This window comes from Paraburkholderia sp. BCC1884 (assembly GCF_900996225.1).
Lineage (GTDB): Bacteria > Pseudomonadota > Gammaproteobacteria > Burkholderiales > Burkholderiaceae > Paraburkholderia.
Window position 1 is genome coordinate 342251 of the sequence record NZ_CAAJGL010000101.1, and the last position, 115343, is coordinate 457593.

At 63.3% G+C, this 115343-nt stretch carries 98 protein-coding genes, 1 tRNA gene, 1 other RNA gene and 1 pseudogene (1 of these 101 cut by a window edge); 54 read left to right on the top strand and 47 right to left on the bottom strand.

The annotated features are described in order from the left end of the window. The first annotated feature begins 190 nt into the window (after positions 1-190). The 6 genes from FQ705_RS23940 (at position 191) to FQ705_RS23965 (ending at position 7118) form a co-directional block, all read left to right on the top strand. A complete protein-coding gene (locus FQ705_RS23940) occupies positions 191-1270 on the top strand; it encodes a LacI family DNA-binding transcriptional regulator (RefSeq protein ID WP_144144937.1) in 1080 nt (359 codons plus the stop codon). Between the two features lie 3 nt (positions 1271-1273). Continuing rightward, the gene (locus FQ705_RS23945) at positions 1274-2761 is read left to right on the top strand and encodes a sugar ABC transporter ATP-binding protein (RefSeq protein WP_144144939.1); all 1488 of its coding nucleotides are present in this window, start codon (positions 1274-1276) and stop codon (positions 2759-2761) included. After that, positions 2742-3755: an ABC transporter permease gene (locus FQ705_RS23950; RefSeq protein ID WP_144144941.1), complete on the top strand. Its 1014-nt coding sequence runs from the start codon at positions 2742-2744 to the stop codon at positions 3753-3755. Before FQ705_RS23945 ends, FQ705_RS23950 begins: the two co-directional genes overlap by 20 nt. Before the next feature lie 88 nt (positions 3756-3843). Continuing rightward, positions 3844-4806: a substrate-binding domain-containing protein gene (locus tag FQ705_RS23955; protein WP_144144943.1), complete on the top strand. Its 963-nt coding sequence runs from the start codon at positions 3844-3846 to the stop codon at positions 4804-4806. A gap of 90 nt (positions 4807-4896) precedes the next feature. Next, complete coding sequence (locus tag FQ705_RS23960) at positions 4897-5946, top strand: sugar phosphate isomerase/epimerase family protein (RefSeq protein WP_144144945.1); 1050 nt, start codon at positions 4897-4899, stop codon at positions 5944-5946. Positions 5947-5975: 29 nt separating this feature from the next. Continuing rightward, entirely contained in the window at positions 5976-7118 is a 1143-nt protein-coding gene (locus tag FQ705_RS23965) for a Gfo/Idh/MocA family protein (protein ID WP_144144947.1), read from the top strand. A gap of 16 nt (positions 7119-7134) precedes the next feature. Here FQ705_RS23965 and FQ705_RS23970 read toward each other — a convergent pair whose 3' ends face one another. The 5 genes from FQ705_RS23970 to FQ705_RS23990 form a co-directional block, all read right to left on the bottom strand. Beyond that, positions 7135-7395, bottom strand: coding sequence for a hypothetical protein (locus FQ705_RS23970; RefSeq protein ID WP_091796466.1), 261 nt, complete (start codon positions 7393-7395; stop codon positions 7135-7137). A 52-nt stretch (positions 7396-7447) separates the two neighbouring features. Next, the gene (locus FQ705_RS23975) at positions 7448-10666 is read right to left on the bottom strand and encodes an efflux RND transporter permease subunit (protein WP_144144949.1); all 3219 of its coding nucleotides are present in this window, start codon (positions 10664-10666) and stop codon (positions 7448-7450) included. A 15-nt stretch (positions 10667-10681) separates the two neighbouring features. Continuing rightward, positions 10682-11854: an efflux RND transporter periplasmic adaptor subunit gene (locus tag FQ705_RS23980; RefSeq protein ID WP_144144951.1), complete on the bottom strand. Its 1173-nt coding sequence runs from the start codon at positions 11852-11854 to the stop codon at positions 10682-10684. Between the two features lie 182 nt (positions 11855-12036). Then, the gene (locus FQ705_RS23985; protein ID WP_144144953.1) at positions 12037-13206 is read right to left on the bottom strand and encodes an ABC transporter substrate-binding protein; all 1170 of its coding nucleotides are present in this window, start codon (positions 13204-13206) and stop codon (positions 12037-12039) included. A gap of 37 nt (positions 13207-13243) precedes the next feature. Further along, on the bottom strand, positions 13244-14185 hold the full coding sequence (locus FQ705_RS23990) for a CysB family HTH-type transcriptional regulator (protein WP_144144955.1): 942 nt from the start codon (positions 14183-14185) through the stop codon (positions 13244-13246). Positions 14186-14404: 219 nt separating this feature from the next. Here FQ705_RS23990 and FQ705_RS23995 point away from each other — a divergent pair, with 219 nt between their 5' ends. The 6 genes from FQ705_RS23995 to cobA all read left to right on the top strand — a co-directional run bounded on the left by FQ705_RS23995 (position 14405) and on the right by cobA (position 20726). Beyond that, on the top strand, positions 14405-16084 hold the full coding sequence (locus FQ705_RS23995; RefSeq protein WP_144144957.1) for a nitrite/sulfite reductase: 1680 nt from the start codon (positions 14405-14407) through the stop codon (positions 16082-16084). A gap of 22 nt (positions 16085-16106) precedes the next feature. Continuing rightward, entirely contained in the window at positions 16107-16646 is a 540-nt protein-coding gene (locus FQ705_RS24000; protein WP_144144959.1) for a DUF934 domain-containing protein, read from the top strand. Continuing rightward, a complete protein-coding gene (locus tag FQ705_RS24005; protein WP_144144961.1) occupies positions 16643-17398 on the top strand; it encodes a phosphoadenylyl-sulfate reductase in 756 nt (251 codons plus the stop codon). Before FQ705_RS24000 ends, FQ705_RS24005 begins: the two co-directional genes overlap by 4 nt. A 112-nt stretch (positions 17399-17510) precedes the next feature. After that, the gene (gene cysD / locus FQ705_RS24010) at positions 17511-18473 is read left to right on the top strand and encodes a sulfate adenylyltransferase subunit CysD (protein WP_144144963.1); all 963 of its coding nucleotides are present in this window, start codon (positions 17511-17513) and stop codon (positions 18471-18473) included. Between the two features lie 113 nt (positions 18474-18586). Next, a complete protein-coding gene (locus FQ705_RS24015; RefSeq protein ID WP_144144966.1) occupies positions 18587-19903 on the top strand; it encodes a sulfate adenylyltransferase subunit 1 in 1317 nt (438 codons plus the stop codon). A 67-nt stretch (positions 19904-19970) separates the two neighbouring features. Beyond that, the gene (gene cobA / locus FQ705_RS24020) at positions 19971-20726 is read left to right on the top strand and encodes a uroporphyrinogen-III C-methyltransferase (protein WP_144144968.1); all 756 of its coding nucleotides are present in this window, start codon (positions 19971-19973) and stop codon (positions 20724-20726) included. 498 nt (positions 20727-21224) lie between these two features. On the opposite strand, the gene FQ705_RS24030 is transcribed toward cobA, so the two are convergent. From FQ705_RS24030 to lptF, 4 genes are all read right to left on the bottom strand, one after another. Further along, positions 21225-21677, bottom strand: coding sequence for a hypothetical protein (locus tag FQ705_RS24030; RefSeq protein ID WP_144144970.1), 453 nt, complete (start codon positions 21675-21677; stop codon positions 21225-21227). Positions 21678-22367: 690 nt separating this feature from the next. After that, the gene (locus FQ705_RS24040; RefSeq protein ID WP_144144971.1) at positions 22368-22796 is read right to left on the bottom strand and encodes a sirohydrochlorin chelatase; all 429 of its coding nucleotides are present in this window, start codon (positions 22794-22796) and stop codon (positions 22368-22370) included. A gap of 11 nt (positions 22797-22807) precedes the next feature. Beyond that, positions 22808-23956 (bottom strand): LPS export ABC transporter permease LptG, encoded by a 1149-nt coding sequence (gene lptG, locus FQ705_RS24045; RefSeq protein ID WP_144144973.1) that lies wholly within the window; start codon positions 23954-23956, stop codon positions 22808-22810. 3 nt (positions 23957-23959) lie between these two features. Beyond that, positions 23960-25057: an LPS export ABC transporter permease LptF gene (gene lptF / locus FQ705_RS24050; RefSeq protein WP_144144975.1), complete on the bottom strand. Its 1098-nt coding sequence runs from the start codon at positions 25055-25057 to the stop codon at positions 23960-23962. A gap of 137 nt (positions 25058-25194) precedes the next feature. Here lptF and FQ705_RS24055 point away from each other — a divergent pair, with 137 nt between their 5' ends. The 3 genes from FQ705_RS24055 to FQ705_RS24065 all read left to right on the top strand — a co-directional run bounded on the left by FQ705_RS24055 (position 25195) and on the right by FQ705_RS24065 (position 28041). Beyond that, complete coding sequence (locus tag FQ705_RS24055; protein ID WP_144144977.1) at positions 25195-26706, top strand: leucyl aminopeptidase; 1512 nt, start codon at positions 25195-25197, stop codon at positions 26704-26706. A 64-nt stretch (positions 26707-26770) separates the two neighbouring features. After that, positions 26771-27187 (top strand): DNA polymerase III subunit chi, encoded by a 417-nt coding sequence (locus FQ705_RS24060; protein ID WP_144144979.1) that lies wholly within the window; start codon positions 26771-26773, stop codon positions 27185-27187. A gap of 89 nt (positions 27188-27276) precedes the next feature. After that, positions 27277-28041 (top strand): DUF2486 family protein, encoded by a 765-nt coding sequence (locus FQ705_RS24065; protein WP_144144981.1) that lies wholly within the window; start codon positions 27277-27279, stop codon positions 28039-28041. 86 nt (positions 28042-28127) lie between these two features. Here the strand turns inward: FQ705_RS24065 and FQ705_RS24070 are convergent, their stop codons facing one another. After that, complete coding sequence (locus FQ705_RS24070) at positions 28128-28469, bottom strand: c-type cytochrome (protein ID WP_144144983.1); 342 nt, start codon at positions 28467-28469, stop codon at positions 28128-28130. A gap of 234 nt (positions 28470-28703) precedes the next feature. Here FQ705_RS24070 and FQ705_RS24075 point away from each other — a divergent pair, with 234 nt between their 5' ends. Further along, positions 28704-31400, top strand: a complete 2697-nt coding sequence (locus FQ705_RS24075; RefSeq protein WP_144144986.1) for an enterotoxin A family protein — start codon at positions 28704-28706, stop codon at positions 31398-31400. 92 nt (positions 31401-31492) lie between these two features. Here FQ705_RS24075 and ilvD read toward each other — a convergent pair whose 3' ends face one another. Further along, positions 31493-33166, bottom strand: a complete 1674-nt coding sequence (ilvD, locus tag FQ705_RS24080; RefSeq protein WP_144144988.1) for a dihydroxy-acid dehydratase — start codon at positions 33164-33166, stop codon at positions 31493-31495. 167 nt (positions 33167-33333) lie between these two features. Between ilvD and FQ705_RS24085 the strand changes: the two genes are divergently transcribed. Both FQ705_RS24085 and lgt read left to right on the top strand, forming a co-directional pair. Beyond that, the gene (locus FQ705_RS24085) at positions 33334-34335 is read left to right on the top strand and encodes a LysR family transcriptional regulator (RefSeq protein ID WP_144144990.1); all 1002 of its coding nucleotides are present in this window, start codon (positions 33334-33336) and stop codon (positions 34333-34335) included. A gap of 130 nt (positions 34336-34465) precedes the next feature. After that, positions 34466-35371, top strand: a complete 906-nt coding sequence (lgt, locus tag FQ705_RS24090; RefSeq protein ID WP_144144992.1) for a prolipoprotein diacylglyceryl transferase — start codon at positions 34466-34468, stop codon at positions 35369-35371. 101 nt (positions 35372-35472) lie between these two features. On the opposite strand, the gene FQ705_RS24095 is transcribed toward lgt, so the two are convergent. From FQ705_RS24095 to FQ705_RS24115, 5 genes are all read right to left on the bottom strand, one after another. Then, positions 35473-36201: an SIMPL domain-containing protein gene (locus FQ705_RS24095; protein WP_144144994.1), complete on the bottom strand. Its 729-nt coding sequence runs from the start codon at positions 36199-36201 to the stop codon at positions 35473-35475. Positions 36202-36347: 146 nt separating this feature from the next. Further along, the gene (locus tag FQ705_RS24100; protein ID WP_144144996.1) at positions 36348-36806 is read right to left on the bottom strand and encodes an EVE domain-containing protein; all 459 of its coding nucleotides are present in this window, start codon (positions 36804-36806) and stop codon (positions 36348-36350) included. A gap of 94 nt (positions 36807-36900) precedes the next feature. Next, positions 36901-37082, bottom strand: a non-coding RNA gene (gene ssrS / locus FQ705_RS24105) — 6S RNA. 115 nt (positions 37083-37197) lie between these two features. Next, positions 37198-37512, bottom strand: a complete 315-nt coding sequence (locus FQ705_RS24110) for a cell division protein ZapA (RefSeq protein WP_091796442.1) — start codon at positions 37510-37512, stop codon at positions 37198-37200. Then, a complete protein-coding gene (locus FQ705_RS24115) occupies positions 37509-37865 on the bottom strand; it encodes an ATPase (RefSeq protein WP_144144998.1) in 357 nt (118 codons plus the stop codon). Before FQ705_RS24115 ends, FQ705_RS24110 begins: the two co-directional genes overlap by 4 nt. Positions 37866-38429: 564 nt before the next feature. Between FQ705_RS24115 and FQ705_RS24120 the strand changes: the two genes are divergently transcribed. Genes FQ705_RS24120 through cobC form a run of 5 tightly spaced genes read left to right on the top strand, consistent with a single transcriptional unit; the run spans position 38430 to position 42817 of the window. After that, positions 38430-39500 carry a FecCD family ABC transporter permease gene (locus FQ705_RS24120; RefSeq protein WP_144145000.1) on the top strand — a complete coding sequence of 357 codons (1071 nt, stop codon included), beginning with the start codon at positions 38430-38432 and terminating at the stop codon, positions 39498-39500. Beyond that, on the top strand, positions 39497-40336 hold the full coding sequence (locus FQ705_RS24125) for an ABC transporter ATP-binding protein (RefSeq protein ID WP_144145002.1): 840 nt from the start codon (positions 39497-39499) through the stop codon (positions 40334-40336). The genes FQ705_RS24120 and FQ705_RS24125 overlap by 4 nt, the downstream gene beginning before the upstream one ends. Positions 40337-40372: 36 nt before the next feature. After that, positions 40373-41434 carry a nicotinate-nucleotide--dimethylbenzimidazole phosphoribosyltransferase gene (cobT, locus tag FQ705_RS24130; RefSeq protein ID WP_144145004.1) on the top strand — a complete coding sequence of 354 codons (1062 nt, stop codon included), beginning with the start codon at positions 40373-40375 and terminating at the stop codon, positions 41432-41434. Between the two features lie 31 nt (positions 41435-41465). Then, on the top strand, positions 41466-42242 hold the full coding sequence (locus FQ705_RS24135; protein ID WP_144145006.1) for an adenosylcobinamide-GDP ribazoletransferase: 777 nt from the start codon (positions 41466-41468) through the stop codon (positions 42240-42242). Then, positions 42227-42817 carry an alpha-ribazole phosphatase gene (cobC, locus tag FQ705_RS24140; RefSeq protein WP_144145008.1) on the top strand — a complete coding sequence of 197 codons (591 nt, stop codon included), beginning with the start codon at positions 42227-42229 and terminating at the stop codon, positions 42815-42817. The genes FQ705_RS24135 and cobC overlap by 16 nt, the downstream gene beginning before the upstream one ends. Positions 42818-42828: 11 nt before the next feature. Here cobC and FQ705_RS24145 read toward each other — a convergent pair whose 3' ends face one another. Genes FQ705_RS24145 through cobU form a run of 4 tightly spaced genes read right to left on the bottom strand, consistent with a single transcriptional unit; the run spans position 42829 to position 46294 of the window. Continuing rightward, on the bottom strand, positions 42829-43746 hold the full coding sequence (locus tag FQ705_RS24145; protein WP_144145788.1) for a cobalamin-binding protein: 918 nt from the start codon (positions 43744-43746) through the stop codon (positions 42829-42831). A gap of 16 nt (positions 43747-43762) precedes the next feature. Then, complete coding sequence (cobD, locus tag FQ705_RS24150) at positions 43763-44812, bottom strand: threonine-phosphate decarboxylase CobD (protein ID WP_144145012.1); 1050 nt, start codon at positions 44810-44812, stop codon at positions 43763-43765. Then, entirely contained in the window at positions 44805-45740 is a 936-nt protein-coding gene (gene cbiB, locus FQ705_RS24155; protein WP_144145014.1) for an adenosylcobinamide-phosphate synthase CbiB, read from the bottom strand. Before cbiB ends, cobD begins: the two co-directional genes overlap by 8 nt. Beyond that, the gene (gene cobU / locus FQ705_RS24160; protein WP_144145016.1) at positions 45740-46294 is read right to left on the bottom strand and encodes a bifunctional adenosylcobinamide kinase/adenosylcobinamide-phosphate guanylyltransferase; all 555 of its coding nucleotides are present in this window, start codon (positions 46292-46294) and stop codon (positions 45740-45742) included. The genes cbiB and cobU overlap by 1 nt, the downstream gene beginning before the upstream one ends. 175 nt (positions 46295-46469) lie before the next feature. Between cobU and FQ705_RS24165 the strand changes: the two genes are divergently transcribed. Next, on the top strand, positions 46470-47930 hold the full coding sequence (locus FQ705_RS24165) for a cobyric acid synthase (RefSeq protein ID WP_260854612.1): 1461 nt from the start codon (positions 46470-46472) through the stop codon (positions 47928-47930). Between the two features lie 173 nt (positions 47931-48103). On the opposite strand, the gene FQ705_RS24170 is transcribed toward FQ705_RS24165, so the two are convergent. Beyond that, on the bottom strand, positions 48104-48523 hold the full coding sequence (locus FQ705_RS24170) for a PaaI family thioesterase (RefSeq protein ID WP_144145020.1): 420 nt from the start codon (positions 48521-48523) through the stop codon (positions 48104-48106). Between the two features lie 211 nt (positions 48524-48734). On the opposite strand from FQ705_RS24170, the gene FQ705_RS24175 reads away from it, so the two are divergent. Then, positions 48735-49373, top strand: a complete 639-nt coding sequence (locus tag FQ705_RS24175; protein WP_144145022.1) for a ParA family protein — start codon at positions 48735-48737, stop codon at positions 49371-49373. Between the two features lie 92 nt (positions 49374-49465). Here FQ705_RS24175 and panD read toward each other — a convergent pair whose 3' ends face one another. The 4 genes from panD to FQ705_RS24195 all read right to left on the bottom strand — a co-directional run bounded on the left by panD (position 49466) and on the right by FQ705_RS24195 (position 52001). After that, the gene (gene panD / locus FQ705_RS24180; protein ID WP_144145024.1) at positions 49466-49852 is read right to left on the bottom strand and encodes an aspartate 1-decarboxylase; all 387 of its coding nucleotides are present in this window, start codon (positions 49850-49852) and stop codon (positions 49466-49468) included. 50 nt (positions 49853-49902) lie between these two features. Next, complete coding sequence (gene panC, locus FQ705_RS24185; protein ID WP_144145026.1) at positions 49903-50736, bottom strand: pantoate--beta-alanine ligase; 834 nt, start codon at positions 50734-50736, stop codon at positions 49903-49905. Positions 50737-50935: 199 nt separating this feature from the next. After that, complete coding sequence (locus FQ705_RS24190) at positions 50936-51811, bottom strand: segregation and condensation protein A (protein ID WP_144145028.1); 876 nt, start codon at positions 51809-51811, stop codon at positions 50936-50938. 4 nt (positions 51812-51815) lie between these two features. Continuing rightward, positions 51816-52001, bottom strand: coding sequence for a DUF3460 family protein (locus FQ705_RS24195; RefSeq protein WP_144145030.1), 186 nt, complete (start codon positions 51999-52001; stop codon positions 51816-51818). Positions 52002-52360: 359 nt separating this feature from the next. Between FQ705_RS24195 and FQ705_RS24200 the strand changes: the two genes are divergently transcribed. Both FQ705_RS24200 and FQ705_RS24205 read left to right on the top strand, forming a co-directional pair. Further along, positions 52361-54205, top strand: a complete 1845-nt coding sequence (locus FQ705_RS24200) for an autotransporter assembly complex protein TamA (protein ID WP_144145032.1) — start codon at positions 52361-52363, stop codon at positions 54203-54205. 28 nt (positions 54206-54233) lie between these two features. Further along, positions 54234-58541, top strand: a complete 4308-nt coding sequence (locus FQ705_RS24205) for a translocation/assembly module TamB domain-containing protein (protein ID WP_144145034.1) — start codon at positions 54234-54236, stop codon at positions 58539-58541. Positions 58542-58660: 119 nt separating this feature from the next. On the opposite strand, the gene metG is transcribed toward FQ705_RS24205, so the two are convergent. Together metG and FQ705_RS24215 are read right to left on the bottom strand one after the other, a co-directional pair. Further along, positions 58661-60796, bottom strand: a complete 2136-nt coding sequence (gene metG / locus FQ705_RS24210; protein ID WP_144145053.1) for a methionine--tRNA ligase — start codon at positions 60794-60796, stop codon at positions 58661-58663. Positions 60797-61170: 374 nt separating this feature from the next. Continuing rightward, positions 61171-61824, bottom strand: a complete 654-nt coding sequence (locus FQ705_RS24215; protein WP_144145055.1) for an OmpA family protein — start codon at positions 61822-61824, stop codon at positions 61171-61173. A 352-nt stretch (positions 61825-62176) separates the two neighbouring features. Between FQ705_RS24215 and apbC the strand changes: the two genes are divergently transcribed. The 5 genes from apbC to FQ705_RS24240 all read left to right on the top strand — a co-directional run bounded on the left by apbC (position 62177) and on the right by FQ705_RS24240 (position 67749). Continuing rightward, positions 62177-63265, top strand: coding sequence for an iron-sulfur cluster carrier protein ApbC (gene apbC / locus FQ705_RS24220; protein WP_144145057.1), 1089 nt, complete (start codon positions 62177-62179; stop codon positions 63263-63265). Between the two features lie 118 nt (positions 63266-63383). Further along, positions 63384-63917, top strand: a complete 534-nt coding sequence (locus FQ705_RS24225) for a superoxide dismutase family protein (RefSeq protein WP_144145059.1) — start codon at positions 63384-63386, stop codon at positions 63915-63917. 152 nt (positions 63918-64069) lie between these two features. Further along, positions 64070-64639: a dCTP deaminase gene (gene dcd, locus FQ705_RS24230; protein WP_144108454.1), complete on the top strand. Its 570-nt coding sequence runs from the start codon at positions 64070-64072 to the stop codon at positions 64637-64639. 87 nt (positions 64640-64726) lie between these two features. Then, a complete protein-coding gene (locus FQ705_RS24235) occupies positions 64727-67012 on the top strand; it encodes an arginine/lysine/ornithine decarboxylase (protein WP_144145060.1) in 2286 nt (761 codons plus the stop codon). 8 nt (positions 67013-67020) lie between these two features. Then, positions 67021-67749, top strand: coding sequence for a lysozyme inhibitor LprI family protein (locus FQ705_RS24240; RefSeq protein WP_144145062.1), 729 nt, complete (start codon positions 67021-67023; stop codon positions 67747-67749). A gap of 58 nt (positions 67750-67807) precedes the next feature. On the opposite strand, the gene FQ705_RS24245 is transcribed toward FQ705_RS24240, so the two are convergent. From FQ705_RS24245 to zwf, 4 genes are all read right to left on the bottom strand, one after another. Next, the gene (locus tag FQ705_RS24245; RefSeq protein WP_144145064.1) at positions 67808-68734 is read right to left on the bottom strand and encodes a bestrophin family protein; all 927 of its coding nucleotides are present in this window, start codon (positions 68732-68734) and stop codon (positions 67808-67810) included. A 637-nt stretch (positions 68735-69371) separates the two neighbouring features. Continuing rightward, positions 69372-71288, bottom strand: a complete 1917-nt coding sequence (locus FQ705_RS24250) for a bifunctional transcriptional regulator/glucokinase (protein WP_144145066.1) — start codon at positions 71286-71288, stop codon at positions 69372-69374. Further along, entirely contained in the window at positions 71266-71970 is a 705-nt protein-coding gene (gene pgl / locus FQ705_RS24255) for a 6-phosphogluconolactonase (RefSeq protein WP_144145068.1), read from the bottom strand. Before pgl ends, FQ705_RS24250 begins: the two co-directional genes overlap by 23 nt. 181 nt (positions 71971-72151) lie before the next feature. Next, entirely contained in the window at positions 72152-73615 is a 1464-nt protein-coding gene (gene zwf, locus FQ705_RS24260) for a glucose-6-phosphate dehydrogenase (protein ID WP_144145070.1), read from the bottom strand. Between the two features lie 541 nt (positions 73616-74156). Here zwf and FQ705_RS24265 point away from each other — a divergent pair. The 4 genes from FQ705_RS24265 to FQ705_RS24280 all read left to right on the top strand — a co-directional run bounded on the left by FQ705_RS24265 (position 74157) and on the right by FQ705_RS24280 (position 78613). Further along, positions 74157-75404 (top strand): ABC transporter substrate-binding protein, encoded by a 1248-nt coding sequence (locus FQ705_RS24265; protein WP_144145072.1) that lies wholly within the window; start codon positions 74157-74159, stop codon positions 75402-75404. 188 nt (positions 75405-75592) lie between these two features. After that, positions 75593-76531 carry a carbohydrate ABC transporter permease gene (locus FQ705_RS24270; protein WP_144145074.1) on the top strand — a complete coding sequence of 313 codons (939 nt, stop codon included), beginning with the start codon at positions 75593-75595 and terminating at the stop codon, positions 76529-76531. Then, positions 76521-77378: a carbohydrate ABC transporter permease gene (locus FQ705_RS24275; protein ID WP_144145076.1), complete on the top strand. Its 858-nt coding sequence runs from the start codon at positions 76521-76523 to the stop codon at positions 77376-77378. The genes FQ705_RS24270 and FQ705_RS24275 overlap by 11 nt, the downstream gene beginning before the upstream one ends. 119 nt (positions 77379-77497) lie before the next feature. After that, positions 77498-78613, top strand: coding sequence for an ABC transporter ATP-binding protein (locus FQ705_RS24280; RefSeq protein WP_144145078.1), 1116 nt, complete (start codon positions 77498-77500; stop codon positions 78611-78613). 108 nt (positions 78614-78721) lie between these two features. Here the strand turns inward: FQ705_RS24280 and FQ705_RS24285 are convergent, their stop codons facing one another. Continuing rightward, on the bottom strand, positions 78722-79639 hold the full coding sequence (locus FQ705_RS24285; RefSeq protein ID WP_144145080.1) for a LysR family transcriptional regulator: 918 nt from the start codon (positions 79637-79639) through the stop codon (positions 78722-78724). A 124-nt stretch (positions 79640-79763) separates the two neighbouring features. After that, positions 79764-80216, bottom strand: a pseudogene (locus tag FQ705_RS24290) (glutathione S-transferase family protein). A gap of 333 nt (positions 80217-80549) precedes the next feature. Between FQ705_RS24290 and fliD the strand changes: the two are divergent. Further along, positions 80550-82055 carry a flagellar filament capping protein FliD gene (fliD, locus tag FQ705_RS24295; protein WP_144145082.1) on the top strand — a complete coding sequence of 502 codons (1506 nt, stop codon included), beginning with the start codon at positions 80550-80552 and terminating at the stop codon, positions 82053-82055. Positions 82056-82091: 36 nt separating this feature from the next. Here fliD and FQ705_RS24300 read toward each other — a convergent pair whose 3' ends face one another. The 3 genes from FQ705_RS24300 to trxB all read right to left on the bottom strand — a co-directional run bounded on the left by FQ705_RS24300 (position 82092) and on the right by trxB (position 84689). Further along, positions 82092-82712, bottom strand: a complete 621-nt coding sequence (locus tag FQ705_RS24300; protein WP_186307991.1) for a trimeric intracellular cation channel family protein — start codon at positions 82710-82712, stop codon at positions 82092-82094. A gap of 12 nt (positions 82713-82724) precedes the next feature. Then, a complete protein-coding gene (locus tag FQ705_RS24305) occupies positions 82725-83495 on the bottom strand; it encodes a Smr/MutS family protein (protein ID WP_144145086.1) in 771 nt (256 codons plus the stop codon). A 192-nt stretch (positions 83496-83687) separates the two neighbouring features. Beyond that, on the bottom strand, positions 83688-84689 hold the full coding sequence (gene trxB / locus FQ705_RS24310; protein WP_144145088.1) for a thioredoxin-disulfide reductase: 1002 nt from the start codon (positions 84687-84689) through the stop codon (positions 83688-83690). A gap of 334 nt (positions 84690-85023) precedes the next feature. Between trxB and FQ705_RS24315 the strand changes: the two genes are divergently transcribed. Then, positions 85024-87339 carry a DNA translocase FtsK gene (locus FQ705_RS24315; protein WP_144145090.1) on the top strand — a complete coding sequence of 772 codons (2316 nt, stop codon included), beginning with the start codon at positions 85024-85026 and terminating at the stop codon, positions 87337-87339. Between the two features lie 199 nt (positions 87340-87538). After that, positions 87539-88273 carry an outer membrane lipoprotein chaperone LolA gene (gene lolA / locus FQ705_RS24320; RefSeq protein WP_144145092.1) on the top strand — a complete coding sequence of 245 codons (735 nt, stop codon included), beginning with the start codon at positions 87539-87541 and terminating at the stop codon, positions 88271-88273. A 61-nt stretch (positions 88274-88334) separates the two neighbouring features. Here the strand turns inward: lolA and FQ705_RS24325 are convergent, their stop codons facing one another. Continuing rightward, the gene (locus FQ705_RS24325) at positions 88335-89255 is read right to left on the bottom strand and encodes a LysR family transcriptional regulator (protein WP_144145094.1); all 921 of its coding nucleotides are present in this window, start codon (positions 89253-89255) and stop codon (positions 88335-88337) included. A 169-nt stretch (positions 89256-89424) separates the two neighbouring features. Here FQ705_RS24325 and speB point away from each other — a divergent pair, with 169 nt between their 5' ends. Beyond that, positions 89425-90414, top strand: coding sequence for an agmatinase (speB, locus tag FQ705_RS24330; protein WP_144145096.1), 990 nt, complete (start codon positions 89425-89427; stop codon positions 90412-90414). 91 nt (positions 90415-90505) lie between these two features. Here speB and cytX read toward each other — a convergent pair whose 3' ends face one another. Next, positions 90506-91822: a putative hydroxymethylpyrimidine transporter CytX gene (gene cytX / locus FQ705_RS24335; RefSeq protein WP_144145098.1), complete on the bottom strand. Its 1317-nt coding sequence runs from the start codon at positions 91820-91822 to the stop codon at positions 90506-90508. 304 nt (positions 91823-92126) lie between these two features. Between cytX and FQ705_RS24340 the strand changes: the two genes are divergently transcribed. The 3 genes from FQ705_RS24340 to FQ705_RS24350 all read left to right on the top strand — a co-directional run bounded on the left by FQ705_RS24340 (position 92127) and on the right by FQ705_RS24350 (position 95049). Beyond that, positions 92127-93440 (top strand): replication-associated recombination protein A, encoded by a 1314-nt coding sequence (locus FQ705_RS24340; protein WP_144145100.1) that lies wholly within the window; start codon positions 92127-92129, stop codon positions 93438-93440. 77 nt (positions 93441-93517) lie between these two features. After that, positions 93518-94813 carry a serine--tRNA ligase gene (gene serS / locus FQ705_RS24345; RefSeq protein ID WP_144145102.1) on the top strand — a complete coding sequence of 432 codons (1296 nt, stop codon included), beginning with the start codon at positions 93518-93520 and terminating at the stop codon, positions 94811-94813. 146 nt (positions 94814-94959) lie between these two features. Further along, positions 94960-95049: transfer RNA gene (locus tag FQ705_RS24350), tRNA-Ser, on the top strand. A 70-nt stretch (positions 95050-95119) separates the two neighbouring features. On the opposite strand, the gene FQ705_RS24355 is transcribed toward FQ705_RS24350, so the two are convergent. Beyond that, positions 95120-96649 (bottom strand): hypothetical protein, encoded by a 1530-nt coding sequence (locus FQ705_RS24355; RefSeq protein WP_144145104.1) that lies wholly within the window; start codon positions 96647-96649, stop codon positions 95120-95122. 285 nt (positions 96650-96934) lie between these two features. Here FQ705_RS24355 and FQ705_RS24360 point away from each other — a divergent pair, with 285 nt between their 5' ends. From FQ705_RS24360 to FQ705_RS24375, 4 genes are read left to right on the top strand one after another with little or no spacing between them, the layout of a single operon-like run. After that, entirely contained in the window at positions 96935-98236 is a 1302-nt protein-coding gene (locus tag FQ705_RS24360; RefSeq protein ID WP_144145106.1) for an NAD(P)/FAD-dependent oxidoreductase, read from the top strand. Continuing rightward, positions 98233-99078, top strand: a complete 846-nt coding sequence (locus FQ705_RS24365; protein WP_144145108.1) for a DUF1365 domain-containing protein — start codon at positions 98233-98235, stop codon at positions 99076-99078. Before FQ705_RS24360 ends, FQ705_RS24365 begins: the two co-directional genes overlap by 4 nt. Before the next feature lie 12 nt (positions 99079-99090). Continuing rightward, positions 99091-100302: an SAM-dependent methyltransferase gene (locus tag FQ705_RS24370; RefSeq protein WP_144145110.1), complete on the top strand. Its 1212-nt coding sequence runs from the start codon at positions 99091-99093 to the stop codon at positions 100300-100302. Between the two features lies 1 nt (position 100303). Beyond that, positions 100304-100822, top strand: coding sequence for a chalcone isomerase family protein (locus FQ705_RS24375; RefSeq protein ID WP_144145112.1), 519 nt, complete (start codon positions 100304-100306; stop codon positions 100820-100822). Between the two features lie 22 nt (positions 100823-100844). Here FQ705_RS24375 and FQ705_RS24380 read toward each other — a convergent pair whose 3' ends face one another. From FQ705_RS24380 to FQ705_RS24390, 3 genes are all read right to left on the bottom strand, one after another. Next, the gene (locus tag FQ705_RS24380; RefSeq protein ID WP_144145114.1) at positions 100845-101912 is read right to left on the bottom strand and encodes an alpha/beta hydrolase; all 1068 of its coding nucleotides are present in this window, start codon (positions 101910-101912) and stop codon (positions 100845-100847) included. A 102-nt stretch (positions 101913-102014) separates the two neighbouring features. Then, positions 102015-103319, bottom strand: a complete 1305-nt coding sequence (locus FQ705_RS24385; protein ID WP_144145116.1) for an Nramp family divalent metal transporter — start codon at positions 103317-103319, stop codon at positions 102015-102017. A gap of 120 nt (positions 103320-103439) precedes the next feature. Then, positions 103440-104417: a ferritin-like domain-containing protein gene (locus FQ705_RS24390; RefSeq protein WP_144145118.1), complete on the bottom strand. Its 978-nt coding sequence runs from the start codon at positions 104415-104417 to the stop codon at positions 103440-103442. A 367-nt stretch (positions 104418-104784) separates the two neighbouring features. Between FQ705_RS24390 and map the strand changes: the two genes are divergently transcribed. The 6 genes from map to FQ705_RS24420 all read left to right on the top strand — a co-directional run bounded on the left by map (position 104785) and on the right by FQ705_RS24420 (position 109070). Then, positions 104785-105570 (top strand): type I methionyl aminopeptidase, encoded by a 786-nt coding sequence (gene map, locus FQ705_RS24395; RefSeq protein ID WP_144145790.1) that lies wholly within the window; start codon positions 104785-104787, stop codon positions 105568-105570. 149 nt (positions 105571-105719) lie between these two features. Next, on the top strand, positions 105720-106253 hold the full coding sequence (locus FQ705_RS24400) for a GNAT family N-acetyltransferase (RefSeq protein WP_144145119.1): 534 nt from the start codon (positions 105720-105722) through the stop codon (positions 106251-106253). A 199-nt stretch (positions 106254-106452) separates the two neighbouring features. Next, positions 106453-107316: a septum site-determining protein MinC gene (gene minC / locus FQ705_RS24405; protein WP_144145121.1), complete on the top strand. Its 864-nt coding sequence runs from the start codon at positions 106453-106455 to the stop codon at positions 107314-107316. A gap of 104 nt (positions 107317-107420) precedes the next feature. Then, a complete protein-coding gene (gene minD, locus FQ705_RS24410; RefSeq protein WP_054035077.1) occupies positions 107421-108236 on the top strand; it encodes a septum site-determining protein MinD in 816 nt (271 codons plus the stop codon). 14 nt (positions 108237-108250) lie between these two features. Beyond that, the gene (gene minE / locus FQ705_RS24415; protein WP_133662032.1) at positions 108251-108505 is read left to right on the top strand and encodes a cell division topological specificity factor MinE; all 255 of its coding nucleotides are present in this window, start codon (positions 108251-108253) and stop codon (positions 108503-108505) included. 253 nt (positions 108506-108758) lie between these two features. Then, on the top strand, positions 108759-109070 hold the full coding sequence (locus tag FQ705_RS24420; RefSeq protein ID WP_144145123.1) for a YXWGXW repeat-containing protein: 312 nt from the start codon (positions 108759-108761) through the stop codon (positions 109068-109070). Between the two features lie 262 nt (positions 109071-109332). Here the strand turns inward: FQ705_RS24420 and FQ705_RS24425 are convergent, their stop codons facing one another. Continuing rightward, on the bottom strand, positions 109333-110826 hold the full coding sequence (locus FQ705_RS24425; RefSeq protein ID WP_144145125.1) for a chloride channel protein: 1494 nt from the start codon (positions 110824-110826) through the stop codon (positions 109333-109335). A gap of 599 nt (positions 110827-111425) precedes the next feature. Here FQ705_RS24425 and FQ705_RS34630 point away from each other — a divergent pair. Continuing rightward, positions 111426-111560, top strand: coding sequence for a hypothetical protein (locus FQ705_RS34630; RefSeq protein ID WP_260854604.1), 135 nt, complete (start codon positions 111426-111428; stop codon positions 111558-111560). 5 nt (positions 111561-111565) lie between these two features. Here the strand turns inward: FQ705_RS34630 and FQ705_RS24430 are convergent, their stop codons facing one another. The 4 genes from FQ705_RS24430 to argH form a co-directional block, all read right to left on the bottom strand. Continuing rightward, positions 111566-111745 carry a hypothetical protein gene (locus tag FQ705_RS24430; RefSeq protein WP_144145127.1) on the bottom strand — a complete coding sequence of 60 codons (180 nt, stop codon included), beginning with the start codon at positions 111743-111745 and terminating at the stop codon, positions 111566-111568. Positions 111746-111942: 197 nt separating this feature from the next. Beyond that, positions 111943-113250 carry an MFS transporter gene (locus FQ705_RS24435; protein WP_144145129.1) on the bottom strand — a complete coding sequence of 436 codons (1308 nt, stop codon included), beginning with the start codon at positions 113248-113250 and terminating at the stop codon, positions 111943-111945. 448 nt (positions 113251-113698) lie between these two features. Next, a complete protein-coding gene (locus FQ705_RS24440) occupies positions 113699-114235 on the bottom strand; it encodes an energy transducer TonB (RefSeq protein ID WP_144145131.1) in 537 nt (178 codons plus the stop codon). Between the two features lie 178 nt (positions 114236-114413). Beyond that, on the bottom strand, positions 114414-115343 hold the 3' portion of the coding sequence (gene argH, locus FQ705_RS24445) for an argininosuccinate lyase (RefSeq protein WP_144145133.1). Its footprint extends 477 nt past the window's final position; 930 of the gene's 1407 nt are visible here — the last part of the coding sequence; the start codon falls outside the window, past its right edge; the stop codon is at positions 114414-114416.

Below are 115343 nucleotides of genomic sequence, written 5' to 3' on the forward strand. Positions count from 1 at the left end.
AACTGCGGGATTGTACCAAATGACGGTGTCGAGCCTCGCTCGGTCGGGCAGCGCGCGGCGCCCGCTATGCGTTGCCGGGCTCTCGTGGTCGGTCGCGCGCCCCCCGTGTTAATCCCTAGTGATCCGTCCTTGCGCTTGCGGCTCTCATCGCTCAAAAATGTAATCGATTACATTTTTGAGGCGAGTTCACTTGTCCAGATCGTCGTCCAAGGTCGCGCCGGCGGCGCCGTCGGGGGTACGTTCACAGTCCGGGGGACGGCTGCCGCGTGCGGCGGCCGAAGGCCTATCCATTGCCGGCGTGGCGGAGCAGGCGGGGGTCTCGGTGGCGACGGTGTCGCGCGTACTGAACGGGCACGAGAACGTGCGCCCAGCTACGCGCGACAAGGTGCTCGCTGCCGTCGACGCCAGCGGGTACCGCGTCAACGAACTCGCGCGCAATCTGCGCACCGCCGAAAGCCGCCTGCTGCTGACCATGGTGCCCGACGTCGGCAATCCGTTTTACGCCGAGATCGTGCGCGGTATCGACAGCGTGGCGCGTCAGCACGGCTACTTCATGCTGCTGTGCGATACGGGCGCCGATGCCGGCCGCGAGCGCAGCTACTTCGACCTGCTGCGCCGTCGCCGCGCGGACGGCGCGATCTGTCTCGATCCGGCCACCATCCAGCAGGCGCTCGGCGAAGCTTCCGGCGCGCTGCCATGGGTCGCCTGCTGCGAGTTCGACCCGGACATGGGCGTGCCCTACGTCGGCATCGACAACTACCGGGCCGCCGGCGACGCGGTGCGCCATCTGCTGGCGCGCGGCCATCAGCGCATCGGCCTGATCAATTCGGATGTCGGCTATCTCTACGCGCGGCAGCGTCAACAAGGCTATCTGGACGCATTGACCGAAGCCGGTATCACACCGGACGATCGCTGGAGGAAGAACCTGAACAGCCTCGACTACGAAGCGGGCGCCTCGGCGGCGGCCACGCTGGTGCAACAGCCGAACGCCCCGAGCGCGATTTTTGCGGTCTCCGACACGCTGGCGATCGGCGTGATCCACGGGCTGCGCAGCGTCGGCAAGCGCGTGCCGGACGATGTGGCCGTGGTCGGTTTCGACGACATCTCGCTGGCCGCGCAGATCGATCCGCCGCTCACCACCATCGCGCAACCCATGCGCGAACTGGGCGAGACCGCCGCGCGTCTGTTGCTGCAGCGGCTCGCCAATCCGTTGGCTAACGTGCCGGGCGTATTGCTGCCGCACCGGCTCGTGATTCGCGGGAGCGCCTGAACCATGAGCCTCGCAATACGCTTCGACGACATCCGCAAAGACTTCGGGCCCGTGCGCGTGCTGCACGGCGTGAGTTTCGATCTGGCGCCGGGGCGCATCTACGGTCTGCTCGGCGAGAACGGCGCGGGTAAATCGACGTTGATGAAAATCCTCGCCGGCTATGAAGCCGCGAGCTCGGGCAGTCTCATCGTGGACGGTCACGCGCAGCAGTTCACCGGTTCGCGCGACGCCGAAGCGCAGGGCATCGTGCTAATTCACCAGGAGTTCAACCTCGCCGAGCATCTGACGATCGCGCAGAACATGTATCTCGGCCACGAGAAGCGGCGCGGCTGGTTCGTCGACGATGCCTCGATGCGCGCCGACGCCGCGCGCTATCTTGCGCAAGTCGGCCTCGCGAAAGCGCCGGATACGAAGGTGCGCGAGTTGATCGTCGCGGAAAAGCAGATGGTGGAGATCGCCAAGGCGCTGTCGCGCCGCGCGCGTCTCCTGATCATGGACGAGCCGACGGCCACGCTCACGCCTTCCGAAACCGAGCGTCTTTTCACGCTGATGGCGAAGCTCAAGGCCGACGGCGTGACCATCGTCTACATCTCGCACAAGCTCGACGAAGTGGAGCGCATCACCGATGAAGTGATCGTGATGCGCGACGGCCGCTTCGTCGCGCGCAGCGAGACGGCCGGGCTCGCACGTCAGCAGATGGCGAACCTGATGGTCGGGCGCGACGTGTCCGACATGTTCCCCGCCAAGATCTCGGTCTCCGCCGACGCACCGCTCGCGTTGAAAGTGGAGGGGCTCGCCGTGCCCGACTGGGTCGAGGAGCTGAGCTTCGAAGTACGCGCCGGCGAAGTACTCGGTTTTGCCGGCCTGGTGGGCGCGGGTCGTACCGAAGCGTTCGAGGCGATCATCGGCTTGCGCAAACGCACGGCGGGCCGCATCGAAATCGCCGGTCGTCCCGCCGATCTGAAAAGCCCGCGCGATGCAATGCGCCACGGCCTCACGTATCTCAGCGAGGATCGCAAAGGCAAGGGCCTGCACGTGAACCTGAGCCTGCAGGACAACGTCACGCTGATGACGCTCGAACGCTACGCGCATCCGCTACTCGATATGAAAGCGGGCCGCGCGGCGCTGACGAAAGCAGTGAGTGAATTCGGCATCCGCACCGGCGATCTGTCGAGCCGCGCGCGCATGCTGTCCGGCGGCAACCAGCAGAAGCTCGCACTCGCCAAGTTCCTCCAGCCCGAGCCGAATGTGATCGTGCTCGACGAGCCGACGCGTGGCGTCGATGTCGGCGCCAAACGCGACATCTATTTCCTGATTCATCGTCTCGCCGCGCAAGGCCGCGCGGTGATCGTCATTTCATCCGAACTGATCGAACTGATCGGCTTGTGCCACCGCGTCGCCGTGATGCGCGCGGGCAGTTTGCAAGCCACCTTGACGCTCGATCACCTCACCGAAGAGGAGTTGATCGCTCATGCGACCGGCACCCACTGAAGCTGTGCAATCCGGCCGTGCGCTGCGCTTCGCGCATCGACTGTATGCGCTCGGGCCGCTCGTCGGGCTGATCGTACTGTGCATCGTCGGCACGCTGCTCAACCGCGATTTCGCCACGCTCGACAACATGATGAACGTGCTTACACGCACGTCGTTCATCGGCATCATCGCGGTCGGCATGACCTTCGTGATCATTTCGGGCGGCATCGATCTGTCGGTCGGCTCGATGGCCGCGCTGATCGCGGGCAGCATGATCTGGCTGATGAACGCGCTCGCGGCGGGTGTCGGCGGACACACGCTCGCGCCGCTGATGATTCTCACGCTCGGTATCGTGTTCGCGCTGGTGCTCGGCGGCTTGTTCGGCTGTGCGCACGGACTGCTGATTACTAAAGGACGGATCGAGCCGTTCATCGTCACACTCGGGACGTTGGGTATTTTCCGCGCGGTGCTCACGTGGCTCGCGGACGGCGGTGCGCTGACACTCGATAACTCGCTGACCGATCTCTACGGGCCGGTTTACTACGCAAGCCTGTTCGGCGTGCCGGTGCCGATCTGGGTGTTCCTCGTAGTGGCCGCAGGCGGCGCGCTGATCCTCAATCGGACGGCGTTTGGCCGTCACGTGCAGGCGATCGGATCGAACGAACAGGTCGCGCGCTATGCGGCGATTCGCGTCGATACCGTGAAGATCGTGACGTATGTTCTGCTCGGCATCTGCGTCGGCGTGGCGACGGTGTTGTACGTGCCGCGTCTCGGCTCGGCCACGCCGACCACTGGCTTGCTGTGGGAACTCGAAGCGATCGCCTCCGTGGTGGTCGGCGGCACGGCGCTCAAGGGCGGCGAAGGCCGCGTGATCGGCACGGTGATCGGCGCGATCCTGCTTTCGGTGATCGCCAATATTCTGAATCTGACCAGCATCATCAGCGTGTATCTGAACGCGGCGGTGCAAGGCGTCGTGATTATCTTCGTCGCGTTCGTGCAGCGCGGACGACGGTAGGCGGTGAGCATCAAGTCGATAACGAAGTGAAACGGCGGCAGGTTCGAGAATCGGGGCGCATGTACGCCCCACAATTGGAGACGAAACCATGAAGCAGGTCATTCGAGCGGTCGGCGCCGGCATGCTGGCGTTGGGAATACTGGGCACGGCGGGCGTCGCGCGCGCTGACGAAAAAGTCGTGCTGGGCGTGGCGATTCCGACAGCCGATCACGGCTTCACGGGCGGCATCGTCTGGTGGGCGAACAAGGCAAAGACCGATCTGGAGAAAGCGCATCCGGATCTGAAGGTGATCGTGAAAACGGCAGCCGGCGCGCCCGAACAGGCCAACCAGTTGCAGGATCTCGTGACGGTGAACAAGATCAACGCGCTGGTGATTTTCCCATTCGAATCGGCCTCGCTCACGCAGCCGGTCGCCCAGGTGAAGAAGAAGGGCGTGTACGTGACCGTGGTGGATCGCGGCCTGACCGACACCAGCGCGCAGGACGCTTACGTTGCGGGTGACAACACGGCGTTCGGCAAGATTCCTGCCGAGTATCTGGCCAAGGCGCTCGACGGCAAGGGCAACATCGTCGCGCTACGCGGCATTCCGACCACGCTCGACAACGAGCGCTATACCGCGTTCACGAACGTGATCAAGAACTATCCGGAGATGAAGATCCTCGACGCGAAGTACGCGAACTGGAATCGCGACGACGCCTTCAAGGTGATGCAGGATTACCTCACGCGCTTCAAGCACATCGACGCCGTCTGGGCCGCGGACGACGACATGGCGGTCGGCGTGCTGAAGGCGATCGAGCAGGCCAGGCGCACCGATATCAAGATCGTGTTCGGCGGCGCGGGGTCGAAGGGTATGGTGAAGAACGTGATGGACGGCGCGCCGATGATCAAGGCCGACGTGTCGTATTCGCCGAAATTCATTTACGACGCGATCAAGCTGACCGCCGAGGCGCGTCTGAAAGGCGAGAAGTTGCCGCCCACCACGATCATCCCTTCGGTGCTGATCACGAAGGAAAACGCGCAGCAGTTCTATTTCCCCGACTCGCCGTTCTGAGTTTGACTCCGACCTGAGCATCCGGAGCGCGCTGGCTGCACTGCTGTCGCAGCGGGATGGCCGGCGCGCCCTCGTTCTAGGAACCGTACGATGAAGACCATCAGAGGACCGGCGATTTTTCTAGCCCAGTTCATGGGCGACGAGGTGCCGTTCGACAATCTCGCGCATCTGGCGCAATGGGCGGCGGGTCTCGGCTTCAAGGGGATTCAGGTGCCGTGCGATACGCGCCTGATCGATATCGAGCAGGCCGCGGCGAGTCAGACCTATTGCGACGAATTGCGCGAGGTGGTCGACGACGCCGGTGTGGAGATCACCGAATTGTCGACGCATCTGCAAGGGCAGCTGGTGGCTGTGCATCCCACCTATGACGCGTTATTCGATGGGTTCGCCGCTGCACAGGTGCGAGGCAATCCGGCTGCGCGTACCGAGTGGGCCATCGAGCAATTGAAGCTGGCGGCGCAGGCGTCGCAGCGTTTGGGATTGAACGCGCACGTGACGTTTTCCGGTGCGCTGGCGTGGCCGTTTCTGTACCCGTGGCCGCAACGGCCAGCCGGTCTGGTGGAAGCCGCGTTCGACGAACTCGCGCGCCGCTGGACGCCGATTCTCGATGCGTTCGACGCCGCCGGTGTCGATGTCTGCTACGAATTGCATCCGGGCGAGGACCTGCACGACGGCGTGACCTTCGAGCGTTTTCTCGACGCCGTGAAGCAGCATGCGCGCGCAAACATCCTGTACGACCCGAGTCATTTCATGTTGCAGCAACTCGACTATCTCGCGTTCATCGATATCTATCACGAGCGCATCAAGGCGTTCCATGTGAAAGACGCGGAGTTTCGTCCGACCGGCAAGCAAGGGGTGTACGGAGGATATAGCGGCTGGGTCGAGCGCGCGGGACGTTTCCGATCGCTGGGTGACGGGCAGATCGATTTCGGTGCGATCTTCTCGAAGATGGCGCAATACGATTTTCCCGGTTGGGCCGTGCTGGAATGGGAGTGCGCGCTGAAGCATCCGCACGACGGTGCGCGCGAAGGCGCGGAGTTCATCCGGCGACACATCATTCGTGTCGCAGAGCATGCGTTCGACGATTTCGCCGGCAGTGGCGTGGATGCCGAACAGTTGAAGCGCGTGTTGGGCATTTGACGGCGCGCGATCGCCAGGGAGTGAAAGCGATGTCACACAGAAGGCTAAGGCTCGGCATGGTGGGCGGCGGGCAAGGCGCGTTTATCGGCGCAGTGCATCGGATCGCGGCGCGTCTCGACGATCGTTTCGACGTGGTTGCCGGTGCGTTATCGTCCGATCCGCAACGTGCGCAAGCGAGCGCCGCCGAGGCGGGCATCGAGCGAAGCTACGCGGACTGGCGCGAGATGGCGCGCGCCGAAGCTGCGCGCGACGACGGTATCGACGCGGTGGCCATCGTCACCCCGAATCATCTGCATGCGCCGGTGGCAACGGCGTTTCTCGAAGCGGGCATCCATATCGTGTGTGACAAGCCGCTCGCGATCTCGCTGGCAGAAGGCGTGGCGCTTGCCGAACTCGCGCGTGAGAAGAACAAACTCTTTGCACTGACGCACACGTATTCCGGTTATCCGATGGTGCGTCATGCACGCGAGTTGGTCGAAAGAGGCGAACTCGGCGAGCTTCGCGTGGTGCAGGTCGAATATGCGCAGGACTGGCTCGCCGAGCCGATCGAAACGAGCGGCACGAACAAACAGGCGGGCTGGCGCACGGACCCTGCATTAGCCGGCCCCGCAGGTTGTCTCGGCGACATCGGCACGCATGCCTATCACCTTGCGGCCTTCATCACGAAGATGACACCGGCGGCGCTTTCAGCGGAGGTGCATACCTTCGTGCCAGGGCGCCGTATCGACGACCACGTGCAGGCGATGCTGCGCTACGCCAACGGCGCACGCGGCATGCTGTGGGCAAGTCAGGTGGCGAGCGGCGCAGAGAATGCGTTGCGTCTGCGGGTGTATGGCACGAAAGCGAGCCTCGCCTTCGATCAGGAACAGCCGAATGAACTGTGGCTCACGCCGCTTGGAGGATGTGCCGAGCGGTTGACCCGAGGGCGCATAAAAAGCGCGATAGCCGCCCACGCGACGCGCGTACCACCGGGACATCCCGAAGGCTATCTGGAAGCGTTTGCGCAGTTATACAAAGACGCCGCGTTGCAGATCGAAGCCTTGGACGCGGGGTGTGCGCCGCCCGAAGAAAGCCTGCTGCTCACGACGGTGGATGACGGCGTGGCCGGCCTGCGCTTCATCGACGCCATGTTGGCGAGCAGCGCAGCGGACGGCCAGTGGCGGGAGATTTGAACGGGTTCGAATCCGCTCAGCCGCCCTTACTCTTCTTGATCTGCTCTTCGAACGCGATATCGAGCTTGCTCGCTTTGCGCGGTTTCGGCGGACCGAACGCGTCCACAAACTTGACGAAATCGTCGAGCGTCAGCGGATCGGAGACTTTCTTGTCCGTGCCGCTCGATTTGTCGACCAGATAGAACAGGCCGCCAGATAGGCTGATCGCGGCGAACTGCGGATTGCCGCTGCGCGTTTTCAGCCGTTCGACAGCGTGGATGGCTCGGGTGGTGCGCATGGTGGGGGCTGCTGGTCGGGGAAAGACTGCTACTTTAACAATTTTCGCCGCCTCAACGCGTGGCGGCCTCGTCGGCTGCATGGGGCTTGCGCCGCAATTTCCGCCGCAACCAGTCCGCCCAATCCTCCAGCACGGTGTACACCACCGGCACCACCACCAGCGTCAGGATCGACGACGTAATCACCCCGCCGATCACCGTCTGTCCCAACGGCCCGCGTTGCTCGCCGCCTTCGCCGAGTGCGGCGGCGAGCGGCAGCATGCCGAAGATCATCGCGAGGGTCGTCATCAGAATCGGTCGCAGACGCACGCGCGCCGCTTCGAGCAAAGCCTCGCGCCGCTCCATCACGCGACCCTTGCCGGAGGCGTCGAGCAACGTGCCGCGACGCGCCTGATTGGCGAAGTCCACCAGCAGAATCGCGTTCTTGGTCACGAGCCCCATCAGCATCACGAAGCCGATGATCGAAAACATGTTCAGCGTGCTGCCGAACAGCAGCAGTGCGATCAGCACACCGATCAGCGTGAGCGGCAACGAGGCCATGATCGCGAGCGGTTGCGCGAAACTCGCGAACTGCGAGGCGAGAATCATGTAGATGAAAATCACCGCCAGCGCCAACGCTTCCACCGCGTACACAAACGACTCGTTCATGCTCTTGGTCGAGCCTTCGAACCGATAGTGATAGCCCGCCGGCAAATGCATGGCGTCGAGCGTTTTCGCGATGTCGGACGCGACCTCGCCGGGCGAGCGGCCGTTCACGTTCGCCGACAGCATCACCTCGCGTTGCAGATCGCGCCGGTTCAGCACGTCCGGGCCGGTCGTCTTGACGATGTCCGCGATCTGCCGCAGCGGCACCAACACCGGCGCGCCGTTCGCGTCGGTGCGGTTGGTGGCGATCATCAGCTTCGCGAGGTCGTCGACGTCCTGACGCTGCGAGCGCGGCAGGCGCACGCTGACGTCGTAATCCTGATCGTCGGGGGCGCGCCAGGTGCTGATGGCGTCGCCGGACAGCAGTGGCCGCAGCGCCGTGCCGATGTCGGCGACCCCTACGCCGAGGTCGGAGGCCAGTTCCCGCTTCACGTTGATCGCGACGATCGGCTTATCGGCCTTGAGGCTCGAATCGAGATCGACGAGGCCCGGGATTTTCGCCATGCGCGCCTGCGCGGTGTCGGCGAGCCGGCGCAGTTCGTCGATGTTGTCGCCCTGCAGGCTCAACTGGATCGCCTTGGTGCTGCCGGCGCCGTCCGGCACGCCGATCTCGGTGACCGTCACGCCCGCCACCGAGGCCAGCCGCGCGCGGAACACCTGATTGAGTTCGAGCATGCCACGCGTGCGCTCGCGTCGATCTTTCAGCCGCACGGTGATGAGCGCCGTGTTCTTGCCCTGCGTGTTGCCCGAGTTGACCGTCGCATAACTGAAGCGCACTTCGGGGTAGGTGGCGAGAATCGCCTCCACCTGCCTGACCTTCCCGGAGGTGGCTTCGAGCGAGGTGCCGACCGGTGTATTCAAACCGATCTGCGTCTCGGAGAAGTCCGCGTTCGGCACGAACTCGGTGCCGACGAACGGCACCAGGAACAGACTGCCGAAGAAGGTCGCCGCCGCCACCGCCAGCGTGATCGCGCGATGCCGCAGCGACCAGCCGAGCAGGCGCTGATAGAAGACGGTGAGGGCATCGATCTGCTTGTCGAACAGACGCAGCGACCGCCCAATCAGGCGCCCGTATCGGTAGCCCTTGCGACCCGACTCGGCGTCGTGCAGATCGGGGTCCGGCCAGATGGAAGACAGCATCGGGTCGAGCGTAAACGACACGAACATCGAGATCAGCACGGCGGCCGCCACCGTAATGCCGAATTGATGGAAGAAGCGCCCGATGATGCCGCCCATGAAGCCGACCGGCAGAAACACGGCGACGATCGAGAAGGTGGTCGCGAGCACGGCGAGCGCGATTTCCCTGGTGCCGTCGAGCGCGGCCGTGCGATGGTCGGCGCCGAGTTGCACGTGTCGCACGATGTTCTCGCGCACCACGATCGCGTCGTCGATCAGCAAGCCGACGCAGAGCGAGAGTGCCATCAGCGTGATCACGTTGATCGTGAAGCCGCAGGCGTACATCACCGCGAAAGTGCCGATCAGCGCGATCGGCAAGGTGAGGCCCGTGATGACCGTGCTGCGCCACGAGCCGAGGAACAGAAACACGATCAACACGGTCAGCAGCGCGCCTTCGAGCAGCGTGCGCTTCACTTCGTTGACGCTGTCTTCGATCTCGATCGACGAATCGTCGGTGATATCGAGTTTCACGCCGGGCGGCAGTTGCGGCTGCAGACGCGCCACTTCGTCGCGCACGCCGTGCGCGACGTCCACGGTGTTTTCGCCTTGCGCCTTGATGATCGACAGGAACAGCGCGCGCTGGCCGTTGAGTAGCGCCGTGCTGTCGGGCTCCTGCTGGCCGTCGACGACGTCGGCGACCTGATCGAGCGTGACGGGCTGCGTCGCGGAGCTTGCCGTGGGAATCGCCGACTGCGCGCCGCGTCGCGCGACGATGATGCGTTTGAAGTCGTCCGGTTTCTCGAAGCGTCCCTTCACCTGCACGGTCTGTTCGACATTGCTCGACGTGAGCGGTCCTGCCGGAATCTCCTGGTTCTCGTTCTGCACCGCACGAATCACCTGATCGACGCCGATGGAAAGCGCCTGCAGCTTCTCCGGATTCACATCGATCTGCACCTGGCGCTTCACGCCGCCCACCAGCGACACCGAGCCGACGCCGCGCACCGTTTCGAGCCGTTTGCGCACGATCTGGTCGGCCACCGTGGTGAGATCGCGCGTCGAGAGCGACGCGCCCGGTGCGTTCGACACCGCTACGGTGACGATCGGCATATCCGCCGGGTCATAACGCAAGACGCGCGGGTCTTTCACGCCATCGCGCAGATCGGGGCGGATCAAGGCGATCTTGTCGCGCACGTCCTGAGCGGCTTGTACTGCATCGACGGAGAGATCGAATTGCACGATCACCACCGACTGCGCGTCGTACGAGCGCGACGTGATTTCGTCGATGCCGCTGATCGTATTGACCGCTTCCTCGATCTTGCGCGTGACATCGGACTCGACCGATTCCGGCGACGCACCCGGATACGCGGTCTGCACGACCACGATCGGAAAAGTGATGTCGGGAAACTGATCGACCTTGAGGCGCTGATACGAAAACAGCCCGATGACGAGGAAGGCCATCATCATCATCGTGGCGAGCACCGGGTTGCCGATGCTGATGCGGGTGAACCACATGGGCGCGCGCTCCGCTCAGTGCTGGCCGGCGGCCGACGCGCCGGCGGCTGGTGCCGACGACGCAGGCTGCACCACATGCACCGTGCTGCCGATGCGTAACGAACCGAGATTGTTCTTCACGATCTGCTGGCCGAGGCTCAACGGGCCGGCGGTGATTTCCGTCCATGGGTTGCCGTCGGCGTCTCCGGTCGTACCCGTCTGCACCGGCTGCTCGGCCAGCTTGCCGTCGACGAGCGCATAGACGCTGTGGCGCGCGCCGTCGGTGCGCACGGCCGTAGCGGGCACGGCCAGCACATTCTGGCGACTGCCGACCGAAATCGTCCCGCTGCCGAACATACCGACCCGCAGCGTGCCTGCCGGATTGGCGACCTGCACGTACACCATGATCGAGCGCGAGCCTGCCTGCGCGGCGGGGTTGATGCGCGTGATCGCGCCTTGCACCGGCGCGTCGATGCCGTCGAAGGCGATGCTCACCGGCTGGCCGATCCGCACGCGGCCGATCTCGCCGACCGGCACCGGCGCTTCCAGCTCGAGCGTGCGCAGATCGACCACGTCGAATAGCCTGGTATCGACGGCGACCTTCTCGCCGGGCTCGACCGAGCGCGTGGCGATCTGTCCGTCGAGCGGCGAACGCACGACCGTATCGGCCAGCGAAAGATTCGACGACGCCAGCGCTGCGCGCGCCGCATCGAGATTGGCGCGGGCGATTTCGTACTGGCTTTGCGCGGTGTCGAATGCGTTCCTGGAGATGAAGCCTTTTTCGACCAGCACGCGGTTGTTGTCGAGCGTCTGTCTGGCGATGTCGAGCTGGCCGGCCACCGCCGCCATCTGGCCACGAGTTTGCTCGGCGCGTGCCACGTAGTCGCGCGCGTCGATCTTCGCGAGAATCTGGCCGCTCTTGACCGGGTCGCCTTCGCGCACTTCGACTTCGAGCGCGGAGCCCGCTACTTTCGATTTGACCGCGGCTTGCGTGACGGCGCGTAGCGAGCCGGTGAGCGGCAGCGTTTCGGAGAGCGTGCGGCGGCTGACGGTGGTGAGATCGTCGGGGGCGAATTCGACGACGGAAGAGACGGTGTCGGTGACAGCGGCGGGCGCGCTGCGCTTTCTGATGGCCTGAGCAATCGCGATAGCAAGTATCACGATGACGACTACGGCAGCGACGATGATGCGTTTTCTGGTTGTTTGCATGCGCGGTCTGACGGACTTCACGGCACTGGCGGGTCACGTCGGCGGCCTGGCAAAAAGCGAGGCGCCGCGTGCTCGCACGGAATCGGCAAGTTAGCCTGAGCTTGCGTTCACTGCAAGCTGGCCGTCAGCATGGTACACGCAGCCTGGTACGGGTGAGTGTGGAGGCTCACCCGCTCATGCGCTTACTGGCTCAGATAAACGAACTTGCCGTTCTTGATGATGCCCATCACACTCGCACGCTGATCCAGACCCACGTGATCCTTCGGGCTCGTATTGACCACGCCGTTCGGCACGACCAGTTCATGCGCGTGCTCCAGTTCGTCACGCAAGGCGGCGCGAAACGCGGGCGTGCCCGGTTGCGCTGTCTTCAACGCGCGCGCCACGGCGTCCTGCAAACGCGGATAAACACCCGCTGCGTCGCCGGCGAATTGCGTCACGCTACCCGGGCCGTACTTCGCTTCATACTCGTTGGTGAACGCAAGCGCCGCCTTCTTCGCCGGATGATCGGCCGGCAGCGTGCGCGCCACCACGACCGGTTGGGTCGGGAACAGCGTGCCTTCCACGTCCTTGCCGCCGAGCTTGATGAATTCAGGCGTGGCGATGCCGTGCGTCTGATAGATCGGGCCTTTATAGCCGCGTTCGATCAACGTGCGTTGCGGCAGCACCGTCGGCGTACCCGCGCCGGCGATCAGGATCGCGTCCGGCCTGGCGGCCATCAGCTTCAGAATCTGACCGGTCACGCTGGCATCCGTGCGGTTGTAGCGCTCGGTGGCCACCAGTTGAATGTGGCGCAGTGCCGCGAACTTGCTGAACTCGTTGAGCCAGCTTTCGCCGTAGCCGTCCGCGAAACCGATGAAGCCGACCGTCTTCACGCCGTGGTTCGACATGTAGCGCGTCATCACGTCGGCCATCGCGCTATCCGTCTGCGCCATCTTGTAGGCCCAGATCTTCTTGCCTTCCTGCGGCTCGACCACGCTGGCCGAGCCGATCAGCGTAATCATCGGCGTCTGGCTTTCGGCGACCGGATCGAGTGCGGCCATCGCCGCCGGCGTGATGTTCGGGCCGACGATCACATCGACGTGGTCTTCGTTGATCAGCTTGCGGATGTTGCGCACGGCGGCGCCCGGGTCGGAGGCGTCGTCGAGGAAAATGTAGTCGGCTTTCTGGCCCGCGATGGTGGCCGGCCACATCAGCATCGCGTTCTTGCTGGTGATGCCGATCACGGCCGCCGGGCCGGTGCTCGACAGATCGATGCCGACCTTGATGTCGGCGCGTGCAGCGGTGGCGAGCAGGAGCGCGCCCAAACCAACAGCGGCGGCGGTGCCGCGAATTCTATTTTTATACGACGTCATCGAAAGGTCTCCGTAGCGTGAAGCGTGCGTGCTGCAATCAAAGTTCGTAGGTTTCGTGTTCGCCCTTGAGCGCCTGCTCGATCAGCTTGCGGTTCATGCTCGGCGACAGCAGCTCGACGAGCGTATACACATAGCTGCGCAGATAGGCGCCGTGTTTCAGCGCGACGCGCGTCACGTTGCTGCCGAACAGATGGCCGACCGGCATGGCGCGCAAGTGACGGTCGCGCTCGGCATTGAACGCAATATCCGCCATGATGCCGACGCCCAGACCCAATTCCACGTAGGTCTTGATCACGTCGGCGTCGATCGCCTCCAGCACGATGTCCGGATGCAGCCCACGCAGGCGGAACGCCTCGTTGATCTTGGTGCGGCCGGCGAAGGCGTTGTCGTAGGTAATCAGCGGATACTGGGTCAGATCATCCAACGACAAAAGTTTGCGGTCGAGCAGCGGATGATCCGGCTGCATCACGGCGACGTGATGCCACTGGAAGCAGGGCAGCGAGATCAGTTCCTTATAGTTGGCGATTGCCTCGGTGGCGATGCACAGATCGGCCTGGTCGTGGATCACCATCTCGGCCACCTGGGTCGGGCTGCCTTGCAGAATCGAAAGGTGAACCTTGGGAAAGCGTTTCTTGAACTCGGCGATGGCGGCCGGCAGCGAGTAGCGCGCCTGGGTGTGGGTCGCGGCGATCACCAGATTGCCCTGATCCTGGGCCGCGTAATCTTTACCGACCCGCTTGAGACTCTCGACTTCCTGCAGAATCTTCTCGACCGACTGCAAAATGATGCGTCCCGGCTCGGTCAGCGAGCGCACCCGCTTGCCATGGCGCGTGAAGATTTCCACGCCCAGCTCGTCTTCCAGCTCGATGATCGCCTTGGAAACGCCCGGCTGGCTTGTGTACAGCGCCTTGGCCGCTTCCGTCAGGTTGAAATTCTGCCGCACAGCCTCGCGGACGAAGCGGAATTGGTGCAGGTTCATATATAACCTCTCCGCATATCAAAAGAATTTTTTAGTCGTTTGAAATATAAGGCGAGTTTATTACGATCTGTCCATCTTTTTCAATATGGATATCTGTATTTGTCATAAGCAAATGAGAGATGGGTCTAAACCCTCGTTTGCGATTGCTGACTAAGAGCAGGTATTCAAGGCGCGGCGGAACGCGACCGCCGTGTGTTACGCAAAAATTGGGGTCCCCGAATGTACCAATACGATCAGTACGACCAGACCATCGTCGATGAGCGGGTCGTGCAATACGCCGATCAGGTTCGCCGCCGCCTGTCGGGCGAATTGAGCGAAGAGGAGTTCCGTCCGCTGCGTCTGCAGAACGGCCTGTACCTGCAACGCCATGCGTACATGCACCGCATCGCGATTCCGTACGGCAATCTGCGCAGCGACCAGATGCGCGTGCTCGCGCAGATCGCGCGTGAACACGACCGCGGCTACGGTCATTTCTCGACGCGTTCGAACATCCAGTACAACTGGATCCAGCTCGAAGAAACGCCGGAAATCCTGCGCAAGCTCGCCGCCGTGCAGATGCACGGTATTCAGACGTCGGGCAATTGCATCCGCAACATCACGGCGGATCAGTTCGCCGGCGTTGCGCCGGACGAATTGGTCGATCCGCGTCCGTGGGCGGAAATTCTCCGTCAATGGTCGACGTTCCACCCGGAATTCGCGTGGCTGCCGCGCAAGTTCAAGATCGCCGTGTCGGGTTCGACGGAAGACCGCGCTGCCGTGCAACTCCACGACATGGGCGTGTATCTGAAGAAGAACGAGCAGGGCGAACTGGTGGTCGACATTCTGGCCGGCGGCGGCATGGGCCGCACGCCGATCATCGGCGCGATCATCCGTAAAGACTTGCCGTGGCAACATCTGCTGACGTATTGCGAAGCCGTGCTGCGCGTGTACAACCGTTATGGCCGCCGCGACAACATCTACAAGGCGCGCATCAAGATTCTCGTGAAGGCGTTGAGCCCGGAGAAATTCTCGGCGCAAGTCGAAGAAGAATGGCAGCACCTGAAAGACGGTCCGGCCACGCTCACGCAGACCGAAGTGGATCGCGTGTCGCAGTACTTCCAGCCGCCGGTCTACGAAAAACTGCCGGACACAGACGCTTCGTTCGAAAAGCATCTGCTGGAAAGCCGTGCGTTTGCCCGTTGGATCGAACGTAACGTGCGCCCGCACAAGGTGTCGGGTTATTCGTCGGTGACGCTGTCGTTGAAGCCGACCACGATCGCTCCGGGCGATGCCACGGACGCGCAGATGGAAGCGGTTGCCGATTGGGCCGACGAGTATTCGCTCGGCGAAATCCGCGTGTCGCACGAACAGAACCTGATCCTCGCGAACGTGAAGAAGCGCGACCTGTTCGCGTTGTGGGAAAAGGCCAAGGCACAAGGTTTCGCGACCCCGAACATCGGCTTGCTGACCGACATCATCGCGTGCCCGGGTGGCGATTTCTGCTCGCTCGCGAATGCGAAGTCGATCCCGATCGCGCTGGCGATCCAGGAACGCTTCAACGATCTCGACTACGTGTACGACCTCGGCGACGTGTCGCTGAACATCTCGGGCTGTATCAACGCGTGCGGTCACCACCACGTCGGCAACATCGGCATTCTGGGCGTCGATAAGGACGGCTCGGAGTGGTATCAGGTGACGCTCGGCGGCGAGCAGGGTACGGGCGCCAACGGCGCGAATCTCGGCCGTGTGATCGGACCGTCGTTCTCGGCGGAAGAAATGCCGGACGTGATGAGCAAGGTGATCGATACGTTCGTGGAAAACCGCCACGAAGGCGAGCGCTTCATCGAAACGTACAACCGCATCGGCATGGCTCCGTTCAAGGAACGTGTGTACGCCTCGCGTCAACCGGCTCACGCGTAACCGCGCAAAGGATACTGAACAGATGGCTTCTATCATCAAGAATCGCGCGATCGTCAACGATGACTGGACGCTCGTGCGCCAGGCTGAAGACGGCTCGCTGCCGCCGGTGAACGAATTGCCCGCAGGCAAGGTGCTGGTGCCGCTCGCGTTCTGGCAGGCTGAGCGCGACGCGCTCTCCGCCTCGCGCGGCGTCGCCGAAATCGGCGTGTGGCTCGCGCCGGATAGCGAACCGGCGGATATCGTCGCCGACTTCGACAGGATCGCGCTGATCGGCGTGGACTTTCCGGTGTTCCGCGACGGCCGCGGCTACAGCATCGGCCGCCTGCTGCGCGAACGCTATGGCTACAAGGGCGAACTGCGCGCGATCGGCGACGTGCTGCGCGACCAGATCACCTTCATGTTCCGCTGCGGCTTCGACGCTTATGCGTTGCGTGAGGATAAGGACTTCGACGACGCGCTCAAAGCGTTCGACGAATTCAGCTTTAACTATCAGGGCGCGGTCAACTCGTCGCCGCTGTTCCGCCGCCGTGAAGCGGGCGAACTCGGCAAGGTTTCGGCATGAGCACCGCCACCCCGCTCACGCCGGAACTCGCTGCGAAGGTCGAGCGCCTCGATGCGCTGCTCGACTCGATCGCCGCGCGTCACGCGAACGTGACGCTGGCGAGCAGCCTCGCAGCGGAAGACATGCTGCTCACGCACGCGATCCTGTCGCGTGGTGTGAAGATCGGCATCTTTTCGCTGAACACGGGCCGCTTGCACGCTGAAACGCTCGGCATGCTCGATCGCGTGAAAGAGCGCTATGGTTACGAGATCGAACAGTTTCATCCGCAGGCTGCGGCAGTCGAGGAATACGTCGGCTCGCACGGTCTGAATGCGTTTTACGAAAGCGTCGACTTGCGCAAGCGTTGCTGCGAGATTCGCAAGGTCGAGCCGTTGAATCGCGCGCTGTCGGATGTCAGCGCGTGGGTCACGGGCCAGCGCCGCGAGCAGTCGGTGACGCGTGCCGAATTGCATGCGGAAGAGCACGACGCCGCACGCAATATCGCCAAGTTCAATCCGTTGACGGACTGGTCCGAAGCCGAAGTGTGGGACTACCTGAAAGCGTTCGATGTGCCGGTCAATCCGCTGCATGCGCGTGGTTATCCGAGCATCGGTTGCGAGCCTTGTACGCGCGCCATTCGTCCCGGTGAAGATAGCCGGGCGGGGCGTTGGTGGTGGGAATCGCGCGATACGAAGGAATGTGGTCTGCACATTACGACGATCACGCCGATTACGCCCATCGCCGCCGACCGCAACGAAAACGCCTCGGCGTGAAGCATTCAGGTGTCCGGGTCTTGGCTTTTGATCCGAACGCCGCACATATCGATTGAATACTTTTGCTCGGGCGAGCCACCGCTCGCCGGGCGAATCAACGAAGGACCCAAACATGAGCACCACGCTCGATTCCACTGTGAACGCACCGCTCGCCAACACGGCAAACCGTATGGATCACCTCGATTGGCTCGAAGCCGAGTCGATTCACATCCTGCGCGAACTGGTTGCTGAATGCAGCAAGCCCGCGCTGCTGTTTTCGGGCGGCAAGGATTCGGTCGTGGTGCTGCACCTCGCGCTGAAGGCCTTCGGCATCGGCGCGAATCGCAAGACCGTGCTGCCGTTCCCGCTCGTGCACATCGACACCGGCCACAACTACGACGAAGTGATCGACTTCCGCGATCGTCGCGCGAAAGAGATCGGTGCCGAGTTGGTGGTGGGTCACGTCGAAGATTCGATCAAGCGTGGCACCGTGCGTCTGCGTCGCGAACTCGATTCGCGCAATGCCGCGCAAGCGGTGACGTTGCTCGAAACGATCGAAGAGTATGGCTATACCGCTTTGATCGGCGGCGCGCGTCGCGATGAAGAAAAGGCGCGTGCGAAAGAACGGATCTTTTCGTTCCGCGATGAGTTCGGCCAATGGGACCCGAAGGCGCAACGCCCGGAACTGTGGAGCCTGTATAACGCGCGTCTGCATAACGGCGAACATCTGCGCGTGTTCCCGATTTCGAACTGGACCGAACTCGATGTGTGGCAGTACATCGCTCGCGAAAAGCTCGAGTTGCCGTCGATCTATTACGCGCATCAGCGCGAGATCGTGCGCCGCAATGGCCTGCTCGTGCCGGTCACGCCGCTAACGCCGATGCGTGAAGGCGAGACCAGCGAGACCGCGCTGGTGCGTTTCCGTACCGTTGGCGATATCAGCTGCACATGCCCGGTGGAAAGCGACGCGGATGATCTGGAGAAGATCATTGCCGAAACGGCAGTGACCGAAATCACGGAACGCGGCGCGACGCGGATGGACGACCAGGTGTCGGAAGCCGCGATGGAACAGCGTAAGAAACAAGGTTATTTCTAATTAAAGGGATCGGGGTGAGTGCTCTGCGCTCACTCCTGTCGACTGCAACAAGTTGCATGGGACCGGAGTAAGCGCTGAAGCGCCAACTCCGGTCGACAGAGGGTACGACAATCATGAGCGGTATTCACCAACCAGAAGACCTCGGCGTGCTGCGTTTTATCACTGCGGGCAGCGTCGACGACGGCAAGAGCACGTTGATCGGCCGTCTGCTGTATGACAGCAAGGCTGTGTTGAGCGACCAGCTCTCGGCACTGTCGCGCGCGAAGAATAAGCGTACCGTCGGCGACGAAATCGATCTGTCGCTGCTGACCGACGGACTCGAAGCCGAACGCGAGCAAGGCATCACGATCGACGTCGCGTATCGTTACTTCGCGACCGCGAAGCGCAAGTTCATCATCGCCGATACGCCGGGTCACGAGCAGTACACGCGCAACATGGTGACAGGTGCGTCGACTGCGCACGCGGCGATCATTCTGGTCGACGCGACGCGCGTTACTTTCGTCGACGGCGTTGCACAGTTGCTGCCCCAGACCAAGCGTCATAGCGCGATCGTGAAACTGCTCGGTTTGCAGCATGCGATCGTCGCGATCAACAAGATGGATCTGGTCGGCTACAGCGAGCAACGCTTCAACGAGATTCGCGACGCGTATGTCGAACTCGCGCGTCAACTCGGTTTGAACGATGTGCGTTTCGTGCCGGTGTCGGCGCTCAAGGGCGACAACATCGTGACCGCCAGCGAAAGCATGCCGTGGTACGCGGGCGAACCGCTGCTGGACTTGCTCGAAGCACTGCCGGTCGAGATTCCGACGGGCCAGGCGCTGCGTTTCCCGGTGCAATGGGTGGCGCGTCAGGACGGCAGCCAGGCGGACGATTTCCGCGGCTACATGGGCCGTGTCGAAGCGGGCGAGGTGAAAGTGGGCGACACGGTCGTCGTGCTGCCGGCGAATCGCGAAGCTACGGTCGCCGAGATCATTGCGCCGGTAGTGGGCGGCACGGCGCTGGTGGATCGCGCGTTTGCCGGCCAAACGGTGACGATCCGTCTCGCGCAGGACGTGGATGTTTCGCGCGGCGATACCTTCGTGCTGCGTGAAGCCGCGCCGGAGCCGGCGAAGAAACTGGAAGCCGACCTGTGCTGGTTCGACGACACGCCGCTGTCGACGCAACGCAAGTATCTGTTGAAGCAGACCACCAATACGGTGTTCGCGCGCATCGGTGCGATCAAGGAAGTGCTGGACGTGCATACGCTGTCGCAGGCGACCGATCGCAAGGAACTGGCGATGAACGACATCGGCCGAGTGGCGCTGACGTTGCAGAAGCCGGTGGTGTGCGATGTGTACGACTCGCATCAGGGTACGGGCGCGTTCGTGCTGATCGATGAAGCGACGCACCACACCGTCGCGGCCGGAATGATCCGGGCGTTTTCGGCGTAAGGAGCGAGGCTGCGCGCAGCGTGGTCGGTTGCGCGCCGTTTGCGTCCTAACGAACAGGTTGATCCATATGGGTAAGGTTTATTTGATCGGGGCTGGGCCGGGGGCTGCGGATCTGATTACGGTGCGCGGCGCGCGGCTTTTGGGTCTGGCCGATGTGGTGTTGCACGATGCGTTGGTCGAGCCGGCGATGCTGGACTATGCGCCGTCGCATGCTCGCAGGATTGCAGTGGGGAAGCGATGTGGGCAGCTTTCTACGGCGCAGCAGTTCATCAACAAGCAGATTGTGGATGCTGCTTTGGAGCATGACGTTGTCGTGCGACTGAAGGGTGGTGATCCGATGTTGTTCGGGCGCGCTGATGAAGAGATGCGTGCGCTCGAGGCGGCCGGGATCGAGTATGAGGTCGTGCCTGGGATTACTGCTGCGCTGGCTAGTGCGGCTTCGTTGAAGCGGTCTTTGACGTTGCGGGGCGTTTCTCGCAGTGTTGCGCTTGCTACTTTTAGTCGGGCGCCTGGGTCGGAGGAAATTCGCGAGCAGGTTAATGCGGATTCGCTTGTGTTTTATATGGGCCGGGATAGTGGGGTTGAGATCGCGCAACAGTTGATCGAGGCTGGGCGCGCGGTTTCGACGCCGGTGGCGATTGTTGAGGCTTGTAGTACGGAGCGGGAACGGACTTTGACCCTGACGCTTGAAGAACTTGCCAGTGGCGAGGCTCTGCGGTGGGTTGATGCTTCGCAGCCTGGTTTGCTGATGATTGGGGAGGCTTTTGCTGCTCGGCAGGCTGGGGTTTTGCGTGCTGGTGATGGGTTGTTGGTGGCGGCGTGAGGCTGGTTTTTCTGGGCGGTGTTTTTTGGGTGTTGGCCTTTCCTTGAGGTCACGGTGGTCTATTAGTGTTGCCCCTGTGCGGGGCGGCACTCACTTTCTTTGCCGCCGCAAAGAAAGTAAGCAAAGAAAGCGGGCTCACACCGCTAGCTCATAAGCGGGTCCCCCGCGCAGTCACGGTAGTGGCTCATCTGGAATCTGTGCTCTCGCACATTCCACACCCGTGACAAGGCAGTCATTCTTCCGGCGGCGCTGCGCGCGCCGTCGTGGTCGTTCTTCCCCACCGCCAGTTGTTATGCGGGTCTCTCGCGCAGGCGCGGTAGTGGTTCATCTGGAATCTGTGTAGCTGTTATATCTCCCGCCTCGCACGCCGCGCTCGTCAGAATAGTTTGCTTTTGAAGCGTCGGCTTCGGTTGCGCGGAGTGGGGGCGGCGGTTTGGATTTTCGCTTTTTTTTATATCCTGATTTATTCGCTTTTTATGACGGCGTGTCCTGGTCGCGTTAGTGTGCCGCTGCAGTCGCGCGCGACGACGTTTTGAAGCGGATGCGCTTGCTTTGGGTCGGCCTCGTTGCGCAGGTATGTTCGCTCTTGGTCGACGCTTGCCGCATGGACTTCGCGAGTAACTTCGTGGCGTGACGGGCAGTGAGTTGGCGTTGGGGAATGCCGGCCGCATCGAGCGCAATCACGTCGTAGAGCTCTTTATCAAGCTCGACTTGTCGCTTGTAGTCTTCGTCTGTTTCGACCCATATTCCAAGTAATGTGCGCTGGCGAATTGTTTCGTCAAACGTTACAGCGGGACTTCTATATATCGACGTCGCCAGCGTTAATAGTTTGTTCAATTGGGTTATGTGTCGCTCAATGAGCCGGGAGGCCGAGAGAGTCAGTTTCTCGTATTGATTGGCATCGACAGGCGGGCGCGAGACGGTTTGGGAATTCTTGAAGCATTTGCTCATGTGCGATCTCCATTGCTGACTCGGATCGCCCGACACGCGCTTGCAAAGTGGTGAGCGGGCACAGTGACAAGGTTGGCAGCCCGGCGTGGAACCATAACCGGCAGACCCGAAGGTCTCCTCGCCACGGCCCGCCCTTCGGATAAAAGACGTGCAGAAGCTGGCGTACGTCTGCATGCGCAAACGTAAAGGTTCCACTGTACTTGCAGGCTGCCAAGCCCGACCGTCGTTGTCTTGACGGCGAGAATGAGTCTAGAACGGCTCGTCGCATGAGCGATCACCTGCCCAGGCTAAAAGCCTTCCGCCGCCCCAGTTTCTGAAATTTCCCAAGTATTCATTCTCAAACAACCCACGTGAATTCCGACGAAATCCGAATGAACAGTGACGCAAAGAATCCGAACCGACTAACGTGAAATAACCCGAGACGATGAACCGAGGAGTTGGATGAAGAACGACCGCGACGGCGCGCGCAGCGCCGCCGGAAGAATGACTGCCTTGTCACGGGTGTGGAATGTGCGAGAGCACAGATTCCAGATGAGCCACTACCGTGACTGCGCGGGGGACCCGCTTATGAGCTAGCGGTGTGAGCCCGCTTTCTTTGCTTACTTTCTTTGCGGCGGCAAAGAAAGTGAGTGCCGCCCCGCACAGGGGCAACACTAATAGACCACCGTGACTTCAAGGAAAGGCCAAACCTCAAACCTGCCGAAGGCAATAAACCGCGACAGCATCGAGCACGGCCTCATCCTCACCCACAGCGCTGGCGACGCGAATCTCAACCGAGGGATACAACCCGCGACATCGATCGACGATAAGCGGCAGATCCTTTCGCACATGCCCACCTTGCCCGAAGAACACTGGCACGACGGTCACAACATCACACCCGCCGGAGGCAAGCACTCCAACTGCTGTCGGCAAATCGGGTTCCATCAACTCGAGAAAAGCGAGCACGACTGGCCCATTCCCAGAAGGCGAAGCACCAGAGCCACCAGAAGACGCATCAAACCCGCCGGAGGCAAAAGCCCCACGCGCAGCCCTCAACTTCTCAGCGAGCCTCTCAAACGGCTCCCGCCACCGCACATCTCTCGCGCCATGGCCAAACAACACAACCCCATGCATAGCCATAGCAGCAACCCCTAATGGCGATCAACCCACTTCAGTCCAACCAACCCCAGCACCAGATAAACCAACCCTGGCGTAGCCGCAGTCAAAGGCGCAGGCCAGGTATTCAACGTGCCGATATGAGAAAACAGCGTATTGAACAGCTGAAAACTCATCCCCAGCATAATCCCGCCGAACACCTTCACCCCCACCACACCTGCCCGCGTATGCAAATACGCAAACGGCAACGACAACACCAGCATCACGAACACCGCAAACGGATACAACAGCTTGCGCCACAGCGCAATTTCATACCGCTGCGTATCCTGATGATTCTCGGTCAAATGCTGGATGTACCGGAACAGATTGAACATCGACATCCGGTCCGGCGACACCAGCAGCACCGACAAAATCTGCGGCGTCAATTCCGAGCGCAGCGAATACTCCGGCAACGTCACCTGCTTCGCGCGATACACCGGGTTCAATGCATCGGCCGGCGTCCCCGGAGGAGGGGGCACATCGATCAACTGTGTATCCGTCACATCCGTCAATTGCCAATGTCCCGGGGGCTGATACTTGCCACTCTTCGCGATCCGCACATTCGAGAGCCGGAACTTCGAATCGAATTCGTAAATTCGCACGTTGCTGATCGTCGCGTCGGGCTTCAGCTCGCCGACGTTCACGAAGCGCGTCACCTGCTCACCGTCGGCGCGCGCGGTCAGCGTGTCTTTCACCCACACACCGGATTGAAAGTTACTCGACACCGACGAGCCCAACGCCTCCAACCGCACCCGCTCCGACAATTGATCCGTATACGGACCCACCACTTCGCCGATGATGTACGTGAGAAACACCAGCGGAATACCGATCTTCAATAGCGAGCGCAGCGCCTGATTCGTCGCGAGACCGGACACCCGGAAAATCGTGTACTCGGAGTTCGCCGCCATTTGCGCGAACACATAGATCGCGCTGATCAGCGCCGCCACCGGAATGATTTCGTAGAAACGCGACGGCGTCTGCAAGGCGACCCGCAGCACGGCGTACTGAAACTTGTAGTTACCGTGCCCAACCGAATTCAGTTCGTTAATCAGGTCGAAGAAGAAAAACAGACCCGAAAACGCAAACAGAATGAAGACGAACGTGAGATAGATCTGACGCGCGAAGTACCGTTCATAGATTCGCATCGGTCAGGCTCCCTGCGAGCGGCGGAACATCGCACGCGTAAAGAGCGGCCGGTTGCGCACGCGCAGCCAGAAGATGAATGCGACGATTGCCGCGACGACGATATGCAGGCCCACGAGTCCCACTCCAAACGACATCTTGCCTTGCTCGATCCACGACTGCACCACGTTCAACAGATTCGAATACGTCAGATAGATCAGCACGGCCATGACCAGATTGATCGTGCGACTGCGCCGCGGGTTCTGGTGGGCCAGCGGAATGGCAAGCAGCATCAGATTGATTGCGATGAGCGGCAAGCCCATGCGCCAGGCGAATTCGGCGAGGTTGTCGTCGGTCGGATTGCGCAGTAGCGCGAGCGTCGGCGTGCCGGTGGTGGTGGGCGTATTGATCACGGGCTGGCTCTGGATCTTCACACCATAGCGCTCGAATTCCATGATGCGGAAATCGGGGTGCCCCGGCTCGCCGTCATAGCGCCGGCCGTTTTCCAGCACGACGAAGCGGTCGCCGTTCTTGTGCGTCTCGGTGTGTCCGAACTTCGACACCACCACGTTGACCTTGCCGTTCTCCGTGCTGGTCACGAACACGTTTTCCACCTGGCCCTGGTCAGGCGACATCTTTTCGATGAAGAACACGCGATGGCTCGTGGCCGACTCGCGGAACTGGCCAGGCGCGAGCAGCGAGACCTCGTCGCGTTGCTGGAATCGCGCGCGGATCAGCTTGCTCTGCTGGTTCGACCACGGCCAGCCGACGAATACGAAGAACATGATGAGGATGATGATCGGCGTGGCAAAAATACCGATCGGCTTGATGAATTGGGTCAGACTGACACCCGAGGACAGCCACACGACCATCTCGGAGTCTTTGTACCAGCGGGTCAGGACGAACAGGATCGACACGAACAGGGTCGCGACGAGCATGATGGCCAGGTAACCGATCACGGTGAGGCCGATCAGGACCAGCACGTCGCGCGGGTCGATCTCGCCTGAGGCCGCGAAACCGACGATGCGAATCATCATCGTGGTCAGCACGAGCGTGAGGAGAACCATGAACACGGCACCAGCCGTATACGCGAGTTCGCGCTGGAGGGAGCGTTCGAAGATCATTATTGATGATGAGAGGGGGCGCTCTCAGTGGCGCACGGGTTGGTTCCCGTCACACCTCCGGTGCAGCCGCCGCGGGAAAAATAGCGGATAATTGCGGCTTTCATCCTAAGCCCAGATTTTATCCGAGGACAAGCGCGATGGACTTTAGCATAAAAGCCTGTGATTGGACCAAAGGCTCGTCAAACGGTTTCCTGACAGGGAAATCGGATTGCATCGTAATCGGCATCTTCGAGTCGCAGACGCTTTCAGGCGCGGCGCTCGAGATCGACGAGGCCACCCGTGGCCTGCTGACCCGCATCATCAAGGCCGGCGACATGGACGGCAAAGCCGGCACCACGCTGTTCCTGCACGAAGTCTCGGGTATCGGCGCGTCGCGCGTGCTGCTCGTCGGCCTCGGCAAGCAAGACGCTTTCAGCCAGAAAGCCTACGGCGACGCCGTGCGCTCCGCATGGCGCGCGCTGCTCGCCACCAAGGTCGTGCAGGTCACCTTCACGCTGGCCCAACTGCCGATCCTCGAACGCACGGCCGATTGGGGCGTGCGCGCCGCGATCCTCGCGCTGCGCGAGCTGACCTACAAATTCACGCAGATGAAGAGCAAGCCGGACAACGCGGCTCGCGCGCTCAAGCGCATCGTCTTCAGCGTCAACGGCGGCGACGAGAAGGCCGCCAAGGTCAGCGCGAAGCAGGGCGCAGCGCTGGCCAACGGCATGGACCTCACGCGCGACCTCGGCAACCTGCCGAGCAACGTCTGCACGCCGACGTACCTCGCGACGACCGCCAGGAAGCTCGCCAAAGACTGGAAGCTGAAGGTCGAAGTGCTGGGCGAGAAACAGTGCGAAGCGCTCAAGATGGGCTCGTTCCTGTCGGTCACGGCCGGGTCGGTCGAACCGGCTCAGTTCATCGTGCTGCAGTACCAGGGCGGCGCGGCGAAAGCGGCGCCGGTGGTGCTGGTCGGCAAGGGCGTGACGTTCGACACGGGCGGCATTTCGCTCAAGCCGGGCGAAGGCATGGACGAGATGAAGTACGACATGTGCGGCGCCGGTTCGGTGCTGGGCACGTTGCGCGCCGTCGCGGAAATGGGCCTGAAAATCAACGTGGTGGGCATCATTCCGGCGGTCGAGAACATGCCGTCGGCCACCGCCACCAAGCCGGGCGACGTCGTCACCAGCATGAAGGGCCTGACGATCGAAGTGCTGAACACGGACGCCGAAGGCCGGCTGATCCTGTGCGACGCGCTCACCTACGCCGAGCGCTTCAAGCCGGCCGCCGTGATCGATATCGCCACGCTCACCGGCGCCTGCATCATTGCGCTGGGTCACCACAACAGCGGCCTGTTCTCGAAAGACGACGCGCTGGCGGGCGAGTTGCTCGACGCCTCGCGTGAAGCCTCCGACCCGGCCTGGCGCATGCCGCTCGACGACGAGTATCAGGACCAGCTCAAGTCGAACTTCGCGGACCTCGCCAACATCGGCGGACGTCCGGCGGGCAGCGTGACGGCCGCGTGCTTCCTGTCGCGTTTCACGGAAGCGTATCCGTGGGCGCACCTGGATATCGCCGGCACCGCGTGGAAGAGCGGCGCGGCGAAGGGGGCCACGGGCCGTCCGGTACCGTTGCTCGCGCAGTTCCTGATCGACCGCGCCGCGCAATGACGCATTGCAGTAAAGTTGCAGGCCCGGTGGTCAGGGCACACGCAGACTCACCGCCGAGCCGCCGATGACGAGAATCGATTTTCACTCGAACGTCGGCGACTCGCTGCTGTATGCGTGCCGCCTGATTCGCAAGGCGTATCAGGCGGGCCAGCCGACCATCGTGCTGGCCGAGCCCGAGCGCCTGCGGGCCTTCGACGAGCAGTTGTGGACGTTCTCGCCACTCGACTTCGTGCCGCATTGCATGGCGGGCACGTCGCTCGCCGCGCAAACGCCGATCGTGCTGGCGTCGAACCTCGATGAGGTGCCGCACCATCAGGTGCTGCTCAACCTGGGCGCCACGGTGCCGGCGCAATTCGCGCGCTTCGAAAGATTGCTCGAAGTGGTCGGTAACGCACCAGACGAACTCGCTGCGGGCCGCGAACGCTATCGCTTCTATCGCGATCGCGGCTATGCTTTAAACAACTACAAGCAAGGCAGCTAGATTTTCAGGGCGTGTGCGTCGTGCCTGATCCGATCTGACGGATACGGCGCTCGGCCTGCCTTGCTTCGACTCAAACACGGAGAGTGCACGTGTCCGATACCAACGAAGATTCGATCCCGGTTCTGCACGAGATTCTCGTACCGGGGAGTCGCGCAGACGCGCGTCAGGCGCCAGGCGGCCTGAGCGCGGAAGACGCTGCGGTCAGGCGCGAACCGAGTTTCGGCACGGAGCCTTTGCTGGCGCCGGAGCCGCTCGACGAAAACGAGCCGGGGCTGGCGCAGGAGCCCTTGCGTATGCACGATTCGGAGCTGGCGGCGGAGCCCGAGCTGGCGCCTCAGCCGGTCCTCACGGCCGAGCAGATGCTGGCGCCCGAGCCGGTGATTGCACCGGAGCCCGCGCCGCATCCTGCATCCGCTCACGCGCAGGAAGCCGCGCACGCGGCGGACCCTCATCATCCGAAGAAACGTTCGCGCGCCCAGCATGCTGCCGATGCGAAGCAGACGCACGACGATTTGCCGTCGGCGGGCGTGTTTGACCGGCACGAGCCGCATGCGCCGCTCGAAGCGGGCGCGACCGTCCCGCCGGATATCGCGCGTGAAGAACCCGGCATACCCCAGTTGAGTCTCGACGCCGATGTCATCGCCGAACGCCTGCGCGGGCGGTTTGCGGGTTTTCTGACGGGCGAGGGGCGCGGCATCATCGAGGCGCGTTGCCGCGATGCCTTGCAGGAGCACACCACCTGGCTCGTCAACCAGATCACGCGCGAAGTGGCGATGACGCTGGAAACCGAAATGACCGGCTGGGTGCGCGAAGCGGTAGAGGAAGAGATCGCGCGCCGTTCAGGTCGCGTCTGATCGTGTAGCGGGGCGCGCCTGTGTCGGCGCCTGCGCTGGGCGCTGCAAGCACAGCGCTCGCCGCTCGCCTGAATGCGCCTCGCGCGCTACTTGAGCGACAACACCCAGTTGGCCAGCGTGGCCGCCTGATCGGGCGTGAGCTGCGTGTTGGCGGGCATCGGCACCGGGCCCCAGACGCCCGCGCTGCCGTCCATGATCTTGTGCTTCAGATAGTTGGCGGCGTCTTCACGGTCCGCATATTTAGCGGCTACATCATGTAGCGCCGGTCCCATGAAAGAACGCGTGACCGAGTGACAACTCATACAGTTCTGCTGCTGCGCAAGCGCGAGACCGGCTGCGGCCTCGGCATGCGCGGCCGGACTGCTCGAGCCGAGGATCGCGCCCAGCACACCGGCTGTTGCCAGTGCTGCAAACGACTTTGATTTCATTCTGGTCTCCGTCGGTGCAGATGCCCGACTCGTGGTGCACGCATTATAAAAGGAAAGGGGCGCGCGGTTTCCCGTCTGCTCCTTAGCGCTTTTACGTAGCACGTGCGGTGTCGTGGCGACGCTATCGTCGAGTACCACCTGCATTGCGGCCAAATTGGGTTTCATCATGCCTGGCCTCTGCGGCGGTTTTTCGTACGCGGAGATCCCCATGCCTGGATTGCCCATGGAGTCACGATGACGATATCCACCGTTCGCAGCACCCCGCCCAGTCTGGTACTGGATGAGCTGGCCGGGCCTGGTGCCGTTCCGCCCGTCGGTCGAAATACCGATTCGGCGGCCGCAATGACAGCGAGATCAGGCCCGCAGGTGCGGGACCTGCAGGCCGCGCTTCAGGAGAGCGCTATCCCGTCGGCCATGCGCCTCGCAGCCTCCGATGCCGCGTTGCTGCGCTCTCGCAGGACCCCACCCCCTCCGGTGACGATCCGACCTGATGCAGGGCAAACATTCAACGCCTACGACGGGCCCGCGACGAAACACGACCGCATTACCATGAGGGTCTTGTCGCGCGCGGCTGGGCAGCCAGACGCGCTGCGGAGCACCTGTTGCGGACTGGTGTACAGCAATTTCTACATGGTGGCGACTGGCAAAGCGCCCAACCTGTTTGACATGAATGCGTTGATGCGTGAAAGCCTTGCCGATCCTTGGCTGAGACCGACCGCACTCGCCGCCATCAGACAGGTGCACCAGGACACGCAGAACGTTGCCGTTGCCGACACGCCGGGTTACATCGCGCGACGTGGTTCGTGGTCCATTCGAACCGGCCCGCAATTGCGTGACTCACTGGAATCCGAGTTCGGGCAGCGCCATAGTTCTGCAGATGGTCGCGGCAGCTACGAGACGACGATGATGCCGGTTCGCATGACTTTCCGGGACCCGCCTGTCAGCGCGCAGGACAGTAGCGTGACGTGCGGTCATGTGATCATCGTGCAGCGGCTCAATCCGTCCGATCACTACCAGAACGACCGATACCAGATCTACGACCCCGCCTATGGCGCGTTCGAATATGCGAATTTCGAGCAGACGGCTGCTGCTATGAATAGCCTTCTCGCGGAAGGTTATCCTGCGCTCGGCGGCATCGCTCGCCTGTTCGTTTTTCCGAACGATGCCGAGAACACCTACCGGTCGAATGACGGCACGAGCGCGCCACCTTCCCCCTTCGGCAATGTTTCGCTCGGCTCGCTGGACGAAGGCCCCGAACTGCAGGGCGCGCATTCGTTGGTGCTTCCACCCGTGAATTTGCCCGTGCCGGATGTGGCGCAGCCGCCTCGTTCGCCGCATGGCGATCTCAAGCGCGACGTGAGTGCAGAGCCGGATCGGCAACCTTATGTGCTGTACCGCCCCTCGAACCGAACGCCCGACGAGATGCGTAAAGATCTCGGGTTCAGTCTCGAAGGCACGAGGCTGAACAACGTCAGTCTGGATTTGCATAACTTTGCGCTGGCAGCCGATCCCGGCGCCACGGACGGCGGCGGCTACCTCGGCACGTTTCGCGACAGCGAGACGGCGAAGAACCGGTTGTCGTCACGTGAGCAGTCTGGTGGCTACCTCTATTACATCGCACCGAGCCCGAACATGGTCGACGTGCACGCGAGCCTTGGTCGGAGCGATCGCAGCCCGGCAAGTGATGAAGTCGCCGCGATGGGTCGCATCGATCTTGCGCAGGTGCGCGGCTGGAGCAAATTCGAGAACGGCAAGCTGGGTCCTTACGTGACCAACCCTGACTACCGCTACGACATTTTCGATCACACCCGTACAGCGGGCGCACAACCCCAACTCGCGCACTTTTCTCCAGACGACCCAGCATGGATCGACGACGATCACAAACCGTTCGTGGCGCAGAAGAGCGCCGGCGGGAATACGCGCTACGTGCCCAACGAGGACCCCGCACTCACCACGGCAGAGTTCTACCGGCGCTCGCTCGACAAAGTCCACTACCTGGCCGACCAGTTGGCGAAAGGCGAGGATTATCGCGAGCCCGTGCATATCAAGCCGTACTTCAACAACGACGACGGCAAAGGCAACACGAAGCTGAATTTTTACGACGGCAATGCTTATCCGTCGGTTGATTCGGCGTCGTCGGTCAACTCCCAGTATGAGTTCTCGTTTGGCGACGACGGCCGGATTCACTCCTCGCATGATGACAGGCAGGTTCTGCGGATCGACAGGAGCGGCAATGCATATATCGGCAGCGTCCCCGAGGACCGCGCTAGCATGAACGGCGTGTTTGTCTACGATCCCGACAGCAGCGGACTGCTGCATGTCGAAGACCATAAGTGGCTGACGGAAGGCGTTGCTTCCTACCGGCCTTATGTTGCGTCACCGCAGGCGCGTAACGGTCAACTCGCCGCACGGCAGTCGTGGCGACTGGAAAACGACAAGGGGCAGGCAGTCTATCCGCCGTTGCCAAGCGCCGTCTTCAAGGACAATCCGGTTGCCACGTCGCAGCAACAATATCAGCTCTATCAGGACCCGGATTCAGCGTTGCCCACGGGCAGTACCCACTTTGTGACCGAGGTGGCCGGGATAGCCAATTCCGGTGGCGCTCAGGCCTTCATGCAATCCCAGCCTCCGTTCAGGGATGTGGCGCACGTCAGTAACTGGCTCACCGCACGCAACGCGGCATGGCTTTTCCGCGACGGCCTGGTGGCGACCCCTGCGGCTTCGAGCCAGTTGGAGATTCGCACGATCGGCGGTACGCCCATCTGGCGCACGAGCGTCGATCCCGTCTCTCACCAACTGCGATATGAGTCGCTGCAGGCTCGGGCGCTCACGTCGAACTTCGAGATTCCCGAGCCGATCTGGATGCGCATCATCGCGCAGCAGACGAGGTACACCGATCTCGAGAACCGCGCGTCGCATGTGTATATGTAGCCGACCGGCTTAAAGCCAGCAGGAGCCCGGCAGACGGAACGCTGCGGTTGCAGAGGCGTCCCGACTTCGCCGGGCTGGTCGTGCCCGACACTTCAGCCCGTCACCGCGCCCTTGTTCGCGGGCTGCGCCAGCGCAAAATACTTCGCCATCACGCCACGCGTGTAACGCGGCTTCGGTTGCTGCCATGTGGCACGGCGGCGCTGCAGTTCGGCGTCGTCGATGTTCAGTTGCAGCAGAAGCTTGTGTGCGTCGATGGTGATCGAGTCGCCCTCCTGCACGAGTGCGATCGTGCCGCCCATGAACGCTTCCGGCGCGACGTGACCGACCACCATGCCCCACGTGCCGCCCGAGAAGCGGCCGTCGGTGATGAGGCCCACCGTTTCGCCGAGTCCCTTGCCGATGATCGCCGAGGTCGGCGCGAGCATTTCTGGCATGCCGGGCCCGCCCTTCGGGCCGAGATAGCGCAGCACCAACACGTCGCCGGCGACGATCCTGTCTGCCAGAATCGCTTCGAGCGCACTTTGCTCGTCGTCGAATACGCGCGCCGGGCCGGTGATGACCGGGTTCTTCAGGCCGGTGATCTTGGCGACCGCGCCGTCTTCCGCGAGGTTGCCTTTCAGGATCGCCAGATGGCCTTCCTTGTAGAGCGCCTTGTCGATCGGGAAGATCACCTGCTGATCCGAACGTGGCTTGCCCGGTACGTCCTTCAGTTCTTCCGCCAGCGTCTTGCCGGTGATGGTGATGCAATCGCCGTGCAGCAAGCCCGCGTCGAGCAGGATCTTCATGACTTGCGGAATGCCGCCGGCCTTATGCAGATCGGTCGCCACGTATTGGCCCGACGGCTTCAGGTTGCAGATCACCGGCACCTTCTTGCGCATGCGCTCGAAGTCTTCGATGTCCCATTCCAGTTCCGCCGCGTGCGCGATCGCCAGGTAGTGCAGCACGGCATTGGTCGAGCCGCCGGTCGCCATGATCAGCGCCACGGCGTTTTCGATCGATTTCTTCGTGACGATGTCGCGCGGCTTCAGATCCTGCTTGACCGCTTCGACCAGCACGCGGGCCGATTCGGCCGACGAGTCGACCTTTTCCTGATCCGGATTGGCCATCGTCGACGAGTACAGCAGCGACATGCCGAGCGCTTCGAACGACGAGCTCATCGTGTTGGCGGTGTACATGCCGCCGCACGAACCCGTCGACGGGCACGCGTTCTGTTCGACCCCGTCGAAATCCTCTTGCGACATGCGCCCGGCCGTGAATTCGCCGACGGCTTCGAACGAGGACACGATGGTCAGATCGGTGCCCTTCCAGTTGCCCGGCCGGATCGTGCCGCCGTACACATAGATGCTCGGCACGTTCGTGCGCAGCATGCCGATCATGCCGCCGGGCATGTTCTTGTCGCAGCCGCCGATCACGACCACGCCGTCCATCCACTGACCTTGCACGCAGGTCTCGATGCAGTCGGCGATGACTTCGCGCGACACCAGCGAGTACTTCATGCCCTCGGTGCCCATCGACATGCCGTCCGAGATCGTCGGCGTGCCGAAAATCTGCGGATTCGCGTCCGCGCCCTTGACCGCGACGACGGCCGCGTCGGCCAGCCGCTGCAAGCCGGCATTACACGGCGTGATGGTCGAGTGGCCGTTGGCGATGCCGATCATCGGCTTGTCGAAATCCGCCTTCTCGTAGCCGAGGGCGTAGTACATCGAGCGGTTCGGCGAACGCGCCACGCCTTGCGTGATGTTCTTCGAACGACGGTTGTATGCCATGGGGAGCTCCAATCTGTTTTGTTTTATCCGCGCTGCCTGCTGCGTTGCCTGCCGGCGCCGGCACGTCAGTTCAGTGTAGTTCCGACGCGTCGAGCAAGGATGCAGTTTTGCCAAACGCGCGTCCAATATATTATTCAGGCTTTATTAGGTCGTAGAATGTATTAATCATGCTGCCTGCCACGCCCGACCTGCGCCAGTTGCGCTATTTCGTGACCGTCGCCGAAGAGATGCACTTCGGACGGGCGGCGCGGCGTCTTTCGATGACGCAGCCGCCTTTGTCGCAGGCGATTCGGGCGCTGGAGGAGACGCTCGGCGTCGAGTTGTTCGCGCGCACCAAACGCACGGTCGAATTGACGGCGGTGGGCGCGGATCTGCTGCCCGAAGTGCGGCGTCTGCTGGCGAGCGCAGAAGGGTTGCGGCCGCTCGCGCAGAGCCTCGCGCGGGGCGAGGCGGGGGCGTTGTCGCTGGCGTTCGTGTCGACCGCGGATTACGGTTTGCTGCCGCAGTTGTTGCGCGATTTCGGCGCGCGCTATCCGCGTGTGCGGCTGGAGTTGACCGAGGCGACGAGCGACGTGCAGGTGGAAGAACTGACGGCCGGGCGCATCGACGCGGGGCTGGCCATCGCGCCGCTGCCGTCGCGCCATGCCGCCCAACTCGCGTGGTTGCCGATCGCACGTGAGCCGCTGGTGATCGCCATGTCGACGGATACGGCGGCGCGCCTGGCGAATCCAGCGCGACACCCAGGCGAAGCCAGCGCCGACCCGCGCGCCGAATGGCGCGACACCCCGATCAGCCTGCGCGACATCGCTGACGAACCGCTCGTGATCTTCCCAAGGCGTTTGGCGCCGGGCTTTTATGACATCATTATGGATTGCTACGGCGTGACGGGCCTCGCACCCCGGATCGGGCAGGAAGCGATCCAGATGCAGACGATCGTCAGCCTGGTGTCGGCTGGAATGGGTGTCGCACTGGTGCCGCAATCATTACGTAATCTGCGCCGCACGGGTGTGGTGTATCGTCCGCTTGCCGAGTCGGTGCCCGCGATCGAAACGGGGCTGGTCTGGCGCACGGCTGAAGTGAGCCCGGTGCTGGCGGGCTTCATCGAGATCGCGCGGGCTCACGCGGCGACGCTCGACATGGCTGATGCGCTGGTCGCGCCGCGTCTTTAGCAGCGTGTCGCGAACGCATTGCAGGCCGGCGCGTCCAATGCATGCGCCGCAAGGTGCGCCCCACGCTGCCGAGTACTGAACAACCGACTATAAAATCCGTTTCCGAACCTGAACTGCCCATAACAACACGATGCATATTCACCCGAATTTCGACCCCATTGCCATTCATCTGGGGCCGCTCGCCGTGCGCTGGTATGGCCTGATGTACCTCGTCGCGTTCATTGCGGCGATTGTCGTCGGCCGGTTGCGGCTGCGTTTGCCGTACGTCGCCGCGCAAGGCTGGACCGCGAAAGATATCGACGACATGCTGTTCTACGGCGTGCTGGGTACGATCCTCGGCGGCCGCCTCGGCTACGTGCTGTTCTACAAGGCGAGCTTTTACTTCGCGCATCCGCTCGACATCTTCAAGGTGTGGGAAGGCGGCATGTCGTTTCACGGCGGCTTCCTCGGCGTGACGTTCGCCATGGTGCTGTTCGCGTATCAGCGCAAACGCTCGTGGCTGCAAGTCACCGACTTCGTTGCGCCGATGGTGCCGACCGGACTCGCGGCGGGGCGCCTCGGCAACTTCATCAACGGCGAGTTGTGGGGCCGCGTGACCGATCCGACTGCGCCGTGGGCGATGATGTTTCCGGGCGCCGCACCGGACGACGCCGCGTGGCTCTCCGCGCATCCGCAACTGGCCGCGCAATGGCATCTGAACGAAGTGTTCGCGCAATATCACATGCTGCCGCGCCATCCGTCGGAGCTGTACGAGATCGCACTGGAAGGCGTTGCGCTGTTCTTCGTGCTGTTCTTCTTCTCGCGCAAACCGAAGCCGCTGGGCGCGATCTCCGCCGTGTTCCTGATCGGCTACGGCCTTGCCCGCTTCACGGTGGAATTCGCCCGCGAGCCGGACGATTTCCTCGGCCTGCTGGCGATGGGTCTTTCGATGGGCCAATGGCTCTCGCTGCCGATGATCCTCGTCGGGATCGGCCTGCTGGTGTGGTCGTATCGGCGCGCACGCCGTGAACCGGCGCCGGCGGTGAGCGCGAGCTGATTGTCAGCGACGGCTTGTCGTCGCGCGCCATGAATGAAAAACGCCACGGCATGCCGTGGCGTTTTGTTTTGCAGCGAAGTCGCGCGTGACGCGCAATCGCCTTACTTCATCTGCACCGAGCCCGACACGTTGACCGTCACGGTCGACGTACCGCCTTCGATCGGCACCGGGGCCGATGCCTTCGCATCGGCACCCATCGCACGTGCGCTCATCATCATCATGGGACGCGGCATCACGCCATTGTGTCCCACGTTGACCTCGCGAATCGAATAGCCGCTGTAGCCGAACGCTTGCGCGGACGAAGCCGCCTGCTCGCGGAACGATTTGATCGCTTCGCCCGTGAGCTTCTGTTCGGCGGCGCGCTGCGCTTCCGGCGACAACGAGAACTGCACGTTGCCGACCTGCATGATCGAGGCCATCTGGCCCGCGAGCTTCGACGCCGCGGCGAAGTCGTGCGACTCCAGCACGATCTCCGTGCGGCCGCGCCAGGCCGAGATGCGTCCGTCGCGATCGGTGGACGGATAGATCGAGAACGAACCCGTGCGCGCGGTTACACCGCTTACGCCCTTGGCTTTTTGCAGCGCCGAATCGGCACGTTGATTCAACGTGGAGGTGAGCGCCGACGGATCGCTCGCTTCCTGCTCGAAGAACAGCGTGATATCGACGACGTCTTGCGGTACTTCCGCGCTGGCCTGCGCATTGAGCGACAGCACGCCCGCCGGCTGATACTGCACGCTTTGCGCGCGCGCCATGACCGGCGTGAGCGCGAGCGCGGCAGGGGCGGCGCATACGAGTGCGAGAGCGAGTGCCCGTGCGGTGTTTTTCGTCATTGTTGGACTCCTTGCTTGAACGGGTTGTGCGCGATAGAGGCGAACGCTGTGCAATGGCACAACGTTTGCGCGTCCGTTAGGCGCTTGTAACCTGAGCTTGGTTCCCGGCTTCGATGCGCTTTGACCGCGCTTTGACGTTTGTTCCTTCAGGCAAGGCGTTTGGTGATGAAGCGCCACTCGGTTTCCGTCACCGGCGTGATCGACAGACGGTTGCCTTTGGCCAGCACGCGCATGTCCTTCAACTCTTCGTGCTCGCGCAACGCGGCCAGCGGAATCAGCGCGATCTTCTTCTTGAACACCACGTCGACGAGTTGCCAGCGCGGCGTTTCCTGCGACGACTTCGGATCGTAGTAGGGGCTCTTCCTGTCGAACTGGGTCGGGTCGGGATACGCGGTGGACGAGACCTCAGCGAGTCCCGCGATGCCTGGCTCCGGACAACTCGAGTGATAGAACAGCACGCCGTCGCCGACCTGCATCATGTCACGCATGAAGTTGCGCGCCTGATAGTTGCGCACGCCGGTCCATGGCAAGGTGTGGTGCGGCGCGTGAGCGAGATGGTCGATGCTTGCTTCGTCCGGTTCGGACTTCATTAGCCAGTAGCGCATGAATCGAAGTGAACGATAAGAGGTTGAAGAGACAGAAGAAAAATCGCGGCCCAAAAAAAACGGCATCGAACCAAAGTTCGATGCCGTTCCAGATAAGGTCCCCACCTTGGCCGCTAGGCCGGCATCCTGAACCGGGGGTTCAGAATTGGTCGCAGTTAGCAACACTTCGGGTACATCAGACAGAGTGACGCGCACACCCGTGCTACAAATTTCCGCAACCGTGCACATGGCATTGGTTCAAGGAATATATGACCTTGGCGAACCAGGCAGGGAAGCTAAACCGGTGAAGCTTGGACGGTAGGATTCAAACGTTTGCGCAGTGTTGCTCGCCCATTTCGTTTGACTCCGCAGCGGGTCTCAGGACCCTCTGCAAGGACTTGCTGCTGGGCACTTACTGCATGCTGTACTGCTGAATCACAGTACCCAGTTGTTCGTTCATTTGATGCATTGTACGCCGGATTTCCTCTGCAGGAAATGCTTCTCCGTGTCGTACGCTCGATTGCAGCCTAAGCAGTTCCGATGCCAGCGACAGCGCAGCCATGACCGCAATGCGGTCCGTGCCGCGCACGTTACTATTATTGCGGATCTTCGACATTTCTGCGTCGACACGAGCTACCGCTTCGAGCAGCGCGCCTTCCGTTTCCGGCGAGCAGGCGAGGCGATACGGGACGCCGAGAATCGATACTTCGATCTGCTTGGTGGTCATGCATTTTCTCCGTGGCGGGTAACGTCGCTCGCGGCTTCGACTTCGTGCTGAGCAGGCTCGAGGAGATCGAGCTGGTTATCCGGCTCGTTGTGCGCGCGACCTCGCGGCAGCTTCTCGAGAATCGCATTCAGGCGCACCTGAGCGTCGTCGATCTTGGCGGACAGTGCATCGCGTTCCGCTTGCAGCGCGTCGCGTTCTTCGCGCAGCAATGCAAGTTCCGTGCGCGTGGCTTCCGCATCCGCACGCGATTGGGCGAGTTGCTCTTCGAGCGCGAGACGCGCTTCATTGTGGCGCTGGCTGATCGCGATCAGCTTGCCGATATTCTGTGAGAGTGATTCGAGTTCGGTGAGCATGTGCTGCGTCCTCTAAAGACATCGCATTTTAGCGCGGAATATTGCAGGTTCCGACAATTGTCTCGTTTCGAGACGTAACAACATCGCTTTGTGCAGGCTTTTGGCGACCTTATTATGAAAAAGTACTCGTGCATCGGACAATAGCCTGCATCTAGCCGAACAGATTGCACCGATATCGCGATACGTCTCACGATTCTTGACGCACTCCGAGCCCGCTCCTACACTGGCCGCACTCTGCGCGCGCCCGCCTGGCTGACACTGTGCGCGATTGAACCGTGATCGATTGGGTGCGCCATTGCAGGTCGATTCCGATCGCATGAGCGAAGCTCAACGTGCGAGTGTGCCACTGCGCGTCGCGCGTGGGAAGGCGGGAACGCCGGCTCGCCAGTCCGCATGCCGCTCGAAAGGCGAGGCGAGTCCCGCGAAAATGTTAAATAGCGCGAGGGCTTCCACGAAGATCGCGTGCATGTCGTGTAACGCAGGTCTTCTCTTGCGCCAATCCAGAACCCGTTGAACAAGAACGATGAAACGGCTCACTCGTATCAACGGCCTCGGCGCGCGCCGATGAGCCGCCATTCAGCCTCGATGGCCGCGACGCCGCGTGCGATGAGCGCGAAGCGTGCGGCCGCGATCTGGCTCGTGCTCGCGCTGATCGCGCTGGCCGTGCTGATGGCGTCGCTCGCGCTCGGCAGCGTTCCGCTTGCGCCGATGCGCGTGCTGGCCGCGCTCGTGCCGTCCCATCCATTGTCTGGCCCGTCGGGTGCGTCACTCGTCTCCGCCGATCTGACCGGCGAGATTGTCCGCTCCCTGCGTTTGCCGCGCGCGGTGGCGGGTTTCGCGTGCGGTGCGTTGCTGGCGCTCGCCGGCGCGCTTCTGCAAGTGCTGTTGCGCAATCCGCTGGCCGAACCCTATGTATTAGGCGTTTCTGGGGGCGCGGCAACGTTTGCGCTCGTCGCGATGATCGCCGGATGCGCATGGTGGATCGTCGATGCCAGCGCGTTCGCGGGGGCCTTCGTCTCGATCCTCATCGTGCTCGGTCTCGCACGCCGCGAGTTGTGGCGCGGCGAACCGCAGGACACCTCGCCACGTTTGCTACTCACCGGCGCGGTGATCGCGGCGGGTTGGGGCGCGCTGATTACCTTGCTGCTCAACCTCGCGCCCGACAACCGTCTGCGCGGCATGCTGTTCTGGCTGACCGGCGACCTCAACGGCGGCGCCATGCCCTGGACGGCGCTGGCCGCGCTCGTCGTCGTGCTCGTGGCGATCGTGCCGGCCGCGCCGCGGCTGAACGTGCTGCTGCGCGGCGACGCCGCGGCGCAGGCGCTCGGCGTCGCCGTGATGCCGCTGCGGCTGCGCGTGTATCTGGTGGCTTCGCTGGCGGCTGCGGCTGCGGTGACCACGGCGGGCACTATCGGTTTCGTCGGACTGGTGGTGCCGCATATGCTGCGTCTCGCGTTCGGCAACGACCAGCGCATGCTATTGCCGGCTGCCGCGCTCGGCGGTGGCGTCGCCGTAATGGGCGCGGACCTGATCGCCCGCACCGTGATCGCGCCGGCGCAATTGCCGGTGGGCGTGATCACGTCGATCATCGGTGTGCCGGTGTTTCTCTGGATGCTGCTGCGCAAACGCCGATGACCTCGACCCGTGAGTCCGACCATAGCCCACTTAGTGTGCAACGTCTCACGTTGCGCATGGGTGCACGCACGCTGCTCGATAGCTTCACGCATACCTTCTACGCCGGCGAGATCTGGTGCGTCGCCGGACCGAACGGCGCGGGCAAGACGACGCTGTTGTCCACGCTCGCGGGTCTGTTGCCAGCGTCCGCGGGACATGTCGAACTGGATGGCAAGCGGCTATCCGACTGGCCGTCGCTGCAGTTGGCCCGGCGCCGCGCGCTGATGCCGCAAAGCGCGCCCGACGCATTTAGCGCAAGCGTCCTCGATATCGTGATGCTGAATCGCTTTCCGCATCTCACGGGCTGGGGCTGGGAGCGCGAGGCCGATCGCGACGCCGCGCACACTGCGCTGGACCTGTTGGGCCTCGGCGCCTTCGCCGCGCGCGACGTGCTCTCGCTCTCGGGCGGTGAGCGTCAGCGTGTGGCACTGGCTGCGGTGCTGTGTCAGCAAGCGCCGTTGCTGCTGCTCGACGAACCTTTATCGCATCTCGATCTGCATCATCAGATCGAGTGCCTCGACGCACTCGCCGCATGGACGCGCGAGCCTCGGCGTACAGTGGTGTTTTCGTGCCACGACCTGAATCTGGCGCGCCGCTTCGCGACCCACGCATTGCTGCTCGACGGCGAGGGTGGCGCGTATGCGGGCCCGGTGCGCGACGTGCTAACCCCCACGCTGACGAGTCGTGCGTTCGGTTACCCGTTGATCCTGATTCGCGAGGGTGAGCATGAGGCGTTGATTCCCGCGCCGCGTGCGCGTCATCCATCGCCTGCCGGCCATGACATGCCGGCAAACTGATCACCTTAGACAAAACACCTTCTTTCAGAAACGCTTATGACCTCTTTGACACGTGTGCCGGGACTGCCCGAAGTCGCACCGCTCGATCAAACGCTGCGGGCCGAGTTGCAGCACATCATCGATACCAAAACCAAGCCGCCGGGCAGTCTCGGCCGGCTCGAATCGATCGCGCGTCAGATGGGTCTGATCCAGCGCAGCACGCACCCTACGGTGCAGCGTCCGGCGATGATCGTGTTCGCCGGCGATCACGGCATCGCTGAAGAGGGCGTCAGTCCTTATCCGCAAGCCGTGACCGCGCAGATGGTCGCGAACTTCCTTGCGGGCGGCGCGGCGATCAATGCACTGAGCCGGGTCGCGGGCATCGAACTCGAAGTGGTCAACGCCGGCATCGCGACGCCGTTGCCGTCGACCCAAGGGCTCGTCGACATTCCGGTTGCGGCCGGAACGCGTAATTTCGCGCGCGAACCGGCAATGACCCGCGACCAGGCGCTCGCCGCGATGCTGGCCGGTGCGACGCGCGTGCGGCATCACGCGGCGCTCGGCACCAATGTGATCGGCTTCGGCGAAATGGGCATTGCGAATACGTCGGCGGCGGCCTGTTTGATGAGCCGTCTGTGCGGCGTGCCGATCGACGAATGCGTCGGACGAGGCACGGGTCTCGACAATGCGGGGCTGGCGAAGAAACGTAACGTGCTGGCCTCGGCGCTTGCGCATCACGCCGATTCGTCGGACCCGCTCGACGTGCTCGCCACCTTCGGCGGCTTCGAAATCGCGATGATGACCGGCGCCTATCTCGCGGCGGCCGAAGCGCGCATGACGATTCTGGTCGACGGCTTCATTGCCAGTTCGGCGCTGCTGGTTGCCGACGCGCTCGCGCCCACGGTGCGCGAGTACTGCGTGTTCGCGCATGCATCGAACGAAGCGGGGCATCGACGCATGCTCGACTATTTCGGCGCGCAGCCCCTGCTCTCGCTCGACATGCGTCTGGGCGAAGGCACCGGCGCCGCGCTCGCGGTGCCGTTGTTGCGAGCGGCGGTGGCTTTCGTCAACGAAATGGCGAGCTTCGAATCGGCCGGCGTCGCCGATCGCGACGCGTGATCGTCATACGTAACGTGGCCGTCTTCGCCCTATGAATCCGCTCGCGGAACTGCGCTATTTCTTTACCGCGCTTGGCTACTTCACGCGTGTGCCCGTGCCGCGCTGGGTCGGCTACGAGCCGCATTACCTGAATGCGGCGGCGCGCTACTTTCCGCTCGTTGGCGTATTGATCGGCGGATCGAGCGCGCTCGTGTACCTCGCCGCGTTGCACGTGTTTCCGGCGGGTGTGGCGGTGCTGCTGTCGATGGCCGTGTCGCTGCTCGTCACGGGCGCTTTTCATGAAGACGGTCTCGCCGACTGTGTCGATGCGTTCGGTGGCGCCTATACCCGCGAAGACGTTTTGCGGATCATGCATGATTCACGCATCGGCGCATTCGGCGCCATCGCGCTGGTGGTGGCGCTGGCCCTGAAATGGCAAACGCTCGCCGCTTTGCCGCCGTTGCGCGCGGCAAGTCTGATGATTGCCGCGCATGCCGCGAGCCGTACCTGGGCGATCAGCTATCTGGTCACGCTCGACTATGTGCGCGCCGAAGGCAAAGCGAAACCGGTGGCTCAACGGTTGAGTCTCACGGCGATGCTGTGCGCCGCGCTCTTCGGTTTGCCCTGGCTGCTCTGGCCGAACGGAGTCGCGCTCGCGGACTGGCGTTTCGCTGGATCGACGCTTGCTCTGCTTATCGTGCTGCGTTTCGCGCTGGGCCGCTATTTCGTCAGACGCATTGGCGGTTACACCGGCGATTGCCTTGGCTTCGCGCAGCAGATTTTCGAGTTGAGCATCTATCTGATGGGGCTCGCATGGATATCGTCCTGATTCGTCATCCCGCCGTCGCGCTCGATCCGGGCGTCTGCTACGGCCATAGCGACGTGGCACTTGCCGAGGACGCCGAGATTTCCTCGAACGCGCTCGCCGTGAAGCTCGCCACCTTGCAGGTGCCCGCGCCACGCGTGCTGATGTCGAGTCCGCTGAAGCGTTGTGCGGCGCTTGCCACCGAAATGGCGAACAGTTTCGGCTGCGCGCTCAGTCACGACGATCGCCTGAAGGAAATGAATTTCGGCGATTGGGAAGCGCAGCGCTGGGATGAAATCGATCGCGCGTTGCTGGACGACTGGGCCGCCAACTTCGAACATGCGCGTGCGCATGGCGGTGAGAGCGTGGCGCAATTCGTTACGCGCGTGCGGGCCTGGTTCGATGCATTCGCGCAGACGCGCGAGTTGTCGCCGGCTTATGTGGTCACGCATGCGGGTGTGATGCGGGTGATCGCGTCGCTGGTGCTGGAGGTGCCGCTGGATCGTTGTCTGCGCTGGTCGCTCGATATGACCGGGATCGTCTGGCTGCGTCGCGATGACGAAGCGCAGCAGTGGTCGCTGGTGCGCTGGAACGCGTGATCGCGGCGTGATTACTGCGCGCCTGGTTTTCTGTGCGAGCGGGCGAGTTCCAGGTCTTCGCACAGTTGTTTCGCGCCCTGTGCAATGCGGGGCGCCGGGCGGTCGATCAGATCGCCGTCGATGGCAAAGAGGTTGTTGTTCGCCACGGCCGTGAGACTCGGCCATGCACGCCATGTCCCCAGTTGCGGCAACTGCGTGTCCGATTTCGTGGCGCCGGGCGCGGCCGTGACGATGGCCTCCGGGTTCGCCGCGAGCACGGCTTCGGTCGAGACCGTCGGCACGAGCGGCTGAAGGTTGGCGAACACGTTGCGGCCGCCGCATAGCGTGATGACGTCGCTGATCATATGTTCGCCGTTGAGTGTCATCAACGGTCGATCCCACACCTGATAGAACACGCTGACGGACTGGCGGCTTGCATACCGCGCGCGCAACGCCGCGATGTCCTGGCGATACGATGCCGCCGCGGCATCGGCGGTGTTCGACGTGCCGAGCAGTTGGCCGAGTTTCGTGAGTGACACGGCCACGTCGTCGAGATGATGCGGCTCGCTGAAAAAGAGCGGGATGTGCAGTTCGCGCAGACGATCGAGTTGCCGCTGCGCATTGCCATGCCGCCACACGACGATCAGATCGGGTTTCAATGCGACGATGCGTTCGAGGTCGAGCGACCTGTTATCGCCGACGCGCGGCAACTGCTTCGCTTCAGGGGGATAGTCGCTGTACGACACGGCGCCGACCATTTTGGCGCCGCCGCCCGCCGCGTACAGTAATTCGGTGACGTGCGGCGCGAGGCTGATCACGCGTTGCGCGGGGGCGGCCAGCGTGACGGTGGCGCCGCTATCGTCGGTGACGGTGATCGCGGCGTGCGCGTGCAATGCGGCGGCGCAGAGTGTGGCGGCGAAAACGAAGTGAGTGGTGCGGGTGGTCGGCATCAGAATGGGTGTTTTTCTATCGACGCTCACGCAGCTGTTCGATGGCGCCAGGCGACTCACGCAAGCTCGTCTCGAAGCGAGTCCATTCCGCTTCGGTTCCCGGCAAGCCGAAACGCACGCTACCCGTCGATGTAAACAGCCGCGTCCACACGCCACATTGAGCCAACGCTTCATGCAATGCGGCGGCGCGCGCGTCGTCGGTCCACGCGAAGAGGGGCGTGCTGCGTGTGTCGAAGCCCTGCGCGTGCAACAGCGCGATGAGTCGCGCGCGCTCGGTGTCGAGTTGCGTAAGCATGTGTGCTTGCCACGCGTCATCGGCGAAGGCGGCTTTGACTGCGTGGCGTGCAGGTCCGCTCACCGTCCATGCGCCGAGCTGGCGTCGCAACTGGGCGAGCAACCCGGGCGTGCCGAGCACGAACCCCGCGCGTACACCGGCGAGCCCGAAGAACTTGCCTGGCGAGCGCAGCACGATCAAACCGTCGCGATGCGTACTCGCCGCAAGCGACGCCGACGGCATCGTGTCGGCGAAGGCTTCGTCGACCAGCAGCGTGCCGCCGCGCGCGCTCAATTGCGCGTGCCAATGCAGCAGCTTCGCTGCACTCAAATGCGCGGCAGTCGGATTGTTCGGATTGACGATCACCACGTGCGTCAGGGCATCGGGCAAAGTTTCCAGCGCGATATCCAGTGACGACACTTCGTGACCGGCCCGCTCGAAGGCGGGTGCGTATTCGCTGTACGTCAGCGGGGCAATGCCGACTTTTGCGCGCGGCAACAATGAGGGCAGCGCCCGGATCGCCGCCTGACTCCCCGCGACCGGCAGCACGTGTGCCGCATCTGGCGCGCCGTAGTAACGGGCGGCGCAGGCGGCGAAGTCATCGGCGTCGTCGGGCAGACGGCGCCAGGCATCGGCGGGAATGGGCGGCACCGGATAGCCGTGCGGATTGATGCCGGTCGAGAGATCGAGCCACTGCGCGTAGGGAATGCCGTAGCGCTCGGCCGCTTCGTGCAGATTGCCGCCGTGAACAATCGCGGTGCCGGCGGTATCGACGCTCGTCCGCTCAAGCATTGAAGGGCACACTCAGCAAAGCCAGTACGATCAGCACCGCGAGCCATAACACGATAGTGCGTTCGACCAACGCCAACGCCGCTGTCACATGAGCCGCTTTGGCGGGATGACCGAAGCCGAGCATCGGCCGATGTTCTAGTATGCCGTTGTAAACCGCTGGCCCGCCGATCAGCACATTCAGACTGCCCGCACCCGATGCCATCACCGGCCCGGCATTCGGGCTGTCCCAGCGTGGCGCCTGCTCGCGCCAGCAGCGCCACGCGGTGCGTGTGTCGCCGAGCACCGCATAGCTTGCGGCGGTCAGACGGGCGGGAATCCAGTTAAGCACGTCGTCGAAACGCGCGGCGGCCCAGCCGAAACGCAAATAACGCTGCGTCCGATAGCCCCACATCGCGTCGAGCGTATTGGCGAGACGAAACCCGAGCGCGCCTGGTCCGCCTGCAATGGCGAACCAGAACAGCGCGCCGAAAATCGCGTCGTTGCCGTTTTCGAGCGCCGACTCGACCGCGGCGCGAGAGAGCGCGCCTTCGTCGGCATTGGCGGTTTCGCGCGAGACGATCCGCGCGGTCAGCAACCGCGCTTGCGGCAGATCGCGTTGCGCCAGCGCTTGGGCGATCGGTGCGATGTGATCGTTCAGGCTGCGCGCACCGAGCGCGAACCACAACAACGCGACATGCACTGCGCAAGCCGCGTAAAACGGCAGCACGGCGACCAGGCACCAGGCGATCAACACCGGCGGCGCGACCGCGAGCGCCCACGCCAGCATGCCCTTGAGACGCAAACGCCGGCCGGTGTTGTAGCGTTTTTCGAGGCGCATCGCCCAATTGCCGAAGCCGATCAGCGGATGCGCGGTGCGCGGCTCGCCGAGCCAGCGGTCGACGGCCACGCCCGCGGTGGCGAGCGTCACGACGAGCGGCAGCGAAAGCATCACGCGGCTCCTGCTGTCTTGAGCGCGAGCGGCAAGCCCGCGACCATCATCGTGGCCTGGGTGCTCAAGGCGGCGATGCGTTGATTGAGCCGTCCGAGTTCGTCGACGTAAAGCCGTGTGGCCGCGCCGAGCGGCACGACGCCCAAACCGATTTCGTTGCTGACCACGATGAGCTTGCTATGGGCGTCGACGAAGGCGGCTTCGAGTGCGGTGACCTGAGCGTGATATCGATCGAGCGACACGGCTTCGCCTTCGGCGGGGCACAGCAGGTTGGCGAGCCACAGCGTCAGGCAATCGATCAGGATGCAATGGCCCGGCGCATCGACCTGAGCGACTGCGCCTGCGAGATCGACGCCCGCTTCGTGCAATGCCCAATGCGCGGGACGCCGTTCGCGATGATGTGCGATCCGCGCGCTGAATTCGACGTCGTCGCTGACGCGCGCGGTGGCGATATACGTGACGGGGAGGGTGCTGCTGTCGGCCAATCGTTCGGCGTGCACGCTCTTGCCCGAACGGGCGCCGCCGAGAACGAAGGTGAGGTCGCGTGGGGTCATCGCGTGATTGTACCGGCGTAGCGGCGTGCAGCGCGGCCCGGCGCGATGGGATAATGCCGCGCCGTCAGTGCTTTTTCGCACGATTGCCTGATCGTATGTCCACCGCCGAGCCCGAGATTCCGTGACCCTCACTTCGACATCGCATGACGTTGTACCCGTGCCGCGCGGCACGCTGATGATTCAGGGCACCACGTCCGACGCCGGCAAGAGCACGCTCGTCGCCGGTTTGTGCCGGCTAGCGCGCCGCGCGGGCGTGCGGGTCGCGCCGTTCAAGCCGCAGAACATGGCGCTCAATAGCGCAGTGACGGTGGACGGTGGCGAGATCGGACGCGCCCAGGCTTTGCAGGCGCTGGCCGCGGGGATCGCCGCGCACACCGATCTGAACCCGGTGCTGCTGAAGCCGACTAGCGACCGCGGTGCCCAGGTGATCATCCACGGCAAGGCGCGGATGAATCTCGACGCGCGTGCATATCACGACTACAAACCGGTCGCGTTCGAAGCGGTGCTGGAATCGTATGCGCGCCTGCAGGCGGCGTACGACACGATTTTTGTCGAAGGCGCGGGCAGTCCGGCCGAGATCAATCTGCGCGATCGGGATATCGCCAATATGGGTTTCGCGGAAGCGGTCGATTGCCCGGTCGTGCTGGTGGCCGATATCGATCGTGGCGGCGTGTTCGCGCATTTGACCGGGACGCTCGCCTGTCTGTCGGAGAGCGAGCAGGCGAGGGTGCGCGGCTTCATCATCAACCGTTTTCGTGGCGATGTGAGCTTGCTGCAGCCCGGCCTGGACTGGCTCGAAGCGAAGACCGGCAAGCCGGTGCTCGGCGTGGTGCCGTACCTGCACGGCCTGACGCTCGACGCCGAAGACATGCTGCCGCCCGAACTGCGCGCGAAGCACAGCGGAACGGCGCAACGCATGTTGCGCGTGGTCGTGCCGGTGCTGCCGCATATCAGCAATCACACCGATTTCGACGCGCTGCGTGCGCATCCCCAAGTCGATTTTCACTACGTGCGTAGCGGTACACCGTTGCCGCCGGCCGATCTGATCATCTTGCCAGGCTCGAAAAACGTGCCGGGCGATCTGGCCTTTCTGCGCAAACAGGGCTGGGATGCGGTGCTGGAGAAACATTTGCGCTACGGCGGACGGGTGATCGGCCTATGCGGCGGCATGCAGATGCTGGGGCGGGAAGTCGCCGATCCGCATGGCGTGGAAGGCGCGCCGGGGATATCGGCAGGCTTGGGCTGGCTCGACTACTCGACGGTGCTCACGCGCGAGAAGACGCTCAAAAACGTCACCGGACGGCTCGCGCTGCCTGGTTCGCCCGACGTCGCCGGCTACGAGATTCACATGGGAGAGACCCAGGGTCCGGCGCTCGATTCTCCCGCGCTCCAGTTGAGCGACGCCGGCGCGGCACGTCCCGACGGCGCCATTTCCGCCGATGGACAGATTCTCGCCACCTACGTCCACGGACTCTTCGACACGCCGGCCGCGTGCTCGGCGTTGCTCACGTGGGCGGGGCTCAGCGAAGCGGAGGCAATCGACTATCCGGCGCTGCGTGAAGCCTCGCTGGAACGGCTCGCCGACACGCTTGCCGAGCACCTCGATCTGGCGAAGCTGTTCTCCGCGATGGGCTGATCGCGGCCATCTATCTGGCAAGACGATTAATTCCTGGCAAGAATTAATCAAAGCTCCCAGCGTGGGTTTTCACGCCATATGGTTCGAATAGAGTTCTGACATCGACGGCCGGTCGCCGGCTGTCCCTCTCATCAAACGGACTCGTCATGAACGCGAGGCCGCCCGATACAGGCTCAATACAAGACGATCTGCGTGCATCGAAACAACGCGATGGTTTTCCCGTTCGGGTCCGTCACCGTCGCGTCCCACACCTGCGTGCTGCGCCCCAGATGCACGCCCTTGGCGACCGCGCGGATCGTGCCTTCGGTGGCGGTCCCGAGAAAGTTGCTTTTCAGCTCGACGGTTGTGAAATTGCGCGCCGTTTCCGGCAGATGCGCGAGGCACGCGTAGCCGCAAGCCGTATCGGCGAGTCCGATCACGGTCGCCGCATGCAAAAAACCGTTCGGCGCGAGTAATTCTTCGCGCACGGTCAATTCGGCGCTCAGCACGCCTTCTTCCAACGACAGAACCTGCACGCCCAGCAAGCCCGGCAGCTTGCCCTGCTGGCGTTCGTGGAGGCGTTCGATGGTGTATTCCGGGCGCAGTTTGCTCATGGGATTCGGGTCCTCGGTGGAAAAATCGACGGTGCAGGGCGGTCAATTAGCCGTTCGGGGGCTTCGACCCCGCTGCGATTTGTCGATATTATCAACGGCTGGATCGGCGGGCGTAGCTGAACTCGGCATCAATCGGCGCGCGTCGGCATAAGTCTGAGTAACAGCGCGGCAAACCGGCTGGCGTCGACCAGCCTTCTTTCCGGGAGAATTCATGACGGTGATCGTGGTGGCGAATCCGAAGGGCGGCGTGGGCAAGAGCACGCTGTCGACCAATCTGGCCGGCTATTTCGCCGCGTCGGGCGAATGGGTGGCGCTGGCGGATCTGGACAAACAGCAGTCCGCGCACGCGTGGCTGGCGTTGCGGCCCGACACGCTGCCGGCCATCGAAACCTGGGAGGTCAACCCCGATACGCCGGTCAAGCCGCCCAAGGGTCTGGAACACGCCGTCATCGACACGCCCGCCGGCTTGCACGGCAATCGCCTGAATATCGCGCTGGATCTGGCCGACAAGGTGATCGTGCCGTTGCAGCCGTCGATGTTCGATATTCTTGCCACCCAGGAATTCCTCGAGCGCCTCGCCAAGGAAAAGGCGGTCCGCAAAGGCGCGATCGAGGTCGGCGTGGTCGGCATGCGCGTCGATGCGCGCACGCGCTCGGCGGAACAACTGCATCGGTTTGTCGAGGGATTGAAGCTGCCGGTACTGGGATTTTTGCGTGATACGCAGAACTACGTGCAGCTGGCGGCTCACGGCCTGACCTTGTGGGACGTCGCGAAAAGCCGGGTGGAGAAGGATCTGGAGCAGTGGCAGCCGATCATCGCGTGGACGAATGGGGCAGGGAAGAAAGGGTGAAGCAGACGTGAAGCAGGGTTAAGGCAGGCTTGAGGCGAGATTGAAACGGCAGCAGGCGGTGTGACCGCCCGCTGCAGGGCGGACGCGCCCGTTCAGGTCCAGTTTTGCTTCGGCACGTGATCGCGGCTGCCCTTGATCTTGTTGGTGTCGTCGACGAACACCAGATCGGGCTTCCAGCCCGCCTTCAGTTCGGCTTCGTCCACCACCGCGAACGCCGCGATGATCACCAGATCGCCCAACTGCGCGCGCCGCGCCGCCGAGCCGTTCAGCGAAATCATGCCGCTGCCGCGTTCGCCCTTGATCGCGTACGTCGAAAAACGCTCGCCATTGTTGATGTTCCAGATGTCGATCCGCTCGTTTTCGACGATGTTCGCCGCTTCCAGCAAGTCTTCGTCGATTGCGCACGAGCCTTCGTAATGCAGCTCGCAGTGCGTAACCGCGACACGGTGAATTTTCGACTTCAGCATATTGCGTTGCATAACCAATCCTTTGATGCTTCTTATGCGTATTTACGCGTTCTAAGACGGCTTCAGATTTCGAGGTTGTCGATCAGACGAGTCGCGCCGAGCTTGGCGGCGGCCAGCACCACCAGTTCCGCGTTCGCGTCTTGCGGGCCCGGCGGCAGCAGATTCGAGCGCTTGCGCACCGCGATGTAGTCGGGCTGCCAGCCGCGTGCGGCCAGCGTTGCCATCGCCGCCTGCTCGATCCTCGCGTAGTCGCGCTCGCCAGACAGCACGGCGTCACGCACGCGATTCAGTTCGGCGGCCAGCACCGGCGCTTCGGCACGCTCGGCGGCCTGCAGATAGCGGTTGCGCGAGCTGAGCGCGAGGCCGTCGGCGTCGCGCACGGTTTCGGCGGCGATGATGTCGGTCGGCAGCGCGAACTGATTGCACATGCGGCGCACGATCATCAACTGCTGATAATCCTTCTTGCCGAACACCGCGACGCGCGGCTGCACGCACGACATCAGCTTCATCACGACGGTACACACGCCCTGAAAGAAGCCCGGCCGGAATTCGCCTTCGAGGATGTCGCCCAGATCGTGCGGCGGATGCACGCGATACTCCTGCGGCTCCGGATACAGATCTTTTTCCGTCGGCGCAAACAGCACGTAGACGTTTTCCTTCTGCAGCTTCTCGATATCCGCTTCCATCGAACGCGGATATTTGTCGAAATCTTCGTTCGGGCCGAACTGCAGGCGATTGACGAAAATGCTCGCCACCACCGGATCGCCGTGCTGACGCGCCAGACGCATCAGCGACAGATGGCCCTCGTGCAGGTTGCCCATGGTCGGCACAAAGGCCGTGCGATTCTGGCCGCGCAACTGGTCGCGCAATTCATGGATCGAGCTGATGACTTTCATGATCGGACAGGGATTTCCTCGCGCGGCGCGAGACTGGATTGGCGCACGATCCTAAGGTAATGCGCGGCCCGCCGCCTCGCTGCGATTGACAGGTTCGGAGCGCGGGATTGTAGTGGATTTGTGCGACGGGCGCACCGAAACGAGGCACACGCAGCGATCGTGGTGAAGGCGGGCACCGTGGCGTGGCGGCTGGCCTGCTTCAGGCCGGCAAGTAGGCGAGGCGCACGTAAATCGGTGCGAACGGCTCGGCCTGGGTGATCTCGATGAGCGATTCGCGGCACAGTTCGAGCATGGCGATGAAGTTCACCACCACGACCGGCACGCCCTTGCTGGTGTCGAACAGGTCGGAGAACTCGACGAAGCGGGCGTTCTGCAATTGCCGCAAGATGCCGCTCATGTGTTCGCGCACCGAGAGTTCTTCGCGTGAGATCTTGTGATGCTGGACCAGCTTGGCGCGCTTGATCACGTCGGCCCAGGCGGCGCGCAGGTCTTCGCTGTCCACGTCGGGGAAACGCGGCGTGATGCTTTGCTCGATGAACACCTCGGCGCGCAGGAAGTCGCGCCCGAGTTGCGGCAGCTGGTCGATGCGCTGCGCGGCGAGCTTCATCTGCTCGTATTCGAGCAGGCGGCGCACCAGTTCCGCGCGCGGATCTTCGGCTTCTTCGCCGCTGTCGGCTTTCCTGACCGGTAGCAGCATGCGCGACTTGATCTCGATCAGCATCGCGGCCATCAGCAGATACTCTGAGGCGAGTTCCAGATTTGTCTGGCGCAATTGATCGACGTAGCCGAGGTACTGCACCGTGACATCCGCCATCGGGATGTCGAGCACGTTGAAGTTCTGCTTGCGGATCAGGTACAGCAACAGATCGAGCGGTCCTTCGAACGTTTCGAGGAACACCTCGAGCGCGTCGGGCGGGATGTACAGGTCGGTCGGCAGCTTGAAGAGCGGTTCGCCATAAAGGCGAGCGAACGCAATGCCGTCGACGGTATCCGGCGTCGAATCGGTGGCGGGCGCGGCCAGCGCGGCGTCGGCGGAAGCCGGCGGAGCGCCGTGGGCCTCGTCGGCGTGACTCACGCGCTTAGAAGTTTTGATAGTACGAGTAAGGCGTCTGCTCTACGCGCGAAGCTTTCTGGTCGGCGCGTTCATCCAGATCGATCGGCTGTTTGTCCCACAGCAGTGCGCGGCCGCGGCGTTGCTCGGCTTCGAGGCTGGGCTTCTGTTGCTTGAGCTGGTTCAGGAACTGGGTGATGTCCGATTGATACATGGCTCGACGTCCGTGGTGGGTGAAATGGCGGCTGCTCGCGGGTTTCGGCTTGAGACTGGACCTCGGTCCCGGCTCGCTTCGCAAGCGGCATCGCCGTTATTCCATAATTTTACCGCAAGCGCCGCGCTCGGTCGAAAATCGGCGCCGACAGCGAGCCGAAAGGGAGTGCCGTGCGAAGCCAATTTTCTGGAACCCGTTCCATGGGGGCGCGTCAAAGGCGGGCGCGTTGCCGTTCCGGCGGCGCGCCGCGCACCTTTTAGAGATCTCGCGGCCCTGCGCCGATGTGGTCAAATAGCGTGCTTTGGCCGCCACGGCGCGCCCGAGCAACATAATGTTTCCATCATGGCCGGAGGTCCTGTTTGGCGGGATGTGCGATCGACAAGCCGCGACTGCGGCGCGACCAGGCCAGTTTCCGGCGCGGCCATCTGGCGGCCGTGCGACGCTGGCTACGCGCGTGGCTGGCGTTCGGCATCGTCATGCTCATGCTGGCGAGCGGCGGCGCGCACGCCGCGCGCACCGCGCGTACGCCGGCCAGCTACAAGGTCGACATCGAAGCCACGCCGCGCTCGTTGCGCAAGCTGCTCGAGGCGCATCTGGATATCGCGCGCTTCGCCAAACGGCCTGACATCAGCGACGACCAGTTCGACTTCCTGATCACCGCCACGCCTCAGCAGGTGCGCGATCTGGCCGCCACGCAAGGCTATTTCTCGCCGGTCGTGCGCACCGACGTGCGCACCATCGACAACGCCAAACGGGTCACCGTCAGCGTCGATGCCGGGCCGCAAACTACTATCTCGTCGATTTCGCTGTCGTTTCGCGGTCCGGTGCTGACTGAAGACCCGGCGCAGGAAAACGCCGCGCGCTTTGCGTTTTCTCTGCACGAGGGCGACCCGTTCTCGCAGGGCGACTGGGACGACGCCAAGAATGCGGCGCTCAAAGCCTTGCAGTCGCGCCGTTATCTCGGCGCGAAGATCTATCACTCGGAAGCGCGGGTCGACCCGCGCACCCATGAGGCGAAACTAACGGTCACTTACGACAGCGGACCGACCTTCACCATGGGCAAGCTCGACGTCTCGGGCACGCGGCGCTATCCCGAGCAGATCGTCGACAACGTCAATCCGGTGTCGGAGGGCGATATTTACGACGTGCAACGCGTCACCGAATTGCAGCGTCAGTTGCAGAACACGCCGTACTACGCGAGCGTCGCCATCGACGTGGACAGCGACCCCGCCAAGCCGGTCAATACGCCGGTGCACGTGAAGGTGTCGGAATATCCGTACAACAGCATCCGCGGCGGCGTGGGTTATTCCACCGACAACGGGCCGCTCGTTCAAGGCTCGTATTCGTACCTCGACACCTTCGGCAAGGCCTGGCCGTTCACGATCGAAGGCCGGGTCGATCAGATCCAGCAGTACGGGCAAATCCAGCTCGCCATGCCGCCGGGGCCGCGCGCGTGGACCAACAGCGTGCTCGCGTCCTATACGACCACCGACGTGTCCGACACGCGCATCTACAGCATTCGCGGCGGCGTGCAGCGGGCGCGCACCTCGCAATTCATCGACTACAGCTATGCGCTCCTTTATTACCAGGACCGGCTGGACCAGAACGCCGGGCCGCCGACCACGAGTCGCGCGCTGGTGCCGTCCTGGTCGTGGACCCGCCGCAATACCGACGACCCGCTGTTCCCGCGTAGTGGCAACCTGATCCATCTGGAGGCGGGGTTTGCCGTGAAGGGCGTGCTGACCGACCAGACCTTCGCGCGCGGTTACGCGCGTGGCCAGCAATACCTGCCGATCGGCCGGGAAGACCTCGTGCTGATCCGCGCCGAACTCGGCGGCGTATTCACGAGCGGCAGTTCGAGCGGCATTCCGGCGTCGCTGCTGTTTCGCGCGGGCGGGTCGAATTCGGTGCGGGGCTATAGCTACCAGAGCATCGGTAATGACGTCGACGGTTCGATTCTGCCCACCAAGTATCTCGTGACAGCGGCCGCCGAGTATCAGCACTGGTTTTCGCACGACTGGGGTGCGGCGGCGTTCTTCGACATCGGCACCGCCACCGATACCTGGGGCGAGCGCGTCTTTTATCCCGGCGTCGGCGTCGGCGCGCGGTGGCGCAGCCCGGTCGGCCCGGTCAATGTCGACGTCGCCTACGGCATCCGTAACCGCAGCGTGCGGCCTTATCTCACGCTGGGCATTGCCTTCTGATGGACACCTGCTTTCACATGAATCCCGCATGACCACGGACGTTTCCGATCAGCCTGCCGCGCAGCCGCCTGGTGCCCAGCCGCCCGGGCAGCAGCCGCCCAGTTCCGGGCCGCCGCCTAAGCGTAGGCTCGGCCGGGTGCTGCTGAAGACGCTCGCGTGGACGGTGGGCGTGCTGGTGTTGCTGGTCGCGGTGGCAATCGGTCTCGTGTATGGCGCGTTGACGACCGAACGCGGCACCGCGTACGCGTGGCGGGCGGCCGTCAAACTGCTGGACGGCAAGTTGAGCGGCACGCTCGAACGCGGCGCGCTCGCCAGTGGGGTGCAACTGAGGCAGGTGCGTTGGCGCAGCCTCGACGGCAGCGGCACCGATATTCAGATCGACCGTGTGGACGGGCGTTGGGCGCTGGCGCGCGAACCGTGGCGTTTTACCGTCGACTACCTGCATGTCGGCACGGTCGACGCGCGGCTGGGTTCATCGTCGTCGAGCAGCAGTGAGCCGCTCGCGTTGCCGCACGATTTGCGTTTGCCGATGCAACTCGAGCTACGCGATATCCAGGTCGACAAACTGCTGTTGCGCCAAGGCGCTTCGACCACGGAATTTTCCCGCTTCATGTTTCATGGACGCAGTGACGGCCGTCATCACGAGGCGGCGATCGAACGGCTCGATACGCCATTCGGCGCGCTCACCGCGTCGGCCAGGCTCGATGGCGTGCGTCCGTTTCCATTGACCGGCGACGTCGGTTATTCAGGTAAGGTTAATGACGAGGCGGTGCAGGTGGGTGGCCATCTGAGCGGCACGCTCGAAAACCTCGTCGCGGAACTCGACGCGAGCGGCATGAAGCTCGCCGGGCATGCGCGAGTCGAGGCCACGCCGTTTAGCGACGTGCCGTTGCAACGCGCCACGTTGACCTTCGACCACATCAATCCGCAGGCGTTTGCGCCGGGCGCGCCGCTCGCCGATCTGGCCGTGCGGGCGGAATTGCAGCCAGTGACGCCTGCGCAGGGTGACGCGCCGCCGGTGGCGTCCGGGCCCGGCAAGGTCCCCGCCGGAAAAACTGCCGCCGACTTCGCCGTCGCAGGCCACGTCTCGATCGTCAACGCGAAGCCGGGCGCGATCGACCAGAATCTGTTGCCGATCATCGACGCCAATGCGGACGTTCATCTCGACGCCCACGCCCAGCGCATCTCCAACCTGAACGTCAAGCTCGTGAAGAGCGCCACGCTGACCGGCGGCGGTGCGTTGTCCGGCAAGCGCGGGCAGTTCGATCTGCAGGTCGCCGGCCTCGACCTCAACGCGTTGCAGGCGACGGTGCGGCCCACGCAACTGTCTGGTCCGATCGGTATTCGCCTGAACGACGACGTGCAGAGTCTCACGCTCGACCTCGCCGATCCTAAAGCGGCGTTGCGAGCCCAGGGCAAGGTGACCTTCGATCCCGCCCGGATGAGCTTCAACGACGTGCGCATCACGTCGGGCAAAGGCCGCATCGATCTGTCCGGGGCGCTCAAGCACGACGCGAATTCCACCTACAACCTGAAAGCGCAGCTGACCGATTTCGACCCGCTGACGCTGACTTCGCAGATGCCCTCGCGCACGCCGGTGACGGGAGCCGCGACGCCGGCAGCGGGTAGCGCGAAGGGCAGGCAAAGCACGCAAAGCCCCGAGCACACGCAAGTCCGAGGCAAAAACAAAACCGCTCAAGCCGAAGCGGCAGCCGAAGTCGGCAGCACTGCCGGCGCGAAAAGCGCGGCGCCCGCCGACCAGGCCGCCGCCGTCGTGAAAAACACCGCCAAGGCCGCAGTCAAAACCGAGGTCGTGCAACGCAAGACGCCGCCGCCCAAACGCGGCGCACCGCCCGCTCGCAAGATCGAAGCGCGCGTAACGGGCACGCTCACCGCGGCCGGCATGCTCGGCCCGGTCTTCACGACCAAGGCCGAATTCAAGCTGGGCCCGAGCGTCTACGACGGCCTGCCGCTGACCGGCGCGGGTACGGTACAACTCGCCGGTTCGCGGATTTTGCCGAGCCGCGCCAATCTCTCCGTGGCGGGCAATCAGGTCGATCTGCAAGGCAGCTTCGGCGCACGCGGCGATCGCTTGCGGTTTCGCGTCAATGCGCCCGAACTGGAGCGCCTGGGTTTCGGTCTCGCGGGCCTCGTCGATGCCGATGGCGACGTCACCGGTTCCTTCGCGCATCCGAACGTCGTGCTGAACTACAAGGCCGACAGCGTGGTGTTCAGCAACAACCGCATCGGCCATGCGGAAGGTCACGCCGAACTGCGCGACGGTGCGAACGGCGCACTCGTGTTCACGACCGATGCGCGCGAGCTTAGCGCGGGCGGCGTCGATCTGACCACGCTCACGGCGCGGCTGTCCGGCACGCGCGCGAATCACACCCTCGAGGCAGCGGCTACCGGTAAGCTGCAGGATCGTCCGCTCGATCTGACGCTCGCCGCCAATGGCAAGTTGACCGAAGCGCGCGACGGCACCCGGTGGGACGGCACCGTGACGCGTCTGCAGAATCGCGGCACGCCGGCGTTGAATCTCGAATCGCCGCTCACGGTCAGCGCCGGCCCGAGTCGCCTGATGCTCGGCGCGACTCGCCTCTCGCTGGAAGGCGCGACACTCAGCCTGAAATCGTTCGCCTTCGATCACGGCAAGGCTCAATCGGCCGGCAGCCTGAGCGGTATTTCGATCGCGCGTCTGCAAGACCTGCGTCGCGAAATCACCGGCGAGCCACCGGCTGTCAAAACCGATCTGATATTCGATGGCGACTGGGACTTCACCCTCGGCACCACCGCGAGCGGCTACGTTCAACTCAAGCGCCGCAGCGGCGATGTCACCGTTGAAATCGGCCGTGGCCTGGCGTCGCTGGGGATTGGCGATATCAGCGCGCGCGCCGAATTCAGCGGCGGCAACCGGCTGAACGCCACCGTGCACGCCCAGGCGAGCCGGATCGGCGTGATCGACGCCGACGCGCACACCACCCTGGTCCCGCGCGATGGTTTCCTGAGCGTCGACGAAGAGGGTGCGCTCGCTGGCAATGTGAATGCCAATGTGCCGTCGCTGAAAACGACCGGTGGACTATTTGGCCCGAGCTACCTGCTCGACGGACATCTCGCGCTCAAGCTCGCGTTGGGCGGCACGGTCGCCAAGCCGAACCTGACCGGGTCGCTGGTCGGCGACGGCCTTTCCGCGACGATGGTCGACCAGGGCGTGCAGTTGAAGGACGGCGTGGTGCGGATCGCGCTATCGCACAATCTGGTGGACTTCCAGCAAGTCGAGTTTCACGGTGCGAGCGGCACCTTGCGCGCCACTGGCCGGGTGCGTCTCGATGGCGCCGAGCCGGATCTGAACGCCAACATCGTCGCCGACAAGCTGGAATTGTTCGCCGCGCCGGACCGCAATCTGTCGCTGACGGGCAGTGCGAGCGTCGCGAATGCCGGGGCGCAGGGCGGCATGGCGATCAACGGCAAATTCGTGGTCGATCATGCGCTGTTCGACATGCCGGAGCAGTCCGCGCCGAAACTCGGCGACGACGTGGTGATCGTGCGCCCGGATGGCACCGTCGCCGGTGAGCGCACGCCGCCGGTGGCGGGCACTAACAAACCGATTGGCCCGTTCGCGCCGCGCGCCAATATCGACATCAGCCTGGGCGACAGCTTCAAATTCCGCGGACAGGGCGCCGATCTCGGCCTGACCGGCACGATCACCGCGTTGAGCGCACCGAACTTGCCGCTGCGCGCGGTCGGCAACGTCCGCGTGACGCCGGGTTCGACCTACACCGCGTTCGGTCGCAAGCTGAACATCGAGAACGGGTTCTTCACCTTCAATGGGCCGGTGGCCAATCCCGGCCTCAATATTCTTGCGATGCGTCGTAATCAGCAGGTCGAAGCGGGTGTGCAGGTAACGGGCACGGTGCAGTTTCCGGTGGCGAAGCTGGTGTCGGAGCCGAACGTGCCGGATAACGAAAAACTCTCGTGGCTGCTGTTCGGACACGGCACGGATCAGGGCAACAACCTCGGCCAGCAGAGCACGATGACGACGGCGCTGGCCTTGCTCGGCAGCGCGAGCGGCAAGCGGATCGCGCAGACCTTCGGGCTCGACGAGTTTTCCATCGGCCGAAGCGAAGTCGGCTTGACCGATCCGCAGGTGGTGATGGTGTCGAAAGCGATCAACGAGTGGCTCGTGATCGGCTACGAGCAAGGCCTGCAATCGGCGAGCAATGCGATCAAGGCGACCGTCAACCTGACACGGTACTGGTCGGTTGCGGCCTACGGCGGCACATTCGACGGTCTTGATCTGTTGTATACGCGGCGCTTCGACCGGATTCGGTGGTAGAGGCGGTCGGCCAGTCAGGCCGCCGAGTCGCAGAAGCAAAAAAACGGCACGCCTTTTAAGGGCGTGCCGTTTTTTCATTCCTGCCGAATTGACCGGCGCCGCGTTCGACGCCGTGTGCTTTACTTAACGCGCATGCCCGGCTTCGCACCGCTATCCGGTTCGAGCACATACAGGCCCGGTTCGGCTTTCTCGTCGGTGGCCGACGCTGCCAGCACCATGCCTTCGGACAAGCCGAACTTCATTTTGCGCGGCGCGAGGTTCGCGACCATCACCGTCAGCTTGCCGACCAGTTGCTCCGGCTGATACGCCGACTTGATGCCCGAGAACACATTGCGTGTTTTCTCTTCGCCGATGTCGAGCGTGAGTTGCAGCAACTTGTCCGAGCCTTCCACCGCCTTGCAGTCGACGATCTTTGCGATGCGTAGATCGATTTTGGCGAAATCGTCGATCGAAATGATGCCGGGCGCTTCGTCCTTTTCAGCGGCCGCGGCTTTCGCGGCCTTTGCTTTGGCTTTGGCGTCGGCCGGCGCAACGGCTTCCGGCGTCGCCTGCAGCGAATCGCGATTGGCGGCCAGCAGCGCTTCGATCTGCTTCGTATCGACGCGCGTCATCAAATGTTTGTACGCATTGATCGGACGTTCGGAACTGAGCGGCACGTTGGCGTCGGCCCAGACCAGCGGCCCGATGCCGAGGAATCCTTCGACCGCTTCGGCGAGCTTAGGCAGCACCGGCTTCAATGCCAGCGACAACAGGCGGAACGCCTCGATACTGACCGTACACGTTTCATGCAACGCGACGCCGTTCGCCGGGTCTTTCGCCTGGTCCCACGGCTTGGCGGTGTCGACGTAAGCGTTGACCGCGTCCGCGAGTTCCATGGTCTGACGCAACGCGCGGTTGTACTCGCGCGCTTCGTAGTTCGCGGCGATCTGCGGCACGGCGGCGCGCAGCGAGGCGAGCAACGGGTGTTGCATCGCGCTGTCCTGCACGCGGCCGTCGAAACGCTTGATCAGGAAGCCGGCGGCGCGGCTCGCGATGTTCACGTACTTGCCAACCAGATCGCTGTTCACGCGCGCCTGGAAGTCGTCGAGGTTCAGGTCGAGGTCTTCCATCGTGCTGTTCAGCTTGGCCGCGAAGTAGTAGCGCAGCCATTCCGGATTCAGGCCCGTGTCGATCACGCTTTGTGCGGTGATAAACGTGCCGCGCGACTTCGACATCTTGGCGCCGTCTACGGTCAGGAAGCCGTGCGCGAACACGTTGGTCGGCGTGCGATGGCCCGAGAACTCCAGCATGGCCGGCCAGAACAGCGTGTGGAAATACAGAATGTCTTTGCCGATGAAGTGGTACTGCTCGGCCGTCGAGCCCTTCTTCACCCACGCGTCGAAATCGAGGCCGCGCTTTTCGGCGAGGTTCTTGAAGCTCGCGTAGTAGCCGACCGGCGCGTCCAGCCACACGTAAAAGTACTTGCCCGGCGCGCCCGGAATTTCGAAGCCGAAGTACGGCGCGTCGCGCGAGATGTCCCAGTCGGCGAGCTTGGCTTCGCCGGCGTCGCCGAGCCACTCGCGCATCTTGTTGGTTGCTTCGGGCTGCGCCAGACCGCCCACCCACGCGCGCAGGAAGTTCTCGCAGCGCGGATCCGACAGACGGAAGAAGTAGTGCGTCGAGGTCTTACGAATCGGCGTGGCGCCCGAGACCACCGAGTACGGGTTGATCAGTTCGGTCGGCTGGTAGGTCGAGCCGCAGACTTCGCAACTGTCGCCGTATTGGTCCTTCGCGCCGCACTTCGGGCATTCGCCCTTGATGAAGCGGTCGGGCAAAAACATTTCCTTGACCGGGTCGTATGCCTGTTCGATGTCGCGCGCCTCGATCAGGCCCGCTTCCTTCAGCGCCAGATAGACGTTTTCGCTGAGAACGCGGTTCTCGTCGGAATCGGTCGAATAGTAATTGTCGAAGGAAATTCCGAAGCTGTCGAAGTCGCGCTTGTGCTCTGTCCAGACGCGATCGATCAGCTGCTTCGGCGTGAGACCTTCTTTCTCCGCGCGCAGCATGACCGGCGTGCCGTGCGTGTCGTCGGCGCCCACGTAATAGACCTCGTGCCCGTGCATTCGCAACGTCCGGACCCAGATGTCCGTCTGGATGTATTCAACCAGATGGCCGATGTGGATTTGCCCGTTCGCATACGGAAGGGCCGACGTGACGAGAACCTGGCGACGGCCTGACGGCGCGCCTGCGGAGAGATCGGTTGCGGGTGCTGACATAAGGATGGTGGGAGCCTGCGGTGGGACGAAACGTTGATTCTAGCAGGGCGGCCGTCCGGAGCGGGATGGGCCGGGTAGGGCGAGGTTTTGGGTGTCGCGGGAGGGACGGCGAGCCGGGCAGGTGTGTAAATCGAGCGCCCAAAAAAAACCGGGGTTATTAACCCCGGAGCAACAACGACAAGAGGAGAATGGTGACGCGGCGGCATCGCCAGCCACGTACCGTAAAGACAGACAGCGGATTTTCGGCAGAGTTCGAAATTTTTTTCGTCCCGCGCGAGATTTCCTTTCTTCCGCTTTCTTCAAGACTGACCGTGCGCCGGGATCGACCCGGCGCCCAGCCGCTCCCTTCTCCTCAAGCCTGGTGCGGATACCGCTTATTGCGTAGCGTGCTGAGCCGTTGCGCGCAGATAGATTTCCACGCGACGGTTGGCCGCACGGCCGGCTTCGGTGTTGTTGTCCGCGATCGGCTGGCTTGCGCCCATGCCTTGTGCCGACAGACGTTGCGGCGCGACGCCGCGTTGACCCAGGTAGCCCGTCACGCTTTCCGCGCGATTGACCGACAGCGTCTGGTTGTAAGCGGCCTGGCCCGTGCTGTCCGTATGGCCGACCACTTGCGCGATCAGTTCCGGATTCTGCTGCATGGTCTGCGTCAATTGATCCAGCACCGGCGCGAACGACGGCTTGACCGCGTAGCTGTTGGTGTCGAACGTGACCGAGCTCGGGATGTTCAGCTTGAGCGAACCGTCCGGCTGCTCGGTGATCTGCGTACCGGTGCCCTTGGTGGCGCCCGACAGCTTGTTGTGGATGGCTTGCCAGTTGTAGCCGGTGATGCCGCCCACCGCCGCGCCGACGCCCGCGCCGATCGCCGCGCCCTTGCCGCCGCCGAAGATCGCCCCCAGCGCCGCGCCGGTGCCGGCGCCCACGCCCGTGCCGACGGCGGTGTTAGTACCCTGTTGCGTGGCGCAGCCTGCCAGCAAAGAACCGGCAACGGCGAAAACGGCCAGGCGAGTCATGATTTTTGCATTCATTTTTGATTCCTCTTGAGTGAAGCGAATAAAGCGGCTGGTGGTGAGGCAGCGGGTTGCGAGCAATCTATCCGGCGAACATGACCGACGTAAAGCAGACGGGCCCAGAATACGGGAAATCGTGCACGTTCTCCGTTCCGTCCGACAGTGAAGAAGGGTCTTCCGGCAGGGCTCGACGCCAACCACTACAATATGACTGTGCTACACAGCGATGCGACCCCATGGCGTTCCGCCTGCCCGAAGGGTGCCCGGCAGGTCTGGTTTTCGCAATGCTGTCTAACAATTTCTTTCAAATTCTGGCGCGCGGCCGAAACTTCGATTCCACCGCGCCGCGAGTGTTCCCCACGGAGTGTCAATGAGTATCGATCGGGCTATGGTCGACGCTGCCCTCGCAGCCGTCACTGACCCCAACACCGGCCGCCCTTACGCGGCCGCCAAGAACATCAGGAACGTGGCCGTGGAGGGTGACACGGTCAGCCTGCAGGTGGTACTCGGCTATCCGGCCAAACGCCAGTTCGAAACGATTCGCCTGCAGTTCGCGGAAGCGCTGCGCGCCGTGCCGGGCGCAGCGAACGCGCGTATCGAGGTGTCGCAGGACATCGCTGCGCACACCGTCCAGCGTGGCGTGAAACTCTTGCCGAATGTTAAAAATATCGTGGCGGTGGCGTCCGGCAAGGGCGGCGTCGGCAAGAGCACGACCGCGGTAAACCTGGCGCTCGCGCTGGTGAGCGAAGGCGCCTCGGTCGGTATTCTCGACGCGGACATCTACGGTCCCTCGCTGCCGATGATGCTCGGCATCGAAGGCCGTCCGGAATCGCCCGACGAGAAGTCGATGAATCCGATGACGGGCCACGGCCTGCAGGCCAACTCGATCGGCTTTCTGATCGAGCAGGACAACCCGATGGTGTGGCGCGGCCCGATGGCCACCTCCGCGCTCGAACAACTGCTGCGTCAGACCAACTGGCAGGATCTGGACTACCTGATCGTCGACATGCCGCCGGGCACCGGCGACATCCAGCTGACCTTGTCGCAACGCGTGCCGGTGACGGGCGCGGTGATCGTCACGACGCCGCAGGACATCGCGCTGCTCGATGCCAAGAAGGGTCTCAAGATGTTCGAGAAGGTCGGCATTCCGATTCTCGGCATCGTCGAGAACATGGGCACGCATATCTGCTCGAACTGCGGCCATGAAGAGCCTATCTTCGGTGCTGGCGGCGGCGAGCGCATGGCAAAGGAATACGGCGTGAACGTGCTCGGCAGCCTGCCGCTCGACATCGCGATCCGCGAGCAGGCCGACTCCGGCAAGCCCACGGTCGTGGCCGATCCGGACGGGCGCATTGCGGAGATTTACCGTTCGATCGCACGCAAGGTGGCGGTCCAGATCGCCGAACGCTCGCGCGACATGACCTCGAAGTTCCCCAGCATCGTCGTGCAGAACACCTGAGCTGCCTGTCAGCTCAGGCTTCCTGGCGTTTTTACGCCTGGTCTCGCGGTATCATGTCGGCTTCACAAGTTCGGCTCGGCGGCCGCAGGGGCGCTCACCAGGCCGGCAAGAGGATCGCATGGGAAAACGAATCGACGGGCGGGCGGTGCATGCCTTCATCGTCCTGGCCGCCAGCACGATGCTGTTGTGCGGCTGTAGCGCGTTCCTGAGACCACAGGAAAAACGCGCGGACGCGCAACTGCTGCCCACCGTGGGCAATCAGGCGCGCGGCCTCGTCACGTTCATCGAGCGTTCAGACGGCGTGCAGGTCACCTACAATCTCGCGGGCTTGCCGCCCAACAGCGACCACGCACTGCAGGTTCACGAACGCGGCGACTGCAATGCCGCCGACGGCTCGAGCGCCGGCGAGGTGTTCTCGCCCGCGGCCGAGCGGCTCAAAGCGGGCGCGCGGGTCGAAGGCGACCTCGGCAATATTCACGCGGATGCGAACGGCGTGGCTACCGGTTTCATCGTTGCACCGGACGTGTCGCTCGACGGCATTCGCTCGGTCTTGCAGCGCGCCGTTCTGCTGCATCACGACGCGACCGATCCCTACGCCTATCCGCAGCACGGCGCAGGTCCCGCACTGGCGTGCGGCCTGATTCGCCAGTAAGCGCCGGCGGTGTGAAAAAACGCTTCGGCGTCCCACCTGCAGCATCATTTTCACGATCGCGTAAAATAAGCGCCTTTCGTTGTCGACCACCCGGTTGCGGCCGGGTCGTCATCCGTCACACATCTGTCATTCACGTCGAGCAGCGTTCTCCTATGACTATCAAATCCGACAAGTGGATCCGGCGCATGGCCGCGTCGCACAACATGATCGAGCCGTTTGCGCCCGATCAGGTTCGCGTCTCCGAAGACGGCCGGAAGATTGTCAGTTACGGCACGTCGAGCTACGGCTACGACATCCGCTGCGCCGACGAATTCAAGATCTTCACGAATATCAACTCGACCATCGTCGATCCGAAGAACTTCGACGAGAAGTCGTTTGTCGACTTCAAGGGCGACGTCTGCATCATCCCGCCGAATTCGTTCGCGCTGGCCCGCACGGTCGAGTATTTCCGCATTCCGCGCAGCGTCCTGACCGTCTGTCTGGGCAAGTCCACGTATGCGCGCTGCGGGATCATCGTCAACGTGACGCCGTTCGAGCCGGAATGGGAAGGGCACGTCACGCTCGAATTCTCGAATACGACACCTTTGCCTGCGAAAATTTACGCGAACGAAGGCGTCGCCCAAGTGCTGTTTTTCGAAAGCGACGAAATTTGTGAGACGTCGTACGCGGATCGCGGCGGCAAATATCAAGGTCAGCACGGCGTCACGTTGCCCAGGACGTGACGGCGGCAGCGCACTGACCCACCAGCTATACCGGGTGACCGCTGCAATTGACAGAATGCAGCGGTCGTTCTTTTTGGAGAATCGCCCATGAAGTTTCGTTTCCCCGTCGTCATCATCGACGAAGATTTCCGCTCCGAGAACATCTCGGGTTCCGGCATCCGCGCGCTCGCCGAAGCAATCGAGAAAGAGGGCGCGGAAGTACTCGGGTTGACGAGCTATGGCGATCTGACCTCGTTCGCGCAGCAGTCGAGCCGCGCCTCGTGCTTCATCCTCTCGATCGACGACGATGAACTGCTGCCGTACGTCGACAACGTGGTGGTCGAAGGCGAGACGCCGGAGCTGGCTGCGGCGATCGTCGCACTGCGCGGATTCGTGAACGAAGTGCGCCGCCGCAACGCCGATATTCCGATCTTCCTGTACGGCGAAACGCGTACCTCGCGCCACTTGCCGAACGACATCCTGCGCGAACTGCACGGCTTCATCCACATGTTCGAGGACACGCCGGAGTTCGTCGCGCGCCACATCATCCGCGAGACCAAGGTGTATCTGGATTCGCTCGCGCCGCCGTTCTTCAAGGAACTGGTGCAGTACGCGGACGAAGGCTCGTACTCGTGGCACTGTCCGGGGCATTCGGGCGGCGTGGCGTTTTTGAAGAGCCCGCTTGGTCAGATGTTCCACCAGTTCTTCGGCGAGAACATGCTGCGCGCCGACGTCTGCAATGCCGTGGACGAACTCGGTCAGCTGCTCGATCACACGGGCCCGGTTGCCGCTTCCGAGCGCAACGCCGCGCGCATCTTCAGCGCCGACCACGTGTTCTTCGTGACCAACGGCACGTCCACGTCGAACAAGATCGTCTGGCACGGCACGGTGGCGCCGGGCGACATCGTGCTGGTGGACCGCAACTGCCACAAGTCGATCCTGCACGCGATCACGATGACCGGCGCGATTCCGGTGTTCCTCACGCCCACGCGCAACAACTTCGGCATCATCGGGCCGATTCCGCGCAGCGAGTTCGAGCCGGAAAACATCCGCCGGAAGATCGAGGCGAATCCGTTTGCGCGTGAAGCGCTGGCAAAGAATCCGGGCATGAAGCCGCGCATTCTGACCATCACGCAAAGCACGTACGACGGCGTGATCTACAACGTCGAGATGATCAAGGAAATGCTCGGCGAGTGGCTCGACACGCTGCACTTCGACGAAGCCTGGCTGCCGCACGCGGAATTCCACGAGTTCTACCAGGACATGCACGCGATCGGCGCGGGCCGTCCGCGCATCGGCGCGCTGGTGTTCGCCACGCACTCCACGCACAAGCTGCTGGCCGGCATTTCGCAGGCTTCGCAGATCGTCGTGCAGGATTCGAAGAACAGCCGCTTCGACAAGCATCGCTTCAACGAAGCGTATCTGATGCACACGTCGACCAGCCCGCAGTACGCGATCATCGCCTCGTGCGACGTGGCCGCGGCGATGATGGAAGCGCCGGGCGGTCCCGCGCTGGTGGAGGAGTCGATTGCCGAAGCGCTCGACTTCCGCCGCGCGATGATCAAGGTCGACGCCGAATACGGCGACGACTGGTTCTTCAAGGTGTGGGGTCCGGACACGTTCGCCGAAGAAGGCATCGGTTCGCGCGAAGACTGGATCCTGCGCCCGAACGACGCGTGGCACGGTTTCGGTCCGCTCGCCGAAGGCTTCAACATGCTCGACCCGATCAAGGCGACCATCGTCACGCCGGGTCTGGACATGGACGGCGGCTTCGGCGAAACCGGCATTCCGGCCGCGATCGTCACGAAGTATCTGGCCGAGCACGGCATCATCGTCGAGAAGACCGGTTTGTACTCGTTCTTCATCATGTTCACGATCGGCATCACGAAGGGTCGTTGGAACTCGATGGTCACCGAACTCCAGCAGTTCAAGGACGACTACGACAACAACCAGCCGTTGTGGCGCGTGCTGCCTGAGTTCGTTGCGCATCATCCGATGTACGAGCGTGTCGGTCTGCGCGATCTGTGTCAGCAGATTCACAGCGTCTACCGCGCGAACGACATTGCGCGTTTGACGACCGAGATGTACCTGTCGAGCATGGAGCCGGCGATGAAGCCGTCCGACGCGTTCGCCAAGCTCGCGCACCGCGAGATCGACCGGGTACCGATCGACGAACTCGAAGGCCGTGTCACGTCGATCCTGTTGACGCCGTATCCGCCGGGCATTCCGCTGCTGATTCCGGGCGAGCGCTTCAACAGGACCATCGTCAACTATCTGCGTTTCGCGCGCGAGTTCAACGAGCGCTTCCCGGGTTTCCACACGGACATCCACGGACTCGTCGGCGAAACGATCAACGGGCGCATCGAGTACTTCGTCGATTGCGTGCGCGGCTGACGATGCCGATGCGGACGTCTCCGCGCGATACCGGTGGCTGGCGGCGCGCGGTGTGCGCGCTGGCCCTGGCGGCGTCGGCGGTGATGCTCGGGGCGATGCCACTGGCAGCGCACGCCGAAGTCGCCGCTGCCGATCCGATCGACGCGTCCATGCGCTCCTGTCTCGCGCGCAGCGACATGTCGTCGACCACGGGACAGGTGCAGTGCATGGACAACGCGCGGATCGGCTGGAAGAGCGCGCTGGATAACGCGTGGCAGCAGCTTCAGCCGAAGTTGCCGCCCGCGCGGCGCAAGCAGTGGGAAAAGAGCCAGGCAAGCTGGGAGGCATCACGCGATGCCGAGAAGCAGTTGTTGAGCGCGGTATTTGCCACGACGCACGGCTCGATGTACATCCTCGCCGAAGCGGACATGCAGTTGCAGCCGGTGCGCGATCGCGCACTTGCGCTGCGCGCGGCGGTGGCTCAGGTGAGCGCGGGCGGCGACCCGCCGCGTCGTGTGCGCGCCTGTAAGGCGGACGCGCAATGCGAACACGCGACGTTCGACTTGAATCGCTATTACCGCCGCTTGCAAGCGAAGATGCCGACGCGCTTGCGGCCGACATTGGTGCGCGCGCAGAAGGCCTGGAACGGCTATCTGGACGCCGCCACGCCGCTCATCGACGAGCGCAGCCGCATCGATATCATCGGTGCGCGGGTGGCGACGCTCAAGCGGTTGTCGGAAACCGTCGGCAATAGCTGAGGGGGTTCGGTTGGAGGGCGCGCGCCGGCCGGCGGACGGCGCGACGGGCGTGGCCCGCTCAATTCAATACGTAATCCAGATCGTGCGGCTTGGGCGGCTGCAGGGACGGCTCGCCGAGCAGATCGCGGGTGGCGTCTTCGATCACGGTCGACATCATGTGCAGCGCAAGGTCGTTGTCGTCGATGCCGAAGGGCTCTTCGATTTGCGCAGCGATGGCTTCGTGGGCCATGAACGTGTACGCGACGAACACCGAAAACACCGGCGTGAAAATGCCGATGCTGTTTACGAGGCCGAACGGCAGCGATGCGCAGAAGAAATACACCGTGCGGTGAATCATCACCGAATAGGCGAACGGCAGCGGCGTCGAGACGATGCGCTCGCATCCGCCGATCACCTCCGATATACCATTCAGATTGCGGTCGATGGCGAGCACCGCCATCGGGTCGATTGCGCCTGCTCGAGCTTGACGATTGACCCATTCGCCTAGAAAAAGCATCAAGGTGGCCGCTTTGTAGCGCGACGTCATGACGCGCTCGAAGAGCGCGGGCGGCAGGCGTTCGGCGAGGTCTTCGCGCGGATCGCTGCAACGCAGCTGATGACGCAGCGCGTGGGGGACTGCGTTGAGCGCGCCGACAAACTCCATGAGATCTTCTTTCGGGATCTGGCGGATGGGCAGCGTGAGCACTTGACGGGTTAGCGAACGCGATCCATTGAGGAGTTGTCCCCACAGTTTGCGGGCTTCCCACCAGCGATCGTAGCTGGCGTTGTTTCGGAAGCCGAGGAACACGGCGAGGGCGATGCCGATCAGGGAAAAGGGCGCGGTGGTGTTGAGGTTCAGCGAGATCGGCAGTAAGTGGTCGTGCGCCGCCAAGGCGACAATCGCGATGCAGAAGATCAGGGCGAGCCGCGGGAGCAACTGCGGGAGGACGGAGCCGCGCCAGGCGAGCAGCATGCGGAACCAGTGGGTGTGCGGGCGGATGATCATCGCAGTTTGGGGGCTCTTTTTTGCCTTCGGCGGGGTGGGGGTGATTTTATCGCTTTTGGTAGGTGGGGGTTTGGTGGCCTTTTCTTGAAGTCATGGTGGTCTATTGGCGTTCCCCCTGTGCGGGGGGGCACTCACTTTCTTTGCCGCCGCAAAGAAAGTAAGCAAAGAAAGCGGACTCACACCGCCAGCCAGGAAGCGGGCCCCCTGGCTCGCAGGAGGCAGTGGTGCATCTGGAATCCGTGTTCTCGCACATTTGACCTCGGTGACAAAGCCGTCATCCATCCCGCCTCGCGCCTCGCGCGGCGGAGCAGTCGCTCGAAAAACAGCGGGTTGAGCTTTGTCTGTGAGGTGTTTGAGAACTGGCGGGGGGCGCGCGCAGCGCCGCCGGAAGAATGACTGCTGTGTCACGAGCGCGGAGAGCGCGAGGGCACGGATTCCAGATGAGCCACTATCGTGGCTGTGCGGGGGACCCGCTTATGAGCTGGCGGTGTGAGCCCGCTTTCTTTGCTTACTTTCTTTGCGGCGGCAAAGAAAGTGAGTGCCGCCCCGCACAGGGGCAACACCAATAGACCACCATGACTTCAAGGAAAGGCCAACCCACAAAGCCAGCCAGCCCCCCCTCAAAAAAACCACTCTCTCAATCCCGCGCCGAAGAAGCCGCCCCATGACTCAACCAGTCAAGCACAGCGCTAGCATCATCATCAGCGCCTTGCCGCGCCTTAGCGACCGTCTCGGCCACATCAGCACTCGGCACAGCCCGCCGAATCGCCACCCCGACAGCGAGAATATCAATCATCACCAAATGCAGAATCCGCGAAATCATCGACAACTGCGACTCGCGAATTTCGATGTGATCGGTCTCCAGCGCCACGGTAGCGCGCTTGGCCAACGGCGTATTACTCGACGTAATCGCGATCACCTTGGCACCCGCCTGCATCGCCACGTCCAGCACCCGCAACAACTCCGGCGCACGCCCTGACTTCGACACCGCGACGATCACGTCGCCCTTGCCAAGCAACGCCGCCGACGCCGCCTGCATATACAGATCGCCATACGCAATGGTAGGAATGCCGAAGCGGAAGAACTTGTAATGCGCATCCTGCGCGACGATGTTCGAATTGCCCAGTCCATAAAACTCGATACGTCGCGCGCCGTTCAACAGATCGATCGCCCGCTCGACATGCTCGAAGTTCAGATGCTCGCGCAACTGCAAAATCGCCGACACGGTGTTGTCCAGCACCTTCGCACCGAAGTCCGTCGCGGTATCGCCCAGATGCACCTGGCTATGACTCACCGGAATCGTGCCGGTCAACCCCGTCGCCAGCTTCAGCTTGAAATCCGACAAGCCCTGGCAGCCGAGCGAACGGCAGAAACGGATCACCGTCGGCTGGCTCACATCGGCTTTGCGCGCGATATCGACGATCGGATCGTTGATGATCGAACGCGGATGATTCAACGCGAGATCGGCCACGCGGCGCTCGGCCGGCGTCAGCGCATCGCGCATCTGGCGAATCCGCTCGAACACCGCCGACGAACTGCCGCCCGCGCGATTCGACAACTGCTCGGACAGAATCGCCGAGACGCCGAGAAACGCCGGATATTCAGCGGTAATCACATACGTCGGCACGTTTTGCAGATACGCTTCGAAGCGACCCTTCGCCTCGAAGCGCTTGCGAAACGACGAGCGCGCAAAGACTTCGCCCAGTCGCGGCACCACGCCACCGCCGATATAGATGCCGCCCAACGCGCCCAGCGTCACCGCGATATTGCCCGCGAAGGTGCCGAGAATGCCGCAGAACACATCGATTGCTTCGGCCGCCAGCGGCTCGCCTTCGAGGCCGCGCTTGACGATCTCGATCGTGTCGACATTCGCCGCGATGCGCTTCTTGTCACGGCCCGCCAACGCGCGATAAATCACTTCGAGGCCGGGGCCCGCTGCCACGCGTTCGAACGACACGTGCGACCACTTCTTGCGTGCGTATTGCAGCACGATGTCTTCGCGTTCGTCGGCCGGCGCGAAGGTGGCATGGCCGCCTTCGCTGCCGAGCGCGATCCAGCGGTCGTCGGCGGGAATCAGGCCGGATACGCCCATGCCGGTGCCCGGACCCAACAGGCCGATCACGCTGTTCGGACGGCGCGTGCCACCGCCCACCTGCACGCGCTGCGTGTCGGTCAGGCCCGGCAGCGCCATCGCCAGCGCGGTAAAGTCGTTCACCACCAGCAGCGTGTCGAAGCCGAGCGCGCGGCGCGTGGCTTCGATCGAAAAGCTCCAGTCGTGATTCGTCATGCTGACCTGGTCGCCGTCGACCGGGTTCGCAATCGCGATCGCCGCGTGATTCACGCGGCCGATCCTGGTGTCCTTCAAATACTTCTTGATGACTTCAGCCACGCCCGGATAGTCCGCGCAGGGGTACACCATCACCGAGCCGATTTCGCCCGGCGAGGTTTCCAGCGCGAAGCGCGCATTGGTGCCACCAATGTCGGCTAGCAGCCTCGGTCCATCGGCGTGCTGGCCCGCGCCCGGAACAGCCTTAGTTTGCACACCAGTAGACATCGAGTCTCACTCCCTTGTCGTTTGCCAACTGCGAGATGGCATTTTTTTGTAGCGCAGCAGACGCGGCGTTCAGCACGTCCATCTTGCGCGGTCCTGCGATCAGCAAAAACAGATGCTTCACTTCTTTCAACGCGGACATCGACCAGCTCACGCGCGCATGCGGCGCGCTGCCGGGATGCACGGCAACGAAACGCTCGGTCGTGGTGATCGCGTGATCCCATTCGGGCGAATCCGCAAAGATCGACGCCGTGTGACCGTCTTCGCCCATGCCGAGAATCGCGACGTCCGGCACCACGGCAAAGCGCGGGTCGGCGTTCAGCGCGGCAACGTGCGCGTTCAGTTCCTGCGTGGAATCGACCAGCGGCCAGAACGCGGCGTTCTGCGCGGCGTTCTGCAACAGTGTGGCGTGTACCAGCTGCGAGTTGCTCGCGCTGTCCGTCTCCGGTACCCAGCGGTCGTCGACGAGGGTCACGGCAATGCGCGACCAGTCGAAGGATTGCGTGGACAACGTCTGCAGGAACGGACGCGGACTGCTGCCGCCGGACACCGCAAGCATTGCCGGGCGCGCGCCAGTAGGCGCGGCCGCCTGAGCGGCAAGCGACGCTTGTAACGCGTCGCCAACCGCTTTCGCCAACGCGTCGGATTGGGCGCGTTGATCGTCGAAAGCGTGAAGCTGGATCACTTCTCCTCCGTGCTGCTTTTTTGTTGGAGCTGCGGAATCGGCCTTGCTGCTCTCACGCGATGCCTGCAGGCCAGGATGCCCTGCAGGCGCCTTCGTGATACCGGCGCCATTCCGTTCAGTTCGTCGGTGGGTCTTACCGGCGCCGCGCCGTGTTCGGTGGAATACGGCGCGGCGCCTTCAATCAATTCTCTTCTTCGAGCCAGCAGGTGCCGTGCTGCGCAAGCATCGCACTCGACGCCGCCGGTCCCCATGTGCCCGATGCGTACGGCTTGGGCGGCTTGTTCGACGCCTTCCATTCGTTCAGGATCGGTTCGACCCAGCGCCATGCCGCTTCCTGCTCATCGCGGCGCACGAATAGCGCGAGGCGGCCGTTGATCACGTCGAGCAGGAGGCGCTGATACGCTTCCATTTGCCCTTCACGGAAGAACTGGTCGAACGCGAGGTCGAGGTGGACGCTGGCGAGGTTCATGCCTTCGCCGGGTTGCTTCGCGAGACAGTAGAGGCGGATGGTTTCGTTCGGCTGCAGGCGGATCACGAGGCGGTTCGCGCCGGCACGCAGCGCCGAGGCGCCCAGCGCCGAATGCGGCACTGCACGAAAATTCACGACGATTTCCGCGACCCGGTCGGCCAGACGCTTGCCGGTGCGCAGGAAAAACGGCACGCCGGCCCAACGCCAGTTTTCGATCTCGACCTTCAGAGCCACGAAGGTTTCGGTCGCGCTGTCCGGCTTCACACCGGGTTCGGTCGCGTAAGCCGGCACTGCAGTGCCGCGAATCACGCCGGAATGATACTGGCCGCGCACGGCGACCTTGCCGATATCGCGCGGGTCGATGGGCTTCAATGCGCGCAGTACGCGCAGCTTTTCGTCGCGCACCGAGTCCGAGTCCATCGAGTGGGGCGGCTCCATCGCGACGATCGAAAGCAACTGCAGCAAATGGTTCTGCACCATGTCGCGCAAGGCGCCGGTGTTGTCGTAGAAGTCGCCGCGCGCTTCCACGCCGAGCTCTTCGGCAATCGTAATCTGGATGCTTTCCACCCACTCGCGACGCCACAGCGGTTCGAACAGCGCATTGCCGAAGCGCAGCGCCAGCAGGTTCTGGACGGGTTCTTTGCCGAGGTAGTGGTCGATCCGGTAGATCTGTTCTTCGGTGAAGATCTCGCCAACCGCGTCGTTGATCGCATTCGACGACTTCAGATCGTAGCCGAGCGGCTTCTCGAGCACGATGCGGGCGTTTTCGTTCAGTCCCACCGAGGCCAGCGCGCGGCAGATCGGCACGAACAGCGACGGCCCGGTGGCCAGGTAGAACACGCGGATACCAGGGAGATCCTTGAGCACGTCGCGCAATTGCACGAAGTCTTCGGCCTGGCTCAGGTCGATGTTGATGAACTCGATACGCTCCAGAAAGCTGGCCCACGCCGCTTCATCCACACCGTTCTTCGACACATGCGGTTTGACGAATTCGTTCACCCACTGGATGTACTCGCCGCGATTATTCGCGTGGCGCGCCACCGCGACGATCTTGCCGCTGTCTGCCAGCATGCCGCCTGCACGGTGCGCTTCAAACAGTGCCGGCAGGATCTTGCGCATCGACAGATCGCCGGTTCCGCCGAAGAGAACGAAGGTGAAACTTGAATCGGTTTGCATGAGTCTCCGTCGATGTCCTGGGGCCGCCGAAGTGAGCGAAAGAGCGACCGTAGTCCGATAAAATATTTTTTGACACTGAATTGTAGTTTAACTACAATCCAAATCAAGAGGTAGCGCTAATTCGATGAAAAAAGCGTGCGCAGCGAGGCAAGATGCGCGTTTTCCCGAATCGGCAAGCGTCCCCTGCATGTTAACGGACATTGCCTGCCGGCACGTGCCAGCATGCTCCGGCGGTCCTGACGGAAAGCCGGGAAGCTGAACGTTCCGCAAGGTGATTGCCCGAATTGACGTGCAAGGTACCTCGAGTCTGCCGCGCTCAACGCGGGCAGGCAAAAATCAAAAGAGGAGACAGTCAGTTGCATCCCGAACCACTCATCTCTTGAGCTTCCAGCGGCCGGACATCGGTCCGCCGGCACATGCCTCGCGCATGCGCCCGACCGTGCTCGATCGCCCAGTGTTTTGCCTGTTTGAACCAACCACAGCACCCTGGCGACATCAGGGGCCATTTGTTTTTTGTTCAGGTGTCTGGAGGAGATAAGCAATGAAATTTCGCGCGATCATGGGCGCTTTGTGCGCCGCGGGTCTGATGTGTGGCGTCTCGGCTGTGCAAGCCGCCGAGTCGATCGAAGTGTTGCACTGGTGGACTTCGGGCGGCGAATCGAAAGCCGTTGGCGTCCTCAAGGACGACATGACGAAGCAGGGTTACACGTGGAAGGACTTCGCGGTTGCAGGTGGCGCAGGTGCGGCTGCCATGACGGCACTCAAGACGCAGGTGATCTCGGGCAACGCCCCGAGCGCAGCGCAGATCAAGGGTCCGCTGATCCAGGACTGGGCGTCGCAAGGCGTGCTGGTGCCGATCGATTCGGCCGCAGGCGACTGGAAGAAGAATCTGCCGCCGGAAATCGACAAGATCATGCACGCAGACGGTCACTATGTGGCTGCGCCGTTCTCGGTGCACCGCGTGAACTGGCTGTACATCAACAAGGCAGCGCTGGACAAGGCAGGCGGCAAGGCACCGACCACGTGGCCTGAGTTCTTCGCGGTAGCCGACAAGATGAAGGCAGCCGGCATCCAGCCGATCGCGATGGGCGGTCAGCCGTGGCAAGACCTGACGCTGTGGGAAGACGTCGTGCTGTCGCAAGGCTCGGGCTTCTACAAGAAGGCGCTGGTCGACCTCGACGAGAAGACCCTGACGTCGGATCAGATGGTCCAGGTGTTCGACACGGTCCGCAAGATCCAGGGTTACTTCGACGCGGGCCGCACGGGCCGTGACTGGAACCTGGCAACGGCGATGGTCATCAACGGCAAGGCCGGTATGCAGTTCATGGGCGACTGGGCGAAGGGCGAATTTGCCAACGCCGGCAAGAAGTCGGGCACGGACTACATCTGCGCCGCGGTGCCGGGCACGGAAAAGTCGTACACGTTCAACGTCGACTCGTTCGTGTTCTTCCAGCAGAAGGGTGCGAAGACGGCAACGCCGGGTCAACTCGCGCTGGCGAAGACGATCATGTCGCCGGACTTCCAGGAACAGTTCAGCCTGAACAAGGGTTCGATCCCGGTTCGTCTGGGCGTGTCGATGGCCAAGTTCGACGACTGCGCGAAGAAGTCGTACGCGGATGAACAAGTGGCGATCAAGTCGGGCGGCTATGTGCCGTCGCTGGCTCACGGCATGGCGCAACCGGATGCAGCAGCCGGCGCGATCTCGGACGTGGTCACGAAGTTCATGAACTCGCAGGAAGATTCGAAGACCGCAGTTGCCGCGCTCGCAAAGGCAGCAAAGACCAAGTAAGTGAAGTAAGCGAAGTGGCGCGCCCGGTGCTCCTTTTCACCGGATGCCGGGCGCGTCCTTCACGTCGCTGATTGCATTGCGAGCAAGCGGCTTCACCCTGGTTTCACAAAGTCACACCTATGCCGTTACGGTCTCGCATGTTTCGCGTGCGAGCACCCCGGCGGTACAGTTTCAGCAGGAGTCGAGTAGTGACTGCTTCTATCAGCGGAAACGGGAAAACGGCTAGCGCCGCCCGCCGCACGTCGCCCATGGCGGCCCTTGCCGATCGCTGGATTCCGAAGCTGGTGCTCGCACCCAGCGTCGTGATCAGCCTGATCTTCGTGTATGGCTTCATCGCAATTACCGGCTATCTGTCGCTGTCCGATTCGCGACTGATGCCTCGTTATGATTTCGTCGGTCTCGACCGTTATCGCGAACTGTTCGATAACGACGTGTTCTGGACGTCGGCGGCCAATCTCGGCTGGTTCGGCATCCCGTTCATCGGCATCTGTATCGGCCTCGGCCTGTTTCTCGCGATCCTGCTCGATCAGCAGATCCGCAATGAAGGCGCGCTGCGTGCCGTGTTCCTGTACCCGATGGCGCTGTCGTTCATCGTGACGGGTACGGCGTGGCAATGGATCATGACGCCGAGCGTCGGCCTCGAAAAGGTGTTCCACGACTGGGGCTGGACGAGCTTCTCGTTCGGCTGGCTGGGCGACCCGGACAAGGCGATTTTCTGTGTCGTGATCGCGGCCGTCTGGCAATCCACCGGCTTCGTGATGGCGCTGTTTCTCGCGGGCCTGCGCGGTGTCGACGCTGAAATCTTCAAGGCCGCACAGATGGACGGCGCGGCCCTGCCCACCATCTACCGCAAGATCGTGATTCCGAGCATGCGTCCGGTGTTCTTCTCCGTGCTGCTGATTCTCTGCCACATCACGATCAAGACTTTCGACCTGGTGGTCGCATTGACGGCCGGCGGTCCGGGCACGTCGTCGTCGCTGCCGGCTATTTTCATGTACACGTTTTCGTTCAATCGCGGGCAACTGGGCGTCGGCGCGGCTTCGTCGATGATGATGCTCGCCACTGTCGTCGCCGTGCTCGTGCCGCTGATGTATCTGGAATCGAGGAGCACCCGCAATGCAGCCTAAGATGACGATCAGCCGTGCCGTCATTTATGCGGCCTTGATTCTGTTCGCCCTGTACTTCCTGTTTCCGCTGTACGTGATGCTGTCCACGTCGTTCAAGGATATCGACCAGCTGCGCACCGGCAACCTGCTCACGCCGCCGACGCACTGGACCATCGATCCGTGGATCAAGGCATGGAGCGGCGCCTGTACGGGTGTGCGTTGCGACGGCATGCAGCCGTTCTTCATGAACTCCGTGCGCATGGTGATTCCGGCCGTGCTGATCTCGTCGATCATCGGCGCGTTCAACGGTTATGTGCTCACGCACTGGCGCTTCCGCGGCGCGGACCCGATCTTCACGCTGCTGCTGGTCGGCTGTTTCATTCCGTTCCAGGCGATCCTGCTGCCGATGGCGCGTTTCGAAGGCATGCTGGGCCTGTCGAACACCACTTCGGGTCTGGTGCTGGTGCACGTGATCTACGGTATCGCTTTCACCACGATGTTCTTCCGCAACTTCTACGTGAGCATTCCGGCTGAGCTCGTGAAGGCCGCGCGTATCGACGGCGCGGGTTTCTTCACGATCTTCACGAAGATTCTGCTGCCGGTGTCGTTGCCGATTTTCATGGTGTGCCTGATCTGGCAATTCACGCAGATCTGGAATGACTTCCTGTTCGGGATTGTGTTCTCCGGTGTCGATTCGATGCCGATCACGGTGGCGCTGAACAACCTCGTGAACACCTCGACCGGCGTGAAGGAATACAACGTGGACATGGCCGGCGCGATCATCGCCGCACTGCCGACCTTGCTGGTGTACATCGTGGCCGGACGCTATTTCGTGCGCGGCCTGACGGCAGGCGCAGTGAAGGGCTGATCGTGCCCTGGGCCGATCACGGGCCAAACTATCCGAGCGCGGCGGCGCGGCTTTGAGCCAGCGCCGCCGTCACCCGAAAGACGTTTTCAAGCAGTACCAGAGACAAGAGGATTCACAGCATGGCAAGCCTTTCCATCCGTGACGTGTACAAGACTTACCCGAACGGGGTGCCGGTTCTGAAGGGTGTCAATATCGACATCGAAGACGGCCAGTTCCTGATTCTGGTCGGCGGCTCGGGCTGCGGTAAGTCGACGCTGCTCAACATGATCGCCGGCCTCGAGACCGTCACCAAGGGCGAGATCCAGATCGACGGCAAGACGGTGAACAACCTGTCGCCGAAAGATCGCGACATCGCGATGGTGTTCCAGTCGTACGCGCTGTATCCGTCCATGACGGTGCGCGAGAACATCTCGTTCGGCCTGAACATCCGCAAGGTGCCGAAGCAGGAGCAGGCGCAGATCGTCGACCGGGTGTCGAACACGCTGCAGATCACGCACCTGCTGGACCGCAAGCCGGGTCAACTGTCCGGCGGCCAGCGTCAACGCGTGGCGATGGGCCGTGCTCTGGCGCGCGATCCGGTGATGTTCCTGTTCGACGAGCCGCTCTCGAACCTCGACGCCAAGCTGCGCATCGAGATGCGTTCGGAAATCAAGCTGCTGCATCAACGCCTCGGCACGACGATCGTCTACGTGACGCACGATCAGATCGAAGCGATGACGCTCGGCGACCGTATCGCGGTGATGAAGGACGGCATCGTGCAACAGTTCGGCGCTCCGCAGGAAATCTACGACTCGCCGGCCAACCTGTTCGTGGCGGGCTTCATCGGCGCGCCGCCGATGAACTTCATCCAGGGCAAGCTGGTGGAGCAGGGTTCGGGCATCGGCCTCGAACTCGATACGGGTGTTACGCGTCAGGTGCTGAACCTGCCGTTCGAATCGACGAAGGTGAAGTCGCACGTCGGCCGCGAAGTGATCCTCGGCTTGCGTCCGGAGCGCATTACCGACGCGCGCGGCGCGCACGGCGACAACTCGAAGCTGCAATCGATCGACGTGAAGGTCGACGTGATCGAGCCGACCGGTCCGGACACGCTGGTGTTCGCGCAGGTCAACGGCAAGCGCGTCGTGAGCCGCGTGCACCCGGCTTCGAACCCGCAGCCGCTGACCAACACCACGCTGCTGTTCGATACGTCGAAGGCCGTGCTGTTCGATCCGACCAACGAAGAGCGGATTGCCTGATGTCTGAAAGCCGACCGCCTGAAGGTCGGCTCGATGCGAAAAAGCCCCACGCGTGATGCAACGCGTGGGGCTTTTTTCTTGCGGTGTGCCGGTCTGACGCCTGAGCGCTTACGCCTGCGGAAGGCGCAGATCCGGATTGTTGCGCGACAACTCCGTCACCCATTCGATGAACGCACGCAGGCGCGAGCTTAGATTGCGGCGATGCGCGTAGAGCACCGACAACGGCGTGCCTGGGCTGGTGTAGTTGGTGAGAATTTCCGTCAGTGCGCCCTGTGCGATCAGATCGGCCACCATGAAGCGCGACGGCTGGATGATGCCGTGCCCGAGCGCGGCCGCGCCGATGTAGACCGAACCATCGTTCACCGCCAGCACGCTCTTGAGCGACACCTTGGTGATCTCGCCACCCACCTGGTATTCGAACGGGAACGTGCGGCCGGTGCGCGCCGACACATAGTTGACCGCGCGATGCTCGGCCAGATCTTCGAGCGTGGTCGGCGTGCCGTATTTCTCCAGATACTTGGGCGACGCGCACGTGACGATGCGCGCGTGACCAATGCGGCGCGCGACGAGGCTCGACTCTTCCGGCGTGCCCATGCGGATCACGCAGTCCACGCCGTCCTGGATCAGATCGATGTTGCGGTCCGCGAGGCCCAGACGAACGTCGATCTCGGGGTACAGGCTGTAAAAATCGTCGAGCGCGGGCACCAGCAGCGCGCGCGCAAGCGTGCCCGAGGTATCGACGCGGATCGTGCCGGCCGGGTTCTCGCGCTTGTTCGACAGCGACGACTCGGCGTCGGCGACTTCGGCGAGGATGGTGACGCAGCGTTCGTAGAACGCCGCGCCGTCTTCGGTGACGCTGACCTGGCGCGTCGAACGATTCAGCAAACGCACGCCGACGTGTTCCTCGAGCGCCTGGATGGTACGGCTGACTTTGGCGCGGGGCAGGTCGAGCGATTCGGATACTTTGGTGAAGCTATTCGCTTCGACCACACGCGTAAATATCTCCATCGCTTCGAAACGGTCCATGTTTTGCCTTATGTATGAGTGATGGGCGGAAGTGAGTGTGATATGGAGTGTATAGGTTGACGATATTGTTGTCCTATTGAGCGCCGCGCCCAGCCTCGCGTTGCCTTGCTTCGCCGTAACGCGTTCAGTCCCGATCGAGCGCGCCGGGCGGGAAGTAGTGCCGATAGGGCCGCGCCTCCTCGACCGCGCGCGCGAACGATGGCCGGGCCAGCAGACGCTTGCGGTATGCGAGCACCTGGGCGAATTCAGGCGCGATGCGGTGCGTCCAGTCGGCGTAGAAAAGGAACGGCGCCGCGCCACAATCGGCGAGGCTGAAGCGCTCGCCCGCGGCCCACTCGCGCCCGCGCATCTGCTTGTCCAGCCACGCGTACGCGAGGCAACAACGGCACCGGCCCCGGGTGACGCAACCCGAGATACTCGATGATGATGCTCGCCTCCATCACGGTGCGTTCGCCATCCACTGCGGGTCGTCGTGCGAGAGCAGCCGCAACTCGAACGGCGTGCCGTTCTCGTAAAACGCGGTCAGGACCTTCTGGCAATACGACGAGAAGGGATGGGCGTAGAGCTTCAGGGTCATGTGGTCACCTTGAGCGATGGTGGGCGCACCGTGGCGCGAAGACGACGGCCGCGAGTGGCCGTTTACCCCACGACGATCGGCGGCACGGAAAATCGACAGCCCGCTGTAAGGGGCGATCCAGCGGCGTCCGACTGATCGGTCGGGTTAAAAAGCCCGCCAGTAGGCGTATTCCCTCATTTCATACGACAAAACGTCACAAAACTATGAAGAAAGATGGTGTAACATTTGAAAACTTTGTAATACAAGCCGACGTGACCGGATGAAGGGCCAGCGAGAAGGCCTACGGGCGTCGAGTAATAAAGAACGAAAAAACCAGACGCACGGAGCCCAACCATGTCAACGATCACGTCTTCGGTCAATACCGCAACGGCCAACGCGCAAAGCCAGGTTCAGCAGGCCGCGCAATCGATCATCAGCGGTTCGACCAACAACTCGATGGACGTCGGCAGCCTCGTGTCGGCGCTGGTGAATGCGAAGACGGCGGGGCAGGCGGCAACCTTGCAGGCGCGCCAGACGAGCGACAGCACCAGCTTGTCCGCCTACGGCGCGCTGAGCTCCGCGCTGACGGCCTTGCAGGCCGCCATCAAGAATCTGTCGGACGGCACCACGTTGTCCACCTTCGCGGCCAGCGCGAGCGGCAAGGGGCTGGATCCGAAAGCCGGGGTTGGGGCAGTGCCGGGCAGCTATTCGATCGAGGTCACGCAGATCGCCGCATCGCAAGCCCTGTCGTCGGCGGGCTTCGACGCTAAAGCACAATTGGGCACCGGCAAGCTGACCATCGCGGTCGGCGGCAAGTCGATGGACATCGATGTCGACGACACCAACAACACGCTGAGCGGCATCGCCGCGGCGATCAACAAGGCCAGCAACAACCCCGGCGTGACGGCAACGATCGTCAACGGCACGGGCGGCGCTCACCTCGTGCTGCGCGCAACCAACGCCGGCTCGGCCAACACGATCGACATCACCACCCGCGACGTGAAGAACGATGCGGGCCTCGCCAGTCTCGGCGTGAAGTCGACACCCGGCGCGGACGGCGCGGCCTCCACGATTACGTCGTCGGATAGCGCCAATGCATGGCATCAAAGCGAAGCGGCGCAGGACGCGCTGATCAGCATCGGGGGTATCGAGGCGCGTAGCGCCACCAATGCCGTGTCCGATGCCATTTCCGGCGTGACGTTGAACCTGTCGAAAGAGTCGATCGGCACCACGCAAACGGTGACGATCGCCGCCGACACCTCGGCGCAGAATACGGCAATCACCAATTTTGCCAATCTGTACAACACCGTCGTCACGACCATCGGCAAGCTGTCCTCGTACGACAAGACGTCGAAGGCCAGCGGCGTGCTGATCGGCGACTCGACGCTGATGACGATCAAGAACACGCTGGCGTCGATCATCGGCGGCGGCGTTGGCAAGGGTTCGACGGTGGTGACGCTGGCGCATATCGGCATCACGCTGAAGGGCGATCCGGCAGACGGCACGCTGGTGGTCGACAACGACACGCTGAGCAAGGCGCTCAACAACAGCCCGGCTCAGGTCGCCACGCTGTTCAATTCGACCGACGGCATGGGCGCCCGGCTCAGCAAGAGCATCACGGACTTCGTGAAGACCGGCGGTATCATCGACACGCGCAACGTCGCGCTGAACGCCGATCTGAAGAGCGTGACTGCGCAGCAGGGCAAGCTGTCCGACTACGCCTCGCAGTTGACAAAGCAGTATCAGGCTCAGTTCACGGCCCTGAACACCTTGATGGCGTCGATGAGCAACAACTCGGCATACCTGACAGCGCTGTTCGGCGGCTCGAAAAGCGCGGGCGCGTTGGCCACCAACAAGTAAGTTCGAACGGAAGCGCCGTGCCCGGGCGCGGCGCTTTCAATGCGGCAGGCGCATGTTGAATTTGAAGGTGGCGAGCCGCGTCAGAAGAATGAAGGCGGTGGCGATCAGCACGCTGTATATCGTGTCGACCTTTGCATAGTCGAGCAGCACGTACAGCCAGCAGCCGACGAATGCGCAGGTCGCATAGGGCCGCGAATCGCGCAGGATCAGCGGCATCTCGTTGCACAGGACGTCGCGGATCACGCCGCCGAACACCCCTGTCAATACGCCCATCAGCACCGACGTGAACCACGGCATCTGCGCATCGTGCGCGATCGACGTGCCCGCGATACTGAACAGCCCCAGGCCGATCGCATCGGCCACCAGCAACACTCGCTCGGAGATCAGGCGCGAGGTCATCTTCAGGATTCTCGGGGCGAAAATGGACATCACGAAGATCGCGATCAGATAGCCCTGGTGTTCGACCCAGTAGAAGGGCCGCCGCTCCAGCATCACGTCACGCAAAGTGCCGCCGCCGAAGGCCGTGGCGATCGCCACGAGAAACGTGCCGACCGCGTCGAGCCGGCGGGTGCGGGCCTCGATGAAGCCGGAAATCGCGTACGCGAAAATGGCCAGCGCCTCCATGATGGTCAGCGCCAGCGTCAGCCTCGGATGGATCACCTTGCCGCCTCAGGATCTGGCGTGAGCGTGAGCGTGCGCGGGCGCTGTGCCCGGCTGCAACAGCACGACCACCGCACCGGCACCGCCATCGTGCGGACGCGCCTGGCAGAACGCGATCACTTCGGACTTCTGCACGAGCCAGGCGCGTACCTTGCCCTTCAGCACCGGTTCCTTGCCGATCGAACCCAGACCCTTGCCGTGAATCACGCGCAGGCAGCGCAAGCCGCGCTTCACCGATTCGCGGATGAATTCCGCCAGCGCTTCGCGCGCTTCCTCGCGTCGCATGCCGTGCAGGTCGATTTGCGCCTGCACGATCCAGTCGCCGCGCCGCAGTTTGCGCACGACTTCCTGGCTGATGCCGGGCCGGCAGTAAGAGAGCGTCTCGTCGGTTTCGAGCAGCACCTCCGGATCGAATTCGTCCGAGATGGCTTCGTGCAGGACGGCTTCTTCGTCGAGTCGGGTTTGCACCGGCAGCGGCGGCGGGGGATTGCGCGGCAGCGTGGCGCGCGGCGGCACCGCGAGCGGCGCGACCGCGCCGATCTCGCGGCGAAACAGATCGGCGTCCACCGAGGCTTCGCGCTGGGCCGCTGCGGCCGCCGCGCGCTCGCGTTCACGCCGTTGCGTATCGCCCTTCAAGGCGTCGCGCAACGCGCCGAGTCCGGCCAGACCCGCTGCAGCGTCGAGCTTCGGCCGGGCGGCGGGCGCGGCCGGTTCCGGCGCGGGTTTGGCAACGGCTCGCGCGCGTTTCGGTTCGCTCGGATGGGGCTGATTCTTCGGCATATCGGTAATACACGCAGAAAAGGAGGTCGGTCGCGCGGAATGGTTTCCTGGCGAGCGGAATGTAAAAAAGGCCGCCGGCTTGTCAGCCGCGGCCTTTTCCAGACAGACGGCCGGGCCAGGCCCAGCCGCCATTTTACCGTTGCGCCCGGCGTTGCCGACGACCGCCGTGCCACATCGCGGGCACGGCTCGCATTAACGCTCGGCTTCCTGGCTCATCGCATGCTCGCCAGCCATCTCGTCGATGGTTTCGAGGTAGCGTTGCGCGTCGAGTGCGGCCATACAGCCCGTGCCCGCGCTGGTGATCGCCTGACGATACACGTGGTCCTGCACGTCGCCGGCAGCAAACACGCCCGGCACGCTGGTGGCGGTCGCGAAGCCGTTCAGGCCGCCCTTGGTAATGATGTAGCCGTTCTTCATTTCCAGCTGGCCGGCGAAGATATCGGTGTTCGGCTTGTGGCCGATCGCCACGAACAGGCCTTGCAGCGCGAGATCTTCCGTGGCGCCGGTTTGCGTGTTCTTGATGCGCAGGCCGGTCACACCGGTCTGGTCGCCCGTCACTTCGTCGAGCGTGTTGTTCCACTTGATGTCGACGAGGCCTTCTTTTTCCTTGGCCAGCAGACGGTCGATCAGGATCGGCTCGGCGCGAAACTTGTCGCGGCGATGGATCACCGTCACTTTCCTGGCGATGCCCGACAGGTACAGGGCTTCCTCGACCGCGGTATTGCCGCCGCCGATCACGGCCACGTGTTGTTGCTTGTAGAAGAAGCCGTCGCAAGTGGCGCAAGCCGACACGCCCTTGCCCATGAACGCTTCTTCCGACGGCAGGCCGAGGTATTGCGCCGATGCGCCGGTCGCGATGATCAGCGAGTCGCAGGTGTACTCGCCCGAGTCGCCGATCAGGCGAATCGGCTTTTCATCCAGCTTGGCCGTGTGAATATGGTCGAACAGGATCTCGGTGTTGAAGCGCTCGGCGTGCTCCAGGAAGCGCCCCATCAGTTCCGGGCCTTGCACGCCGTGGGCGTCGGCCGGCCAGTTTTCGACGTCGGTGGTGGTCATCAGCTGGCCGCCTTGGGCCAGACCCGTGACGAGCACCGGCGAGAGGTTGGCGCGTGCCGCATAGACCGCCGCCGTGTAGCCGGCGGGACCGGAACCGAGAATCAGAACCTTGGCGTGTTTCGTGGAAGTAGCGGGCATGATCGAAATCCTTTGACGACGCCGGGCTCGCCCATGCGAGGCCGCGCGACTTGAACCTAAATGAGAGATGGGTATCAGTCCGGCATTATAAAGGGCGGGGCGCGAGCCTGCTCCATGAAGCTTTCTCATCGCGCCGATAGCGTGGCGACCCGCCGCCAGGCGGCTTTCTGTGGCCAAACGGCCAAGTTACCGTCATTTACAGCCTCACGCGGGACACTGCGTTTACAATAGGCCGGATCGAAGTTCCCGGCAGCCGGGATCGGGCCGGAACCGCGCTGGGCGAGGCGTCGGCCGCGACGCCCAGCCGGAATCGGCCTTACACGCAACAGGATCAATGGCAAAAGCTCCCTATTCCGCGAGCGCGCAGGCGTTGCCGCATCGCATGTCGCGCCTTTTCACCGAAATCCGCTGGATCCTGCAGGTGGCGCTCGGCGTCTTCCTGCTCATGGCGCTCGTCAGTTACAGCCGGCACGATCCGAGCTGGACGCACGCCGCGCAGGTCGACCATATCGGCAACTGGGCGGGTCGCGTGGGCGCGTGGACGTCCGACATCCTGCTGCTGCTGTTCGGCCTGTCCGCTTACTGGTGGATCGCGCTGCTCGGCCGTCATATCTCCGCCAACTACAAGCGCATCACCCGTCAGGAAGAAGTCGAAGAGGATCGTCCGCGCGACGTCAGCTGGCTGGCGGATGCGTTCGCGTTCATGCTCGTGCTGCTTGCCTGCGACGGCATCGAGGCGCTGCGCATGTGGTCGCTGAAAGTGCAATTGCCGCGCGCGCCGGGCGGCGTGATCGGTGAGGCGGTGGCGCGCGGTGTTTCGCATGCGCTCGGCTTCACGGGCGGCACGCTGGCGTTGCTGATCGTGCTGGCGATCGGCCTGTCGCTGTATTTCCGGTTTTCGTGGCTGTCGGTGTCCGAGAAGGTGGGCGAATCGATCATTTCCGCCGTGACCTTTGCGAAGCTGCGCCGCGAGGCCGGCCGCGATCGCAAGCTGGGCGAAGCCGCTGCGGTGAAGCGCGAAGGGAAAGTCGAAAAGGGCCGGGTGCGGATCGAGGAACACGAGCCGGTCATGATCGTGCCGCCGGTCGTCACGCCGGTGAAATCGGAGCGCGTCGAGAAAGAGCGGCAAGTGCCGTTGTTCACGGATTTGCCGGGCGATTCGACCTTGCCGCCGATCTCGCTGCTCGACGCCGCGCCCGCCGCGCAAGAAACCATTTCCGCCGACACCCTCGAATTCACCTCGCGTCTGATCGAGAAGAAGCTCAAGGACTTCGGCGTCGAAGTGAGCGTGGTCGCGGCCTATCCGGGGCCGGTCGTCACGCGCTATGAGATCGAGCCGGCCACCGGCGTGAAGGGCAGCCAGATCGTCGGCCTCGCGAAGGACCTGGCGCGTTCGCTCTCGCTCGTATCGATCCGCGTGGTCGAAACGATTCCAGGCAAGAATTTCATGGCGCTGGAGTTGCCGAACCAGCGCCGCCAGACCGTGAGCCTTTCGGAGATTCTCGGCTCGGCCGTGTATGCAGACGCGGCCTCGCCGCTGACCATGGGCCTTGGCAAAGACATCGGCGGCAAGCCCGTGTGCGCCGACCTCGCGAAGATGCCTCACTTGCTGGTGGCCGGTACGACCGGCTCGGGCAAGTCGGTGGGTATCAATGCGATGATTCTGTCGCTGCTCTACAAGGCGAGCGCCGACCAGGTCCGCATGATCCTGATCGATCCGAAGATGCTCGAAATGAGCGTCTACGAAGGGATTCCGCATCTGCTGTGTCCGGTGGTCACGGACATGCGTCAGGCCGGTCACGCGCTCAATTGGGCGGTCGCCGAAATGGAGCGCCGCTACAAGCTGATGAGCAAGCTCGGCGTGCGTAACCTCGCCGGCTACAACAACAAGATCGACGAAGCCACCAGGCGCGAAGAGAAGCTGCCGAATCCGTTCAGCCTCACGCCGGACGATCCGGAACCGCTCGCGCGTCTGCCGAACATCGTGATCGTGATCGACGAACTGGCCGACCTGATGATGGTGGTCGGCAAGAAGGTCGAAGAGCTGATCGCGCGGATCGCGCAGAAAGCGCGTGCGGCGGGCATCCATTTGATTCTGGCGACGCAGCGTCCGTCGGTCGACGTGATCACCGGCCTCATCAAGGCCAACGTGCCCACGCGAATGGCCTTCCAGGTGTCGTCGAAGATCGACTCGCGCACGATTCTCGACCAGCAGGGCGCGGAATCGCTACTCGGTATGGGCGACATGCTGTATCTGCCGCCCGGCAGCGGTTTGCCGGTGCGTGTACACGGTGCGTTCGTGTCGGATGAAGAAGTGCATCGGGTGGTCGACAAGCTCAAGGAACACGGCGAGCCGAACTACATCGAGGGCATTCTCGAAGGCGGCGTGTCCGGCGAGGGCGACGAAGGCTCAGCGGGCGCGGGTGGAACCGGATCGGGCGACGGCGAGTCGGACCCGTTGTACGACCAGGCCGTCGACGTCGTGTTGAAGAACCGTCGTGCGTCGATCTCGCTGGTGCAGCGGCATTTGCGCATCGGCTATAACCGTGCGGCGCGCCTGCTCGAGCAGATGGAAAACTCGGGCGTGGTGTCGTCGATGTCGTCGAACGGCAATCGCGAGATTCTCGCGCCGGCGCGGGAAGCGGAATAGGGCGTCGAGCGTCACGGTCCGAATTCCGTTGTCGTGCCGTCCTCTAAGGCTCGTTTAAGGCTGGCCGCCTAAGCTACGTGACACAAGGCTAAAGGCGAGCCGCGTGCCCTTATCGGCAACTGCGCCACCAGAGCGCCGCGTGGCCAGCACCGACAGGCTGCGCGAGCGCTCAACGAATTCAATCAAGGGAGAAAACTACATGCAGCGATTCGCGCAGCAGCACGCTCGACTGAATGCTCAATCCAGCCGCATCGGCCAACTCGCCCGCACGCTCGTACGCAGCGTCGGGACCGTGGCGATCGGCGCGTCGATGCTCGTCGCGTCGCAGGCATTCGCGAGCGGCACCGAACAATTGAAGGCGTTCGTCGCGCAAGTGCATTCGGCGCGCGGCACCTTCGTTCAGCAGGAAGTACGCGCGCCGAGCAAGGCGCAGAGCGCGAGCGGCGCGTTGTCCACCACGGGCGCGAGCAAGACCGGTACGTCGAGCGGCACCTTCACGTTTGCGCGTCCCGGCAAGTTCATCTGGCAATACGAGAAGCCCTACGCGCAGCTGCTGCAAGCGGACGGCGACAAGCTCTACGTGTACGACAAGGATCTGAATCAGGTCACGGTGCGCAGTCTGGGCGGCGCACTCGGCGCGAGCCCGGCGGCGATCCTGTTCGGCAGCAACGATCTGGACAAGAACTTCACGCTGCGAGATGCGGGCGTGAAGGCCGGCATCGACTGGCTCGAACTGACGCCGAAGGCGAAAGACACGCAATTCCAGCGCGTGGGCATCGGCTTCAAGGACGGCAATCTCGAAGCCATGGAATTGCACGACGTGTTTGGCAACGTGACGCTGCTGACCTTCTCGAACATTCAGAAGAACCCGCCGTTGCCGGCCGATGCGTTCAAGTTCACGGTGCCGAAGGGCGCGGACGTGATCAACGGCTAACCGCATCGCCTGTTTCGGGCTTCGCAAAAAAACCGCGCAGTTAGCGCGGTTTTTTTATGGCCTACTCGTTCGCTTCCAACTCCTGGGCTGGATGCGCCGCTTTCATATCGTCGATAAATGCTTCGACGATATCGGTGCGATGTTGGCGCGCACGCGTGACCATGTGAAACGCCACGCGATAGCGCATTTGCGCCGGGTTCAACGCAGCAAGCAGCCCCTGCTTGACGAAGGGTGCCGCGAAATGCCCCGGCAGATAGCCGAGGTGATGTCCCGACAGCACCAGCATCGCGACCGCTTCCATGTTGTCCGCGACGGCGGTCACGTTTTGCGGCGACGTCGAACTCTCGGCCTCGGGCAGCGGATAACTGCGCCACGCCCATTCATGCTGTGCGGCCTCGGCGGGCGGCACCTCGCCGGCTTGCGCAAACAAGGGGTGACCTTTCGCGCAGTAGGCGAACTGGTCTTCCGCAAATACCTCGGTGTATTCGAGCGACGGCACGCGATGCCAGAAGTACCCAATACCCACCTGAATCCGGCCATTGAGCAGCAGCTCTTCCAGCTCGCCCGGCGAGCGCACCAGAATCGAAAAACGCACCGACTGATCGCGGGAGCGAAACCGGCCGATCGCATCGCTGATGCGCGCGCTCGCCGACACCGGCGTGTGGCCGATCATGCCGATGTCGAGCGTGCCTACCAGCTTGCGGCCGACATTGCGTGCCTGCATGCCAAAGGTGTCGACGGCGGATAGCAGGGCACGGGCCGCGTCGATGAACTGCTCGCCGCGCGCGGTCAGGCTGAAGCCGCCGCGACCGCGTTCGCACAGGCGATAGCCGAGGCGCGTCTCCAGCGTGGCGAGTTGCGTACTGATGGTCGACTGGCCGACGTTGAGCGTGGCCTGCGCCGGCGAGACGCCGCCCGCGTCGACGATGGCGAGAAACACGCGGATCAGCCGCAGGTCGAGATCGGTGAGTTGAGAGAACATACGTCAGGATACATCGCTAAAAATCAATGTGAAGTTTACCGCGTCGCTATTTTAACTTCCGTCAAACTGCTCAAAAATCCAGATTCGACGGCAAGGTGCGATTCCGATGCTTTTCCGGAGCCGATTCACACGATTTTGCTTGCTGCCCCCTTTTCATTGCCGAGACACGATGAATACCTCTGCTTTCATTTCCCCAGAAGCCGGCGAACGGCCGCAACCGCTGTCCGGTAACGCCATGCCCCGCTGCGGCGGCATTACCACGATGATGCGCCTGCCGAACGTCGGCTCGGCGGAAGGCTTCGACGCCTGCTTCGTCGGCGTGCCGTTTGACCTCGGCACCTCGAACCGCACCGGCGCGCGTTTCGGCCCGCGCCAGATCCGCAGTGAGTCCGTGCTGCTGCGCCCGTACAACATGGCGACGCGCGCGGCGCCCTTCGATTCGCTGCGAGTGGCCGATCTCGGCGACGTCGCGATCAATCCGTACAATCTGCTCGACTCGATCACGCGCATCGAAGCCGCGTACGACGAGATTCTGCAGCACGATTGCAAGCCGATCACGCTGGGCGGCGATCACACTATCGCGCTGCCGATTCTGCGCGCGATCCATCGCAAGCATGGCAAAGTCGGACTGATTCACGTCGACGCGCACGCCGACGTCAACGACACGATGATGGGCGAAAAAATCGCGCACGGCACGCCGTTTCGCCGCGCGGTGGAAGAGGGGCTGCTCGACTGCGATCGCGTCGTGCAGATCGGCTTGCGCGGCACGGGCTACGCAGCGGAAGATTTCGACTGGTGCCGCGATCAGGGCTTCGAAGTCGTGCAGGCCGAGGCCTGCTGGAACCAGTCGCTCGTACCGCTGATGGCGCGGGTTCGCGAACGCATGGGCGATGGCCCGGTGTACATCACGTTCGATATCGACGGTATCGATCCGGCCTTCGCGCCGGGCACGGGCACGCCGGAAATCGCGGGTCTCACAGTGCCGCAGGCGCTGGAGATCATTCGCGGCTCGCACGGCTTGAATATCGTCGGCTGCGATCTGGTCGAAGTGGCGCCGCCGTACGATCCGTTCGGTACGACCGCTCTGCTGGGCGCGAATCTCGCGTTCGAATTGTTGTGCGTGCTGCCGGGTGTCGAGTATCGGGCTGCGTCGCGATAAGCCGATTTGCGCTGGCATGCCTTGAATAGAAAAGGCCTGCATTTGCAGGCCTTTTCTACTTCTTCTACTTCTAATGGACGCAACGAAACGCTTAGGCGTACGCGGTCTTACGTGCCGAGACGAACGCGAGATAACACAGCGCGCCGATCGCGAGCGACGGCAAGGTGGCGCCGAGATTCGGCAGCCACTGATTGATGACCTGATACGACACGATGCCGATGGCCCACGCGACGAACGCGCTCAGATGCCAGCCGCCCGAGAAGCCATAACGGCCGCGCACGTCGGCGAGCACGGCGGCTTCGATGCGGCGCTTGCGCACGATGAAGTGATCCACCAGCACCACGCCGAACAACGGCGCGAACACCGAGCCGATCAGCAGCAGGAAGTTCTGATACTTCGCCATCGGCACGAGCAGGGCAACCAGCGTGCACAACGCACCGAATGCCGCCGACAGCATCGGCACGCTGCCGCGCGTCCAGAACGTGCCGGTCGAGACCGCCGCGGAGTGGATATCGGCGAAAGCGTTGTCGATTTCGTCGATCAGGATCAGCAGCAGCGCGAGGCCGCCGCCGGCTTGCGCCAGGGCGCCCGTCAGCAGTGCATCGCCGCCGCCCGCTGCGAGGCCGTAGATCGCGCCGAGCGCATAGAACCAGATGTTCGCGATGCCATAGCCGACCAGGGTGCCGCGGAACGTTTCGCCGGGCTTGCGGCCGAAACGCGTGTAGTCGGCGATGAGCGGCAACCAGGACAAGGGCATCGCCACCACCAGATCGATCGCGCCGCCGAACGACATGTCGCCCGTGCCCGGACGGCGCATCAGCGCGGCCAGATCGTGTTTGGCGAGCAGATTCCACGTGAGCCACGCGGCGCCCGCGAGCAGCAGCCAGATACCCCACGTACGGAGGAATTTGCGCACGAACGAGAGTGGTCCGCTGATCGCCAGCAGGGTCGCCAGCAAGCCGAAGATCACCGTCCAGATCAGCGGCATCGACAGGCCGAAGGACTGCTTGGCGAGGGCGTCGGCGGAATCGCGCATCACGATCACTTCGAACGAGCCCCAGCCGACCAGTTGCACCGCGTTCAGCACGGCCGGCACCGACGCGCCGCGCACGCCGAGCGTGGGCCGCAGCGACGACATCGCCGCGAGTCCGGTGTCCGTGCCGATCACGCCGGCCAGCGCCAGCAGGACCACGCCGATCACGCTGCCGATCACGATGGCGAGCAACGCATGCGGCAGCGACAGCCCCGGCACCAGCAGCGCGCCGGCTTGCGCGACCAGCAGGCCGATGCCGAGCGAGAACCAGAGCGCGAACGCGTCGCCGGTACGGAACGCGCGCCGCGCGTCGGGCACCGGCGTGAGCGGCGCGTAGGTGGAACCGGCGTCGCCGGCGAGTGGATCTTGAGCCATCTGGTGTTGTCCCTGTTGGTGTTCGTGTTCGTGTTCGTGTCGCGTGTCAGGTCAGGTTGCGTGACGACCTGCATGCAACGTTGTTCGTGTTGGCGCGCATACCCGCCGCGCTCGTTCATGTTTCGCGGTTCGACCCGTGGCGATGTTTCCGGCTTTGCCACGCCTCGCGGCCTTCATGCGGGCCGCGTCGCTGTCATAATGCAGGACGTTGCCCGTCACTTCGCTGTGCCGGCTTGACTCATCCGGCAGCACGCCGCCTCATACGGACCGCGTCCGGAAAAGCCGAGATTATCCCCAAAACGTCATGTTTGAAGAAACCCGTGCCAATGTTCCGCTCGCCGAACGCCTGCGGCCCCGCAATATCGACGAGGTGATCGGCCAGAAGCATCTGCTCGGGCCGAACAAGCCGCTGCGGGTCGCTTTCGAGTCCGGCGAAGCCCATTCGATGATCCTCTGGGGCCCGCCCGGCGTCGGCAAAACCACGCTCGCGCGGCTCATGGCCGACGCTTTTCACGCCGAGTTCATCGCGTTGTCGGCGGTGCTCTCGGGCGTGAAGGATATCCGCGAAGCCGTCGAGACCGCGCAGATTCATCGCGCGAACGGGCATCAGACGCTGGTGTTCGTCGACGAAGTGCATCGCTTCAACAAGAGCCAGCAAGACGCGTTCTTGCCGCACGTCGAGTCGGGGCTGTTCGTGTTCGTCGGCGCGACGACCGAGAATCCGTCGTTCGAAGTGAACAGCGCGTTGCTCTCGAGAGCTGCCGTCTACGTGCTCAAGAGCCTCACCGACGAAGAGCAGGCCGAACTGCTCGAGCGGGCCCAGCAGGAACTCGGCGGCCTCACGTTCACCGACGAAGCTCGCGACGCACTGATCGGTTCCGCCGACGGCGACGGCCGCAAGCTGCTGAACAACCTCGAGATCGTCGCGCGGGCGGCGGCCCAGCAAAAAACCACCGAAATCAACGGCGCCTTGCTCGGCAGCGCGCTCGCCGAGAACCTGCGCCGCTTCGACAAAGGCGGCGACGCATTTTACGACCAGATCAGCGCGCTGCATAAATCGGTGCGCGGCAGCAGCCCGGACGGCGCGCTGTACTGGTTCTGCCGCATGCTCGACGGCGGCGCGGACCCGCGCTACCTGGCGCGCCGCATCGTACGCATGGCGTGGGAGGACATCGGCCTCGCCGATCCGCGCGCGGCGCGTATCGCGCTCGACGCTGCGGAAACCTACGAGCGCCTCGGCACGCCCGAAGGCGAATTGGCGCTGGCCCAGGCGATCATCTATCTGGCGGTCGCGCCGAAGTCGAACGCCGGGTATAACGCGTACAACGAGGCGCGCCGCTTCGTCAGCAAGGACCAGTCGCGTGGCGTGCCGGTGCATCTGCGTAACGCGCCGACCAAACTGATGAAAGAACTCGGCTACGGTCACGAATACCGCTACGCGCACGACGAGCCCGACGCTTATGCGGCTGGCGAGACCTATCTGCCGGACAACCTGCGTGATCCGCATTGGTACGAGCCGACGCCGCGCGGTCTGGAAGGCAAGATCGGCGACAAGATGGCCCGTTTGGCCGAACTGGACGCGCAGTGGCGCAGCGAGAACAAGCCGAAGAAGGGCTGAGCACCATCTAAGGCACCGGCGGCCCGCGCCGGTGCGCTAAAATCCCACCTTCATACAACGAACACCCGCCCCATCCCATGCTCGACATCCAGCTGCTGCGCAAAGACCTCGACGGCGTCGCCAGGCGACTCGCCGACCGCGGCTATACCCTCGACACGGCGGCCTTCACCGCGCTCGAAGCGGAACGCCGCGACACCCAGACCCGTACCGAAGAGATGCAGGCGCGCCGCAACAGCCTGTCGAAGCAGATCGGCGCGATGAAAGGAAAGGGCGAGGACACCTCGGCGGTGATGGCCGAAGTCGGCGGTATCGGCGACGAGATGAAGGCGTCGGCGGCGAAGCTGGACGAGATCCAGAAGGGTCTGTCGGATCTGCTGCTCGGCGTGCCGAATCTGCCGCACGAAAGCGTGCCGATGGGCAAGGACGAGGCCGAAAACGTCGAAGTGCGACGCTGGGGCACGCCGCGCCAGTTCGATTTCGAAGTAAAGGATCACGTCGACGTGGGCACGCCGCTCGGCCTCGACTTCGAGACCGGCGCAAAGCTCTCGGGCGCGCGTTTCACCATGTTGCGCGGGCAGATTGCGCGGCTGCATCGTGCGCTCGCGCAGTTCATGATCGACACGCATACGCAACACCACGGTTACACCGAGGTGTACACGCCGTACATCGTGAATCCGGAAATTCTGTACGGCACGGGCCAACTGCCCAAATTCGCCGACGACATGTTCCGCGTCGAGAAGGGCGGTGACGAGAACACGATTACGCAATACCTGATCTCCACCTCGGAAATTTCGCTGACGAACACGGTGCGCGACAGCATCGTCGAACCGGACGCGCTGCCGATCAAGCTGACCGCGCATTCGCCGTGCTTCCGCTCGGAAGCGGGCTCGTATGGTCGCGACACGCGTGGCCTGATTCGCCAGCATCAGTTCGACAAGGTCGAGATGGTGCAGATCGTCGCGCCGGACGCGTCGTACGACGCGCTGGAGCAGATGGTCGGCCACGCCGAGACGATTCTGCAGAAGCTGGAATTGCCGTATCGCGTGATCACGCTGTGCACGGGCGACATGGGTTTCTCCGCTGCCAAGACGTACGACCTGGAAGTGTGGGTGCCGGCGCAGAACACGTATCGCGAGATTTCGAGTTGCTCGAATACCGAGTCGTTCCAGGCTCGCCGGATGCAGGCGCGCTTTCGCAATGCACAGGGCAAGCCGGAGTTGCTGCACACGCTGAACGGTTCAGGGTTGGCCGTGGGCCGCACGCTCGTCGCCGTGCTGGAGAATTTCCAGAACGCCGACGGCTCGGTGACGGTGCCGGCGGCGTTGCGTCCGTATCTCGGCGGTATCGAACGGCTGGCGGTGCCGGCGGCCTGATTGCCGGAAGTCCAGGCCCCTCTGGGCTGAAAAAGTTTGACGAGGGGCTTGGAAATCGGAATCAGCTGTTCTATAATCTTTCTCTCCCAAGCAGCGACCCGCTTGGATCTGACGAAGCAGCTTCATCGCTGTGAGTTGGAAGACCCGGAAAGGTGGCAGAGTGGTCGAATGCGCTGGACTCGAAATCCAGTGTACCTTTAGGGGTACCGTGAGTTCGAATCTCACCCTTTCCGCCAAATTTAAAAACCCCGCAGAACGAAAGTTCTGCGGGGTTTTTGCTTTTGTCTCCCTCCGGCCGCCGCCAAACTAAATCACCAGCTTCGGCTCCGCATCGCCGGTTCGCTTCGGGGCGTCGCCGAACAATCTTGCCAGCGCCGCCGCCATCCCAAGTAACAAGGCCAACGTCAGCCCCCATCCGGCGACGAGGCCGCTCGGTCCACGCTCGATCAATCGCGACGTCCAGAAATCCGGGAAGCGGCGGCCTTCATCCTGCTGCGCGAACCTGGGATCGGAACCGGCGAACATCAGCGTTTCGCCGTGCATGCCCATCCAGAAGCCCTTCCAGATACCTTCGGTTGCGTACGGGTAGGTGGCGTCCTGCTGGTCGGAGCCCGGGTACTCGGCCATGATCACGTGCCAGTTGGTGGTGGCCGGCGCCACGTTCCAGCACACGGCGGCGATCACGACCACAGCCGCAGCAACGCGCGACGTACTGGCAATTGCCAGAAGACACGGCCCCACCGCGAGGAACAGGACCGGCAGACACGGGACGAGGTATCGAGGTCCCCAACCGAACGTGCCCCAGTGGTTCAGCTTTGCGATCACCACCATGTAGATGAGCATGCCGAGCGTCATCGATTGAATCAGCGTGCGCTGGCGGCTGTTCAGATTTCGCCAGACCCATGGCAACACGAGGACCGCGACGACGATCGGGCAAAACAGCAGCAAGCCCCGGTTCGGCGAGAACAGCAAGCCGGCGAGGCCGTGCAGGATGTTGCCGTCCATCGCGTTGCCGCCTTTCAGGTAGTAATCGCTCGCCGTGGCGGGGCGCAGGAACTGGCCGGTCCGGACTGCGTTATAGACAAAAGTCGGAATCATGCCGACGGCGAACGTCGCGCCCAGCAATACATAGCGCGGCAACGATCCACGAGTGCGCCAGGCCAGACATGCCACGGCGACGACCAGGCCCGGCGCCAGCGAATAACGGAAGGTGCAGGCGATGGCAAGCCATAACCCCGCCGCGATAAACGTGCGCGGGCTCGCGCCGGGTCGCGACAAGCCCTGTGCGTAATAGAGAAACGCACACATGGCAGCGGCGCAGGGCGCGACGTCCCAGGTGACCTTGGCGTACGGCAGGAAGAAGGTGCCGGCCGCAAACACGAACGCGATGAGGAACGCCTGTCGCGCGGTGTAGAACTCGCTGAACAGCAGGAACAGGAAATAGCAGCCCAACGCATAGAAGAGCGAGTACGTGAGCGCGACGCCGACCTTCGAGATCAATGGCGGGTTCTTCACCATTTCGTCGACGCTCGCGTGACTGAGCTTCGCTCCGATCAGTGCGCCGGGCAGCATCAGCAGCGTGGCGCCCAAATCGTGCGGCTCGTAATAGACCCCGTTAGGCGCCGCGACCCAAAAATCGGGATTGGGCGGCGTTCGCGTACCCAGATCGTGACGCGTGACCGCGAGCATGGCAGACGACAGTTGCTGACCGGCATCGAAACTGCCCATTCGGCCGCTCGACATCAGCACGAAAAAGAACACGAAGAACGCAAGCACTGCGGTCCGGATGCTGAGCCTGAGCCAGGGATAACGTCGGACCTGATTGTCGCGCGCCATGTTTGCCTCGCCGCAGAGTCGAGTGGTCGCTCAGGTCCATCGCGCTCGGTTCGTGGAGCGGTCGCCGTCGATCAGCCGATCCACGCGCCTGGGCAGAACATGGGTCCGACTCTAGCGAGCCGCTACCGGCAGCAATGTGCGCTCCCCAACATTGCTGACTTGCCCCCCATTTCCGCCACCTCTGCATCCATTTCCGCCTCCGCTGCGTAAATCCCCTCAAGGACGCGCAAGCCCCGCCTCACCTGACTAAACCACCGCGCGTCCCCATGAAGAGGAGACGCGCCCATGACCCAATCCGCACCGACCACCCCACTACCGCGCGGCTCGCGGGTCGCGGTCATCGGCGCCGGTATCTCGGGTTTGGCCAGCGCCTATCTGCTGGCGCGCAACCATCGGGTCACCCTGTTCGAATCGGCCGGCTATCTGGGCGGCCACACCAATACGGTCGACGTCACGCTCGAAGGCCATACGCATCCGGTCGATACGGGCTTTCTGGTGTTCAACGACCGGACTTACCCGAACCTGATCGCGCTGTTCGACGAACTGGGCGTGCAGTCGCATCCGAGCGACATGACTTTCTCGGTCTCGCTCGACGAAGGCCGTCTCGAATGGGCCGGCACCAGTCTGAACACGGTGTTCGCGCAACGCCGCAACCTGTTCTCGCCGACCTTCATCGGCATGCTGCGCGACATCATGCGCTTCAACGGCAGCGCGCAGCAGAACCTCGAACTGGCGACGCAAACGCGTGCGTCGATGGGCGAGTTGCTGACCACCGGCGGCTACGGCGGCGCGTTCCAGCGTCATTATCTATTGCCGATGGCGGCTGCGATCTGGTCGAGCGCCACCGCCGACATTCTCGCTTTCCCGGCCACCACGTTCCTGCGCTTCTGCCTGAACCACGCGTTGCTGCAGGTGAATCGCCGGCCGCAGTGGAAGACCGTCGTCGGCGGCGGCCGGGAGTACGTGAGGCGCATCGCCGGTCAACTCGACGACGTCCGCGTCGGCGCGGCCGTGCGCGGTGTGCGGCGCGACGAGCAAGGTGTCGACGTGTACACCGACACCGGCACCGAGCGCTTCGACGCGCTGGTCCTCGCCACGCACGCACCGACCACCCTGCGTCTGCTGCAGGACGCCGATCAGGACGAGCGCGGCGTGTTGAGCGCCGTGCGCTATCAGCCGAACGTCGCCGTGCTGCATACCGATACGAATCTGCTGCCGCGTCGTCAGCGTGTGTGGTCGGCCTGGAATTACCTGGGCAGCCGCAGCATCGACGGCACGCAGCCGGTGTGCGTGAGCTATCTGGTTAATCAGTTGCAGCCGCTGCCGTTCAGGACGCCGCTCGTCGTCACGCTCAATCCGGTGACGCAACCCGCGCCCGGAACCGAGCTGCGCCGCTTCGTCTACGACCATCCGCTGTTCGATCTGGCCGCGATCGACGCCCAGCATCGCTTGCCGACGCTTCAAGGCAAGCGTCGCACGTGGTTCGCGGGCGCATGGACGGGCTACGGTTTTCATGAAGACGGTCTGAAATCGGCGCTGCGTGTAGCTGCCGATTTCGACGCCTCGCCGGCGTGGGCCAGGCTATGAACGCCGCCCTTGCCAAGCTCGACCCGGCGGCCTGGCTTTTGACGGGCAAGGTGATGCACGAGCGTCTGCGGCCGCAGCCGCATCGCTTCACGTATCCCGTGTTCTACGTGCGCTGCGATCTGGACCGGCTGGCGTCGCTCGATTGCGGCTGGTTCGGTATCGACCGCTGGCGGCCGCTGAGCTTGCACGCACGCGACCACGGTCCGTGCGACGGCAGCGATCTCGCCACGTGGATGCGCGCGCAACTATCGGCGGCGGGGATCGGCGAAGCGGACGGCAAGATCTGGCTGCAAGCCTTTCCACGTGTATTCGGCTACGCCTTCAATCCGATCAGTTTCTGGTTCTGCCACGACCGCGACGGCAATTTGCGCGCGCTGCTGGCCGAAGTGCGCAATACGTTCGGCGCGCGTCACAGTTACCTGCTCAGTGCGCCGGGCAATGCGCCGATTACGGCGCACACGCCGCTGGTGTGTCGAAAAATGCTGCACGTCTCGCCGTTTTGCCGCGTGGAAGGCGGCTACACGTTCCGCGTGAAGGAAACGCCGACCAGCGCCTCCGTCGCGATCGACTACAGCGACGCCGACGGCTTGTTGATCCGCACGGCACTCGGCGGCCGCTTGACGCCTTTGACACGCACCACCGCATTGGTCGCGCTGTTTCGTCAACCGCTCCTGAGCGTCGGCGTGGTCGCACGAATTCATTGGCAGGCCCTGCGCCTCGCCTTCAGGAAAGCGCCGTTCTACGGCAAAAACCCCGCGCCGGGCCGCACTGCCGACGCTACCACCGACCCCGTCGCAGGCGGCCAACCATCCGCCGCCGCGCAGCCTATTTCGACCGATTGAGGAGATTCAGCCATGGCGCTTTCCAGAACCCTGAGCGGGCACCGAACCGCGCCCGCGTCAGCGCGTCTCTTTCTGTCTCTGCTCGAAAGGATCCGGGTGGGGCATCTGGTATTGATCACGCCCGACGGTCAGCAGCGTGTATTCGGCGACCCGCATGCGGCGCCCGGCGCACGCCTCGAAATGCGTGACTGGCGCGCGTGCGGCGCGATTCTGCGCAAAGGCGATATTGGTTTCGCCGACGCGTGGCGCGCGTTCTGGGTCGACACGCCCGACCTCGCCGCGCTGCTGCGAGTGGCGATTCGCAACGAGCGCGCCTTGCAACGCACGGTCTATGGCGGCTGGCTCGCGCAAATGTGGTACGGGCTGCGTCACAAGCTGAGGCCCAATACACGCACCGGCAGCCGCCGCAATATTCACGCGCACTACGACATCGGCAACGCGTTTTACGGACAGTGGCTGGACCCGAGTTTCACCTATTCGAGCGCAGTGTTCGACGACAACTTCCATCAGTCGCTCGAAGACGCCCAGCATGCAAAGTATCAACGCATCATCGACACGCTGGGTTTGCGCGAAGGCATGCATGTTCTGGAAATCGGCTGCGGGTGGGGCGGTTTTGCGATGCATGCGGCGCGCCAGGGCATTCACGTGCACGGCGTGACGATCTCGCCGGCGCAGCTCGAATATGCGCAGGATCGCATCCATGCAGCGCGTCTCGCCGATCGCATCCATCTGGAGTTGCGCGACTACCGCACGCTCACGGGGCAGTACGACGGCATCGTGTCGATTGAAATGTTCGAGGCGGTCGGCGAAAAATTCTGGCCGACTTACTTCACGATTCTGCGCGAGCGTTTGCGGCCAGGCGCCCGCGCGCTGGTGCAAACCATCACGATCGACGACTCGCATTTCGCCGCTTATCGCGCGACTAGCGACTTCATCCGCGAATTCATTTTTCCGGGCGGCATGTTGCCGAGCCCGCAGCGTTTCGTCGAGGCGGCGCGGCGCGGCAAACTGGTGGCGTGTACGTCGCTCGCCTTCGGGCGCGATTATGCGGAGACGTTGCGCCGCTGGCGCGGCGCGTTCGAAGCGCAACTCGACACGATCAAGGCGCAAGGCTTCGACGAGATTTTCGTGCGGACGTGGCGCCTCTATCTGGCGTATTGCGAGGCGGGCTTCGACGAAGGACGCACCGACGTCATGCAGTTCGTGCTCGCTCAGGCAGACTGACATGCGAGCGCTCGCGGCTCTCGTGCTCGCGCTGTGGATGTCCGCCGCGTGCGCCGATTGGCGCGGCGATGTGCAGTCCGCGAAGCTCGTCGGCGAAGGCGATTTCACCGTGCTCGGCTTCCGGCTGTATCGCGCGCAGATGTGGAGCGAGCGCACGCCGGTCGATTACGACGAGCGCTTCGCGTTGCATATCGTCTACGCGCGTGGGATCAAGCGCGAGCGTCTCGCCGATACCGGCATCAGCGAGATCAAGCGGTTAGCCGACGCACCGATTCCTGCGCAGACGCTGGAGCGCTGGCGCGCGGACATGCTGCAGGCCTTCGTCGACGTCGCCCCCGGCGATCAGTTGAGCGCGGTCAATCTGCCCGACAAGGGCGTGCGTTTTTATGCGGGCGAACGCATGACCGGCGAATTCGACGACCCCGCTTTCGCGCGCGCCTTCTTCGGCATCTGGCTCGATCCGTCGACGCGCGCGCCGAGCCTGCGCAAACAGTTGCTCGGCACGGCGGCGCAGCCGTAAACCGCGTGCCGTGGTCAGCCGATCAATCGTTGTGTCCTGACGTGTTTTGCTTCTGGCAATCGGCGTTGTCCGTCGCCGATGCGGGTTTAGCCTCGATCGCACATGGCTCGGCTTTCGCGCCTGCACTTGCACTCGCACTCCGTCGCATCTGATACACGTTCCCGGAAGCCGCAGAAGAAGAGGGCAACGCTCGCGCGCTACGGTCCCGCTGCGACGCGCTGCTCACCTGCGCGTCGATGAATGCGCTCGTATCGTCGAGCACCGGCGCAAACCCTCGCAACGGTCCCGCGATCGCGCCCACCAGCAACGCATGCCCGACGCGCGGATAGTGCTTGACCTCGACCTGCCTGTCGCCCGCGATGCGCAGCTTCGCCGCCAGCCGGTCGGTGTTGCCTGGGTCGACGGTCGTGTCGCGCTCGCCCGCCGCGAGGAACATGGGCGGCTCGTCGCCTTCGACGAAATTGATCGGCTGACTTGCTGCACGCAATGCCGGTGGGAAGATCGCTTCGAGTGTGGCGTCCTGCAGCGGCAGAAAGTCGTAAGGGCCGGCGAGTCCGATCACGCCGCTGATATCGGCTTTGCTCATCTGCTGGGCGGCGAGATACCGGCCATCGGTGGCCAGCATCATCACGATGTGAGCGCCCGCCGAGTGGCCCATCAGAAAGATGCGCGACGGGTCGCCGCCGAATTCGGCCGCGTGGTCGCGCGTCCAGCGCACGGCTGCTGCGGCGTCGTCGACAAAACCGGGGAAGGCGGTCTCAGGCCAGGTGCGATAGTCCGGAACCACCGCCAGGAAACCGCGCGAGGCCAGCGCCGCGCCGACGAACAGATAGCTGCTGCGCGAACCGCTCTGCCAGCTGCCGCCATAGAAGAACACGACGATCGGCCGCCCTTGCGTGCCGGCTGGCGGAGTGCCGGCCGTGGGCATATAGACGTCGAGTTTCTGACGTGGCGCGTTGCCGTACGCGAGGCCTTTGTCGGCCTGAAAGTCTTTGTGCGAGACGGCGGCGTTGAGCACGCCGGCCGCACTGCAGCCGCCGAGCGCGGCGAGCGCAACCGCAGCGGTCAATCTGAGCAGGCGTCGAGGCATGGGAGTCGGTCCGTTCGAAAAATTATTCGTTCGAACAATGTACGCGTCAATCCGTGGAGCGGATGCAATCGCGCCGGCCCGGCATGCAAGGCGATTGCGCGATTACAACGCCACCCCGGCGATTTGCAGCAACAGCACGAGATTGAGCGAGAGCACGACGAGCGTGCCGATCACCGCTGCAATCGTCGTGATGCGGCGATTCCGGTAGCGGCCCATCAATGCGCTATTCGACGTGAACCACACCAGCGCGATCATCGGCACGGGCAGGGCGATGCTCAGCACCACCTGGCTGAGCACCAGCGCGCGCGTGGCGTCGACTCCGCATGCCACCACCACGAAGGCGGGCACCATCGTGATCAGGCGGCGCGCCCACACGGGAATATGAAAGCCGACGAAGCCCTGCATGATCATTTGCCCGGCCATGGTGCCGACCACCGAGCTCGACACGCCGGAGGCGATTAGCGCCGCCAGAAATAGGCCGGCCGCGGCGCCGCCGAGTAGCGGCGTCAGCGTGCGCCAGGCGGTTTCGATGCTGGCGATGTCGGCATGGCCCGCATGAAACGCGCTCGACGCCATGATCACCATCGCCATATTGATGAGCCCCGCGACGCCGAGCGCGACCACCACCTCGATATTGGAAAAACGCAGCAGCTTGCCCCGTTCGCCTTCGTTGCGCGGCTTCACGCGATTCTGCGTGAGCCCGGAATGGAGGAACAACACATGCGGCATGACCGTGGCGCCGATGATGCCGACCGAAATCGTCAGCGCGGCACTATCGGGCATGCTCGGCGAAAAGGTATGTTTGACCACCGAAGGCCAATGCACCGGCGCGATCAGCAACTCGGCGAGGTACGACAATCCGATCACGCCGATGAGCGCCGCGATCGCCAGTTCGAGCGGACGAAAGCCGCGCTTCTCGAACTGCAGCAAGCCATATGTGACGGCTGCGGTAATCAGCATGCTCGGCATCATGGGTAGATGCGTGAGCAACGACACGCCGATCGCACCGCCGACGAATTCCGCCAGGTCAGTGGCCATCGCCGCGATTTCACTGATGCCCCACATCGTCAGGACACAGCGGCGCGGCAACGCGGCGCCGCATAATTCGGCGAGATTGCGGCCGGTCACGAGGCCCAGTTTCGCGGAGAGCGATTGAAACAGCATCGCGACGACGTTCGCCACCGCCACGACCCACAACAGCGTATAGCCGTAACTGGCGCCGGCCTGAATGTTGGTCGCGAAGTTGCCTGGGTCCATGTAGGCGATCGAGGCCACCACCGCCGGGCCGACAAACGGCAGCATCGCGCGCAGGCCACGGCGTCTGCCCGCCAGCGTCTCGCGAATGTCGAAACAGGTCTGCTCGGTGAGGGTCTGAGGCACGGCGGCCTGACTCATCGCATCGTTCATGACGGCTCCTGTACAGCGTCAGGCGTTCAAGGCAAGACCGATGAAGTCCGGCCAACGGGTGAGCGCGATCGTCATCGCGGCGACCCGTTGCCGGTGCATCCGATACCGCGCTTATGTGCGTCAGGCGCTCATGTTGAGCACGCCGTTCACGCCGTTCGGGAAGAAGCCGCCCTTGGTCGCCGCCGAACTCGTCAGGTAGACGATGTTGAGGACGTTGCTGTAATTGCGGCTGAAGGCGAGTCCGTTGCTGTCGAGCGGCACGATGTTCGACGTGCCGGCGGTCGCGCCGGTGATTCCCTGATCGTCATGACCGTTGTTGTCGAGGCTGTCGCGCGCGGCCGAAATTGCGTTGGCCGCGGTGACGAGGCTCGTCATGTCGATGCCTTTCGAGTACAGCACCGTGCGTACCAGGCCGGCGTGATAGGCCTCGGCCGCGAGAATGCCGGCGGCGGCTTCAAGGAAGGTCTTGTTGGTGATGAGCGGTGAAGCGCCTTTGTAGGCCGTCACGCCGACGTCTTCGAAGATGAACGCGCCGAGCAGGAAATTGTTGTCGTTCGCATACGGGTTGAACGCCGCGCCCGCGCCGACCAGTCCCGCCGCACGAGCCGCATTCGAGAACGCGCCATTTGGATCGGTGCCGCCGATGTCGATCGACGGCATCGCGACCGCCGCCGAACCCAGCGCGGTGCGCAGGAAGGTGACGTGTTCGCGTTCGTCGTTGGCGATCTCGTTGGCGTAGGCCTTGACGACCGGATCCTGGAAAGGCACTTGCTGCCCCGGGATCACCGTGCCCATCGTGCCGACACCGGCCGTCATGCTGGCCGCGAGTCCCGCGCCTGTGGTCGCATAGGTATAGAACTGCGATTCGAGGTACTCGAGATTGAGCGCGAAGTTCAGAATTTCCGCGTCGGTCGGTGCGCTTTGCGCCGTGGCGCTGACGCCAGACCCACCGCCGCATGCGCTGATCAGCGTGCCGCCGACCAGACCCAGACCGAGTCCGCCCGCATTGCGAAAAAATTGCCGACGTTGCAGGCGACGCTCGACGCGTCGATCGAATGCATCGATAAGGGATGCTGATTTATTGCTGGACTCCGACATGACGATGCTCCTCAGATGGTTCGCTGCCAAAAGCCGCGGACTCGCGACGCACACGCGTTGACGATTGCCCTTCACGCGTTGCACAGACGCAAAAACGCGGACGCAAAGAGGCCCCTGTTCTTCTGAGAAGAACTAAATGATCCGGGAGAAGAAGCGAGCCCTCATCCGCCTTTACGGCGCGAATGTCCGGCTAGATGCAAACCTCACAAAAGATTTCTCTGTGCACTTGCAGCATGTGCGTGGACGAGTCGGCGCGATCATCCTGTGGGCGGGTCTGGTCCGGTTCGCGCGGCTGCGGCGGCGATCCTCTGTACAATTGCCCGATCGATTGAATCTCGACCCCATCCGACCCACATCGACTGAATTCATGGCCATTACCTACAAGACACCCGACGACATCGCCAAACTTCGCATTTCCGGCCGCCTCGCGGCCGACGTGCTGGCAATGATCGGCGAGCACGTCAAGGCCGGTGTCTCCACCGACGAGTTGGACGCACTGTGCAACGACTACATTGTCAATACGCAAAAGTCGATCCCGGCAAATGTCGGCTATCTGGGTTTTCCGAAGACGGTTTGCACCTCGGTCAACCAGGTGGTCTGCCACGGCATCCCGAATCGCAGCGAAGTCCTCAAAGACGGCGACATCATCAATATCGACGTCGCGATCATCAAAGACGGTTATTTCGGCGACACCAGCCGGATGTACTGCGTCGGCCAGCCGAGCACGGTGGGCCGCCAGCTGATCGACACGACCTATGAGGCGATGCTCGCCGGCATCCGCGAAGTCAAGCCGGGCGCCACGCTCGGCGACGTCGGCTATGCGATCCAGAAGGTTGCGCAGCGCGACGGCTTTTCGATCGTGCGCGACTACTGCGGGCACGGCATCGGCAAGGTCTATCACGAAGACCCGCAGGTGCTGCACTACGGCCAGCCTGGGCAGGGCGTGCGCCTGAAGCCGGGCATGGTCTTCACGATCGAACCGATGATCAATGCGGGCCGCGCCGGCACCTCGGTGCTGCGCGACGGCTGGACGGTGGTCACCAAGGACCGCTCGCTGTCCGCGCAGTGGGAGCATATGATCGCCGTGACCGAAGAAGGCTATGAGTTGCTCACGCCCTGGCCGGATGGCACCGGCGCCTACGAGGCGCCTTGAGTTACGCGGGTGCGCCGCATTTCTCGCCCGGCTGACACAACGGCGACACAAGGGCGACACAAGGGTGGCACAATCAGTCAATAATGAATTGACTCGCGAGCCGGTTCGGTTAAAGCTACGCCTTAGGATTTCAAGGGGTTTTCGTCTGCATGAGTGCGTCATTGACCGTTCGCCGTATCGCCGCTGATCAGGGCGCCGTTTTTCGCGAACTCCGTACCGCATCGCTGCGGGAGGCGCCGTACGCCTTCGGCGCGACGCTCGAGGACGCGTTGTCGGCGGATGCCGCCAGTTTCGACGCCACCGCCGCGGAACACGCGGGGTCCTTTATCGTCACCAGCTTCATTCTCTACACCGAGGGCCATCCGGCGGGGTTGATCGAAGCACATTTCGAAGACACCGACGCGCGCCGTGCCTTCGTCGGCGAACTGTGGGTCGCGCCGGCCGTGCGTCATCTGCGTGGTGGCGAGCTGCTGGTCGATACGGCCGCCGCCTGGCTCGCCAATGAAAGCGCCACGGAAATCTACGCCTGGGTCGCCGACGCCAACCGCAACGCCATGCGCTTTTACGAGGCGCTCGGCTTCGGACCGACCGGTGAACACCGGCGCGTCGCGCGTGCGCCCGAGCAGGCCGAAAGTCTGCTGGTGCGCCACGTGCCGACCACCTCCCAGGTATTTCAGCAGTGATCTCCCGAGCGGCGCAACAGTCTGCCGCTCGCTTCCCCTCCGCGTCTGTGCAGCGTTCGTGGCCGAGTCGCCAGCGGCGACGCGACTCCCATGGTCGCTCGCATGAGCGCGGCGCGATCCCGGCGTTCGTCGTCGCGGCAAAAAAGCTGGCCGCGCGCGTGTACGCCTGTAAAATACGCAAAATTTTTTGCCGAACACTATGTCGCCCAAGAAATCGCCCTTTTTCGAACTTCGTAGCGGCTCTGTCGACACGCTCCTGTTCGTGGTCAAGACAACCGACCTCGACGCCATGCGTGCCGAATTGACGCGGCGCTTCGAGGCGACCCCCGAATTCTTCGCCAACGACGTTGTCGCCATCGACGTGCGCCGGCTTGCCGAAAACGAACGCGTGCCGCTCGCCGACATCGCGCAGCTGCTCGACAGCGTGCGCATGCGGCCGGTCGGCGTGGTCGCCAATGCGGCGCAGGCGTGGGCGGCCGAGTCCGCCTTGCCGCTGCTCGAAGCGCGCGACCGTCGCGGCGCCACCGCCAAATCCGCCGAAGAAGACAGCGCCGGCGCGCCTGCGGCCGGCGCAAGTGCCGCTGCCGCGTCGAACGCGAGCCCGGCTGCCGCGCAGGCCAGCCTGTTGCCGCCCGACACGTCGGCGACGTCCGACACCGGCGCCGCGAATTCGGGCGCTCCGGTCGTGCCGACGCCCGCCGCCGAGCCGGTGCGTCTGGCCACCTCGTCGCAAACCACGGTGATCGACAAGCCGCTGCGCTCCGGCCAGCGCATCTACGCCAAGGGCGATTTGGTGGTGCTCGGTCTCGTGAGCTACGGCGCTGAAGTGATCGCCGAAGGCAACATCCATATTTACGCGCCGTTGCGCGGCCGGGCTTTGGCCGGCGTGCAGGGCAACCACGACGCGCGCATTTTTTGCACGTGTCTCGAGCCGGAACTCATCTCGATCGCCGGCATCTATCGAACGACTGAGAACCCGCTGCCGGCCGACGTGCTCGGCAAGCCGGTGCAGATCTGGCTCGACGAAGAAAAACTGATGATCGAACCGCTGCGGCTCACGTGACCGGCGGGCGGCGCGGGTGGCCCTGAGCCAATCCGCCACGCCGCGTCGCACGGCAAATATGGCCGCACATAATTGACGAATTTGACGAACACAAGGTAAGGGTAATGGCAAAAATCATTGTGGTGACTTCGGGCAAGGGTGGCGTGGGCAAGACGACCACGAGCGCGAGTTTTGCATCGGCCCTCGCGTTGCGGGGCAGCAAGACCGCCGTGATCGACTTCGACGTCGGCCTGCGTAACCTCGACCTCATCATGGGCTGCGAGCGCCGCGTGGTGTACGACCTGATCAACGTGATCCAGGGCGAAGCCAATCTGAACCAGGCGCTCATCAAGGACAAGAAGTGCGAGAACCTGTTCATCCTGCCGGCCTCGCAAACGCGTGACAAAGACGCGCTGACGCTCGAAGGCGTCGAAAAGATCATCAACGACCTGATCGCGATGGACTTCGAGTACATCGTCTGCGATTCGCCGGCCGGCATCGAATCGGGCGCGTTGCTCGCGATGCACTTCGCCGACGAAGCGCTGATCGTGACGAACCCGGAAGTGTCGTCGGTGCGCGACTCGGACCGCATCCTCGGCATTCTGTCGTCGAAGACCAAGCGCGCAATCGAAAGCAAGGAGCCGATCAAGGAACACCTGCTGATCACCCGCTACAACCCGAAGCGCGTGAGCGAAGGCGAAATGCTCTCGCTCACCGACATCCAGGAAATCCTGCGCATCGACCTGATCGGCGTGATTCCGGAATCGGAAGCGGTGCTGCACGCGTCGAACCAGGGTCTGCCGGCGGTGCACCTCGACGGCACGGACGTAGCGGAAGCCTATAAAGACGTGGTGTCGCGTTTCCTCGGCGAGCAGAAGTCGCTTCGCTTTACCGACTATCAGAAGCCCGGGCTGTTGCAGCGCCTCTTCGGCACCAAGTAAGGGGAGCGCACGTCATGTCGATTCTTTCGTTTTTGCTGGGCGAGAAGAAGAAGTCCGCGTCGGTAGCGAAGGAACGCCTGCAGTTGATCATCGCGCACGAGCGCGCCGGCGGCCACGCGCCTGCCGATTATCTGCCTGCGTTGCAACGCGAACTGGTGGCCGTGATTTCGAAGTACGTGAAGATTTCCGATGAGGATATACGCGTGAGTCTCGAACGCCAGGACGACCTCGAAGTGCTCGAGGTCAAGATCGAAATCCCGCAGGCCTGATTCTTCAGGCTCGGTGTTAACCGCTGGTCTGATTGTCGTCAGGCCTGGCGGTTGCGTCCTACGGCCGGTTTTTGCCGGCCCGTTTGCACGCCATGCCGCGTTGCGCAGAGACAGCGTAACGCGCGCCTTTCTCCCGTCGAAATAATCCGTTGCACTTGCGGGTATGCCGTTACACGGCGGCCGTCAGCCGATTCATCCCCTCGCGCATTAAATAGATAACGCCGGAGACGGTGTCCACCTACAGAGGGAAAAAATGAATAAGACCTTTCGCTTGCTGATCGCCAACACCGTTCTGATCGCTGCCGGCACGGCCGCCGTCGCATCGGCCTCCGCTGAAGAAGTCGTGGTGATCGCGCCGTCGGCACCGCCGGCGGTTCGCTATGAGGCAGTGCCCGCGCCGCGCGTCGGCTATGTGTGGGATCACGGTCACTGGCGCTGGGACCATGGCCGCTATGTCTGGGCCGCCGGTCACTGGCAAGCCGAGCGTGTGGGCTATCACTGGATGCCGGGCCACTGGGTCGCACACGGTCCGAACTACCACTGGGTTCAAGGTCACTGGGCGTAAGCCTTCAGCGGGCGTCGCCCGCTTTGCGGCACGACGCGGCGAACGCCGCGCATGCCGCCACTCCCCCATTCTGACGATATTCGCGCCGCGCACGAGCCCGGTGCGGCGCGAGCCTGCGCGTGTCGAGCGCGAGGTTCACCCTTTTGAGGAAACACGTGATGAAAAAGAATCTGCTTCTGATTGCCGCGCTGGCGGTCATGCTGGCCGGCTGTGTCGTCGTACCGGCGCGTCCGATGTATGTGCACGCGCCGGGTATCGTCGTTTATTGACGCGGTGCGCCAGTGTCGTCTCGTGCGGGCGGCTCGCCGGTGGCTTCTTCGACAGCGGCGGGGTCGGTCGCCGAGGTAGTTGTCGTTGTCGTCGTCGATTCGGGCGTCGAGCCGGTGGCCGGATCGTCTGTCGCGCGCGGTGCTTCGGCTTCGGGCACTTCCGGCGTCGCCGCGGATACCGGCCCCGGCAACGGCGTGATGTAGCGCTCGGCGAGCGACTCGTACAACGGCGGCGCAAACAGACGCGCCACGCGGCTCGCGATCAACGCGGTCGCCATCAACGAAATCACCAGCGCGTGTCCATCGATCATCTCCATCACGATCACGAACGACGTGATCGGCGACTGCGTCACGGCGGCCAGATAGCCGACCATGGCGAGCGCGATCAGCATGGGCAGATCCATCGAGCTGAACACCATGTGCAGCAGATTGCCGAAGCCCGCCCCGATCGATAACGACGGCGCGAAGATGCCGCCCGGAATGCCGGGCAGATACGAGCCGATCATCGAGATCATCTTCAGGAACGGATAGAAGACAGACAGATGCTCATGGCCGTCGAGCAGTCCGCGCGCTTCCGCGTAGCCGCTGCCGAAGGTATTGCCGCCCGAAATCAGCCCGACCCCCGCGATCACGAAGCCGCACACCGCAGCAAAGGCCACCGGCCGTTCGCGGTGCAGTTGCCGTAGCGGCGCCGGAATCCAGCGCGCCGTGTTCAGCAGCAGCCAGCCGAATACGCCCCCCGCAATGCCGGTGACGATGGCCGTGAGCAACACTGCGAGCGCCAGCAGATCGGGGAAATGCGCGCCGATCTGAATCGTGCCGAAGTAGGTGTAATTACCGTTCAGCCCCAGCGCGATCACACCGGCGATGATGATCGCGGTGATCAGCACGCCGCTCGCACGCGCCTCGAAGCTGCGGGTCAATTCTTCGATGGCGAACACGATGCCTGCCAGCGGTGTATTGAACGCCGCCGACAAACCGGCCGCTGCGCCGGCCAGCACGAGTTGCCGTTCGATCAGCGCATTCGAGCGCGGGTAGAGCCGCCGCAGATTGAACATCAATGCCGCGCCGACCTGCACGGTCGGTCCCTCGCGGCCGATCGTAAGGCCGCCGAGAATCGCCAGAAACGACACGGCGATCTTGCCGAACAGAATCCGGAACGACAGCAGCCGCGCGCCGTATTCGCCGGGCTTCGCGTGCAGCGTGGCGATTACTTGCGGAATGCCGCTGCCTTCCGCGCCGCGAAAGAACTTGCGCGTCAGCCAGACGGCGAGCGCCGCCACCGCAGGCGTAATGATCAGCGGCGCCCACACATGCTGTTGCTGGACCGTGCGAAATTCGTTGTAGCCCCAGTCGATGAGTCTTGCGTAGAACACCGCGACCAGGCCGACGGCGATCGCGCCGAGCCAGAACACGCCGTATTGGCGCCACAGGCGTCGCGCGCGACGCACGATGCCGTAAGAGAGAAGAGGGAAGACCCGAGCCATTGGAATGTACCGGCGCAAAGCGCTCAGTATAAAGGGCGCGCGCTCGTTGAAACGGCTTGGGCCGCAGCGCGGTCGTTCAGCGGAAAAGAAAAGAGGCGCAACGAGCAGTACGTCCGGTGAGATGGACGCTGCCACGTAACGCCTCCGAAAAACGCCCGAGTCGGGGAACTACGGGCGGAGAGGAATCCGTGCAGGACGTTTAATCCAGGACCTTGTCATGCATTACACGCCTGTTAAATCTGTCGCTTTTCGTTGAGTGCCTAATTGCTCATGCGTCCGTTTGCATTGCTCGAAAAGACCTCATCGTGACGGGCGCCGTGCGATGCAGAGCCGATCCGGCATCGGCGCTACGCATTGCGCATGGGCGGCCAGCAAGGCGCGCGCCGGGTCGACACATTGAAAGCAGTATAGGCGGTGTTTTTGTCCGACGTGAATGCCTCATGGCCGTATTCGAACTGCGCCGCGCGACAGCCGTCAGGCCTGTAACACCTTGGTGATCTTCCCTTACAAATGGCAACGTTCGCGCAGGGTCGCGTCGTGTTCAATCGAGTCATTCGGGGTTTCGGCTCGAATGAAATCTGACTCGATGGAGAACAAATATGAAACGCCTCATTCTGACTCTGGTCGCAGGGACGCTGCTCGCAACGGCATTGGGCGGCTGCATCGTCGCGCCGGCTCCGGGCTATTACTACGGAGGCGGCGGCTACTACCATCACGGCGGCTACTATCGCTAACGGCGTCAGGTCACCAGCATTTCGAACGCGATGACCGCCGCAATGGCGGCCGCGTTCGCGGCCAGCGCCTCGACGACGATGCCCTTCCAGGTCGCCGGTCGAAAGCGCAATGCAAGCAGTAGCGAACAGAGCAGGGCCAGCGCGATGATCGTCACGATATCGGCGTTGTGAAGATGAATGTTCATTCGAACCTCCCTGCTTGCCATAGGGTTATTAAAATCGAGTATAGGCAAGTCAAAAAGACGCGCAAGGCCGGGGATTCACCCAGGAAGCACGGTTTGTGTGGCGTGGAGGGTGATTCGCCGGACGCCGCCGCGGCGCAGCTGGAATGCGCCGGGCGGTATCGGTTTGATAGGGCGATGGCGTCGAGCGCCACGCCGCACTACATCAAGTGGGTGTCGCGCGTTTCGCGCATGCAGAGCACGCCAATCATGCTGACTGCGGCAGCGATCGACACATACGCCCCGACCCACGGCAAGCCACCGTGTGCGGCAAGCACCTGAGCGATATATGGCGCGACTGAAGCGCCGAGAATGCCGCCGAGGTTATACGACACGCCCGCGCCGGTGTAACGCACATTGGTCGGGAACAACTCCGGCAGTAGCGCGCCCATCGGCGCGAAGGTCACGCCCATCAGGAACAGCTCGATCACGAGGAACAGCAGGACGTGCGACGTCTGTCCGCTACCGAGCAGCGGCGCCATCGTGAAGCCCGACAGGATCGCCGCGATGATGCCGACGATCAGTACCGGCTTGCGGCCATAACGATCGCTGGCCCATGCCGACAGCGGCGTGGCCAGCGCCATGAAGACCACCGCGATGCACAGCATGCCGAGGAAGGTGGGCCGCGGAATATGCAGGACCGATACACCGTACGACAGCGAGAACGTGGTCGCGTTGTAGAACAGCGTGTAGCAGACCACCATCGCCAGCGCGCCGAGCAGAGTCGGCACCCAGTGTTGCGATAGCAGCGTGGCGATCGGCACCTTGACGCGCTCCTTGCGCTCGATCGCGGCCTGGAAGGCCGGCGTTTCGGCGATTTTCAGGCGCACGTACAAGCCCAGCGCGACCAGCACCGAGCTCACCAGGAACGGTACGCGCCAGCCCCAGCTACGGAACTGCTCGTCGGACAGCGTCAGCGCCAGGGCGAAGAACAGGCCGTTGGAGGCCAGAAAGCCGATCGACGGTCCGAGTTGCGGGAACATGCCGAACCAGCCACGCTTGCCGGCGGGCGCATTCTCGGTGGCGAGGAGCGCTGCGCCACCCCATTCGCCGCCAAGGCCGATCCCCTGGCCGAAGCGCAGGACGCACAGCAGGACCGGCGCGAGGCTGCCGATCGAATCGTAGCCGGGTACGAAGCCGATCAGCGTGGTCGAAACACCCATCACCAGCAGCGAAGCAACCAGTGTCGACTTACGCCCGATGCGGTCGCCGAAGTGACCGAACAGGAACGAGCCGATCGGCCGCGCGATGAACGCGATGCCGAACGTGACGAAGGCCGACAAGGCTTGCGCGGTAGCCGAGCCGTGCGGGAAAAACACGGGTCCGATGACGAGCGCCGCGGCGGTCGCATAGACGTAGAAGTCGTAGAACTCGATCGCGGTGCCGATAAAGCTCGCGAAAATGATCCGCGAGCTCTTGTTCTGCCCAGCCGCATTCGGCTGGGTCGCGGAAATCGGCGAAGTGGACATGCAGGGTCTCCAAATATCGTGCTGCCGCTGGATGGCGTGCGCCTCTACGGCAACTTTGTTTAAGTTCGTGCGCTCCGGCCTGCCTCGCGGCCCAGGCGGGCTACGTGGCGCGAGCGACGAAGCAACAGCTTACAACGGCGGCCGGCGCGGTTCCCGCACGAAAGCAGTCATACCAGGGCAATAACCGAGGCGGGAGATGGCTTAGGCGCGAATCGCGGGGCAGTCGAAACGCCATCGCGCGCGCGGTCCAGGAGATCGCGCGTCGGTCAGGTGCGTCGTGCATCAGGCAGGCGGCGCTCGCGGGTGGCGCGGCGCCGCTGCAATCGGCTGCTCGCCGCGCCGGCGGGTGAGCGGGCGGCGTGAGCCATGCCGGAAGGGTCCGGCGCAAGGAATCTGAAAATTATAACGAGCGCGGCTGCCACGCAGCAAGGCGGCGTGTGTGCCGCGCTCAATCGATGGTTTGCGCTTGCGGCGTGGCGAGTTCGCGTAGCTGGAATTTGCCGTCGTCGTTGAAGAGCCAGTCTTCGAAGAGTTCGAGCTGGCCACGGCCGTCCAGCAATTTACCAGGCGGGAGCGGCAACGGCGAAGCGCGTCGCAAGGTAGCGAGCGCGGTGCTCTCGGCTTCGTCGTCGCCGTTGGTGCGATAGACGGCGGACTGCAGCACCCGGCCGTTGCGATCGACCGTGAATGACACCACCACCAGCGAGCGCAGCATCGCTTGCGGCGTGCCGTGCAGCACATACGACGGATTGCGTTCGATGATGCGCCGCGCCACCGCGTCGCGGTACTGGTCGAGCGTGGCGCTGTTGACCGCAGCGGGCGGCACGCTGAGGGCGGGGCGCGTCGGCGGCGTGAAGGTGCAGCCGGCGACGGCGACGGCCAGCACAGCGCTGAGCAGTGCGAGGCGCGCAGGCGCAAAGCTCACGCTGACGCGGTTGGCGAAGCGTCCGGTCGAGCAGCGAAATTGACGGGTGCGGATAGGCATCGTCGGTGAATCCAGAAGGGCAGGCTCCTCCTCGATGGTAGTCAAAAACCGCCAGGATGCAATTGGCGTTCGCCCTCTGTATGCAGGCGAAAAAAAAGCGAACCCATCATCGGGTTCGCCTCTCCGTCGTGGCAGGCGACGAAGCTGCCGAAGCAGGTTCATCGCTTGCCCCATGGCTTTATTTCAATGCTTCACGCGCGGCCTTGACCGCGGCAAGAACCTGCTCCGGCGCGGTGCCGCCCGGATGATTGCGGCTCGCCACCGACCCTTCCAGCGTCAGATACGAGAACACGTCTTCGCCGATCAGGTGCGCGACGTTCGGCAGTTCTGCGCGCATTTCCTCGAGCGTCAGATCGGCCAGATCGCAGCCGCGATCCGCGCAGATACGCACGGCCAGTGCGACCGCTTCGTGTGCGTCGCGGAATGGCAGGCCACGCTTGACGAGGTAGTCGGCCAGATCGGTCGCCGTGGAGAAACCTTGCAGCGCGGCGTCGCGCATGGCTTGCGGCTTGACCGAAATACCGGCGACCATTTCAGCGAAGATGCGCAGCGTGTCGGCCACCGTGTCCACGGTGTCGAACAGCGGTTCCTTGTCTTCCTGATTGTCCTTGTTGTACGCGAGCGGCTGGCCTTTCATCAGCGTCAGCAGAGCGATCAGATGGCCGTTCACGCGGCCGGTCTTGCCGCGCGCGAGCTCGGGCACATCCGGGTTCTTTTTCTGCGGCATGATCGACGAACCGGTGCAGAAGCGGTCGGCCAGATCGATGAAGCCGACGCGCGGGCTCATCCACAGCACGAGTTCTTCGGAGAAGCGCGACACGTGCGTCATGACGAGCGCCGCTGCCGCCGTGAATTCGATCGCGAAGTCGCGGTCCGAGACGGCGTCGAGCGAGTTTGCGCAGATGCCGTCGAAGCCGAGCGTCTTCGCCACGGCGTGACGGTCGATCGGATAGCTGGTGCCGGCCAGTGCAGCCGCGCCCAGCGGCAGGCGGTTCACACGCTTGCGGCAGTCGACCATGCGCTCGGCGTCGCGCGAAAACATTTCGACGTAGGCGAGCAGGTGATGACCGAAGGTGACCGGTTGCGCGACTTGCAGGTGCGTGAAGCC

What these genes read in the sequence shown, in the direction of transcription:
- FQ705_RS24355 (WP_144145104.1), bottom strand. Translation starts at nt 96,649, where the DNA reads ATGGCGCGCGACAATCAGGTCCGACGTTATCCCTGGCTCAGGCTCAGC.
- FQ705_RS24245 (WP_144145064.1), bottom strand. Translation starts at nt 68,734, where the DNA reads ATGATCATCCGCCCGCACACCCACTGGTTCCGCATGCTGCTCGCCTGG.
- FQ705_RS24280 (WP_144145078.1), top strand. Translation starts at nt 77,498, where the DNA reads ATGGCAAGCCTTTCCATCCGTGACGTGTACAAGACTTACCCGAACGGG.
- metG (WP_144145053.1), bottom strand. Translation starts at nt 60,796, where the DNA reads ATGTCAGCACCCGCAACCGATCTCTCCGCAGGCGCGCCGTCAGGCCGT.
- FQ705_RS24390 (WP_144145118.1), bottom strand. Translation starts at nt 104,417, where the DNA reads ATGTCGGAGTCCAGCAATAAATCAGCATCCCTTATCGATGCATTCGAT.
- cobT (WP_144145004.1), top strand. Translation starts at nt 40,373, where the DNA reads ATGACCTCTTTGACACGTGTGCCGGGACTGCCCGAAGTCGCACCGCTC.
- FQ705_RS24250 (WP_144145066.1), bottom strand. Translation starts at nt 71,288, where the DNA reads ATGTCTACTGGTGTGCAAACTAAGGCTGTTCCGGGCGCGGGCCAGCAC.
- FQ705_RS24375 (WP_144145112.1), top strand. Translation starts at nt 100,304, where the DNA reads ATGCGAGCGCTCGCGGCTCTCGTGCTCGCGCTGTGGATGTCCGCCGCG.
- FQ705_RS24215 (WP_144145055.1), bottom strand. Translation starts at nt 61,824, where the DNA reads ATGAATGCAAAAATCATGACTCGCCTGGCCGTTTTCGCCGTTGCCGGT.
- fliD (WP_144145082.1), top strand. Translation starts at nt 80,550, where the DNA reads ATGTCAACGATCACGTCTTCGGTCAATACCGCAACGGCCAACGCGCAA.
- FQ705_RS24000 (WP_144144959.1), top strand. Translation starts at nt 16,107, where the DNA reads ATGGCTTCTATCATCAAGAATCGCGCGATCGTCAACGATGACTGGACG.
- FQ705_RS23950 (WP_144144941.1), top strand. Translation starts at nt 2,742, where the DNA reads ATGCGACCGGCACCCACTGAAGCTGTGCAATCCGGCCGTGCGCTGCGC.
- FQ705_RS24370 (WP_144145110.1), top strand. Translation starts at nt 99,091, where the DNA reads ATGGCGCTTTCCAGAACCCTGAGCGGGCACCGAACCGCGCCCGCGTCA.
- ilvD (WP_144144988.1), bottom strand. Translation starts at nt 33,166, where the DNA reads ATGGCATACAACCGTCGTTCGAAGAACATCACGCAAGGCGTGGCGCGT.
- FQ705_RS24040 (WP_144144971.1), bottom strand. Translation starts at nt 22,796, where the DNA reads ATGGCTATGCATGGGGTTGTGTTGTTTGGCCATGGCGCGAGAGATGTG.
- minC (WP_144145121.1), top strand. Translation starts at nt 106,453, where the DNA reads ATGTCGCCCAAGAAATCGCCCTTTTTCGAACTTCGTAGCGGCTCTGTC.
- FQ705_RS24135 (WP_144145006.1), top strand. Translation starts at nt 41,466, where the DNA reads ATGAATCCGCTCGCGGAACTGCGCTATTTCTTTACCGCGCTTGGCTAC.
- lolA (WP_144145092.1), top strand. Translation starts at nt 87,539, where the DNA reads ATGCAGCGATTCGCGCAGCAGCACGCTCGACTGAATGCTCAATCCAGC.
- FQ705_RS24195 (WP_144145030.1), bottom strand. Translation starts at nt 52,001, where the DNA reads ATGTATCAATCGGACATCACCCAGTTCCTGAACCAGCTCAAGCAACAG.
- FQ705_RS23965 (WP_144144947.1), top strand. Translation starts at nt 5,976, where the DNA reads ATGTCACACAGAAGGCTAAGGCTCGGCATGGTGGGCGGCGGGCAAGGC.
- FQ705_RS24165 (WP_260854612.1), top strand. Translation starts at nt 46,470, where the DNA reads ATGATTCAGGGCACCACGTCCGACGCCGGCAAGAGCACGCTCGTCGCC.
- panD (WP_144145024.1), bottom strand. Translation starts at nt 49,852, where the DNA reads ATGCAACGCAATATGCTGAAGTCGAAAATTCACCGTGTCGCGGTTACG.
- FQ705_RS24145 (WP_144145788.1), bottom strand. Translation starts at nt 43,746, where the DNA reads ATGCCGACCACCCGCACCACTCACTTCGTTTTCGCCGCCACACTCTGC.
- dcd (WP_144108454.1), top strand. Translation starts at nt 64,070, where the DNA reads ATGACTATCAAATCCGACAAGTGGATCCGGCGCATGGCCGCGTCGCAC.
- FQ705_RS23975 (WP_144144949.1), bottom strand. Translation starts at nt 10,666, where the DNA reads ATGTGGTTCACCCGCATCAGCATCGGCAACCCGGTGCTCGCCACGATG.
- FQ705_RS24205 (WP_144145034.1), top strand. Translation starts at nt 54,234, where the DNA reads ATGACCACGGACGTTTCCGATCAGCCTGCCGCGCAGCCGCCTGGTGCC.
- FQ705_RS23980 (WP_144144951.1), bottom strand. Translation starts at nt 11,854, where the DNA reads ATGCAAACAACCAGAAAACGCATCATCGTCGCTGCCGTAGTCGTCATC.
- FQ705_RS24385 (WP_144145116.1), bottom strand. Translation starts at nt 103,319, where the DNA reads ATGAACGATGCGATGAGTCAGGCCGCCGTGCCTCAGACCCTCACCGAG.
- FQ705_RS34630 (WP_260854604.1), top strand. Translation starts at nt 111,426, where the DNA reads ATGAAACGCCTCATTCTGACTCTGGTCGCAGGGACGCTGCTCGCAACG.
- FQ705_RS23960 (WP_144144945.1), top strand. Translation starts at nt 4,897, where the DNA reads ATGAAGACCATCAGAGGACCGGCGATTTTTCTAGCCCAGTTCATGGGC.
- cbiB (WP_144145014.1), bottom strand. Translation starts at nt 45,740, where the DNA reads ATGCTTTCGCTGCCGCTCGTCGTGACGCTCGCCACCGCGGGCGTGGCC.
- FQ705_RS24070 (WP_144144983.1), bottom strand. Translation starts at nt 28,469, where the DNA reads ATGAAATCAAAGTCGTTTGCAGCACTGGCAACAGCCGGTGTGCTGGGC.
- FQ705_RS24175 (WP_144145022.1), top strand. Translation starts at nt 48,735, where the DNA reads ATGACGGTGATCGTGGTGGCGAATCCGAAGGGCGGCGTGGGCAAGAGC.
- minE (WP_133662032.1), top strand. Translation starts at nt 108,251, where the DNA reads ATGTCGATTCTTTCGTTTTTGCTGGGCGAGAAGAAGAAGTCCGCGTCG.
- serS (WP_144145102.1), top strand. Translation starts at nt 93,518, where the DNA reads ATGCTCGACATCCAGCTGCTGCGCAAAGACCTCGACGGCGTCGCCAGG.
- FQ705_RS24115 (WP_144144998.1), bottom strand. Translation starts at nt 37,865, where the DNA reads ATGCTCACCGAACTCGAATCACTCTCACAGAATATCGGCAAGCTGATC.
- FQ705_RS24075 (WP_144144986.1), top strand. Translation starts at nt 28,704, where the DNA reads ATGACGATATCCACCGTTCGCAGCACCCCGCCCAGTCTGGTACTGGAT.
- FQ705_RS24435 (WP_144145129.1), bottom strand. Translation starts at nt 113,250, where the DNA reads ATGTCCACTTCGCCGATTTCCGCGACCCAGCCGAATGCGGCTGGGCAG.
- cobD (WP_144145012.1), bottom strand. Translation starts at nt 44,812, where the DNA reads ATGCTTGAGCGGACGAGCGTCGATACCGCCGGCACCGCGATTGTTCAC.
- FQ705_RS24100 (WP_144144996.1), bottom strand. Translation starts at nt 36,806, where the DNA reads ATGCGCTACTGGCTAATGAAGTCCGAACCGGACGAAGCAAGCATCGAC.
- FQ705_RS24240 (WP_144145062.1), top strand. Translation starts at nt 67,021, where the DNA reads ATGCGGACGTCTCCGCGCGATACCGGTGGCTGGCGGCGCGCGGTGTGC.
- trxB (WP_144145088.1), bottom strand. Translation starts at nt 84,689, where the DNA reads ATGCCCGCTACTTCCACGAAACACGCCAAGGTTCTGATTCTCGGTTCC.
- lgt (WP_144144992.1), top strand. Translation starts at nt 34,466, where the DNA reads ATGCATATTCACCCGAATTTCGACCCCATTGCCATTCATCTGGGGCCG.
- zwf (WP_144145070.1), bottom strand. Translation starts at nt 73,615, where the DNA reads ATGCAAACCGATTCAAGTTTCACCTTCGTTCTCTTCGGCGGAACCGGC.
- FQ705_RS24125 (WP_144145002.1), top strand. Translation starts at nt 39,497, where the DNA reads ATGACCTCGACCCGTGAGTCCGACCATAGCCCACTTAGTGTGCAACGT.
- FQ705_RS24305 (WP_144145086.1), bottom strand. Translation starts at nt 83,495, where the DNA reads ATGCCGAAGAATCAGCCCCATCCGAGCGAACCGAAACGCGCGCGAGCC.
- FQ705_RS24400 (WP_144145119.1), top strand. Translation starts at nt 105,720, where the DNA reads ATGAGTGCGTCATTGACCGTTCGCCGTATCGCCGCTGATCAGGGCGCC.
- speB (WP_144145096.1), top strand. Translation starts at nt 89,425, where the DNA reads ATGAATACCTCTGCTTTCATTTCCCCAGAAGCCGGCGAACGGCCGCAA.
- FQ705_RS24235 (WP_144145060.1), top strand. Translation starts at nt 64,727, where the DNA reads ATGAAGTTTCGTTTCCCCGTCGTCATCATCGACGAAGATTTCCGCTCC.
- FQ705_RS24430 (WP_144145127.1), bottom strand. Translation starts at nt 111,745, where the DNA reads ATGAACATTCATCTTCACAACGCCGATATCGTGACGATCATCGCGCTG.
- FQ705_RS24015 (WP_144144966.1), top strand. Translation starts at nt 18,587, where the DNA reads ATGAGCGGTATTCACCAACCAGAAGACCTCGGCGTGCTGCGTTTTATC.
- cobU (WP_144145016.1), bottom strand. Translation starts at nt 46,294, where the DNA reads ATGACCCCACGCGACCTCACCTTCGTTCTCGGCGGCGCCCGTTCGGGC.
- map (WP_144145790.1), top strand. Translation starts at nt 104,785, where the DNA reads ATGGCCATTACCTACAAGACACCCGACGACATCGCCAAACTTCGCATT.
- FQ705_RS24325 (WP_144145094.1), bottom strand. Translation starts at nt 89,255, where the DNA reads ATGTTCTCTCAACTCACCGATCTCGACCTGCGGCTGATCCGCGTGTTT.
- FQ705_RS24005 (WP_144144961.1), top strand. Translation starts at nt 16,643, where the DNA reads ATGAGCACCGCCACCCCGCTCACGCCGGAACTCGCTGCGAAGGTCGAG.
- cobC (WP_144145008.1), top strand. Translation starts at nt 42,227, where the DNA reads ATGGATATCGTCCTGATTCGTCATCCCGCCGTCGCGCTCGATCCGGGC.
- FQ705_RS24420 (WP_144145123.1), top strand. Translation starts at nt 108,759, where the DNA reads ATGAATAAGACCTTTCGCTTGCTGATCGCCAACACCGTTCTGATCGCT.
- FQ705_RS24440 (WP_144145131.1), bottom strand. Translation starts at nt 114,235, where the DNA reads ATGCCTATCCGCACCCGTCAATTTCGCTGCTCGACCGGACGCTTCGCC.
- lptG (WP_144144973.1), bottom strand. Translation starts at nt 23,956, where the DNA reads ATGCGAATCTATGAACGGTACTTCGCGCGTCAGATCTATCTCACGTTC.
- FQ705_RS24265 (WP_144145072.1), top strand. Translation starts at nt 74,157, where the DNA reads ATGAAATTTCGCGCGATCATGGGCGCTTTGTGCGCCGCGGGTCTGATG.
- FQ705_RS24315 (WP_144145090.1), top strand. Translation starts at nt 85,024, where the DNA reads ATGGCAAAAGCTCCCTATTCCGCGAGCGCGCAGGCGTTGCCGCATCGC.
- FQ705_RS24120 (WP_144145000.1), top strand. Translation starts at nt 38,430, where the DNA reads ATGAGCCGCCATTCAGCCTCGATGGCCGCGACGCCGCGTGCGATGAGC.
- FQ705_RS24085 (WP_144144990.1), top strand. Translation starts at nt 33,334, where the DNA reads ATGCTGCCTGCCACGCCCGACCTGCGCCAGTTGCGCTATTTCGTGACC.
- FQ705_RS24030 (WP_144144970.1), bottom strand. Translation starts at nt 21,677, where the DNA reads ATGAGCAAATGCTTCAAGAATTCCCAAACCGTCTCGCGCCCGCCTGTC.
- FQ705_RS24170 (WP_144145020.1), bottom strand. Translation starts at nt 48,523, where the DNA reads ATGAGCAAACTGCGCCCGGAATACACCATCGAACGCCTCCACGAACGC.
- FQ705_RS24225 (WP_144145059.1), top strand. Translation starts at nt 63,384, where the DNA reads ATGGGAAAACGAATCGACGGGCGGGCGGTGCATGCCTTCATCGTCCTG.
- FQ705_RS24110 (WP_091796442.1), bottom strand. Translation starts at nt 37,512, where the DNA reads ATGACCACCAAGCAGATCGAAGTATCGATTCTCGGCGTCCCGTATCGC.
- FQ705_RS24380 (WP_144145114.1), bottom strand. Translation starts at nt 101,912, where the DNA reads ATGCCTCGACGCCTGCTCAGATTGACCGCTGCGGTTGCGCTCGCCGCG.
- FQ705_RS24055 (WP_144144977.1), top strand. Translation starts at nt 25,195, where the DNA reads ATGGACTTTAGCATAAAAGCCTGTGATTGGACCAAAGGCTCGTCAAAC.
- FQ705_RS23955 (WP_144144943.1), top strand. Translation starts at nt 3,844, where the DNA reads ATGAAGCAGGTCATTCGAGCGGTCGGCGCCGGCATGCTGGCGTTGGGA.
- FQ705_RS24060 (WP_144144979.1), top strand. Translation starts at nt 26,771, where the DNA reads ATGACGAGAATCGATTTTCACTCGAACGTCGGCGACTCGCTGCTGTAT.
- cytX (WP_144145098.1), bottom strand. Translation starts at nt 91,822, where the DNA reads ATGGCTCAAGATCCACTCGCCGGCGACGCCGGTTCCACCTACGCGCCG.
- FQ705_RS24360 (WP_144145106.1), top strand. Translation starts at nt 96,935, where the DNA reads ATGACCCAATCCGCACCGACCACCCCACTACCGCGCGGCTCGCGGGTC.
- lptF (WP_144144975.1), bottom strand. Translation starts at nt 25,057, where the DNA reads ATGATCTTCGAACGCTCCCTCCAGCGCGAACTCGCGTATACGGCTGGT.
- cysD (WP_144144963.1), top strand. Translation starts at nt 17,511, where the DNA reads ATGAGCACCACGCTCGATTCCACTGTGAACGCACCGCTCGCCAACACG.
- FQ705_RS23945 (WP_144144939.1), top strand. Translation starts at nt 1,274, where the DNA reads ATGAGCCTCGCAATACGCTTCGACGACATCCGCAAAGACTTCGGGCCC.
- FQ705_RS24275 (WP_144145076.1), top strand. Translation starts at nt 76,521, where the DNA reads ATGCAGCCTAAGATGACGATCAGCCGTGCCGTCATTTATGCGGCCTTG.
- FQ705_RS24425 (WP_144145125.1), bottom strand. Translation starts at nt 110,826, where the DNA reads ATGGCTCGGGTCTTCCCTCTTCTCTCTTACGGCATCGTGCGTCGCGCG.
- minD (WP_054035077.1), top strand. Translation starts at nt 107,421, where the DNA reads ATGGCAAAAATCATTGTGGTGACTTCGGGCAAGGGTGGCGTGGGCAAG.
- panC (WP_144145026.1), bottom strand. Translation starts at nt 50,736, where the DNA reads ATGAAAGTCATCAGCTCGATCCATGAATTGCGCGACCAGTTGCGCGGC.
- cobA (WP_144144968.1), top strand. Translation starts at nt 19,971, where the DNA reads ATGGGTAAGGTTTATTTGATCGGGGCTGGGCCGGGGGCTGCGGATCTG.
- FQ705_RS24365 (WP_144145108.1), top strand. Translation starts at nt 98,233, where the DNA reads ATGAACGCCGCCCTTGCCAAGCTCGACCCGGCGGCCTGGCTTTTGACG.
- FQ705_RS23985 (WP_144144953.1), bottom strand. Translation starts at nt 13,206, where the DNA reads ATGACGTCGTATAAAAATAGAATTCGCGGCACCGCCGCCGCTGTTGGT.
- FQ705_RS24340 (WP_144145100.1), top strand. Translation starts at nt 92,127, where the DNA reads ATGTTTGAAGAAACCCGTGCCAATGTTCCGCTCGCCGAACGCCTGCGG.
- apbC (WP_144145057.1), top strand. Translation starts at nt 62,177, where the DNA reads ATGAGTATCGATCGGGCTATGGTCGACGCTGCCCTCGCAGCCGTCACT.
- FQ705_RS23990 (WP_144144955.1), bottom strand. Translation starts at nt 14,185, where the DNA reads ATGAACCTGCACCAATTCCGCTTCGTCCGCGAGGCTGTGCGGCAGAAT.
- FQ705_RS24285 (WP_144145080.1), bottom strand. Translation starts at nt 79,639, where the DNA reads ATGGACCGTTTCGAAGCGATGGAGATATTTACGCGTGTGGTCGAAGCG.
- FQ705_RS23970 (WP_091796466.1), bottom strand. Translation starts at nt 7,395, where the DNA reads ATGCGCACCACCCGAGCCATCCACGCTGTCGAACGGCTGAAAACGCGC.
- FQ705_RS23995 (WP_144144957.1), top strand. Translation starts at nt 14,405, where the DNA reads ATGTACCAATACGATCAGTACGACCAGACCATCGTCGATGAGCGGGTC.
- FQ705_RS24095 (WP_144144994.1), bottom strand. Translation starts at nt 36,201, where the DNA reads ATGACGAAAAACACCGCACGGGCACTCGCTCTCGCACTCGTATGCGCC.